General features: G+C 58.7%; 119 protein-coding genes, 1 tRNA gene and 1 pseudogene (2 of these 121 running past the window's edge). 60 read left to right on the forward strand and 61 right to left on the reverse strand.

Features of this window, described 5'->3' with window-relative positions:
* Positions 1-1,625: the 3' portion of a TRAP transporter large permease gene (locus AC2FLP_RS02545; RefSeq protein WP_496680942.1), read on the forward strand. 730 nt of this gene lie to the left of the window's left edge; only the last 1,625 of its 2,355 coding nucleotides appear in the window; its start codon lies off the left edge, out of view; the stop codon is at positions 1,623-1,625.
* Between the two features lie 130 nt (positions 1,626-1,755).
* Here AC2FLP_RS02545 and AC2FLP_RS02550 read toward each other — a convergent pair whose 3' ends face one another.
* From AC2FLP_RS02550 to AC2FLP_RS02565, 4 genes are all read right to left on the reverse strand, one after another.
* Positions 1,756-2,145: a VOC family protein gene (locus AC2FLP_RS02550; RefSeq protein WP_117868676.1), complete on the reverse strand. Its 390-nt coding sequence runs from the start codon at positions 2,143-2,145 to the stop codon at positions 1,756-1,758.
* A 7-nt stretch (positions 2,146-2,152) separates the two neighbouring features.
* Positions 2,153-2,977, reverse strand: a complete 825-nt coding sequence (locus AC2FLP_RS02555; protein WP_117868677.1) for an arginyltransferase — start codon at positions 2,975-2,977, stop codon at positions 2,153-2,155.
* Positions 2,978-3,052: 75 nt separating this feature from the next.
* On the reverse strand, positions 3,053-3,484 hold the full coding sequence (locus AC2FLP_RS02560; RefSeq protein ID WP_117868678.1) for an RDD family protein: 432 nt from the start codon (positions 3,482-3,484) through the stop codon (positions 3,053-3,055).
* Positions 3,485-3,549: 65 nt separating this feature from the next.
* Positions 3,550-3,972, reverse strand: coding sequence for a DUF2852 domain-containing protein (locus AC2FLP_RS02565; RefSeq protein WP_299893914.1), 423 nt, complete (start codon positions 3,970-3,972; stop codon positions 3,550-3,552).
* Between the two features lie 148 nt (positions 3,973-4,120).
* On the opposite strand from AC2FLP_RS02565, the gene AC2FLP_RS02570 reads away from it, so the two are divergent.
* From AC2FLP_RS02570 to AC2FLP_RS02590, 5 genes are read left to right on the forward strand one after another with little or no spacing between them, the layout of a single operon-like run.
* Positions 4,121-4,504 (forward strand): nuclear transport factor 2 family protein, encoded by a 384-nt coding sequence (locus AC2FLP_RS02570; RefSeq protein ID WP_299893912.1) that lies wholly within the window; start codon positions 4,121-4,123, stop codon positions 4,502-4,504.
* A 49-nt stretch (positions 4,505-4,553) separates the two neighbouring features.
* On the forward strand, positions 4,554-7,349 hold the full coding sequence (locus AC2FLP_RS02575) for a [protein-PII] uridylyltransferase family protein (RefSeq protein WP_496680936.1): 2,796 nt from the start codon (positions 4,554-4,556) through the stop codon (positions 7,347-7,349).
* A complete protein-coding gene (locus AC2FLP_RS02580) occupies positions 7,333-7,605 on the forward strand; it encodes a hypothetical protein (RefSeq protein ID WP_299893910.1) in 273 nt (90 codons plus the stop codon). Before AC2FLP_RS02575 ends, AC2FLP_RS02580 begins: the two co-directional genes overlap by 17 nt.
* 38 nt (positions 7,606-7,643) lie before the next feature.
* Positions 7,644-8,846: an RSP_2647 family RNA methyltransferase gene (locus AC2FLP_RS02585; protein ID WP_496680933.1), complete on the forward strand. Its 1,203-nt coding sequence runs from the start codon at positions 7,644-7,646 to the stop codon at positions 8,844-8,846.
* Positions 8,843-9,385 (forward strand): RSP_2648 family PIN domain-containing protein, encoded by a 543-nt coding sequence (locus tag AC2FLP_RS02590; protein ID WP_299893907.1) that lies wholly within the window; start codon positions 8,843-8,845, stop codon positions 9,383-9,385. Before AC2FLP_RS02585 ends, AC2FLP_RS02590 begins: the two co-directional genes overlap by 4 nt.
* A 70-nt stretch (positions 9,386-9,455) precedes the next feature.
* On the opposite strand, the gene AC2FLP_RS02595 is transcribed toward AC2FLP_RS02590, so the two are convergent.
* Positions 9,456-10,142 (reverse strand): M48 family metallopeptidase, encoded by a 687-nt coding sequence (locus AC2FLP_RS02595; protein ID WP_496680931.1) that lies wholly within the window; start codon positions 10,140-10,142, stop codon positions 9,456-9,458.
* Positions 10,143-10,323: 181 nt separating this feature from the next.
* Between AC2FLP_RS02595 and AC2FLP_RS02600 the strand changes: the two genes are divergently transcribed.
* A complete protein-coding gene (locus tag AC2FLP_RS02600; RefSeq protein ID WP_299893903.1) occupies positions 10,324-11,808 on the forward strand; it encodes an inorganic phosphate transporter in 1,485 nt (494 codons plus the stop codon).
* 44 nt (positions 11,809-11,852) lie between these two features.
* Here AC2FLP_RS02600 and AC2FLP_RS02605 read toward each other — a convergent pair.
* The 7 genes and pseudogenes from AC2FLP_RS02605 to AC2FLP_RS02635 all read right to left on the reverse strand — a co-directional run.
* A pseudogene (locus AC2FLP_RS02605) lies at positions 11,853-11,996 on the reverse strand (VWA domain-containing protein); the annotation flags it as partial.
* Between the two features lie 38 nt (positions 11,997-12,034).
* Complete coding sequence (locus AC2FLP_RS02610; RefSeq protein WP_496680928.1) at positions 12,035-13,765, reverse strand: hypothetical protein; 1,731 nt, start codon at positions 13,763-13,765, stop codon at positions 12,035-12,037.
* 164 nt (positions 13,766-13,929) lie between these two features.
* Positions 13,930-15,114, reverse strand: a complete 1,185-nt coding sequence (locus AC2FLP_RS02615) for a vWA domain-containing protein (RefSeq protein WP_299893900.1) — start codon at positions 15,112-15,114, stop codon at positions 13,930-13,932.
* A gap of 4 nt (positions 15,115-15,118) precedes the next feature.
* A complete protein-coding gene (locus AC2FLP_RS02620) occupies positions 15,119-15,289 on the reverse strand; it encodes a hypothetical protein (RefSeq protein ID WP_162896717.1) in 171 nt (56 codons plus the stop codon).
* Between the two features lie 7 nt (positions 15,290-15,296).
* Positions 15,297-16,664, reverse strand: a complete 1,368-nt coding sequence (locus AC2FLP_RS02625; RefSeq protein ID WP_496680925.1) for a DUF2927 domain-containing protein — start codon at positions 16,662-16,664, stop codon at positions 15,297-15,299.
* Complete coding sequence (locus tag AC2FLP_RS02630) at positions 16,661-17,050, reverse strand: GNAT family N-acetyltransferase (protein WP_371415303.1); 390 nt, start codon at positions 17,048-17,050, stop codon at positions 16,661-16,663. The genes AC2FLP_RS02625 and AC2FLP_RS02630 overlap by 4 nt, the downstream gene beginning before the upstream one ends.
* Before the next feature lie 169 nt (positions 17,051-17,219).
* A complete protein-coding gene (locus AC2FLP_RS02635) occupies positions 17,220-18,065 on the reverse strand; it encodes an AAA family ATPase (RefSeq protein WP_496680923.1) in 846 nt (281 codons plus the stop codon).
* A gap of 382 nt (positions 18,066-18,447) precedes the next feature.
* Between AC2FLP_RS02635 and dksA the strand changes: the two genes are divergently transcribed.
* Both dksA and AC2FLP_RS02645 read left to right on the forward strand, forming a co-directional pair.
* Complete coding sequence (gene dksA, locus AC2FLP_RS02640; protein ID WP_117872703.1) at positions 18,448-18,870, forward strand: RNA polymerase-binding protein DksA; 423 nt, start codon at positions 18,448-18,450, stop codon at positions 18,868-18,870.
* A gap of 73 nt (positions 18,871-18,943) precedes the next feature.
* Positions 18,944-20,089: an FAD-dependent monooxygenase gene (locus AC2FLP_RS02645; RefSeq protein WP_496680920.1), complete on the forward strand. Its 1,146-nt coding sequence runs from the start codon at positions 18,944-18,946 to the stop codon at positions 20,087-20,089.
* Positions 20,090-20,093: 4 nt separating this feature from the next.
* On the opposite strand, the gene xth is transcribed toward AC2FLP_RS02645, so the two are convergent.
* A complete protein-coding gene (gene xth / locus AC2FLP_RS02650) occupies positions 20,094-20,873 on the reverse strand; it encodes an exodeoxyribonuclease III (RefSeq protein WP_117868691.1) in 780 nt (259 codons plus the stop codon).
* A 278-nt stretch (positions 20,874-21,151) separates the two neighbouring features.
* Entirely contained in the window at positions 21,152-21,475 is a 324-nt protein-coding gene (locus AC2FLP_RS02655) for a HesB/IscA family protein (protein WP_496671189.1), read from the reverse strand.
* 76 nt (positions 21,476-21,551) lie between these two features.
* Here AC2FLP_RS02655 and AC2FLP_RS02660 point away from each other — a divergent pair, with 76 nt between their 5' ends.
* Entirely contained in the window at positions 21,552-22,691 is a 1,140-nt protein-coding gene (locus tag AC2FLP_RS02660) for a deoxyguanosinetriphosphate triphosphohydrolase (RefSeq protein ID WP_496680917.1), read from the forward strand.
* Here the strand turns inward: AC2FLP_RS02660 and AC2FLP_RS02665 are convergent, their stop codons facing one another.
* The gene (locus tag AC2FLP_RS02665) at positions 22,692-23,243 is read right to left on the reverse strand and encodes a putative pterin-binding protein (protein WP_496680915.1); all 552 of its coding nucleotides are present in this window, start codon (positions 23,241-23,243) and stop codon (positions 22,692-22,694) included. It abuts the gene before it with no gap.
* A gap of 133 nt (positions 23,244-23,376) precedes the next feature.
* Here AC2FLP_RS02665 and argS point away from each other — a divergent pair, with 133 nt between their 5' ends.
* The 6 genes from argS to AC2FLP_RS02695 all read left to right on the forward strand — a co-directional run bounded on the left by argS (position 23,377) and on the right by AC2FLP_RS02695 (position 28,986).
* Positions 23,377-25,122: an arginine--tRNA ligase gene (gene argS, locus AC2FLP_RS02670; protein ID WP_299893884.1), complete on the forward strand. Its 1,746-nt coding sequence runs from the start codon at positions 23,377-23,379 to the stop codon at positions 25,120-25,122.
* A 39-nt stretch (positions 25,123-25,161) separates the two neighbouring features.
* Complete coding sequence (locus tag AC2FLP_RS02675; RefSeq protein WP_299893882.1) at positions 25,162-26,274, forward strand: SPOR domain-containing protein; 1,113 nt, start codon at positions 25,162-25,164, stop codon at positions 26,272-26,274.
* Positions 26,271-27,278, forward strand: a complete 1,008-nt coding sequence (nagZ, locus tag AC2FLP_RS02680; RefSeq protein ID WP_496680911.1) for a beta-N-acetylhexosaminidase — start codon at positions 26,271-26,273, stop codon at positions 27,276-27,278. The genes AC2FLP_RS02675 and nagZ overlap by 4 nt, the downstream gene beginning before the upstream one ends.
* Positions 27,268-28,062 (forward strand): segregation and condensation protein A, encoded by a 795-nt coding sequence (locus AC2FLP_RS02685; protein ID WP_299893879.1) that lies wholly within the window; start codon positions 27,268-27,270, stop codon positions 28,060-28,062. The genes nagZ and AC2FLP_RS02685 overlap by 11 nt, the downstream gene beginning before the upstream one ends.
* Positions 28,055-28,705 (forward strand): SMC-Scp complex subunit ScpB, encoded by a 651-nt coding sequence (scpB, locus tag AC2FLP_RS02690; protein WP_496680909.1) that lies wholly within the window; start codon positions 28,055-28,057, stop codon positions 28,703-28,705. The genes AC2FLP_RS02685 and scpB overlap by 8 nt, the downstream gene beginning before the upstream one ends.
* Positions 28,706-28,770: 65 nt before the next feature.
* Positions 28,771-28,986, forward strand: coding sequence for a hypothetical protein (locus AC2FLP_RS02695; RefSeq protein ID WP_299893876.1), 216 nt, complete (start codon positions 28,771-28,773; stop codon positions 28,984-28,986).
* 3 nt (positions 28,987-28,989) lie between these two features.
* Here the strand turns inward: AC2FLP_RS02695 and AC2FLP_RS02700 are convergent, their stop codons facing one another.
* The 8 genes from AC2FLP_RS02700 to AC2FLP_RS02735 all read right to left on the reverse strand — a co-directional run bounded on the left by AC2FLP_RS02700 (position 28,990) and on the right by AC2FLP_RS02735 (position 34,346).
* A complete protein-coding gene (locus AC2FLP_RS02700; RefSeq protein WP_299893874.1) occupies positions 28,990-30,069 on the reverse strand; it encodes a 2'-deoxycytidine 5'-triphosphate deaminase in 1,080 nt (359 codons plus the stop codon).
* Positions 30,070-30,130: 61 nt separating this feature from the next.
* Positions 30,131-30,207: transfer RNA gene (locus AC2FLP_RS02705), tRNA-Pro, on the reverse strand.
* Positions 30,208-30,268: 61 nt separating this feature from the next.
* A complete protein-coding gene (locus tag AC2FLP_RS02710; protein WP_299893872.1) occupies positions 30,269-30,874 on the reverse strand; it encodes a MerR family transcriptional regulator in 606 nt (201 codons plus the stop codon).
* 18 nt (positions 30,875-30,892) lie between these two features.
* Entirely contained in the window at positions 30,893-31,195 is a 303-nt protein-coding gene (gene ihfA, locus AC2FLP_RS02715) for an integration host factor subunit alpha (RefSeq protein WP_117868701.1), read from the reverse strand.
* Between the two features lie 96 nt (positions 31,196-31,291).
* Complete coding sequence (locus AC2FLP_RS02720; RefSeq protein ID WP_299893870.1) at positions 31,292-32,263, reverse strand: beta-ketoacyl-ACP synthase III; 972 nt, start codon at positions 32,261-32,263, stop codon at positions 31,292-31,294.
* A 21-nt stretch (positions 32,264-32,284) separates the two neighbouring features.
* Positions 32,285-33,373 carry a phosphate acyltransferase PlsX gene (plsX, locus tag AC2FLP_RS02725; RefSeq protein WP_496680904.1) on the reverse strand — a complete coding sequence of 363 codons (1,089 nt, stop codon included), beginning with the start codon at positions 33,371-33,373 and terminating at the stop codon, positions 32,285-32,287.
* Between the two features lie 24 nt (positions 33,374-33,397).
* Positions 33,398-33,604: a 50S ribosomal protein L32 gene (gene rpmF, locus AC2FLP_RS02730; protein ID WP_008756996.1), complete on the reverse strand. Its 207-nt coding sequence runs from the start codon at positions 33,602-33,604 to the stop codon at positions 33,398-33,400.
* A 205-nt stretch (positions 33,605-33,809) separates the two neighbouring features.
* Positions 33,810-34,346: a YceD family protein gene (locus tag AC2FLP_RS02735; RefSeq protein ID WP_496680901.1), complete on the reverse strand. Its 537-nt coding sequence runs from the start codon at positions 34,344-34,346 to the stop codon at positions 33,810-33,812.
* Positions 34,347-34,431: 85 nt separating this feature from the next.
* Between AC2FLP_RS02735 and AC2FLP_RS02740 the strand changes: the two genes are divergently transcribed.
* The 3 genes from AC2FLP_RS02740 to AC2FLP_RS02750 all read left to right on the forward strand — a co-directional run bounded on the left by AC2FLP_RS02740 (position 34,432) and on the right by AC2FLP_RS02750 (position 37,623).
* Complete coding sequence (locus AC2FLP_RS02740) at positions 34,432-34,905, forward strand: outer membrane protein assembly factor BamE (RefSeq protein WP_117868705.1); 474 nt, start codon at positions 34,432-34,434, stop codon at positions 34,903-34,905.
* A 100-nt stretch (positions 34,906-35,005) separates the two neighbouring features.
* Positions 35,006-35,746, forward strand: a complete 741-nt coding sequence (locus AC2FLP_RS02745) for a GNAT family N-acetyltransferase (RefSeq protein ID WP_496680897.1) — start codon at positions 35,006-35,008, stop codon at positions 35,744-35,746.
* Between the two features lie 68 nt (positions 35,747-35,814).
* Positions 35,815-37,623, forward strand: a complete 1,809-nt coding sequence (locus AC2FLP_RS02750) for an ABC-F family ATP-binding cassette domain-containing protein (protein WP_496680894.1) — start codon at positions 35,815-35,817, stop codon at positions 37,621-37,623.
* Positions 37,624-37,812: 189 nt separating this feature from the next.
* On the opposite strand, the gene AC2FLP_RS02755 is transcribed toward AC2FLP_RS02750, so the two are convergent.
* Genes AC2FLP_RS02755 through AC2FLP_RS02765 form a run of 3 tightly spaced genes read right to left on the reverse strand, consistent with a single transcriptional unit; the run spans position 37,813 to position 39,393 of the window.
* Positions 37,813-38,043, reverse strand: a complete 231-nt coding sequence (locus AC2FLP_RS02755) for a putative quinol monooxygenase (protein WP_496680891.1) — start codon at positions 38,041-38,043, stop codon at positions 37,813-37,815.
* A gap of 29 nt (positions 38,044-38,072) precedes the next feature.
* Complete coding sequence (locus tag AC2FLP_RS02760; RefSeq protein ID WP_496671153.1) at positions 38,073-38,627, reverse strand: sugar O-acetyltransferase; 555 nt, start codon at positions 38,625-38,627, stop codon at positions 38,073-38,075.
* Between the two features lie 10 nt (positions 38,628-38,637).
* Entirely contained in the window at positions 38,638-39,393 is a 756-nt protein-coding gene (locus AC2FLP_RS02765; protein WP_496680888.1) for a 3-hydroxyacyl-CoA dehydrogenase, read from the reverse strand.
* Positions 39,394-39,615: 222 nt separating this feature from the next.
* Here AC2FLP_RS02765 and AC2FLP_RS02770 point away from each other — a divergent pair, with 222 nt between their 5' ends.
* The gene (locus tag AC2FLP_RS02770) at positions 39,616-40,338 is read left to right on the forward strand and encodes a hypothetical protein (RefSeq protein WP_496680885.1); all 723 of its coding nucleotides are present in this window, start codon (positions 39,616-39,618) and stop codon (positions 40,336-40,338) included.
* A 75-nt stretch (positions 40,339-40,413) separates the two neighbouring features.
* On the opposite strand, the gene tyrS is transcribed toward AC2FLP_RS02770, so the two are convergent.
* The gene (gene tyrS, locus AC2FLP_RS02775) at positions 40,414-41,661 is read right to left on the reverse strand and encodes a tyrosine--tRNA ligase (RefSeq protein WP_496680882.1); all 1,248 of its coding nucleotides are present in this window, start codon (positions 41,659-41,661) and stop codon (positions 40,414-40,416) included.
* A 305-nt stretch (positions 41,662-41,966) separates the two neighbouring features.
* Between tyrS and AC2FLP_RS02780 the strand changes: the two genes are divergently transcribed.
* From AC2FLP_RS02780 to AC2FLP_RS02790, 3 genes are all read left to right on the forward strand, one after another.
* Positions 41,967-43,040 carry an anhydro-N-acetylmuramic acid kinase gene (locus AC2FLP_RS02780; protein ID WP_496681616.1) on the forward strand — a complete coding sequence of 358 codons (1,074 nt, stop codon included), beginning with the start codon at positions 41,967-41,969 and terminating at the stop codon, positions 43,038-43,040.
* 79 nt (positions 43,041-43,119) lie between these two features.
* Positions 43,120-43,410 (forward strand): hypothetical protein, encoded by a 291-nt coding sequence (locus tag AC2FLP_RS02785; RefSeq protein WP_496680879.1) that lies wholly within the window; start codon positions 43,120-43,122, stop codon positions 43,408-43,410.
* A 10-nt stretch (positions 43,411-43,420) separates the two neighbouring features.
* The gene (locus AC2FLP_RS02790; RefSeq protein ID WP_496680876.1) at positions 43,421-43,882 is read left to right on the forward strand and encodes a hypothetical protein; all 462 of its coding nucleotides are present in this window, start codon (positions 43,421-43,423) and stop codon (positions 43,880-43,882) included.
* 161 nt (positions 43,883-44,043) lie between these two features.
* Here the strand turns inward: AC2FLP_RS02790 and AC2FLP_RS02795 are convergent, their stop codons facing one another.
* Together AC2FLP_RS02795 and AC2FLP_RS02800 are read right to left on the reverse strand one after the other, a co-directional pair.
* Complete coding sequence (locus tag AC2FLP_RS02795; RefSeq protein WP_496680874.1) at positions 44,044-44,811, reverse strand: extensin-like domain-containing protein; 768 nt, start codon at positions 44,809-44,811, stop codon at positions 44,044-44,046.
* Positions 44,812-44,908: 97 nt separating this feature from the next.
* On the reverse strand, positions 44,909-45,328 hold the full coding sequence (locus tag AC2FLP_RS02800; RefSeq protein ID WP_299893845.1) for a cupin domain-containing protein: 420 nt from the start codon (positions 45,326-45,328) through the stop codon (positions 44,909-44,911).
* A gap of 85 nt (positions 45,329-45,413) precedes the next feature.
* On the opposite strand from AC2FLP_RS02800, the gene AC2FLP_RS02805 reads away from it, so the two are divergent.
* Complete coding sequence (locus tag AC2FLP_RS02805; RefSeq protein ID WP_496681614.1) at positions 45,414-46,832, forward strand: protein adenylyltransferase SelO; 1,419 nt, start codon at positions 45,414-45,416, stop codon at positions 46,830-46,832.
* 14 nt (positions 46,833-46,846) lie between these two features.
* Here the strand turns inward: AC2FLP_RS02805 and AC2FLP_RS02810 are convergent, their stop codons facing one another.
* On the reverse strand, positions 46,847-47,800 hold the full coding sequence (locus AC2FLP_RS02810) for a DMT family transporter (protein WP_496680871.1): 954 nt from the start codon (positions 47,798-47,800) through the stop codon (positions 46,847-46,849).
* A gap of 166 nt (positions 47,801-47,966) precedes the next feature.
* On the opposite strand from AC2FLP_RS02810, the gene AC2FLP_RS02815 reads away from it, so the two are divergent.
* The 5 genes from AC2FLP_RS02815 (at position 47,967) to AC2FLP_RS02835 (ending at position 52,256) form a co-directional block, all read left to right on the forward strand.
* Positions 47,967-48,689 carry an endonuclease/exonuclease/phosphatase family protein gene (locus AC2FLP_RS02815; RefSeq protein ID WP_299893841.1) on the forward strand — a complete coding sequence of 241 codons (723 nt, stop codon included), beginning with the start codon at positions 47,967-47,969 and terminating at the stop codon, positions 48,687-48,689.
* A gap of 65 nt (positions 48,690-48,754) precedes the next feature.
* Positions 48,755-49,168, forward strand: coding sequence for a Fur family transcriptional regulator (locus tag AC2FLP_RS02820; RefSeq protein ID WP_117868718.1), 414 nt, complete (start codon positions 48,755-48,757; stop codon positions 49,166-49,168).
* A 133-nt stretch (positions 49,169-49,301) separates the two neighbouring features.
* Positions 49,302-50,180 (forward strand): DMT family transporter, encoded by an 879-nt coding sequence (locus tag AC2FLP_RS02825; protein WP_117872711.1) that lies wholly within the window; start codon positions 49,302-49,304, stop codon positions 50,178-50,180.
* 136 nt (positions 50,181-50,316) lie between these two features.
* A complete protein-coding gene (gene eno / locus AC2FLP_RS02830) occupies positions 50,317-51,591 on the forward strand; it encodes a phosphopyruvate hydratase (protein WP_496680867.1) in 1,275 nt (424 codons plus the stop codon).
* 500 nt (positions 51,592-52,091) lie between these two features.
* On the forward strand, positions 52,092-52,256 hold the full coding sequence (locus AC2FLP_RS02835) for a hypothetical protein (protein WP_162896760.1): 165 nt from the start codon (positions 52,092-52,094) through the stop codon (positions 52,254-52,256).
* Here the strand turns inward: AC2FLP_RS02835 and AC2FLP_RS02840 are convergent.
* The 3 genes from AC2FLP_RS02840 to mazG are packed head-to-tail and all read right to left on the reverse strand — an operon-like array spanning position 52,253 to position 54,561.
* Complete coding sequence (locus AC2FLP_RS02840) at positions 52,253-52,702, reverse strand: GNAT family N-acetyltransferase (RefSeq protein WP_496671128.1); 450 nt, start codon at positions 52,700-52,702, stop codon at positions 52,253-52,255. The genes AC2FLP_RS02835 and AC2FLP_RS02840 overlap by 4 nt on opposite strands.
* On the reverse strand, positions 52,699-53,640 hold the full coding sequence (locus AC2FLP_RS02845) for a nucleoside hydrolase (RefSeq protein ID WP_496680863.1): 942 nt from the start codon (positions 53,638-53,640) through the stop codon (positions 52,699-52,701). Before AC2FLP_RS02845 ends, AC2FLP_RS02840 begins: the two co-directional genes overlap by 4 nt.
* Positions 53,641-53,694: 54 nt before the next feature.
* Positions 53,695-54,561 carry a nucleoside triphosphate pyrophosphohydrolase gene (gene mazG / locus AC2FLP_RS02850; RefSeq protein ID WP_496681611.1) on the reverse strand — a complete coding sequence of 289 codons (867 nt, stop codon included), beginning with the start codon at positions 54,559-54,561 and terminating at the stop codon, positions 53,695-53,697.
* A gap of 66 nt (positions 54,562-54,627) precedes the next feature.
* Here mazG and AC2FLP_RS02855 point away from each other — a divergent pair, with 66 nt between their 5' ends.
* The 5 genes from AC2FLP_RS02855 to AC2FLP_RS02875 all read left to right on the forward strand — a co-directional run bounded on the left by AC2FLP_RS02855 (position 54,628) and on the right by AC2FLP_RS02875 (position 58,763).
* Positions 54,628-55,791, forward strand: a complete 1,164-nt coding sequence (locus tag AC2FLP_RS02855) for a M20 aminoacylase family protein (protein WP_496680860.1) — start codon at positions 54,628-54,630, stop codon at positions 55,789-55,791.
* A gap of 12 nt (positions 55,792-55,803) precedes the next feature.
* Positions 55,804-56,766 carry an agmatinase gene (gene speB, locus AC2FLP_RS02860; RefSeq protein ID WP_299893832.1) on the forward strand — a complete coding sequence of 321 codons (963 nt, stop codon included), beginning with the start codon at positions 55,804-55,806 and terminating at the stop codon, positions 56,764-56,766.
* The gene (locus tag AC2FLP_RS02865; protein ID WP_299893829.1) at positions 56,763-57,149 is read left to right on the forward strand and encodes a hypothetical protein; all 387 of its coding nucleotides are present in this window, start codon (positions 56,763-56,765) and stop codon (positions 57,147-57,149) included. Before speB (AC2FLP_RS02860) ends, AC2FLP_RS02865 begins: the two co-directional genes overlap by 4 nt.
* A 198-nt stretch (positions 57,150-57,347) precedes the next feature.
* Positions 57,348-58,295: an agmatinase gene (speB, locus tag AC2FLP_RS02870; RefSeq protein WP_117868725.1), complete on the forward strand. Its 948-nt coding sequence runs from the start codon at positions 57,348-57,350 to the stop codon at positions 58,293-58,295.
* A gap of 66 nt (positions 58,296-58,361) precedes the next feature.
* The gene (locus tag AC2FLP_RS02875; protein ID WP_496680856.1) at positions 58,362-58,763 is read left to right on the forward strand and encodes a DUF1499 domain-containing protein; all 402 of its coding nucleotides are present in this window, start codon (positions 58,362-58,364) and stop codon (positions 58,761-58,763) included.
* A 15-nt stretch (positions 58,764-58,778) separates the two neighbouring features.
* Here AC2FLP_RS02875 and AC2FLP_RS02880 read toward each other — a convergent pair whose 3' ends face one another.
* The gene (locus AC2FLP_RS02880; RefSeq protein ID WP_117868727.1) at positions 58,779-59,060 is read right to left on the reverse strand and encodes a hypothetical protein; all 282 of its coding nucleotides are present in this window, start codon (positions 59,058-59,060) and stop codon (positions 58,779-58,781) included.
* 62 nt (positions 59,061-59,122) lie between these two features.
* On the opposite strand from AC2FLP_RS02880, the gene prfA reads away from it, so the two are divergent.
* The 3 genes from prfA to AC2FLP_RS02895 all read left to right on the forward strand — a co-directional run bounded on the left by prfA (position 59,123) and on the right by AC2FLP_RS02895 (position 61,840).
* The gene (gene prfA, locus AC2FLP_RS02885) at positions 59,123-60,178 is read left to right on the forward strand and encodes a peptide chain release factor 1 (protein ID WP_299895698.1); all 1,056 of its coding nucleotides are present in this window, start codon (positions 59,123-59,125) and stop codon (positions 60,176-60,178) included.
* Positions 60,175-61,020, forward strand: coding sequence for a peptide chain release factor N(5)-glutamine methyltransferase (gene prmC, locus AC2FLP_RS02890; protein WP_496680853.1), 846 nt, complete (start codon positions 60,175-60,177; stop codon positions 61,018-61,020). The genes prfA and prmC overlap by 4 nt, the downstream gene beginning before the upstream one ends.
* Positions 61,021-61,261: 241 nt before the next feature.
* The gene (locus tag AC2FLP_RS02895; protein WP_117868728.1) at positions 61,262-61,840 is read left to right on the forward strand and encodes a DUF4167 domain-containing protein; all 579 of its coding nucleotides are present in this window, start codon (positions 61,262-61,264) and stop codon (positions 61,838-61,840) included.
* A 56-nt stretch (positions 61,841-61,896) separates the two neighbouring features.
* On the opposite strand, the gene rsmA is transcribed toward AC2FLP_RS02895, so the two are convergent.
* The 5 genes from rsmA to lptG all read right to left on the reverse strand — a co-directional run bounded on the left by rsmA (position 61,897) and on the right by lptG (position 68,292).
* A complete protein-coding gene (gene rsmA, locus AC2FLP_RS02900; RefSeq protein ID WP_496680851.1) occupies positions 61,897-62,739 on the reverse strand; it encodes a 16S rRNA (adenine(1518)-N(6)/adenine(1519)-N(6))-dimethyltransferase RsmA in 843 nt (280 codons plus the stop codon).
* 84 nt (positions 62,740-62,823) lie between these two features.
* Positions 62,824-63,789 (reverse strand): 4-hydroxythreonine-4-phosphate dehydrogenase PdxA, encoded by a 966-nt coding sequence (gene pdxA, locus AC2FLP_RS02905; protein ID WP_299893820.1) that lies wholly within the window; start codon positions 63,787-63,789, stop codon positions 62,824-62,826.
* A complete protein-coding gene (locus AC2FLP_RS02910) occupies positions 63,786-65,039 on the reverse strand; it encodes a peptidylprolyl isomerase (RefSeq protein WP_496671102.1) in 1,254 nt (417 codons plus the stop codon). Before AC2FLP_RS02910 ends, pdxA begins: the two co-directional genes overlap by 4 nt.
* A complete protein-coding gene (locus AC2FLP_RS02915; RefSeq protein ID WP_299893818.1) occupies positions 65,030-67,192 on the reverse strand; it encodes an LPS-assembly protein LptD in 2,163 nt (720 codons plus the stop codon). The genes AC2FLP_RS02910 and AC2FLP_RS02915 overlap by 10 nt, the downstream gene beginning before the upstream one ends.
* Positions 67,192-68,292 (reverse strand): LPS export ABC transporter permease LptG, encoded by a 1,101-nt coding sequence (gene lptG, locus AC2FLP_RS02920; RefSeq protein ID WP_117872719.1) that lies wholly within the window; start codon positions 68,290-68,292, stop codon positions 67,192-67,194. The genes AC2FLP_RS02915 and lptG overlap by 1 nt, the downstream gene beginning before the upstream one ends.
* A 229-nt stretch (positions 68,293-68,521) precedes the next feature.
* On the opposite strand from lptG, the gene AC2FLP_RS02925 reads away from it, so the two are divergent.
* Genes AC2FLP_RS02925 through AC2FLP_RS02935 form a run of 3 tightly spaced genes read left to right on the forward strand, consistent with a single transcriptional unit; the run spans position 68,522 to position 71,529 of the window.
* Complete coding sequence (locus AC2FLP_RS02925) at positions 68,522-69,988, forward strand: leucyl aminopeptidase (protein ID WP_496680846.1); 1,467 nt, start codon at positions 68,522-68,524, stop codon at positions 69,986-69,988.
* 4 nt (positions 69,989-69,992) lie between these two features.
* Positions 69,993-70,451 (forward strand): DNA polymerase III subunit chi, encoded by a 459-nt coding sequence (locus AC2FLP_RS02930; protein WP_496680844.1) that lies wholly within the window; start codon positions 69,993-69,995, stop codon positions 70,449-70,451.
* A 31-nt stretch (positions 70,452-70,482) separates the two neighbouring features.
* Positions 70,483-71,529 carry an aldo/keto reductase gene (locus AC2FLP_RS02935; protein ID WP_496680842.1) on the forward strand — a complete coding sequence of 349 codons (1,047 nt, stop codon included), beginning with the start codon at positions 70,483-70,485 and terminating at the stop codon, positions 71,527-71,529.
* Between the two features lie 75 nt (positions 71,530-71,604).
* On the opposite strand, the gene AC2FLP_RS02940 is transcribed toward AC2FLP_RS02935, so the two are convergent.
* Complete coding sequence (locus AC2FLP_RS02940; protein WP_496681608.1) at positions 71,605-72,591, reverse strand: GlxA family transcriptional regulator; 987 nt, start codon at positions 72,589-72,591, stop codon at positions 71,605-71,607.
* Positions 72,592-72,724: 133 nt separating this feature from the next.
* Here AC2FLP_RS02940 and bcoG point away from each other — a divergent pair, with 133 nt between their 5' ends.
* The 4 genes from bcoG (at position 72,725) to AC2FLP_RS02960 (ending at position 76,248) form a co-directional block, all read left to right on the forward strand.
* Positions 72,725-73,639 (forward strand): 3-dehydrocarnitine:acetyl-CoA trimethylamine transferase BcoG, encoded by a 915-nt coding sequence (bcoG, locus tag AC2FLP_RS02945; RefSeq protein WP_117868736.1) that lies wholly within the window; start codon positions 72,725-72,727, stop codon positions 73,637-73,639.
* A gap of 61 nt (positions 73,640-73,700) precedes the next feature.
* Positions 73,701-74,018, forward strand: coding sequence for a hypothetical protein (locus AC2FLP_RS02950; protein ID WP_117868737.1), 318 nt, complete (start codon positions 73,701-73,703; stop codon positions 74,016-74,018).
* Between the two features lie 8 nt (positions 74,019-74,026).
* Positions 74,027-75,493: a carnitine 3-dehydrogenase gene (locus AC2FLP_RS02955; protein WP_496680839.1), complete on the forward strand. Its 1,467-nt coding sequence runs from the start codon at positions 74,027-74,029 to the stop codon at positions 75,491-75,493.
* A complete protein-coding gene (locus AC2FLP_RS02960; protein ID WP_496680837.1) occupies positions 75,490-76,248 on the forward strand; it encodes an SDR family oxidoreductase in 759 nt (252 codons plus the stop codon). Before AC2FLP_RS02955 ends, AC2FLP_RS02960 begins: the two co-directional genes overlap by 4 nt.
* A 1-nt stretch (position 76,249) precedes the next feature.
* Here AC2FLP_RS02960 and AC2FLP_RS02965 read toward each other — a convergent pair whose 3' ends face one another.
* Together AC2FLP_RS02965 and AC2FLP_RS02970 are read right to left on the reverse strand one after the other, a co-directional pair.
* Complete coding sequence (locus AC2FLP_RS02965) at positions 76,250-76,432, reverse strand: hypothetical protein (protein WP_117868740.1); 183 nt, start codon at positions 76,430-76,432, stop codon at positions 76,250-76,252.
* 79 nt (positions 76,433-76,511) lie between these two features.
* Positions 76,512-77,381, reverse strand: a complete 870-nt coding sequence (locus AC2FLP_RS02970; RefSeq protein WP_496680835.1) for a helix-turn-helix domain-containing protein — start codon at positions 77,379-77,381, stop codon at positions 76,512-76,514.
* A gap of 108 nt (positions 77,382-77,489) precedes the next feature.
* Here AC2FLP_RS02970 and AC2FLP_RS02975 point away from each other — a divergent pair, with 108 nt between their 5' ends.
* Genes AC2FLP_RS02975 through AC2FLP_RS02985 form a run of 3 tightly spaced genes read left to right on the forward strand, consistent with a single transcriptional unit; the run spans position 77,490 to position 79,512 of the window.
* Positions 77,490-77,693, forward strand: coding sequence for a DUF2061 domain-containing protein (locus tag AC2FLP_RS02975; RefSeq protein ID WP_117872723.1), 204 nt, complete (start codon positions 77,490-77,492; stop codon positions 77,691-77,693).
* Positions 77,686-78,588: a fatty acid desaturase gene (locus tag AC2FLP_RS02980; RefSeq protein ID WP_496680832.1), complete on the forward strand. Its 903-nt coding sequence runs from the start codon at positions 77,686-77,688 to the stop codon at positions 78,586-78,588. Before AC2FLP_RS02975 ends, AC2FLP_RS02980 begins: the two co-directional genes overlap by 8 nt.
* 21 nt (positions 78,589-78,609) lie before the next feature.
* Complete coding sequence (locus AC2FLP_RS02985) at positions 78,610-79,512, forward strand: EamA family transporter (protein WP_299893801.1); 903 nt, start codon at positions 78,610-78,612, stop codon at positions 79,510-79,512.
* Here AC2FLP_RS02985 and AC2FLP_RS02990 read toward each other — a convergent pair.
* From AC2FLP_RS02990 to AC2FLP_RS03005, 4 genes are all read right to left on the reverse strand, one after another.
* Positions 79,509-80,855, reverse strand: a complete 1,347-nt coding sequence (locus AC2FLP_RS02990; RefSeq protein WP_117868744.1) for a DEAD/DEAH box helicase — start codon at positions 80,853-80,855, stop codon at positions 79,509-79,511. The genes AC2FLP_RS02985 and AC2FLP_RS02990 overlap by 4 nt on opposite strands.
* A gap of 185 nt (positions 80,856-81,040) precedes the next feature.
* Positions 81,041-81,970, reverse strand: coding sequence for a glycosyltransferase family 2 protein (locus AC2FLP_RS02995; RefSeq protein WP_496680830.1), 930 nt, complete (start codon positions 81,968-81,970; stop codon positions 81,041-81,043).
* The gene (locus AC2FLP_RS03000) at positions 81,967-82,710 is read right to left on the reverse strand and encodes a hypothetical protein (protein WP_496680828.1); all 744 of its coding nucleotides are present in this window, start codon (positions 82,708-82,710) and stop codon (positions 81,967-81,969) included. The genes AC2FLP_RS02995 and AC2FLP_RS03000 overlap by 4 nt, the downstream gene beginning before the upstream one ends.
* Before the next feature lie 49 nt (positions 82,711-82,759).
* On the reverse strand, positions 82,760-84,364 hold the full coding sequence (locus AC2FLP_RS03005; protein ID WP_299893795.1) for a peptide chain release factor 3: 1,605 nt from the start codon (positions 84,362-84,364) through the stop codon (positions 82,760-82,762).
* A 109-nt stretch (positions 84,365-84,473) separates the two neighbouring features.
* On the opposite strand from AC2FLP_RS03005, the gene AC2FLP_RS03010 reads away from it, so the two are divergent.
* From AC2FLP_RS03010 to AC2FLP_RS03045, 8 genes are all read left to right on the forward strand, one after another.
* Positions 84,474-84,836, forward strand: coding sequence for a nuclear transport factor 2 family protein (locus AC2FLP_RS03010; RefSeq protein WP_299893793.1), 363 nt, complete (start codon positions 84,474-84,476; stop codon positions 84,834-84,836).
* Positions 84,837-84,910: 74 nt separating this feature from the next.
* Entirely contained in the window at positions 84,911-85,690 is a 780-nt protein-coding gene (locus tag AC2FLP_RS03015) for an SDR family oxidoreductase (RefSeq protein WP_496681605.1), read from the forward strand.
* A gap of 2 nt (positions 85,691-85,692) precedes the next feature.
* A complete protein-coding gene (locus tag AC2FLP_RS03020) occupies positions 85,693-86,805 on the forward strand; it encodes a YhaZ family DNA alkylation repair protein (RefSeq protein WP_496680825.1) in 1,113 nt (370 codons plus the stop codon).
* Positions 86,806-86,912: 107 nt separating this feature from the next.
* Positions 86,913-87,962 carry a methyltransferase domain-containing protein gene (locus tag AC2FLP_RS03025; RefSeq protein ID WP_496680822.1) on the forward strand — a complete coding sequence of 350 codons (1,050 nt, stop codon included), beginning with the start codon at positions 86,913-86,915 and terminating at the stop codon, positions 87,960-87,962.
* An 80-nt stretch (positions 87,963-88,042) separates the two neighbouring features.
* A complete protein-coding gene (locus tag AC2FLP_RS03030; RefSeq protein ID WP_496680819.1) occupies positions 88,043-89,137 on the forward strand; it encodes an ABC transporter ATP-binding protein in 1,095 nt (364 codons plus the stop codon).
* Positions 89,138-89,251: 114 nt separating this feature from the next.
* Positions 89,252-90,034: a 5'/3'-nucleotidase SurE gene (gene surE / locus AC2FLP_RS03035; RefSeq protein WP_496680817.1), complete on the forward strand. Its 783-nt coding sequence runs from the start codon at positions 89,252-89,254 to the stop codon at positions 90,032-90,034.
* Positions 90,031-90,681: a protein-L-isoaspartate(D-aspartate) O-methyltransferase gene (locus tag AC2FLP_RS03040; protein WP_117868752.1), complete on the forward strand. Its 651-nt coding sequence runs from the start codon at positions 90,031-90,033 to the stop codon at positions 90,679-90,681. The genes surE and AC2FLP_RS03040 overlap by 4 nt, the downstream gene beginning before the upstream one ends.
* A gap of 62 nt (positions 90,682-90,743) precedes the next feature.
* The gene (locus tag AC2FLP_RS03045; protein ID WP_496680815.1) at positions 90,744-91,910 is read left to right on the forward strand and encodes a LysM peptidoglycan-binding domain-containing protein; all 1,167 of its coding nucleotides are present in this window, start codon (positions 90,744-90,746) and stop codon (positions 91,908-91,910) included.
* Positions 91,911-91,972: 62 nt separating this feature from the next.
* Here AC2FLP_RS03045 and AC2FLP_RS03050 read toward each other — a convergent pair whose 3' ends face one another.
* Both AC2FLP_RS03050 and AC2FLP_RS03055 read right to left on the reverse strand, forming a co-directional pair.
* Positions 91,973-92,644 carry a helix-turn-helix transcriptional regulator gene (locus AC2FLP_RS03050; RefSeq protein ID WP_496680812.1) on the reverse strand — a complete coding sequence of 224 codons (672 nt, stop codon included), beginning with the start codon at positions 92,642-92,644 and terminating at the stop codon, positions 91,973-91,975.
* Between the two features lie 21 nt (positions 92,645-92,665).
* Positions 92,666-92,971, reverse strand: a complete 306-nt coding sequence (locus AC2FLP_RS03055; protein ID WP_496680810.1) for a hypothetical protein — start codon at positions 92,969-92,971, stop codon at positions 92,666-92,668.
* 220 nt (positions 92,972-93,191) lie between these two features.
* On the opposite strand from AC2FLP_RS03055, the gene AC2FLP_RS03060 reads away from it, so the two are divergent.
* From AC2FLP_RS03060 to AC2FLP_RS03075, 4 genes are all read left to right on the forward strand, one after another.
* A complete protein-coding gene (locus AC2FLP_RS03060) occupies positions 93,192-93,407 on the forward strand; it encodes a twin-arginine translocase TatA/TatE family subunit (protein WP_117868756.1) in 216 nt (71 codons plus the stop codon).
* 6 nt (positions 93,408-93,413) lie between these two features.
* Positions 93,414-93,872 (forward strand): Sec-independent protein translocase protein TatB, encoded by a 459-nt coding sequence (gene tatB / locus AC2FLP_RS03065; protein ID WP_117868757.1) that lies wholly within the window; start codon positions 93,414-93,416, stop codon positions 93,870-93,872.
* Positions 93,869-94,750, forward strand: coding sequence for a twin-arginine translocase subunit TatC (gene tatC, locus AC2FLP_RS03070; protein WP_299893780.1), 882 nt, complete (start codon positions 93,869-93,871; stop codon positions 94,748-94,750). Before tatB ends, tatC begins: the two co-directional genes overlap by 4 nt.
* Before the next feature lie 115 nt (positions 94,751-94,865).
* Positions 94,866-95,708 carry an ATP-binding protein gene (locus AC2FLP_RS03075; RefSeq protein WP_299893778.1) on the forward strand — a complete coding sequence of 281 codons (843 nt, stop codon included), beginning with the start codon at positions 94,866-94,868 and terminating at the stop codon, positions 95,706-95,708.
* A 60-nt stretch (positions 95,709-95,768) separates the two neighbouring features.
* On the opposite strand, the gene AC2FLP_RS03080 is transcribed toward AC2FLP_RS03075, so the two are convergent.
* The 11 genes from AC2FLP_RS03080 to alr form a co-directional block, all read right to left on the reverse strand.
* On the reverse strand, positions 95,769-96,413 hold the full coding sequence (locus AC2FLP_RS03080; RefSeq protein WP_299893777.1) for an SDR family NAD(P)-dependent oxidoreductase: 645 nt from the start codon (positions 96,411-96,413) through the stop codon (positions 95,769-95,771).
* Between the two features lie 42 nt (positions 96,414-96,455).
* Positions 96,456-96,704 (reverse strand): hypothetical protein, encoded by a 249-nt coding sequence (locus AC2FLP_RS03085; protein ID WP_117868761.1) that lies wholly within the window; start codon positions 96,702-96,704, stop codon positions 96,456-96,458.
* 299 nt (positions 96,705-97,003) lie between these two features.
* The gene (gene purF, locus AC2FLP_RS03090; protein ID WP_117868762.1) at positions 97,004-98,527 is read right to left on the reverse strand and encodes an amidophosphoribosyltransferase; all 1,524 of its coding nucleotides are present in this window, start codon (positions 98,525-98,527) and stop codon (positions 97,004-97,006) included.
* Positions 98,528-99,171: 644 nt separating this feature from the next.
* Complete coding sequence (locus AC2FLP_RS03095; RefSeq protein WP_117868764.1) at positions 99,172-99,765, reverse strand: CvpA family protein; 594 nt, start codon at positions 99,763-99,765, stop codon at positions 99,172-99,174.
* A 40-nt stretch (positions 99,766-99,805) separates the two neighbouring features.
* A complete protein-coding gene (gene radA / locus AC2FLP_RS03100) occupies positions 99,806-101,170 on the reverse strand; it encodes a DNA repair protein RadA (RefSeq protein ID WP_299893770.1) in 1,365 nt (454 codons plus the stop codon).
* A gap of 121 nt (positions 101,171-101,291) precedes the next feature.
* Complete coding sequence (locus AC2FLP_RS03105) at positions 101,292-102,074, reverse strand: DNA repair protein (protein WP_496680804.1); 783 nt, start codon at positions 102,072-102,074, stop codon at positions 101,292-101,294.
* A gap of 150 nt (positions 102,075-102,224) precedes the next feature.
* Entirely contained in the window at positions 102,225-102,677 is a 453-nt protein-coding gene (locus AC2FLP_RS03110) for a paraquat-inducible protein A (RefSeq protein ID WP_496680802.1), read from the reverse strand.
* Between the two features lie 77 nt (positions 102,678-102,754).
* Positions 102,755-103,237, reverse strand: a complete 483-nt coding sequence (locus tag AC2FLP_RS03115) for a cytochrome b (RefSeq protein WP_496680800.1) — start codon at positions 103,235-103,237, stop codon at positions 102,755-102,757.
* A gap of 100 nt (positions 103,238-103,337) precedes the next feature.
* On the reverse strand, positions 103,338-104,084 hold the full coding sequence (locus tag AC2FLP_RS03120) for an ABC transporter ATP-binding protein (protein ID WP_117868769.1): 747 nt from the start codon (positions 104,082-104,084) through the stop codon (positions 103,338-103,340).
* Positions 104,081-104,863: an MlaE family ABC transporter permease gene (locus AC2FLP_RS03125; protein WP_117868770.1), complete on the reverse strand. Its 783-nt coding sequence runs from the start codon at positions 104,861-104,863 to the stop codon at positions 104,081-104,083. Before AC2FLP_RS03125 ends, AC2FLP_RS03120 begins: the two co-directional genes overlap by 4 nt.
* The gene (gene alr / locus AC2FLP_RS03130) at positions 104,860-105,894 is read right to left on the reverse strand and encodes an alanine racemase (RefSeq protein ID WP_496680797.1); all 1,035 of its coding nucleotides are present in this window, start codon (positions 105,892-105,894) and stop codon (positions 104,860-104,862) included. The genes AC2FLP_RS03125 and alr overlap by 4 nt, the downstream gene beginning before the upstream one ends.
* Before the next feature lie 241 nt (positions 105,895-106,135).
* Here alr and AC2FLP_RS03135 point away from each other — a divergent pair, with 241 nt between their 5' ends.
* On the forward strand, positions 106,136-106,675 hold the full coding sequence (locus tag AC2FLP_RS03135) for a GNAT family N-acetyltransferase (protein ID WP_496680794.1): 540 nt from the start codon (positions 106,136-106,138) through the stop codon (positions 106,673-106,675).
* Positions 106,676-106,721: 46 nt separating this feature from the next.
* On the opposite strand, the gene AC2FLP_RS03140 is transcribed toward AC2FLP_RS03135, so the two are convergent.
* Positions 106,722-107,768, reverse strand: coding sequence for a Hint domain-containing protein (locus AC2FLP_RS03140; protein WP_496680791.1), 1,047 nt, complete (start codon positions 107,766-107,768; stop codon positions 106,722-106,724).
* A 123-nt stretch (positions 107,769-107,891) separates the two neighbouring features.
* On the reverse strand, positions 107,892-108,771 hold the 3' portion of the coding sequence (locus AC2FLP_RS03145) for a replicative DNA helicase (RefSeq protein ID WP_117868773.1). Its footprint extends 611 nt past the window's final position; 880 of the gene's 1,491 nt are visible here — the last part of the coding sequence; its start codon lies off the right edge, out of view; its stop codon occupies positions 107,892-107,894.

A 108,771-nucleotide genomic window follows, 5' to 3' on the forward strand; every position in this document is an offset into this window, starting at 1 on the left:
GGGCTGTTGAGGCAGGGTGTACCGACGCGCTGACCTATCTGGGGGAGCCTGCGGTTGTGTCGGTCGGGACGTTGTTCCAGGCGGCGCTTTTGCCGGGGATCCTATTGGCGCTGCTCTATGCTCTTTATGCGTTTGGATATGCGCTCCTGAATCCGGACAAGGCGCCTGCCGTTGCAATGTCGGGTGGATCTGGAGAGCCAATCACCCGGTCTGAGGGTCTGACCTGGCTGCTGGGCGCACCGGTTGCGTTGATTGTCGGAGCCGTTCTGCTGGGAAATGTCGGTGTTATCGGCAGCCAGAACATCTCGGTCTCAGCCTTCTCGGATATCGGGCAGGGGGCGTCCTTGCGCACCAACGTGTCGGAAGAATGCAAGGTAGCAATGATCGATCTGCACGGTCAGTCCGCATGGGATCAGGCCGTGGCCGAGCAGGAAGCCATTGACGCGGCAGGTGGTGCAGCGGAATCGCAGCGCTTGACCGAGGAAGAACTGGCAGCAGCCCAGCAGGAAAGGATCGCAGAAGCAGCACCGATTGGAACAGGTGTGGCCGTTGTCGTCCTACTGTTGGGTCTGACCCTGGTTCTGGGCCGTGGGATCGCACCGTCGCGCGCGCCGCAGCCGTTGATCCTGGGTGCGATTGGTTTGCTGCTGATGTTGCTGGTCGATATCCTGATGATCTCGCCCACCACATCTTCTGGTGCGACATTCGTGTTGCTCGCCTTGCCGTTCGCGCTGGCCATTTATGGCTGTAAGGAAGCTGCGGCTCGATGTGCGACCAATGACCTGATCCGCGTGGTTTTCCCACCACTGGTTCTGATCATCGCAGTTCTGGGTTCGATCCTGGGTGGCGTGACCAACCCGACACCGGCGGCTGCGCTGGGTGCGGGCGGCGCGATCATGCTGGCGGCTTATCGCAAGCTGCAGGATCAGGGCCGGTCAGGCAAAGTGATCATCTGGTCGACTTTTGCCGTGATGATCGCGTTGCTGATGGGGGTAAACTTCGATCTGCGCATCAATCAGGGTAATGTGACGGTTGAAACCTGGATCGCGTTCATCATTGCCTATGCGTCATACCTGTATGCCCTCTTCGGGCTGCTGTTCGGGTGCTGGGTTTTGTATTCCAGCGGCGTCCTGACCCCGGTGGTGCGCGAGACGGCCAAGGTGACCTCGATGGTGTTTACCATCCTGATCGGATCGCAACTTCTGAACCTGGTGGTGATTTCATTCGGTGGTGAGCACTATATCCAGCAATTCCTGAAGAGCTTTGACAACGAGTTCACAGTCTTCCTGATCGTGATGCTGGTGCTGTTCATTTTGGGCTTCGTGCTGGACTTCCTCGAGATCATCTACATCGTGATCCCAATCGTGGGCCCGGTGATCTATGGCGGGTCATTCGATCCGAAATGGGTGACGATCATGGTGGCGGTGAACCTGCAAACGTCATTCCTGACGCCACCGTTCGGGTTCGCTTTGTTCTACTTGCGAGGCGTGGCGCCAAAAGAGGTGACGACGGGACATATCTATCGCGGCATCATACCGTTTGTCCTGATCCAGGTCGTCGGAATCGCGATTCTGTGGTTCTTCCCGACAATTGTCACAATCGTGCCTGATCTGATCCCGAACTGATCAGACTAAATCAAATGCAAAGGGGGCTTGAGAGCCCCCTTTTCTTTTTTGGCATCAGGGAAGGGGCCAGCCCCTTCTGGCCTGCGGCCAATTCATTCCCGATGTATGTGTTGCCAGATGAAGAGGCGGATCAGGCGAATTGGATCAGGTCCCAACGGTTGCCAAAGGGATCGCGCCAGACGACGACACTGCCGTAGGGCTCAATGCGGGGGGCTTCTTCGAATTGGACCCCGTTGGCACGCATTTGTGTGTAGTCGCGTTGGAAATCTTCGGTTTGCAGGAAGAAACCCACGCGGCCTCCTGTCTGGTTGCCGATGGCGGCGCGCTGTTCGGGCCCGTCGGCTTTGGCCAGAAGAAGGGCACTGCCGTCTGAGCCCGGTGGCGTGATCAAGACCCAGCGTTTTCCGTCTCCCAGATCGATGTCTTTCAAAAGCTGGAAACCAAGTCGCTCCGTATAAAACGCGATTGCGTCATCGTAATCCGGCACCACGAGTGTAACGGCATGCAGGTTCTGTTTCATGGGATGGTCAACCCTTGGTCGGGTGGCGGTCCGGAAGCTGAATATTGGCCACTTGCTCGGCAATCGGAGCGGTGGAAAGGGGATGCCGGGATGAACCGCAGAAGGCGTTCGGATCTTTGATCTTTTGCCATTCGCCCTGAATATAAGCCTCCAGCCCAGAGAATTTTGCCTTGTAGCCCATCTTGGGGCTGCCGGGGACCCAGTAGCCCAGGTAGATATAGGGCAGGCCAGCTTCGCACGCGATGTCAATGTGATCCAAGATCATATAGGTACCCAGAGAATTCTGAGGCTGGTTCGGATCGTAGAAGGAATAAACCATGCTCAGCCCATCATCGAGCACATCGGTCAGGCTGACAGCGATCAGGTCTCCGGTCTCCGGATCTGCATATTCCACCACGCGGCTTCGGATCGGAGTTTCTTCGATCATCGCCGCAAATTCGAACACGTCCATATCAGCCATGCCGCCATCGGCGTGCCGGGTGTCAAGATAGCGGCGGAACAGTTCGTATTGCTCGTCCGTTGCCCAGGGCGACGTCGCGCGACGTTCTAGGTATCCGTTGCGTTTTATCGCGCGTTTCTGGCTCTTTGTTGCGCGGAACGCCGAAACGTCGATCCGGGCTGACAGACAGGCCGCGCAATCGGTGCAAGAGGGGCGATAGAGTACATTCTGTGACCGGCGAAATCCCTGCTGCGACAGGGAATTGTTCAACTGTTCCGCGCCTTCGCCCTGTAGTGCGGTGAACAGCTTACGCTCCATCCTGCCGTCGAGATAAGGGCAGGGTTGCGGGGCCGTGACATAGAATTGTGGCGCAATTGGCAGCGTGTGTCGCATGAAGTTCCCAGGTAGCCTCGGGTGGGATGATAGCAACCGTTCCCGAGGCCGCCAAGTGTTTCACGCAACCGGGTCTCAGGCCCGTCGATTGATCATGACCGTGCCCAGAAAACTGTCGGTCAGTCCCTGGCCGCGAGCGCTGGTCAGCATCATGATCACCGAGATGATCTGAATCACTGCGACCGCCATGCTGACGAAATAACCGGCAGTGTGGGCGATGGCCTTGCCCATATCCATCCGCTCTCCGAATGCGTCGCGCAATTCGATTCCCATGAAACGCATTCCCAGTGTGGCCGAGCCGTTGGTTATGGTGACAACGCGATAGACAAAGCTGATCACGGCATAGATCGCCGCCAGAAAAAACAGACCGAGGCCTGCGCTCAATAGAATCGCCACCGTGCAGAGAAGCGAGATGAAGGCGACATCAAACAACCACGCGACAAAGCGTTTGCTCGTCACCGAGCGGTAGAAATCAGGTTGGGTATCGGGGTCAGGCAGGTGGTTCATTCGTCAGGTCCGAAAAAGTGGGTCAGGGTACCCTGTCCCGGAATGCCGGGACAGGGCAAGGTCAATCAGGTAGGCGTGGCTTTACCGTCGTCTTCATGGTTCTCGCGGGCGCGTTCGTCCATGAACTCGTCGAATTCGGCCTTGTCCTTGGCATCGCGCAGGCGGCGCAGGAACGCCTCGAAGTCCTGTTGTTCGCGTTCAAGGCGGGCCAGAGTATCTGACTTGTAGGCGTCAAATGCGCTGTTGCCGGACGGCTTCATCGCGCTCATGTGGCTGTGCCAGGATTTGCGGCGACTGCAGGATTTGCTGAACATGCGTTTGCTCCAGATCATGTAAGCCAGAAGGGCCAGGCCAACTGGCCAGAAGAAGATGAAACCAAGGACCATGGCGGCGATCCACGCCCCCTTGCCTTTGTCATCCAGCCAGGCCTCAATTCGATAAAGCCATCCCGGATTCGCGGGGACGGCGGGGTCGGACAGTGCGGTCATTTGAGCTCTCCAGGGTTGATGTAAATTCTTTTCACATTGTCTAGATGGGGTCGTTGATGGGGGTTGCAAGGGGGCAATGTGAAAAAGATTTACATTCTGCAATTCGGTTGACGATGGACATCTTCAGTCGCAGGTTGCGGGAATGGAAATGACAGAACACAGGACGGCACCTGCGCTTAATGAAATACTCGACCTGGAAAAGCAGGTCTGGATGGCGCTGGTGGACGGCAATGCAAGCGCGGATCGGGCTTTGCTGAGCGCAGATTTTCTTGGTGTGTATCCCACGGGATTTGCCAATCGTGACGACCACGTTGGACAATTCGCGGATGCGCCGACAATGGCCGCGTTTGATCTGAGCGGCGCGAGATTGCGCGTTCTGACACCGGACATCGTATTGCTGTCGTATCGTGCCGATTATTTGCGCCCGGGTGCGACAACGCGCGAAGCGATGCTGATTTCGTCGTTGTGGGAACGCAGAAACGACGTTTGGGTGAACAGTTTCAGTCAGGACACGCCGGTTCAGAAAACCTGATCGGAATGCCCCATTGACGATTACGCGCTGCGATGCGCAGTTTGCGCGTATGACTGACGCTCTTGACATTTTAAGACTTCCGCGTGCTTTCGATCCATCCCTCGGGGATGAAGCGCGGGCCTTGATGCCAGATTTGCCGGCTGAGATGGGGAAATTGGTGGCGGGCACCGCCGGTTCGAGCCCCTATCTGAAAAGCTTGATCGAACAAGAGAAGGGCTGGCTGCCCGAGGCTCTGATGCACCCGGATCAGGCGCTGGATGCCGTGATGACCGCCGCGCGCGATCTGCTGCCGGATCAGTTGAAGCCCGGATTGCGGCAGGCCAAGCGGCGTATGGCCCTGCTTACGGCGTTGGCCGATATTGCAGGTGCGTGGCCACTAGAGAAGGTTACTGCGGCCCTGACCGATTTCGGCGCTCTGGCCGCCGATGTTTCCGCCAAGGCCGAGATCGCAACGCTGATCCGGCGCAAGAAGCTGCCGGGTATGACCGAGGATGATGTCGAAAACGCAGCCGGTTTGGTCATCCTGGCGATGGGAAAGATGGGCGCGCATGAGCTGAACTACAGCTCGGACATTGATCTGATCGTTTTGTTTGACGAGACGCGCTTTGATCCCGATGACTTTTACGAGGCCCGGCAGGGCATGGTTCGGGCCACGCGCAACTTCTGTGCGACGTTGAGTGATAAGACGGCGGACGGCTATGTTTTCCGCACGGATCTGAGGCTGCGCCCCGATCCCGCCGTGACACCGGTTTGCATGGCGATGGAGGCCGCCGAACGGTATTATGAAAGCCTGGGCCGAACCTGGGAGCGCGCCGCTTATATCAAGGCACGGCCCTGTGCCGGTGATCTGGCCGCAGGGCAGCGTTTCCTTGACGGCCTGCGACCCTTTGTCTGGCGCCGCCATCTGGATTTTGCCGCCATTCAGGACGCCCATGACATGCGTTTGCGCATCCGCGAAAACAAAGGCACCGGAGGGTCCTTGTCGATCCCCGGACACGACATGAAACTGGGACAGGGTGGTATCCGCGAGATCGAGTTCTTTACACAAACCCGTCAGTTGATTGCGGGCGGCCGGGATGCTGACCTGCGGGTGCGTGGTACCGTTCCCGGTCTGGCGGCGCTGGCCTCCAAAGGGTGGGTGCCGCAGGATGTTGCCAATAAGCTGACCGATCATTACCGCGCGCACCGCGAAGTCGAACACCGCATCCAGATGATTCATGACGCGCAGACCCACAAGGTGCCGAGTTCGTCTGATGGGATCGAGCGGGTTGCCTGTCTGATGGGGATCAGCAGTGCCGAGTTGACGCAAGACCTGATAAATCGCCTGACCGAAGTGCATGAGTTGACCGAAGGATTCTTTGCCCCAGGACCGGGTGCGGCACCGGTCCAAGTGCAGGATGTGGAGTTCGACAAAAGCGTTTTGGCCCGCTGGACGACATACCCGGCGCTGAGGTCCCAGCGCGGCGCGCGGATTTTTGAACGTCTGCGGCCCGAGCTGCTGTCGCGTCTTGCCAAAACCGCAAAGCCCGATGAAGCACTGATGGCTTTGGACGGGTTTCTGGCAGGCCTGCCTGCCGGGGTGCAGCTGTTTTCGCTGTTTGAGGCGAATCCGCAACTGATCGAGCTGTTAACCGATATCGTTGGCACGTCGCATGCTCTGGCCTCGCATCTGTCGCGCAACGCGTCTGTGTTTGACGCGGTGATCGGGGGCAGTTTCTTTGCGGATTGGCCGGGACAAGAGGCGTTGCAAGCGGAATTGACGCAGGCTCTGTCGGAAGAAACAGACTATGAAACCCAGCTTGATCTTGCACGGCGCTGGTGCAAGGAATGGCATTTCCGGGTTGGTGTGCATCACCTGCGCGGCCTGATCGACGGGGCGCAGGCGGGTCAGCAATATGCCGAGCTGGCACAATCGGTCATCGCGGCCATCCTGCCGCATGTCACCGAGAATTTCGCCCGCAAACACGGCCCTGCACCGGGGCGCGGCGCTGCCGTGCTTGGGATGGGATCGCTGGGGGCGGGCCGGATCAACTCGCAATCCGATCTGGACATGATCGTGATCTACGATCCCTTGGATCAGGACATGTCTGAGGGTCCGCGCCCTCTGGCCACGCGCACCTACTACGCGCGGTTCACGCAGGCCCTGATCACAGCGCTGTCCGCGCCGATGTCGCAGGGACGCTTGTATGAGGTCGATATGCGGCTGCGCCCTTCGGGCAATCAGGGGCCGGTTGCGACCAGTTGGGCCAGCTTTGTCAATTATCAGCAGAACGAAGCCTGGGTGTGGGAGCATCTGGCCCTGACCCGCGCGCATGTTGTTGCCGGGGATGCCGGGCTGGCCGAGGAAATCGAAGCCTTCCGCACCGAGTTTCTGTCGCACCCGCGAGAGCGGGGAAAAGTGCTGCGCGACGTGGCCGAAATGCGGTCGCGCCTGGCCGCGGCCAAGGCGCCCACCGGCATATGGGACGCCAAGAACGGCCCCGGCCGATTGATGGATATCGAGTTGATGGCCGAAACCGGCGCCTTGCTGGCTGGGTCCGCACAGCGTGAGGTGTCCTCTGGTCTGGATGGCGCCGTCGCAGCCGAGTTGCTGGATGTCGCACAGGCGCAATCTCTGAAAGCTTGCTATGACTTATGCTGGTCCGTGCAATGCGCGGCGCGGCTGCTTTCGGGCAAGGCTATCGAAGCCGACAAGATCGGCGAAGGCGGAACTGCTTTTTTGTGCCGTGCCACCGGGTTCGAACAGGTCGAAGCGCTACAGGCGGCTTTGCTGGAGAGTTATACGACCGCAGCCGATCTGATCGGGGGTGTGATCAAGGGGGACGAAGATGGCGCGCAGCACTGATCCCAACGACCATAAGGGTCTGATCCGCGAAGCCTATCGAATCGAGGGCATAACCTTGCCGGAATGCCGCAGCATCTTTCTGGATTGGGCACTCAGTGTTCCTGCGGATCGCGACCAGAACACAGCGCTGGCAGAACTGCACGCGGGCTATGCCGAGCAGAACCCCGATCACCCGATGACGCAGGTTCTGACCGAAGGCCTTCAGACGGCTCAGGCACCGAAACGCCGCGGCGGGTGGCGATCCCGTAACCGCTAGGGCTTTCCCACCGGCGCGTTCAGGACTATGAGGGCGCCATGACCCAATCTGCCGACCGCCCCCGTATCCGCCTGAAACCCAAAGCCAATGCGCGCGGCCTGCGCCATGGCTTCCCGTGGGTCTACGCCAATGACATTGTCACCGACCGCCGCACCCGCAAGATTTCAGCGGGCGCCTTGGCCGTACTCGAAGACGACAAACGCGCGCCCATCGCGCTGGTGGCAGTCAACCCCGAGTCCAAGATCATGTGCCGGGTGCTGGATCGCGACATCGACGCTCAACTTGACGCAGCGTGGTTCGAAACCCGTTTGCAGCGTGCCCTTGAGATGCGCGAAGGTCTGTTTGACGCCCCGTATTACCGCCTGATCCATGCCGAAGCGGATGGCTTTCCCGGCGTGATCATCGATCGCTTTGGTGATGCCTGCGTCATCCAGCCCAACGCGGCCTGGGCCGAGGCGCATCTGGACCAGCTGATCGATGCTCTGGTCAAGGTTACAGGCGTGACCACGGTGCTGAAAAACGCCTCTGGCCGCACGCGCGGGCTGGAAGGGCTGGACGACGTCAATCAAACTTTGCGCGGAACCGCGCCTGATGCGCCCCTGCCGGTGCCGATGAATGGCGCCACCTACATGGCGGATCTGACAGGCGGTCAGAAAACCGGGCTGTTTTATGACCAGCGCCCCAACCACGCCTTTGCCGCACGCCTGGTTCATGCCGATGCGCAGGTATTGGACGTTTTCAGCCATGTGGGCGGCTTCGGTCTGGCGATGCTTGCAGGCGGTGCGGGGCAGGCATTGTCCGTTGATGGCTCAGCCGCCGCGCTCGACCTGGCGAAAAAAGGGGCCAAAGCGTCGAACCTTGCTGATAAGTTACAGACCCGACAAGGCGACGCGTTCGACGTGCTGGCCCAGTTGGGCGAAGAAGGTGCGCAATTTGACGTGGTGGTCTGCGATCCACCCGCCTTTGCGCCTTCCAAGCAGGCGCTGGATGCGGGTCTGCGCGCGTATGAACGTATCGCAAGACTGGCGGCACCTCTGGTCAAACCCGGTGGTTACCTGGGCCTGTGTTCGTGTTCGCACGCCGCTGATCTAGGCCGTTTTCGTGATGCGTCCTCTCGTGGGATTGGCCGCGCCGGGCGCCAAGCCCAACTGATCCACACCGGCTTTGCAGGCCCCGATCACCCGCAATTGCCGCAACTGGCGGAAAGCGGCTATCTCAAAGCGGTGTTCTATCGCCTATGAAAGCCGTGCTCGACACCTGCGTCATCTATCCCACCGTGATGCGCGAGATGCTCTTGGGCGCTGCCCGCCTGGGCCATTTCACTCCGATCTGGTCCGCGCGCATCCTCGAAGAATGGGCCCGCGCCGCGCGCAAGCTTGGACCAACGGGCGAGGTGCAAGCCCGGGCCGAAATCGCGCTGACACAAGCCGGCTGGCCCAAGGCCGAGCGGACTGCGAATGAAGGCCTGCACGACCGTCTTTGGCTGCCGGATGCCGCCGATATCCACGTGCTGGCGACGGCGATCGTCGCGTCCGCCGATATGATCGTCACGGTGAACGCCAAGGATTTTCCCAAAGACATATTGGCGGAAGAAGGCCTGGTCCGCAGAGATCCCGACAGCCTGCTGCATGGTTTCTGGCAAGCTGATCCAAAGGGTATGAACACGCTCGCGGCTCAGGTCCTTGCCGAGGCCAGCCGCCTCTCAGGTGATCAATGGACCCTGCGGGCACTGATGAAAAAAGCCCGGCTGCCACGTCTGGGCAAAGCCCTGAGTGCCTGAGCGGGACTCAGCTTCATCTGGCTGAAAATATCCCGGAGAGCGCGAGAGGCTGGCCTCTCGCTGCGCGGCCTCAGCCACGCGCCCAACGCTGCTCAAGTTTCTCAAGCGCTGCAATTCGTTCGTCTGTTTTCGGATGGCTCATTAACCAGGCCGGCACAACACCCGCCCGTTGCTGCGTCAGGTCTTCCAGCTTGTGAAAAAGTGACTTCTGAGGTCCGATCCCGATGCCGGCCTTGGTCAGCAAAGCCGCGGCATATTCATCCGCCTCATACTCATCCCCTCGCGACAGGCGCGAGGCCAAAAGGGCAGTCAGCGCATTGGCGATCATCGCACCGATGAATGGGATGAAACGGTTCAACACCAGTATCAAAGCGGTCCGCATTGCGTTCTGGCCCGAGAAATCAATCATTCGCCGCCGCGCATGACCCAGGGCGACGTGACCCAGCTCATGTGCGATCACGCTGGCCATCTCCTCGGCAGAAACTTCTCCGTTGCGGAATTTTCGGTAAAACCCGCGCGTGATGAAAATTCGACCATCCGGAGCAGCCAGCCCATTCACCGGATCGATCTCATAGATGTAAACCGGCACCCGATCGATGCCCAAAGCTGCCGCCAGCCGGTCCGTCATTCGTTTCAGCGCCGGATCGGCCAGTTCGGTCGACTTTGCGTCCAACTCACGATGCGTGCGCCAGACGGAAATCCGGTACATCACGATGGCGTAGCCAATTGCAAGAAGGATCGGGGTCAATCGGAGCATGTTAAAGATATGGTCCGAACATTGGCATTGCGCAAGTCACACCTGCGGGATGTTTGTCGCGACCCGCATGTTCGGGCGACGAAATCGGCGCAACTTTCGCTAAGTTGTGATTTCCTGATATGAACTATTGATTAATGCATCGATCCCACTTAACCCACGGGGCGCTATCGATGGGGGACCCATGACCGACAAGAACCATGAAGCGCGTCACCTGGAAACGCTCGACCGGGACCTGCGTCGCTTTTCACGCCTAGAATTGGCGACCGCTCAGGCTGGGCGACCCTTTGTGGGATCAGGTATCGCCATTGCATTCATTGTCATCGCGGGTCTCGTGGCTGCTTTCCTGTTCGGTCAGGGCAGCAACACGCTTGTCGTCGTGATCGCGGCGATGTTCGGGGCCTATATGGCGCTGAATATCGGCGCCAACGACGTCGCCAACAATATGGGACCTGCCGTGGGGGCGAATGCGCTTACCATGGGCGGAGCCATCGTGATTGCCGTTATTTTTGAAAGTGCCGGAGCGCTCATCGCCGGGGGCGATGTCGTATCGACCATTGCCAAAGGGATCATCGCGCCGGAAAGCATGGGAACGGCGGATGTATTCATATGGGCGATGATGGCGGCGCTGCTTTCCTCTGCGCTTTGGGTCAATCTGGCGACTTGGATTGGCGCGCCGGTTTCCACCACGCATTCGGTCGTGGGCGGTGTCATGGGGGCAGGGATTGCCGCTGCCGGGTTCGGGGCCGTAAGCTGGGGCACCATGAGCAAAATCGCAGCCAGTTGGGTAATCTCGCCAGTTCTGGGGGGCCTGGTCGCAGCTGGCTTCTTGTGGTTCATCAAGGCCAGGATCATCTATCAGGAAGACAAGATCGCCGCGGCCCGCAAGTGGGTGCCGATGCTGGTTGGGATCATGGCGGGCGCGTTTGCATCTTACCTGGCACTCAAGGGCCTCAAGAAAATCATCAAAATTGATCTCGCGTCGGCGTTGCTGATCGGTGCGGTCTGTGGCGGGCTGATCTGGGCCGTGATGATCCCGATTATCCGCCGCCAGTCTGAGGGACTTGAGAACCGCAACAAATCGCTGAAAATTCTGTTTGGAATTCCACTGATCGTTTCAGCCGCGTTGCTGAGCTTTGCGCATGGCGCAAATGACGTTGCCAACGCGGTGGGGCCGTTGGCCGCGATTGTGCAGGCTTCTGCCTCTGGCGATTTTACTCAGGCGGTCAGCATCCCGTTTTGGGTTATGATCATTGGTGCATTCGGCATTTCGTTCGGCCTGTTCCTGTTCGGCCCGAAACTGATCCGGATGGTTGGCAGCCAGATCACCAAGCTCAACCCGATGCGGGCCTATTGCGTCGCGCTTTCGGCTGCAATCACGGTGATCGTCGCAAGCTGGCTGGGTCTGCCTGTCAGCTCGACACATATCGCGGTTGGTGCAGTGTTCGGGGTCGGATTCTTTCGTGAATGGGATGCAGAGCGAAGGCTGAAACGGGCCAGCCTGACTGTTCCCGAGCGCCCCCGTCTCGCACCGGAGGAGCGCCGTCGCCGTAAACTGGTTCGCCGGTCCCATTTCCTGACCATCATTGCTGCGTGGGTTATCACGGTTCCCGCCGCAGCGATGCTGGCGGCGGTACTGTTTCTTGGGATTCAGGCAATTTCCGGATAAATTCAGGGGCAGACCTCAACAGGTCAGCTCCTTCATACCCTGTTCCAGACCAGCCCGGCCTCTGCATTCCAATGCTCATTTGCGCCGCCGGGGTAGGCGGTCTTATAGCAGCTTATCGAGATGTCGCCGACGAAGATGCACATGTAGTCCGGGCCGCAGGTTCGCAGGGCTTCATGTGTCGGGTTTTGTTGGCCACTTCAAAAAGCACCAGAAACCGCTGATGCTGCTACTGTTTTCCGGGCGCAGGAAGCTCCAGATTTTCATGTAGGTCAGCCAAAGTTTCAGCCGTAAGTGTGGACCCTTTGGACGCATCAAAAAACGCGTGCTCAGCTTCTTTTTGCGCCACCAGGCTGTCCGTTCTCAAATCTCTGACATCGGCACGGAGTTCGCCTTGTGCCTCCTCAAAGGTCTGTGCGTCTTGCAGTTCGCTTTCCAATGCATCGAGTTTGTCATTGTAGCTTGGGTCTCCGGGATCAAGCGCAGCAATATCATCGGCGATCTGGTCACTGCTCCGGCCGTCATAGCTTTCGTTCAGATCCCGTAAGCCCCTCCGTGCATCGTGTAACTGATCACGCAGGTCGTAATACTCCGCTGCGGCAGCCTGATAAGTGGCGATCTTTCCGACATTGCTATTTGCGGCAGCGTTCAGGAAGGCCGGGGTGGCCGCTTTCGACGCGTTCAGATTGCGCAGCTTGCTCGAACCATTGGGATCGGTGATCGCGGCTGCCAGCGGGTCCTTGTATCGGTGCTTCTTGCCGTCATGGTGCAACGCGTCGTAGCGAAGGCGGAAATTGGTATCCTTGGAGCGGTATTGAAGAGTCTCTGAATACTGGTGATAGGTCGGATCGTAAGGCACTGGTTGTACAGTCACTTCGTCTTTCGGGTGGCTCTTTGGTTGCGGAAGCCCAAGATTGTCATGATAATCGCCCAACGCGTCCTTTGTCAGAGAGCGCCCCTTAGAGGCGTCAAAGAAAGCGTCTTCTGCTTCTTCCAGGGCATCCTTTGTCTGGTGCCCAAGATCTTTCAGATCGGCGCGCAAACCGTCGCGGGTTTCTTCATATGTTTCAGCGTCCCGTAGTTCGGATTCCAATGCTTCACGTTTGCTGTCGTATTCCGGATCCGACGGATCAAGCGCTGCAATGTCATCGGCAATCTGTTCACTGCTTCGCCCGTCGTACCTTTCGTTCAGATCCCGCAAGTCGCGTCGTGTATCATAGAGCTGTCCGCGCAGGTCGTAATACTCCGCTGCAGCGGCCTGATAAGCGGCGATCTTTCCTACATTGCTGTTGGCCGCAGCGTTCCGAAATGCCGGGGAGGCCGCTTTCGACGCGTTCAGATTGCGCAGTTTATCCGAGCCATTAGGATCGGTGATCGCGGCTGCCAGCGGGTCACGGTGGCGGTGTTTCTTGCGGCCATCCAAACCAGGAGTGCCGTCATGCCGGGCTACCGGGCGTAACGAGCGTTCGATCGGTTTGACCGAAACAGTCTTGTATGTACGAGTTTTCTTTGCAGGTTTATTGCCGGACTTCTTCGCTGGCTGTTTCCCGAAAAGCTGTTGGACATCCTTCTTGAACTCTCGTCCAAATTCACCAACCGAGACACGCCGGACTTTTTGGTTTCCGCCGGTGCCTGTATTAGACTTTTTTGCTTTTGCAGCGTGTTGCTTTTTGGATCCGGCGCTTTTCTGCGAAGCTGACGCTTTGCCCTTGGAGTTGTTTTTTCCACCACCGTTGGCCTGGGAGCCCTTTGAGGAATTCCCTTTTCCATTGGATCCATTGGATCCATTGCTCTTGCCATTGTCGGCTTTTCCGGAATTCCCTTTGCCATTTCCATTGTCGTTCTTTGCGAAAGCTGCATCCGGCGCGAGCGCAAAAGTCGCTGCTGCTGCGACTGCAACACTCAGTGATGTGGCGGTTGCCACAGACGCAAGAAGATTTCGCAAATTGTGGCTGGCCATCTCTCCCCCCCAGCTTTAACGCGCTTGCACCTTATCACGAGATGGGAATTCGACGAGTCTTATGAAGCCTTTTGTGTGCTATTTGTAAACATTGTGTGGGGGGTATTTGAGGTGTTTGTTTTTGTTTTGGACACAACCGGGCGAAGCTTGAAGCCTTAACTTGGCTACCGAGTCAGTTCCCTCATGCCCTGTTCCAGACCGGCCAGAGTCATTGGCACCATGCGATCTTCAAAGATTTCACGGATCATGCCGATGGAATGGGTGTATTCCCAGTACTTCTCGGGCACAGGGTTGATCCACAGGTTCGATGCCCATTGATCCCGCGCGCGTTGCAGCCAGACCTGACCTGCCTCTGCGTTCCAATGCTCGTTTGCGCCGCCGGGATAGGCGATCTCATAGGGGCTCATCGAGGCGTCGCCGACGAAGATGCACTTATAGTCACTGCCATAGGTGCGAAGAACCTCGTGGGTCGGGGTCTGCTGATCCCACCGGCGGCGGTTGTCGCGCCAGACACCTTCATAGAGGCAATTGTGGAAGTAGTAGTATTCGAGATGCTTGAACTCGGTTCGCGCGGCTGAGAACAATTCCTCGACCACCTTGATATGCGGGTCCATTGATCCGCCGACATCCAGAAACAGCAGTACCTTGACTGCGTTGTGGCGTTCGGGGCGGGTTTTGACATCCAGATAGCCATGTTCGGCGGTGGCGCGTATGGTGCCATCCAGATCCAGTTCCTCGGCAGCGCCTTCGCGCGCCCAGCGGCGCAGGCGTTTCAAAGCAACTTTGATGTTGCGCGTGCCCAGTTCAACCGTGTCGTCCAGATTCCTGAATTCCCGTTTGTCCCAGACTTTGACCGCGCGCTGGTGGCGGCTTTCCTTCTGACCGATGCGGACCCCTTCGGGGTTGTATCCATAGGCCCCGAACGGAGAAGTTCCGGCTGTGCCGATCCACTTGTTTCCGCCCTGATGACGGCCTTGTTGTTCCTTGAGGCGCTCGCGCAGTGTTTCCATCAGCTTGTCGAACCCGCCAAGCGCTTCGATCTCGGCTTTTTCTTCATCCGACAGGTGTTTTTCGGCCAGTTTGGCCAACCAATCACCGGGGATATCGACGGCTTCCAGAACCTGATCGAAACTGATTTCGTTCAGCCCTTCGAAACTGGCGGCAAAGGCGCGGTCGAACTTGTCGATGTTGCGTTCGTCCTTCACCATCGAAACGCGGGCGAGATAGTAGAACGCCTCGACATCATAGGTGGCAAGACCCTTTTTCATGCCTTCCAGAAAAGTCAGATACTCCCGAAGCGATACCGGGATGCCAGCTTTGCGAAGGTTTTCGAAAAAGGGCAGGAACATCGCGTCAGGCCACCAAACGCACCAGAACCAGCGAGATCACCAGACCCACCAGCGCAAAGGCAATGCCGTACCCGGCGGCATATTGCGCCATATCGGCCCGGTTGCCGCTGCGCTTTTTCGCGGTCAGGGCGCCCAAGGTTGCACCCAATGCCGCCATTCCCAGAACTACCAACATATGTGTGTCATCCGTCTTTCGTGCTATCGGCGTTTCTTCGGCCACCATCCTGCGACAACGACTGGGCCACCAGATCCGAACCAAACCCGTACCGCGCCCATCCCAGGCTGTCCAGCCTGACGGCGCGTGCCTTCTGGATCTGTCCCGCCTGTCTCAGTGCCTCTGATTTCAGCAACAACAATGTGGCCAGCAAAGAGGCATTTTCAGCTCGGGTCATGACATCGATGGCCCTGTCCAGTTCAGGCAGAACACTGGGCCCCTTATCCTGTGCCAGCGCAAACGCTGCGGTTTGAGTCGTTACATAGGCCTGATGCACGTCTGTTCCGGGCGTGGCCTTCAGGAACTGTTGCGCAATCTGAAACTGGCGCTGGGCTTCGTTGGGGTCTCGGAATTGTTCCATCCTGCCCATCAGATAATGGGGATAGGCGCGGCGGTGATCTGTCCAACCCTGTTGCTGACCGATCCGTGCCGCTTTTCGCGCTGCGCGCATCTGTCTGGGCGAACCCGACCCGGGCCCCAGTGATTTCTGAATCGCGTCAATCCACTCGCGTGGCGTATCCGTGAAGGGTTGAACGGCCACTCTGTCCCCTCGCGGGTTCAGCTTGCCAAGAACTCCTGGAATGACAGCGGCGACCTGATCTCGGGTCATGCCGGTGCGCAGTTCCGGTGCATAAGCAGCCCGCAGGATCAGCATGTCGAATCCGGTCAGAACAGTATGAATGTTGTCGTCGTTGAACACCGAATCCGGCAGATGGTAGAGGTCGTTCAGCGGACCAAGGGCCTGTGCCAGTTCTTCATGCAGACAATCACGTATTTCCTGCGGACTGACGTCGTATGGGATGAAAATCCCAAGCCGCTCGCGTTTTCGAAGCTCGGTCCAACTGCTTTTGATCTTTCGACGGTCACGTCGATACTCTTCAAGGCTGGACGAGTTGGGGACCACAAAACACGCCGCGTTGGGCAGAATGCGCAGAATGTCTTTCTGGCTGACGGCTTCGATGGTGATATTGGCCTGACCCTCGTTGACCTGCCGGATATTGATCCCGGCCTCGCGCCGTAGGCGATTGAGCAACCGGGTCAGGTCCTGCTGCATGCTTGCGGTCGGTGATCCGGTCAGACGGACTGTGACCGGGGTCTCAAATCGCGTGAAAACGGGCAGGGCGGCCCCGCTTTCCAGCTCGAAATGCAAGGACAAGAAGTCAGAGGCGATGTTTTTGTTGGACCGAGCGGGCGGCGAGGGATGCGCAGTCGAAAAAGATTTGGCAGGCGGCAAAGTCGCTTCGATGGACTGGACCTGACCGGGAAGCTCGATTGTTTCAACCGTCGCGCAGCCAGAAACAACCAGTGCCAGAAAAAGGGCACTCAATCGCTTCATGAGCGGGCGTACTTGATGAACGGTGTCAGTGTTCCGATGCGATCATACAATTGCCGCGCAGTATGGTTGAACTCCTGGGTCAGCCAATAAACCGATGGCGCGCCCTGACGATCGGCCTCATCATAGACTGCTTGGATCAAGGCCCGCCCAACGCCGGAACCCCTTGCCTCGGGTCGTGCGAACAGGTCCTGCAGGTAGCAGACTTTTTCCACCTTCCAGGCATGACGATGAAACAGGTAATGTGTCAGTCCGACCAGAGCGCCATTCTGCTCGGCAACGAAACAGGAAAAATCCTGCGGGTCGTCGCCCAGCAGTCTGCAAAAGGTTGTTTCGTATATGTCATCGGGCAGGGCCGTTTCGTAAAATGCCAGATAATCCCGCCACATGTCGGCCCATTGGCTTTTGTCCTCGGCACGCAGGGTGCGGATTGTCAGTGCGTTAGCCAAGCGATACATCCAGTTCTGTGGGGGCGAAGCTCTGTCTCGCCAGATAGGCCGATGCTGACATTCGGGTCGTCCCAAGGCAAGCCATGATCACCGTCCCTTTACCTGCCGGCTATCGCTTGCCGCGTGCCAAGAAGGCCAGACGTTCGAACAAATGCACATCCTGTTCATTCTTCAGCAACGCACCGTGCAGTTTCGGCAGCGCGTCGGTACCGCCACGCTTGAGGTCTTCGGCACTCAGGTCTTCGGCCAGCAGCAGTTTCAGCCAGTCCAGCACCTCGGATGTCGATGGCTTTTTCTTCAGCCCCTGCGTGTCGCGGATTTCATAGAACTGGGTCAGGGCCGTGGTCAGCAGCGCCTCCTTGATGCCAGGATGATGTACTTCGACGATTCGACGCATCGTAGCCTCATCCGGAAAGCGGATGTAGTGAAAGAAACAGCGGCGCAGGAACGCGTCCGGCAATTCTTTTTCATTGTTCGAGGTGATGATAACGATAGGGCGGTTCTTGGCCCGGATCGTTGCCCCTGTCTCGTAAACATGGAACTCCATCTTGTCGAGTTCCTGCAGAAGGTCGTTGGGAAACTCGATATCCGCCTTGTCGATCTCATCGATCAGCAGAACAACCTTTTCATCGGCCTTGAAGGCCTGCCACAGCTTGCCTTTGCGGATGTAGTTCGACACGTCATGAACACGTTCCTCACCCAGCTGGCTGTCCCGCAAACGGCTGACCGCATCATATTCATACAGGCCCTGCTGCGCGCGGGTGGTGGATTTCACGTTCCACTCAATCATCCTCAGCCCCAGCGCGCCGGCCACCTGTTTGGCAAGCTCTGTCTTGCCAGTGCCGGGTTCGCCCTTGACCAGCAATGGACGCTCGAGTGTGACGGCGGCGTTCACGGCAATTGTCAGATCGTCAGTGGCGACATATTCGGCTGTACCTTGAAAGCGTGCTGTCATGGGCCTCTCGTATGGTTTTTCGTGATCCGTGGGCTGGTTGTGTTTTCCGGGTTACAGACGGCCAACGATTTTGACAACCCGCGTCCATGCGTCGGTTGAGGCGATTTTAGTAAGAACTCCAAGCCCTTTTGGTTGATTCGCGTGCGGGAATGTGTCCTGCTGATTAACGCCTGCCTCAAAAAGGCCCGCTAAATTTCATAGAAAAATAGGGTTTTGTTGTTGTTTGTCTCATATTTAGACAAAACAGCGCTTGGGCGTGCTGAAGCAAAGTTTGTGTAGTGACAATCCCACGCTCGTCGGCTAAATGCTGCGCAGAAGGGGGTGCCAAATGTCAGGTGAAACAACCGCGACCGACGTTTCTGGCCATACCGAGGGAGCAAATATGAAACAGGAAGTTTTTCTGCCGGAGGATTACCGCCCGGCCGAAGATGAACCTTTCATGAATGACCGTCAGCTTGAGTATTTCCGCCGCAAGCTGTTGGATTGGAAGAATGAACTTTTGGCGGGCAGCCGCGACACGATCGAAGGGCTGCAGGACAACACCCGAAACATCCCGGATGTCGCAGACCGAGCGAGCGAGGAAACAGATCGCGCTTTGGAACTGCGGACACGCGATCGTCAACGCAAGCTGGTCGCCAAAATCGACGCAGCCCTGCGTCGGATCGAAGAAAGTGAATACGGGTATTGCGAAAAGACCGGCGATCCAATTTCGCTGAAACGTCTTGATGCACGTCCGATTGCAACCATGACGCTTGAGGCGCAAGAGCGCCACGAGCGCCGCGAAAAAGTCCACCGCGACGATTGATCGCCGGGTGCAACTTGAGAATTTCGAACGCTGGGGCCTGTGGCTCTGGCGTTTTTGCGTTAAGCGGTAGGGCATGAAGATCAATCGGTTGAATTTCTGCGTTATTGGCGGTGGCATCGGTGGCTTGGCGTCTTCGTTGGCGCTGCGGCAACACGGGGCGCAGGTCACCCTGCTGGAGCAAGCCCTGGCACTGACCGAGGTCGGCGCAGGTCTGCAGATCAGTGAAAACGGGATGTGTGTGTTGCGCGCGCTTGGGGTGGCGGATCTGTCTGTCGGTCAGAAATCCCATGGTACGATCGTCCGTGATTACCGCAAAGGGCGCGTTGTCAGCCGACTGCCTGGACCGTCGGCTGGTCCGACCAATTATTTTCACCGTGCCGACTTGTTGAATCTGCTGCATTCTGCGGCCCGCAAGGCCGGTGTGGATGTCCGCCTGGGCGCCAAAGTTTCCAACGTGCAAAAACACTCCAACGAAGCTGAAATCCTGTTGGCGAGCGGCGAGCGGCTGCGCGCCGAATGTGTCATTGCCGCCGACGGTGGTCGAAGCGCGATTCGCCCGGCCCTGAACGGGCCCGAAACTCCCGCGTTTACGCACCAGGTCGCCTGGCGCGCAACCATTCCCTGGCGACCAGATTCAGACGTGGTGGCGGCATCCCTGACCATGGGGCCGGGTCGGCATGTCGTGACCTATCCTTTGCGCGATCAATGCATGATGAACATCGTTGCGGTCGAGGAGCGCTCGGATTGGCGGGAAGAGGGATGGAAGCTAAGGGGTGATCCGGACGAATTGCGCGCACGTTTTTCAGGATTCGGCGATCCGGTACGTGAGATTCTGTCAAAGGTCTCCGATGTGAATCTGTGGGCTTTGTTCCTGCGCCCGGTCGCAAAAAAATGGCAGAACGGTCGTCTGGCATTGCTGGGGGACGCGGCGCATCCGACCTTGCCGTTCATGGCGCAAGGCGCTTGCCTGGCGCTGGAAGATGCCTGGACGCTTGCGCGATCATTCGACGAGCACCCGGGTGTCACCAGCGCGCTTGCAGCCTACGAGAAAACGCGCCGACCAAGGGCAGAAAGCGTGGTTGCCGCTGCCGGGTCGAACGCACGCAATTTCCACCTTTCAGGCCCCGCCCGTTTGGCGGCCCAATGTGCGCTTATGGCAATCGGGGGGAAATTGTCGCGCCGTTACGAATGGATATACAGCTACGACGTCACGGCCTGAAACACTATATGTCCAGATCGACCCAGACTGGCACATGATCCGAGGGTTTTTCATGTCCGCGCACGGCTGCATCAATCTGGCAATCCCGCATAAGATCCGCCGCTTGTGGGGTCAGCAGAAAGTGATCGATCCGAATTCCGTCGTTTCGGTTCCAGGCCCCGGCCTGATAATCCCAAAATGAATAGTGTCCCGCGCTTTGGGTGGCGGCCCGGAACGCTTCGGTGAAGCCCAGATTCAGGATTTTGCGAAATGCGGCGCGGCTTTCAGGGCGAAACAATGCGTCTTCGAGCCATGCTTCGGGGCGTTTGGCGTCCTCCGCCTGCGGGATGATGTTGTAATCCCCCGCCATCAACGCAGGCTCTTCGGTTGCCAGCAAAGTGCGGGCACGGTCGTAAAGTCGTTCCATCCAAGCCAGTTTGTAGTCGTATTTCGGGCCGGGTGCCGGATTGCCATTGGGCAGATACAATCCACAGAGCCGAAGAGCCTTTTTGCCAACGACAGTGGCTTCGATCCAGCGGGCCTGTTCATCCGCGTCATCGCCTGGAAGGCCGCGCGACACGTCCTCGAGTGGAAGTTTCGACAATATTGCTACGCCGTTGAAGCTTTTTTGCCCGTGAGTTTCCACATTGAATCCACGCTCTTCGAATATCTCGCGCGGGAAGTTTTCGTTGACCGACTTGATCTCTTGCAACAGCACAACGTCCGGCTGCGCTTCGTCCAGCCAACGGGGCAGGGCCTCGACCCGCGCCTTGATGCCATTGATGTTGAACGTGGCGATTTTCATGCGCGATCCTCCGAAGACTTGGTGCAACCTATCGCTCAGAACGGGTCCAACGGCAAGCCAGAGATCGGATTTGCGAGGCTCTGCCTCGCGCTCCGGGATATTTTTGGCCAGATGAAGAAACGGATTTTTAACTGAATATCTTCAAATTGAAGTGGCGGTACAGGCGGGGACGCCGATGACCGCGCCAGGTGAAGCCCTCTGGTCTTTCGGTCAGAGGGCGGACCGCTGCTTCATCTGGCTGAAAATATCCTGGGGGTGTGGGGGCAAAGCCCCCACGGTTACATCGAAAAAGATGTGCCGCAACCGCAGGAAGAGGTGGCGTTGGGGTTGTCGATCACAAATCGCGCGCCGATCAGTTCTTGGGTGAAGTCGATGACGGCGTTTTCCAGGAAGGGCAGCGAAATGGCGTCAACAATGACTTTTTGCCCTTTACCTTCAAGGACCAGATCATCTTCTTTTGGCGTATCCAAAGCGATTTCGTATTGAAAACCCGAGCAACCGCCGCCTTCCACTGCGACGCGCAATGCCTGACCCTGATCCGCCGCGCCGATTTCGGCGAGGCGTTCGAAGGCGCGTTCCGTGACTGATGGGGGCAGATTCATGCCGGTCTCCAATGGTTTCCTTCCATTACGCCATACAATATAGAAAGCGCAAGGACAGGCGACAAGGACAGGCCATTTGGACAGAGCTAGTTTTGCCTCGGATCCGGACCGCACCAGGGGGCGGTTTGTGCCCGAGGAGGAAAGCAGTTTCCGATCATGCTTTCAGCGCGACCGGGACCGGATCATTCATGCCAGTGCCTTTCGGCGCCTCAAGCACAAGACGCAGGTGTTTGTTGAACACGAAGGTGACAGCTACCGCACCCGCCTGACCCACTCCATTGAGGTGGCGCAGGTGGCGCGGACCATTGCCGGTGCTCTGGGGTTGAACCCAGAGCTGACCGAAGCCGTGGCCTTGGCGCATGATCTGGGACATACGCCTTTTGGACATACCGGCGAGGACGCGTTGCACGCGTTGATGAAACCCTACGGAGGTTTTGATCACAACGCTCAGGCCATTCGGATCGTCACAAAGCTGGAGCGCCACTATGCAGAATTCGACGGGTGTAACCTGACTTGGGAATGCCTGGAAGGTATAGCCAAGCACAATGGGCCGGTTACGGGCGATCTGCCATGGGCATTGGCCGAATGCAATCAGGGTTTCGATCTTGAACTGCACACCCATGCCAGCGCGGAAGCCCAGGTTGCGGCCCTTTCCGATGACATTGCCTACAACAACCACGATCTACTGGACGGGTTGCGCGCGGGGTTGTTCTCGGACGACGATCTGCAAGACCTGCCGATCGTCGGTGTCTGTTACGCCGAGGTGGATGCCAGATACCCCAGGCTGGATTCCTATCGCCGGCGTCACGAAGCGCTAAGGCGGGTTTTCGGGGTCATGGTGGCCGATGTCATCAACACCTCTCACGATCTCATTGCCGTGTCTGGCGCGCAGTCCGTCGAAGAAGTTCGTCATCTTGGGTATCCTGTCATCCAGTTCTCGGATGAGGTTCGGGCGCAACTGCGCGAAATCCGGGCGTTTCTGTTCACCCGGATGTATCGCGCTCCCAGTGTGATGTCAGTGCGGGAGGAGGTGGCAAAGATCGTGGAAGATCTGTTTCCGATTTATTTGAATGATCCCAAGCAAATGCCTGCGCGCTGGCATGATGATATTGAAGCTGCCGGGGACGAGACAGGTTTGGCCCGTATCGTTTCCGATTACATTGCGGGCATGACCGACCGATTTGCCTTGCAGGACCATGCCCGGCTGACCGGCTGATCACTCCACAGCGATATAGGCGATGGCCCAGACTTGCTGAGCTGCTTGTTTGGCGGACTGATCGACGTTCTCTGTCGGAGGGAAGACGATCATCGTCGGGCCATAACCACCGATCCCCATCGGTGCGCCATCAGAATGCGTTGCTATGATCGGTTTATGCGTGGTGATGCTGTTCCAGTCGATTGCAGCCTGATACCCATCCAGCGCCATGGGAAGAGCGGTTTTCCCCTCGGCCCCTGCCATCGTCATGACGTCTGACAAAAGCGGGCCTGAGAACCTGTAATCACGCTCATTGCCCGGAGGACCATACGAGATTGTGATCTCGAGCTGCTCCAGCCCGTCCAGCATGGCAGCATCAAACCCTGCCGCGCCGTCATGCGTGACCTCCAGATAGCCCAGCAGACCGCCGTCATTCTCCCCCCGCGCGGGCAGGTTTGTTTCGCTGACCGCGCCGCCCAGCGTCAGCAGCACATGGCCTTGCGGTTGGGGTAGGTCGGCGAGTGCAGGCAGGGCGGCGGACAAAAGCAAGGCAATAGACAAGGGGCGGTGCATCAACGGTCTCCGGTAGCTTCGAACATGCCCGAGATTAGCGAGTTGTTCCGCCAAACCAAGCTGAAACATTAGGCGTCCATTGACCTTGCCGCATTGCGTGGTAAACCCCGCGACAAGCAAAAGGACATCCGAAATGAACCTGTTTTCCGAGATCCGCGGCCTTGTACTGGACGCGCTGGCGCAGATGCAGTCCGAAGGCGTACTGCCCGAAGGGCTGAGCTTTGACAACGTGGCGGTCGAACCTCCGCGTGATGCCGCGCATGGGGACATGGCGACCAATGCCGCGATGGTGCTGGCGAAACCAGCCAAGATGAAGCCGCGCGACATTGCGGATGTTCTGGCCGGGAAACTGGCGGCGGATGATCGGATCACAAGCGCTGAAGTGGCGGGCCCCGGTTTCCTGAACCTGCGTCTTGCGCCGTCCGTCTGGCAAGGCGTGTTGGCGGCGGTGCTTGAAAAAGGCACCGATTACGGGCGTTCGACCATGGGACAGGGGCAGAAGGTCAATGTCGAATATGTCTCGGCCAACCCGACCGGCCCGCTGCATGTCGGACACACTCGCGGCGCGGTGTTCGGGGATGCGTTGGCGAGCCTGCTGGCCTATTCGGGCCATGACGTGACCCGCGAATACTACATCAACGATGGCGGCGCGCAGGTGGACGTGCTGGCGCGGTCGGCCTATGAGCGCTATCGCGAGGCCAACGGCCTCAGCCCCGAGATTGCCGAAGGGCTGTATCCCGGCGATTATCTGATCCCGATCGGAGAAGCGCTGAAAGAGAAGTACGGCGACAGCCTGATCGACAAGCCGGAAAGCGACTGGCTGAAAGACCTGCGCGAGTTTTCGACCGACGCTATGATGGATCTGATCCGCGCCGACCTGAAGGCGCTGGGTGTCGAGATGGACGTGTTCTATTCCGAAAAATCGCTTTATGGCACCGGAAAGATCGAGGCTGCGCTTAAGTCCCTGACCGATAGGGGCTTGATCTACGAAGGCGTGCTGGAACCACCCAAAGGCAAGAAGCCCGAGGATTGGGAGCCGCGCGAGCAGACCTTGTTCAAATCCACCGAGCACGGCGATGACGTCGACCGCCCAGTCAAGAAATCTGATGGCAGCTGGACGTATTTCGCCCCGGATATCGCCTATCACTATGACAAGGTGACACGTGGTTTTGACGCGCTGATCGACGTGTTCGGCGCGGACCACGGCGGCTACGTCAAACGGATGAAGGCTGCCGTTTCGGCTCTGTCCGATGGCAAGGTGCCGCTGGATATCAAGCTGACGCAGCTGGTGAAGCTGTGGAAAAACGGCGAGCCGTTCAAGATGTCCAAACGGGCCGGGAACTTTGTCACCCTGCGCGATGTGGTCGATCAGGTTGGTCCGGATGTGACCCGTTTCGTGATGCTGACCCGCAAGAACGACGCACCGCTGGATTTCGACTTTGACAAGGTGCTGGAGCAGAGCCGCGAGAACCCGGTGTTCTACGTGCAATACGCCCATGCCCGGGTGATGAGCGTGCTGCGCCGTGCCGCCGAGGCAGGGATCCCAACAGATGATGTGACGCTTGCCGGCGCGGATCTGAGCAAGAACGATCACGTCTCGGAACTGACTGTCGCCAAGAAGCTGGCCGAATGGCCACGCCTGGTCGAAATCGCTGCGCGGACCAACGAACCGCACCGCGTCGCCTTCTATCTGTATGAACTTGCAGGGGATTTTCACGCGCTCTGGAATAAGGGCAATGACGAAACCCAATTGCGTTTCATTCAGGATGGCGATGTTGCCACAAGCCAGTCGAAAATTGCATTGGCCCTTGCCGTTTCTGTTGTGATTTCAGCGGGCTTGGGTATTCTTGGCGTTACTCCGGCGCAGGAGATGCGGTAACCAATACCGCCCGAACCGCCGGTACGAGGTAGGCAAGAAATGACCCGCGCGCCTTTTTTCTGGCGCGAAACGGGCAGTGAGGCGGACATGGCGAGTTACGATTACTCGGGGCACCAAAGCCCCGAGCAGATTCATTACCCGAATCAAACGCATTCCGAGGATGCGTATGACTATCCCGAAGACATGGAGGATTATGATGCGCCACTTGGCGCGTTCGGACTGGGGCGGGCCGTCAATTTCTTAGGTGCCGTCGCATCGCTGGCACTGGTCGCCGGTGTCGGTATCTGGGGATACCAGCTTGTCATGCGGGATGTCAGCGGCGTGCCGGTCGTGCGCGCGGCCGAAGGGCCGATGCGTGTGCAGCCCGAAAACCCGGGCGGAACACCCGCCGATCATCAGGGCTTGGCCGTCAATGCGGTGGCCGCCAAAGGCAGCGCTGCCGCTCCGGCGGATCGCCTGATCCTTGCGCCGCGGCCGGTCTCGTTGACGGATGAAGATGTACCCGCAGCTGATCTGAAGCCGACGCCAGCGCTGCATGTGGTGGAAAAGCCGATCTCGACCCAGGAAGCCGCTCGATTGCGCCAGAACGCAGTGGATGCGCTGGTTGCGGAACTGGCGGGTGAGGCGGCCAAAACGCAGCAAGAATTTGAAGATGGCGTGCAGGTGGCATCGTTGACCACTCCCGAGGAAGAACCCGCAATTGATCCGGCCGATTTCGCAGCGGCCTTGCCGGATCCGGCCATTGCCGAATTGCCGGGCGTGCGCCGATCCGTGCGCCCGTTGACCCGTCCGGCGCGTGCCTCTCGCAGCCAGGTGTCGCCGAGCGAGAATTCCGAAGAGGCGATCAATGCGGCGGTAAAAGCTGCGGTTGGGTTGGATGTCGATCCTGATACGCTGGAGAAGGGCACGCGTCTGGCACAGCTTGGGGCCTATGACAGCACCCAGGTGGCGCAATCGGAATGGGATCGCCTGAATGGAAGGTTCGGCGAATATATGGCTGGAAAACAGCGTGTTATTCAAAAAACTTCAAGCGGCGGACGCACCTTTTACCGCCTGCGCGTGCTGGGCTTTGAAGACCTGAGCGACTCGCGTCAGTTCTGTGCTGCGCTTGTCGCGCAGGGGGCTGATTGTATCCCGGTGGCCGTTCGGTGAAATTCGGTGCCACGATCACCGATGCTCAGGGCTTGCGCCTGACGCAAAAGGAAAGAGATCTGTTTCGCCAGAAGAACCCGTTCGGGTTCATTCTGTTTGCCCGCAACATCGAAAACGCCAAACAAGTACGCGCCTTGTGTGATGATTTCCGCGAGGCGGTCGGGCGCAATTGCCCGATCACCATCGATCAGGAAGGTGGGCGCGTGCAGCGCCTGCGGGCGCCGTTGGCCCGCGAATGGCTGCCGCCGCTGGACCATGTGACCAATGCCGGAGAACAGGCCGAGCGCGCCATGTATCTGAGGTACCGCCTGATTGCTGATGAACTGTTTGGCCTGGGAATTGACAGCAACTGTGCGCCCATGGTGGATGTCGCGCGACAGGAGACGCACAAGTTCCTTAAAAACAGATGCTATGACACTGATCCTGAACAAGTTTCCAGAATTGCGAAAGCCGTGGCGCAGGCCCATTTGGACGGCGGTGTGCTGCCGGTGCTCAAACACATCCCGGGCCATGGACGTGCCACGTTGGACAGCCATCATGACTTGCCGCATGTGGATCTGCCCTTGGAGGAGCTTGAGCGCAGCGATTTTGTGCCGTTCCTGGCCTTGAACGACCTGCCGATGGGGATGACCGCGCATTTGGTCTATGATCGGATTGACCCGCAGCCTGCCACCATCTCGGTAACCATGATGGATGTGATCCGCAACAGGATTGGCTTTGAGGGGCTGATCATGACCGATGACATCGGGATGAAAGCGCTTAGCGGAACGCCCGCTGACGTGTCGCGGCAAGCCATAAGCGCGGGCTGTGACGTCGTTCTGCACTGCAACGGAAGCTTTGACGAGCGCGCCCAGGTGATGGAAGCTGCCGGAGAAATGTCTGATGTAGCACAGGCCCGCGCAGAACGGGCGCTGGCGATGCGCAAACGCCCGCTGGAACTTGACATCCCTGCCGTCGAAGCGGAACTATCTGCCCTAATGGGCGGGCAGGTATATGAACGATAACCTTTTTAGCGAAGACCCTGTCTCGGTCGCGGATCGTCTTGCGGCCGAAGCGCTGATCGTTGACGTCGATGGGTTCGAAGGCCCGCTGGATGTTCTGCTGACCCTGTCGCGCACGCAAAAAGTTGACCTGAGGAAAATCTCTGTCCTTGCGCTGGCGCAGCAATACCTGGCCTTTGTCGAAAAGGCGCGGGCGCTGCGTATTGAACTGGCCGCCGATTATCTGGTGATGGCGGCCTGGCTGGCGTTTCTCAAGTCCCGCTTGCTGCTGCCGCCAGACCCGGATGACGAGGGACCCTCGGGCGAGGAACTGGCCGCACATCTTGCGTTTCAGTTGGAACGCTTGCAGGCGATGCGCGATGCTGCCGCACGGCTGATGGCGCGTGATCAGCTGGGGCGCGATTTCTTCAAACGCGGGCAGGGCGAAGATATCACCCGCATCCGAACCGTGACCTATTCCGCCACGCTGCTGGATCTGATGCAGGGCTATGCCCGGATCCGCACGCGTGATGAATTCCGCCCGTTTGTGATGGATCGCGATTCGGTATTCACCATGGAACAGGCGCTGGAAAGAATGCGCCCGCTGATCGGGTTTGCCGGGACATGGACCGATATGGAAGCTTACCTGCCCGATGGCTGGGATTCCGACCCGGTACGGCGCAGGTCGGCAACGGCGGCGACCTTTGCGGCCTCGCTGGAGTTGGTGAAAGAAGGACATATGGAAATCAAGCAGAGCGAGACATTCGCTCCGATCCATTTGCGCAAGAGGACCGAGACACGTGACTGATGCCCCCGAAGAGACCGGTACGCTGTTCGAGGCCCCTCCACTGGCTGAACAGGAACGCATGGTCGAAGCCGTTCTTTTCGCCAGCGCCGATCCGGTGACAATTGCGGATCTTGAAGCGCGGATGCCCCATGGCAGCGACGCGGCACAAGCGGTTGAATCGCTTCAGAAACGGTATGAGCGCCGTGGTGTGCGTGTGGTGCGCGTAGGAGACGCCTGGGCCATCCGCACGGCCCCTGATCTGGGCTTTCTGATGCAGAAGGAAACGGTCGAGACCCGCAAGCTCAGCCGCGCTGCGATCGAAACTCTGGCCATCGTGGCTTATCATCAGCCCTGCACGCGGGCCGAGATCGAGGAAATCCGGGGTGTCTCGGTTTCGCGCGGAACAATCGATCAGTTGCTGGAGATGGAGTGGATCAAACTGGGCCGCCGCCGCATGACTCCCGGTCGTCCGGTGACGTTTGTGGTAACACCTGAGTTTCTGGATCATTTTGGGCTTGAGAACGCCCGTGACTTGCCCGGGCTAAAAGAGTTGCGGGCAGCGGGATTGCTGGAGAATCGTCCTCCTCCGGGGGCCATCCCACTGGGCGAGGGCCGCGAGGACGAGAGCGACGAAGACCAGACCGAACTGTTCGAGGAAGAGTGATCGCGCAGCCCTTTTGTTGCCGCATAAAGCGCGTATCTATATGCGCAAGGACACGGAGTTGAGCCATGAATGCAAACCGGATCATTGACATGATTGTGCGTCAGGTCATGCGCCGTCTTGTCAACAAGGGTGTGAACAAAGGCATCGATTTGGCCAGCCGAAAGGGCAACGGATCGGGCGCATCGAATGAGACCAGTAAAGCCAGCGCACCACGCCATGCGCAGAACCTGCGGCAGGCACAGCGCGTGACCCGGCAAATGCGCCGGTTCATGAAATTCTAGGGATTAGCCAACAGCTTTGAAGTGCTTTGACAGTTTCAGGCCCTGACCCTGATAGTTCGAGGCAATGCCCGCACCATATAGTTGCGTCGGCATCTCCGCCATTTTCTCATAGACCAGACGTCCGACGATCTGCCCGTGCTCCAGCACGAATGGCGCTTCGTGGCAGCGCACCTCAAGCACGCCACGGGACCCGGCACCCCCGGCAGCGGCATGGCCAAAACCAGGATCAAAGAAGCCTGCATAGTGCACTCTGAACTCACCAACCATCGCCAGATAGGGTGCCATTTCAGCCGCGTACAATGGTGGAATATGCACCGCCTCGCGACTGACAAGGATATAGAACGCGCCGGGGTCCAGGATGATGCAACCATCCTTGGTCCGGACCTCTTCCCAATAGTCCTGCGGGTCGTATTCACCGATTCGATCCAGATCGATCACCCCGGTGTGCGGTTTGGCGCGATAGCCGACGAGATCGGTATCAGGCAGTTGCAGGTCGACCGAAAAGCCCAGACCGTCCTGAATGACCGCAGGTCCGTCCACCAGCGGAGATTCGGCATGTAAGGATCTCAGTTCGGCATCTGACAACACGGCCTGGCCCTGTCGGAAACGAATTTGGTTCAGGCGCATCCCGGGACGAACCAGAACCGAGAAGGAGCGCGGGCAGATTTCGGCATAAAGCGGGCCTGTGTACCCTGCGGGCACCCGGTCAAACTCGGTGCCGCCATCGGTGATGGTCCGTGTCAGAAGATCGAGCCGCCCGGTCGAGCTTTTGGCGTTGGCCACAGCGCTCATGTTGTCGGGCAGGGCAAGCGATTCCATCAGGGGCACCAGATAGACGCAGCCTTTTTCCAGAACCGCACCGGCCGAGATGTCGATGCGGTGCATCTCAAACTCTCCCAACCGGTCCGTGACAGTCCGGCCTTCGCCCGCAAGGAACGAGGCACGTACTCGGTAAGCCACTGTTCCCAGACGCAAATCAAGGCTGGCGGGTTGAATCTGCGCAGACAGAACCTCTGGGTCGGCTGTGATCTCACCGCGCGAGATCATCGCCTCTAGCTGTTGGTTCGGGCAAACACCTGTCATCTCGATCCCCCCTGGTGCCAGAGCGGGATCTGGCCTGTATGCCATAAACGTCGGTGTAATTTGGTCGGGCTAGCAGGACTCGAACCTGCGACCTTCCGTCCCCCAGACGGACGCGCTACCAGGCTGCGCCATAGCCCGACGTTGGGGTGTTCATAAAGATTTTCCCGGCAGGGGCAAGAGGAAAACAATGCCTTTTGTCCTAACCCGTCGCCTGTGTTTCGACACGGTCCAGCCAGCGGCGCAGGTCTTTCGCAATCGGAGCAATGCGCCGCAACAGGTCATCATCAAAATCTGTCTGTTTCCACGCAAGCGACGCGATTCCACCCATCAAAGGCGCGGCATCCAGTTCGGGCTCTGGTTCCAGCTGTGCCGCAGAAGATGTACGCGCGTTGGCCTGCGGGCCTTCTTTCTCCGAATGCTCGGACGGTTCGCCCAGATCCATACGAATCTGCTTTTTGGCGGTTGCAGGCTTAGGTTCAAACGGTACCACGGTGTCCTGGACGGGCTCAATCGGGGCGGGGACGGGGTCGTCCAGAGACGGGGACAGCGCCGCGACATGTGCGACGCCCTGTTCGCGCAGGATACGCTGGACGCCTTTTATCGTAATACCGTCTTCGTGGAGAAGTTTCTTGATTCCTCCCAACAGACGCATGTCGTTGGGGCGATAATACCTGCGTCCACCTGCGCGTTTGACTGGTTTTACCTGAGTGAATCGGCTTTCCCAGAATCGCAGAACATGAGCCTGAACACCGAGCCAGTCCGCAACTTCACTTATGGTGCGAAAGGCATCGGGGGACTTACTCATAACTTGGACGTCCTGAACTTACTTACGGTTCCCGGCGGCGACGCGATCTTTCATCAGATGCGACGGACGGAAGGTCAGTACACGGCGCGGCTGAATTGGCACTTCCTCGCCGGTTTTAGGATTGCGACCGACACGTGCCGTCTTGTCCCGAACACTGAAGGTGCCGAAAGACGAAATCTTCACCTGCTCGCCGCTTACCAATGCATCGGACATATGGTTCAGAACGCTTTCAACCAGTTGCGCACTTTCGTTTCGTGACAGACCTACCTCACGAAAGACAGCTTCGCTCAGATCCATTCGAGTCAGTGTTTTGTCGCCCATGCCATTTCCCCTGTTGCTGTAGAAGCATATGGGTATGGCAAATTCGCTGTCAATATCAATGAATTGCGGGCGGCTGTGTAAGCTGGTTTGCGCCGGTTACCAGCGCAGAACTACCGCGCCCCAGGCCAGACCGCCGCCAATGGCTTCGGTCACGATCAGATCGCCGGTTTTGATCTGTCCGCGTTGCTTGCCCACGGACAGGGCCAATGGGATGGATGCGGCCGACGTGTTTCCGTGATCCTGAACGGTCACAACCACGTTTTTCATTGGCAGGTTCATTTTCTTGGCCGTGCCCTGAATGATGCGGATGTTGGCCTGATGCGGCACGATCCAATCCACGTCCGAGCTGCTCAGCCCCGCTCGTTCCAACGCTGTTTCCGCTGTTTTCGTAAGCTTTTCAACGGCATGACGGAAAACCTGATTGCCCTGCATGCGCAGGTGCCCGGTGGATTGGGTCGAAACGCCCCCGTCGACATAAAGGAGGTCTTTGAAACGCCCGTCTGAATTCAGGTCGGTTGCCAGAATACCGCGATCATCCGCAGTGCCTGTGCCGTCCTGCGCTTCCAGCACCAGAGCACCGGCGCCATCACCGAACAGCACACAGGTGGACCGGTCGGTCCAGTCCATGATCCGCGAGAATGTTTCCGCTCCGATTACCAGCACGCGATTGGCCTGACCGGAAACAATCAGCGCATTTGCGTTGGAAAGGGCAAAAACGAATCCTGCACAAACAGCCTGAACATCAAAAGCAAAGCCCTTGGTCATGCCCAACCGTGCCTGAACCATGGTGGCAGCCGAAGGAAAGGTCAGATCCGCCGTTGAAGTCGCCAGAACGATTGCATCAATATCATCCGCCGTCAGACCTGCGTCAGCCAGCGCGGCTTCGGCGGCCTTGGTGGCCAGATCGGATGTCGTCTCGTCTTCGGCAGCAAAGTGGCGGCGTTCGATCCCCGAGCGGGTCTTGATCCATTCGTCGGTCGTGTCCAGGGTTTTCTCAAACTCGGAATTGGGAACAACGCGTTCGGGCAAATAATGCCCGACACCTGCTACAACTGAACGGCCTGCCATTTTAGGGTACTGCCTTTTTTGTTATTTATCTGTTTGCGGCGCTGATTGCGCGGCATCTTGTGCAAGCTGGGCAGTGGATGCAACCCGCGCAGCCAATTTTTCGGAAAAGCCGGACTGCGCCAGAGTGAAGGCCAGTTTGATTGCAGCTGACACGCCTGTCGCGTCAGCGCCGCCGTGGGATTTCACCACGGTTCCGTTCAGCCCCAGAAAGACGCCACCATTCACGCGCCGCGGGTCGATCCGTTTCTTCAAACGGTTCAGCGACGTGATAGCCAGAACCGAGGCCAATCGGGATAGGGGAGAGTACTTGAAGGCCTGACGCAACAGGTCCCCGATCAGGCTTGCCGTTCCTTCGCCGGTTTTGATCGCAACGTTGCCGGTAAACCCATCGGTTACAATGACATCCGCTTTGTCACCCGGGATGTCGCTGCCTTCGACGAACCCTACAAAGTCGAAATTCGCCTGCTCCGCGAATTCCGCAATCATCGAATGCGCTTCTTTCAGTTCGGCACGCCCTTTGTGCTCTTCGGTGCCGACATTCAGCAGTCCGATCCGGGGGCGGCCCAAGGCCATACCGTTACGTGCATAGGACGCGCCCATCAGCGCGAATTGCAGCAAATCCTTGGCGTCGGCGCGCACATCAGCGCCGACGTCCAGCATCACGTTGAACCCTTGAGGGTTGCGCGAGGGCCACAGTATCGCGATGGCCGGTCGATTCACGCCCGGCAGTTTGCGCAGGCGCATCATCGACAGGGCCATCAACGCACCGGTATTGCCGCAGGAAACCGCGCCATGGGCTTCGCCTTGGCGTACCGCTTCCAGCGTGGACCACATCGAGGTCTCTTTGCCGTTGCGCACAACCTGACTGGGTTTGTCTTCCATCGTGACCACGCCGGGGCAATCACGAAAAACGACGCGCCCCTCAAGGACACGCCGTTTGGCGACAAGCTTGCGCAATACCTGTTCGGGCCCGTGTAACAAGAACCTGATATCCGGGTTCTTGTCGGCTGATTTCGCAAGACCGGCAACAACGACCGATGGACCCGCGTCCCCACCCATAGCGTCGACCGAGATGGTGATCCGTCCGGCGTGCGTGGGCTGTTCAGTCATGCCTTGGTCTGCACTCGATCAGGCTTAGGCTGCGTCTTCGTCCAGATCGATTTCGTCGGCCTGTGCGACGACTTCGCGATCATCATAGTGGCCGCAGGATGCGCAAACGTGGTGCGGGCGCTTCAGCTCGCCGCAGTTCGGGCATTCGTTCGGGTTTGCAGCAACCAGAGCGTCGTGTGCGCGGCGGTTGTTGCGACGCGACTTGGAAACTTTGTTCTGTTGGACGGCCATGGTCTCAACCTTTGTCTGACTAGGGGTCGCAGAATCGCTGCCGACCCGGGTTTCGTAGTTCGTTTATCGTGGTTTGACGCGCGTTTAGGCGACGAGCCCCGCAATGTCCAACCCAAAATCCGATGAGCGCGCGAAAATACTGCGATTCTCGGTATGTTCAAGCGATTTTTCTGACCGCCTGCTATGACAGGAAATCTGTCATCTGTCACTCGTCTTTTTTGAGTGCGTCGCGCAATTCCGCCAATCCGGCAAAGGGTTTGACGTCTTCGTCGGTCATCGCCTGTTTTCCGGGTTCGGTAAAGTCTGCCTGTCCCAGTTCAGCCCCGTTCTTGCGCGGGTATTGTGGCAGGGCCAGTGACAGCGCCTCGACCATTACCCTGGCCGGGTCGATCTCGGCACCCAGAGGCTCGGATTCGTCATCTTCGGGAATTTCGAACTCCGGTTCGTCCGGATCGTTCCAATCGGCCAGAAATGTGCGATGCACAGGAATGTCGATCCGGGTTGTTACCGGCTCGAGGGTCACGATACAGGGTTGGATCACGGTTGCACCGAGTTTACCGTTCAGAACCCAGTCGCGCTTGCCCCGGGCCTGCACGTCGCCAGAGAAACTGAGCTTGCGCAGTCCCAGCAGTCCCAGGTCCTGTCTGATCTCATCCAAAGCAGCGGCCGCAGGGCGCAGATCAAAGGATGTCGGGGCGTTCTGGGGCAGGTCAGCCACCCGAAGTGATGTAACGTTGCTCATTCGAGAGCCTTTCTATGTGTTGAACCGTGGCAGCGGTTTCTGTAATCGGATAGAAGCCGCAAGAGGCCAAGGCAAGAGGGTGCGTATGTTGAAGGTAGTGAACCGGTTGAAACCAGCGACGAAATCGCTTGTGTTTGTTGCCTGTCTGGCTGCGGCCGGGGCTTGTACGCCCATCTTCAAGAATCACGGATACGTGCCGCCAGCCGAAGAGTTGGCCGAAATCAAAGTGGGCGTGGATACGCGTGACAGTGTGGAAGAAGCCATCGGGGCACCGGGTGCGTCAGGTGTGGTGCGGGATTCGGGTTATTACTATGTCCGCTCGCGGGTGCGTCATTACGGCCCGAAACGGCCCGAAGTGGTGGCACGCGAACTGGTCGCCATCAGCTTTGATCAGCGCGGTGTCGTCAGCAATATCGAACGCTTTGGTCTGGAAGACGGCATCGTGATTCCGCTGGAACGCCGTGTGACCGATTCCAACGTTCAGGACAAAGGCTTCCTGCGTCAGCTGTTGGGCAATATCGGCAACTTCAACCCGGCCAATATTCCCGGCGCCAACTAATCTGCGCCAGAGCCTTGCGATAGTCACAAGGCAGTCACATGTCTTGTGCTAACGGTGTCGTGCTGGCACCTGTGGGTCGGCACCCGTGGAGGACGCGACCGTGGCGACGGCAGTTTTGTTGAGCAAAGGGCGCTATCGCGCCCGTCTGGCGCAATCATCTGAGGATATCAGGGCCGCACAAAACCTGCGAACACTGGCGTTCGACACCCGGCAACTGGACAGTGACGCATTCGACACACGATGCAGTCATATCCTGGTTGAGGATATGCGGTCTGCCGGGCGGTTGGTCTGTTGCTTTCGGATGCTGACAATGGATCATGGCCGCGAAATCGGACGCAGCTATTCAGCACAGTTTTACGACCTGAGTTCGCTGGAAGGGTTCAGTGGCCGTATGGTCGAGATGGGCAGGTTCTGCGTTCACCCGAACCTAATCGATCCCGACATTCTGCGTGTCGCGTGGGGGGCAATGACATCCTACGTCGACCACAACAACGTCGAGATGCTGTTTGGATGTTCCTCATTTGCCGGTACCGAGACAGAACAGTATCTGGATGCCTTTGCGATGCTCAAACACCGCCATCTTGCCCCGAAACGGTGGCTGCCGCGGGTAAAGGCTCCGGATGTGTTTCGCTTTGCTACGCGTCTGCGGCGCAGGCCGGATACGAAAAAGGCCATGCTGCGGATGCCACCGCTGTTGCGGACCTATCTGATGATGGGCGGCTGGGTCAGCGACCATGCAGTGGTGGACCGCCAAATGAACACGCTGCACGTTTTCACTGGGGTGGAAGTCGGGGCAATTCCGCCGGCGCGTAAACGCCTGTTGCGAACGGTGGCCGACTAGCCCGAGTATTTCTGAAAAGGTGAAGACGGGGCGTTGACGCAGTGCGACTGCCGGTTTAGCTGGCAGGCATGGCGAGAATTCCTTTGTTGCAGATGTCCGGCATTTCCCTGACCTTCGGGGGCGATCCGGTGTTCTCCGAGCTTGATCTGGTGGTTCAGCCAGGTGACCGCGTGGCGCTGGTTGGGCGCAACGGGTCGGGCAAGTCTACGTTGATGAAAGTGATGGCCGGTCTGGTCGAGGCTGATCGCGGCGAAATCGTTGTGCCGCCCGGAAAATCCGTGGGTTACATGGAACAAGACCCGACGATGGAGGGCTTTGCCACATTGGGCGATTATGCGTCCAGCGGGTTGGAACCCGGCGAACTCTACAAGGTTGAACGGGCAGGCGAGGGGCTGAAATTCGACCCTTCATGCGCAATTGAGACGGCCTCGTGTGGAGAGCGGCGGCGCGCGGCATTGGCCAAACTGATGGCCGAGGCGCCAGACCTGATGCTGCTGGACGAACCCACCAACCATCTGGATATCGAAGCCATCGCGTGGCTGGAGCGCGAGCTTGGGTCAACACGTGCGGCTTTTGTGCTGATCTCGCACGACCGGGCCTTTTTGCGCGCACTGACACGGGCGACTCTCTGGATTGATAGGGGCGCTGTCCGACGGCAGGAGCAAGGTTTTGATGCGTTTGAAACCTGGCGGGACAAGATCTGGGAAGAAGAAGACCAGCAGCGTCACAAGCTGAACCGTCTTATCAAGTCCGAGGCCAAATGGGCGGTTGAGGGTATCAGCGCACGGCGCAAACGCAATCAGGGCAGGGTGCGGGCCCTTCAGGCGCTGCGTGCCGAAAAGGCGGCACAGATCAAGCGTCAGGGTTCCGCTGCGATGGCGCTGGAGGCCGGTCCAAAATCGGGCCGCAAGGTGATCGAGGCCAAAGGATTGGCCAAAGGGTTCGGCGACCAGCAGATCGTTCGGAATTTTGATCTGCTGGTGCAACGCGGTGATCGTGTGGCTTTTGTCGGACCGAACGGGGTTGGCAAGACGACGCTGCTGAAGATGCTTCTTGGGCAGGTGCAGCCGGACGAAGGCTCGGTGTCGCTGGGCACCAATCTTGAGATCGCGGTGTTCGATCAGACCCGCGCGCAACTGGACCCCGAGATGAGCTTGTGGGACAGCCTGACCGGCGACCCCGATATGCGGGTCTCAGGCAAGGCCGATCAGGTGATGGTTGGCGGGCAGCCCAAACATGTCGTGGGATACCTTAAGGAATTCCTGTTTGATGAGCAGCAGGCAAGAGCGGCTGTCAAGTCCTTGTCAGGTGGAGAAAAGGCGCGATTGCTGCTGGCCAAGTTGATGGCGAAGTCGTCCAACCTTCTGGTGCTGGACGAACCGACCAACGATTTGGATGTCGAAACGCTGGACCTGTTGCAGGAGCTGCTGGACGACTACGACGGCACGGTTCTGCTGGTCAGCCACGACCGCGATTTCCTCGACCGAGTGGCCACAACGACAATTGCGATGGAGGGGAATGGTCGCGCCACGGTCTATGCCGGAGGGTGGTCGGATTATATCACGCAACGTGGTGATGTGGCCGAAAAAAAGGAAGAAAAAGAAAAAGCTTCGAAGCCAAAAATCAAGCAGGAAACGAAGCAGAAGCCCGGCCTGTCGTTCTCGGAAAAGCACCGGTTGGAAAAGCTGCCTGCCGAGATTGAACGGCTGGAGGCCGAGATTGCAAAGCTCGAAGAACTGATGTCCGACCCCGAATTGTTCACCCGCGAACCGGTCAAGTTCCAGAAAGCGACCGAGGCGCTGGTTGAGCGGCAGGAAAAGCTTTCGGCGTCTGAAGAGGAATGGCTGACGCTGGAAGAGAAATCTGAGGCGAAGTGAACGCAATCTGTGTTTGCCCTAAGGGGCAACGTTTAAAAAGTTGTACAAAACCGGAACCACGCAATTGCTCCGGTTTTGCAGCGGAATCGATTAACCTATCCGCGTCATTTCGTTCAGCGTAAAACCGGCTACAGCCCCTTCGATTGCTTCCATGCAAGAGGCGAAATGAAGCGCGGTCATATGCGTCTGTCATGGTTCGCGAATCTGCCAGTTTTCATAGAGCACAAAAATACCTGGATTGGTTGTATCCACATGCAGGTCGTGTTGGATGCATCCTTCTTCCGGACAGGCGATGGGGCTGACTCTTTCGATTTCAGCGCGTTCAAGAACATCCTTGTCTGGTTGGGCGACTCCCCGTGGGGCGCAGTGACCCGGCGCTGCCTGACCGAAAAAGAGGCAGGCGCCGCGCCCCGGGATCAAGGCTCCGGCGGATAGGGGAAAGAACAGGGTTATCGGAGGGGCCGTATAGGCCGGGCAGGGTTTCCGACGACGGTCTCGCCGACCGGAACGTCTTTTGTCACCACACTACCGGCTCCGATGATGGCGTTGTCGCCGATCGTAACGCCCGGCATGATGATCGCACCGCCACCAATCCAGACGTTTTCGCCGATCATGACAGGGTGGGCGACTTCAAGGCCCCGAGCGCGTGAGGCAGGGTCTTTCGCGTGTTCGGCGCAATAGATCTGCACTGCAGGCCCAAGCATCGTGTCGTTCCCAATCGTCACCGGCGCGGTATCGAGCACGACGCAGCCTGCGTTGAAAAACACTCGATCCCCCAAAGACAGGTTTATTCCGTAGGCACAGTGAAATGGGGCCTCAAGAAAGCAATCCTCACCAACACCAGCAAAAAGTGCTGCCAGTTCCAGCGCGATGGCCCCACGGTCATCCGGCGGACACGTGTTATGGGCATGAACGGCACGACGCGCTTCGGCACGAAGCGCATCCAGTTCCGGGTCAAGGCAGCAATACCACTCGCCCGCTTCCATTTTTTGTCGCTCGGTCATGAGCCCCGGTTTAGCGCATACGCAGGGCGCCGTCGATGCGGATGACCTCACCATTCAGATACCCCATCTCAACGATGAACCCAGCCAGTCGTCCGTATTCATGCGGGTCGCCCAGGCGGGCAGGGTTCGGGACGTCGGCGGCAAGCTGTTGTTGCACCTCTTCGGGCAGACCCGCCAGCATCGGGGTCATGAAAATGCCCGGCGCGATGGTCATGACCCGAATGCCGGTCGAGGCCAGATCGCGGGCCATCGGCAGCGTCATGCCCACGACGCCGCCTTTGGAGGCCGCGTAGGCCGCCTGACCCTTTTGCCCGTCAAACGCGGCGATCGAGGCGGTGTTGATGATCACCCCGCGTGCTCCATCTGGTTCGGGGTCATTCTTTGCCATCTCGGCAGCGGCCAGCCGGGATACGTTGAATGTGCCAACCAGATTGATGTCGATCGTACGCTGGAACGCATCCAAAGGGTGGGGGCCATCCTTGCCAACAGTCTTGATGCCATAGGCGATACCTGCACAATTCACTGTCGCAGTGATCTTGCCCATCTTTTCCGTGCCATGGCGTATGGCGGCGGCCACCGACTGCTCGTCAGTCACATCCGTCTGCACGAAATGCCCGCCGATCTCGGTGGCAACCTTTGCGCCGCGGTCCGCATCACGATCCAAAATGGTGACCTGCGCGCCTTTCGAGGTGAAGTGGCGGGCCGTGGCTTCGCCCAGACCGGACGCGCCGCCGGTGATGAGGGCGGCAGTGGTGGACAGGTGCATGGTGAACTCCTCCCATGGATATGAACACTTGTTCAATAACTGCATTTTGGGACCAGTGTCCACATATTTGAGAAAGAGGGATATTGGTTGGCGGGCCAGATCATTCGCCCCGATGCCCTGGCAGATCCTCAAGACAACTTAATCCCAACTTCACGAAAACGCGCCTGTTCGTGAACGAAGAACTCAGCGCCGTTGTGTGTTTTTTCACCAGGAGGATCTATTATGGTTAAGAGTACGAAGCAAATATTGGGTGCAGCTATCGCTTTTCCTGTTTTTGGAATGGTGATGATCGGCAGTGCTGTTGCCGCATCGGAAACTTGCAACTGGAAAACGGCCCGAAATCTCGCCAATGCCGGCGACTATGCCAGTTTGTGCGATTGTGTGCAGGTGACCCCGAGTTTTTTGGACAGGCTTCAAAAGCGGTCCGACTTTGAGACAACTTTGAGTGTAACCGGGGCGCAATGCCCGGGGCTGGCCGCGTTGCTGACGGATTTGCCGACGGCAAGCTTGTCTGGTTCGGCGGAAAACCGGGGTGAAAACCGCGGCTCTGAACCAGGTGGGTCTGAATTTGCCGACGCTGGTAGTGCACCCGGCGGTGAATCCGGTGGTGGCGGAGGTGAGTTTGGAGGTGGCGCTGACACTGGTGGCGGTGGAGGTAACTCCGGCGGTGGCGGCGGCGGAAGTGAATCCGGCGGTGGCGGTGGTGAGTCCGGTGGCGGCGGAGGTGAATCTGGCGGTGGCGGTGGTGAGTCCGGTGGCGGCGGAAGTGAATCCGGCGGCGGTGAAGACAAAGGTGGGAAAGGCAACGGCGGCAAAGGCGGTGGCAAGGGCAATAACGGCCACGGCAATGGCGGCGAGGGCAGCAGCCCGGGTCGCGGCAATAACGCCAACGATGATGAAGGCGGCGACCGGCCCGGTCGCGGCGGAGGAAAAGACCGCAGATAAGCACAGATTACCGAATGAAAAACGGCCACCCGTTTGGGTGGCCGTTTAAATTTTGTGCTTTTCAGACTTGCCGAGTTAGCCCAGTTGAGCCAGCGCGTGGCGCTTTTTCCCCGCGCTCAGCTTGATGGGCGAGGACAATGCACCTGCGTCGATCATCAGCCCGGCATCGGTCAGCGGCGCGTCATCCAGCTTGGCGCCGTTCTCGGCGATCAGGCGCTTGGCCTCCTTGCCGGACTTGGCCAGACCCGTTTTCACGATCAACTGGACGATAGAGATCGGTAAGTCTGCTTCCGATAGCGTCAGGGTCGGCAGATCATCTCCGACTCCGCCTTTTTCGAACACTTCGCGGGCAGTGGCTTCGGCGTTCGCCGCAGCCTGCGCACCGTGGGCCAGAGTCGTCACCTCGTTGGCAAGACGAATTTTGGCCTCGTTGATCTCGGACCCTTTCAGCGCGCCCAGGCGATCGCACTCGTCCACCGGCATTTCGGTGTAGAGCTTCAGGAACCGCCCGACATCAGCGTCGGTGGTATTGCGCCAGAATTGCCAGAACTCATAAGGCGAACGCATGTCTGCGTTCAGCCAAACCGCGCCGTCCTGAGATTTACCCATTTTGTTGCCGTCGCTGGTGGTCAGCAGGGGCGAAGTCAGGCCGTAGATCTCGTGATCCAGCACGCGACGGGTCAGGTCGATACCGTTGACGATGTTACCCCACTGGTCGCTGCCGCCCATCTGCAGAACGCAGCCATAGCGGCGGTTCAGCTCAAGGAAGTCATAGGCCTGCAGGATCATGTAGTTGAACTCGAGGAAACTCAGTGACTGTTCACGATCAAGTCGGGATTTCACCGATTCAAAGCTGAGCATCCGGTTGACTGAAAAATGACGCCCGATGTCGCGCAGGAAATCGAGGTAATTCAGGTTGTCCAGCCATTCCTCATTGTTCAGCATCAGAGCCTTATTCTCGGCCTCAGAGTCATAGTCGATATAGGCCGAGAACACCTTTTTGATGCCCGCGATATTCTCATTGATCTGTTCGGGGCCCAGCAGCGGGCGTTCATCCGCGCGGAACGAAGGGTCGCCCACCTTGGTGGTGCCGCCGCCCATCAGGGTGATCGGCTGGTGGCCGGTTTTCTGGAACCAGCGCAGCATCATGATCTGGATCAGGCTGCCCACATGCAACGATTTGGCCGTTGCATCAAAGCCGATATAGGCCGGTTTGCACCCACTGATCAGCGCGTCGTCAAGGCCCTGATAATCGGTGCAGTCGGCGAGAAAGCCGCGCTCGATCATCGTGGCGATGAAATCCGATTTGGGGTGGTAGGTCATATCGTGCCCTTTGGGTTAATGTTGCGGGGCACTGTATAGGCGGCAGCGCAGGAGAGGAAAAGCCACCTTTTCACCTCAGGTGCGGGGTGTGGTCGAGGGTGTCGATCCAGACACGCGCCCTGAGAAAAAAACTGCCGGGCCGGTGCAGAACGCTTGCCTTTGCGACCCAACAGAAGGCACGTTGGCCGGGCTGCAACCCAAAGGTGAAATTCCGGACCTGGACGCGGCGAATGACACAGCCAATTCAGGAGGCAGGCTTGGGCCAGACCATCAGGAAACACGGAACGGTCCGAGCTTTGGGCGCGATGTCCGGCACGTCGATGGACGGGGTTGACGCGGCGGTGGTGGAAACCGATGGACATTCGATTTACGGGTTTGGGGAAAGCGGATATCGCGCATATTCGGATGCGGAACGCGATGTGTTGCGGGCGGCCCTGGGGCAGTGGCACGGACCTCAGGTCGATGCGGCGGCCGAGATGGTGACAATCGCCCATGCCGAAGCACTGTCCGAGTTCGAGGACGTGGATCTGATCGGCTTTCACGGACAGACGCTGGCGCATGAGCCGCGCGGGCGCGGAACATTTCAGGTCGGTGACGGGCTGGGGTTGGCGCAGGCGCTTGGGCGTCCGGTGGTCTGGGATTTCCGCAGCGATGATGTGGCGATGGGGGGCGAGGGGGCTCCGCTTGCGCCTTTCTTTCACTTTGCCTGTGCCAAATGGTTCGGCGCGGACCGGCCATTGTGCTTCCTGAACTTGGGCGGGGTCGGCAACCTGACCTATGTGGACCCGACGTTCGAAGGCCCCGAAGCGCCCGGTGCGCTGCTGGCATTTGATACAGGACCGGCCAATGCACCGGTCGATGATCTGATGCAGGCCCGTCTGGGGCTTCCCATGGACCGGGACGGGGCATTAGCCCGCGATGGTACAGTCGAGATGGGCGCGCTTGAGCTGTTTCTGGCCGAGCCGTATTTTTCCCGTATGCCGCCGAAATCCTTGGATCGGAACGATTTTTCGGAAATGATCGGTTTGGTCAAGGAACTCAATGACGCCGACGCGGTGGCCACTCTGACCGGTATGTGCGCCGCAGCTGTGGTGCAGGGGATGGAGCACTGTCCGAAACCCCCGTCCTGTGTGTTGGTCACCGGGGGTGGCAGGCGCAACCCGGTGTTGATGGAGATGTTGCGCGTGTCGCTGGATTGCCCGGTCGAAACGGTTGAGGCGGTGGGGCTGGACGGCGACATGCTTGAGGCGCAGGCGTTTGCCTATCTGGCGGTGCGCGTTGCTCGGAGGTTGCCGACCTCTTGCCCCGGAACCACTGGCGTTAAGGCGCTTGTTGGTGGCGGGGTCGTAAGTTCGGTGTCTATGGACCCGGTTGGATAACGTGATCCGGAAAACAGTTCAAAAAAACAAATCTTTGTGCAACCGTTACCTCGAACCCATGCAGTGAGGGTAAGGCACTATGGCGACCAAAGCAGAGCTTGAATCCGAGTTGGAGAAGCTACGGGAACGAAACGCGTCGTTGGAGGCGCAGGTCGAAAAGGATCCGGAACCCAAAGAGTCGCCAGAGCGGGTCAAATCATCGGATGAAATCCGGAAACTTCTGGAAGACCACGGAATCGATCTGAGCCAGGTTCAATCCTTGGGCAATGACGTTGTCGAGGAGTTTGGTCGGTTGCAGAAAGACTATCCGATCACGGCGTTGCTGATTGCATTTTCACTGGGTTACGTCGTCGGGCGTACGCAGGGTTAGGAGACCGGTTATGAGCAGACTGAGCAAAAATCTGGTTACGATCTATCGGACCGAACGTTTGATTGCACGCCGCCGCCTTGGAGTGGTTCAGCAACAGACGATATTGATGGGCATTGCGGGCATCGCGGCATTGTCGGCGGTGGTGCTTTTGAATGTTTCCTTGTTCTTGGCGCTCCAGAGTTCGATGCCACCAGCCTCGGCGGCGGCGTTGTTGGCCTTTGGAAACCTTATTTTCGCTGGGCTTCTGGTGCTGATTGCAAAACGCAGCAATGTCGAGGACGAAGTGGCCCCGGCCGTCGAGGTGCGGGATATGGCCATAGCGGACATTGAAGACGAATTGGAAGAGATGACCGCAGAGGCACGAGAGGTTGTTCAGGCGGTCAAAAGCATTGGATCAAATCCTTTGGGGTCCGCAGCGACGCTGTTGGTGCCTCTGATCAATGTGTTGATCAAAAGCCGAAGCGACAAATAGGGGCGTCCGTCCTGACGCGCTGATGCTGATCCCAGAGATATGGCCAGTTGAAACGAGGAGTTTGTGGGCTTGGCGGGTTTGTACTGAATGATGCCGGCCTTGGTGAGCGCGCCAAGGGTCGGGGTATCCGCGATGCGGAAAAACTCAACCAAGTCAAAGGTTCATCGACAAACCGGGCCGCTGCTGCGGCGCGCGGTGTCCAGATGGAAATGCCCTTTATGATAGCGATCGGCATCCGGGCCGAGCACGGTTCCGAACACGCCGCAGGCGCCACTGTGCAACTCTCGCAAAACAGCGCCCCGGTCGTTGTTCCATCCGTCCCGAACCGTGATCTGGGTTCCGTCCCGTAGAACGAAGGTCGATATGTCGATCGCCTTTCCTCGCGCATGTTCCGAGATGCGTGCACGCGGCTGGTTGTTCTGGGTCTTGCAGGCATAATGGCCGACGATCCGCATCCCCTTCAGCCCGCCGCCCAAATTGGCAAAAGCTGGCTTGGCCGTGTTTTCGATCCATGTTTTCAGCGTGACCGCCGTCTGGCAATCCATCAAAGAGAATTGGCTGAGTGCGATGTCAGAGATTCTGTAAACCCGAACCGGGTTCGTGATCCCGCATCCGCGGGCCTTTCCGGCGACGGGCTTGCGTGTTTCGCCCAGAATGGTCCAGTCACCACACACGGCGCCCCGTTCCAACATTCGTTCACGACCCACTTCGAATTGCCGGAACTTGCAGGGCCGCAGGGCAGGACGCTTTGAAACCAGCACTGCAGGTTCCACTGTCACGGCCGGGCCAGCATCCTCAGCCGTTTCTTCCCAGGTCGGCTCTGGCACAGTCAGATCGGATGAAAGACGGGCCTTGGCGCAAGCGGGCTCTGCGCCTGCGAAGGCTGCGCTTTGACAAAAGAACAAGACAGACAGCAGGACCTGCTTCATTCTCACTCGTTACTCCGTCGCTTGTGGCTACGTGTACAGAATGATCAATGGGCAACTGTCTGTAAACTCACCTTTTCAGAGATCCTATTGTGAACAGTTACGCCTTGGGGATATCGAAGCCCGGCGCGGCCAGTTCGAACCCCTCGAACTGGAAACCGGGCGAGACCGTGCAACTGACCAGCGTGTAATCACCCGTGCTGCGGGCGGCTTGCCAATGACCTTCCGGGACGATCAGTTGTGGCGCGCCAGCGGAAAGATCGGGTGTCAGCACATGTTCGGTGGTGGGGCCTTGGTCGGTTGCGCTGAGCGACAGGACAAGCGGCGCGCCGGCATGGTACAGCCAGATCTCGGTCGCATCGACACGGTGCCAGTGGCTGCTTTCGCCAGCCTGCAACAGGAAGTAGATGCAGGTGCCGGTGGGGCGGCCTTCGTTTTCAGCGCGCCATGTCTCGGCGTACCAGCCACCTTCAGGATGGCGTTGCAGGTTCAGGCGGTCGATAACCTCTTGTGCAGTCATGTGGTCCCTCGTGTTTGGGTGCGATTATGCACGGGCAGGCGTGATCCGCTATGGTATTCATGCGCTCGAGGGATATGTTTACGACATGACCCTGAAAATCCCCTTCGATAACTCCTATGCCCGGCTGCCGGATGCGTTCTTTGCGCGGCAGTCACCGATTCCCGTGCGCGCGCCAAGGATGATTGCGTTCAACGATGATCTGGCCAAGTTGCTGCGGATTTCGCCCGGAGACGTTGAGGACATGACCGAAGCCTTTGCGGGAAACAGTATTCCCGAAGGTGCCGAGCCCATCGCTCAGCTTTATTCCGGGCATCAGTTCGGGCAGTACAACCCGCAACTGGGCGACGGGCGTGCGGTGCTGCTGGGCGAGACTGTCGGAACGGACGGGGTGCGCCGGGATATTCAACTGAAAGGTTCGGGTCCTACACCGTTTTCCCGCCGGGGCGATGGCCGGGCCTGGCTGGGGCCTGTTCTGCGGGAATATGTGGTATCCGAGGCAATGCATGCGCTGGGCGTTTCGACCACACGCGCTCTGGCAGCTGTGGAAACCGGTGAGACCGTCTTTCGCGAAGGTCCGATGCCCGGAGCGGTCCTGACCCGGGTTGCATCCAGCCATCTGCGGGTGGGGACCTTCCAGGTTTTTGCAGCGCGTGGGCAAATGGACAGCTTGAAGCGCCTGACGGACTACGCCATTGCCCGGCATTATCCCAAGGCAGAAGGTCCCATGGGCCTGTTGCGTTCGGTGCGGGATGCTCAGGCCAGTTTGATTCCGAAATGGATGAGCGTGGGGTTCATCCATGGGGTGATGAATACCGACAACTGCTCGATCGCGGGCGAGACAATTGATTATGGCCCATGTGCGTTCATGGATACGTATCACCCCAACACCGTCTACAGCTCGATTGACCGGATGGGGCGTTATGCCTATACGAACCAGCCCGATATCGCGGTGTGGAACCTCGCGCAGCTGGCAACGTCATTGATCCAGCAGATGGACGACAAAGAGGCCGCCGTGGAAGAGGCGACCGAGATCGTCCACGCGATGCCGGATCTTCTGCAACAGAATTGGTTGTCCCGATTCCGGGCGAAGATCGGACTGGCATCAGCGGACGAGGGCGATCAGGAACTGATCACCGACCTTCTGAAGCTTATGGCCGAGGGGCAGGCGGATTTCACCAATACCTTCCGGGCGCTGGGCGGTGGCAAGGCGCGGGATCAGTTCCTTGCCCCAGAAGCGTTTGACAATTGGGAAGCGGGTTGGCGCATGCGGTTAGAGCGCGAAGCAGCGCCGCTGGATGTGATGACCGCTGCAAACCCTGCATTCATTCCGCGCAATCACCGGGTCGAACAGATGATCCAGGCAGCCGTACAGGGAAATTACGCGCCGTTCGACCGGTTGAACGCCGTCCTGGCGCGGCCTTACGAGGATCAGGGTGATGCGGAAGACCTGAGGCGTCCTCCGGCCGGAAATGAGGTGGTCCATGCGACGTTTTGCGGGACGTGACGCGCAGACCGCGTCTATTTCCGCAGGATTTCCAACACCGCGGCGCTGACGATCAGGGTGGCGCCCAGAAACTCCCGCAGGCCAAATGGTTCGCCGGACAGGGCCGCGGCAGAGGCGATACCGACGACGACCTCGCTCATCAGCAGCAAGCCGACCTTTGCGGGAGACAGTTTTGTAGCTGGCCAGATGGTCATGTATATCATGGGCAGAATGTAGACAGCCGACAGCATCGCATATCCCGCTATGCGGACCGCTCCTTCCTGTGTGACGTTTGGCAGCGCCTGGCCCCGAAGCGCCAACAGGCTGACAAGCGACAGCAACAGCGCGCCAAGTACAAAGGCAAAAACCTGACCCGTAATGGTAATGCTTCCGGTTTTGTACAAACCCAGAGTGCCCAATGCCCAGCATATGCCCGACGCCAGGGCCAGCCAATCGCCCAGGTTTTGCGGCCATGGCACGAACCCGGCACCCCCAAGCACGACAAACAGCCCGCCAAGCCCGCAGATCAGGCCCGCAAGGCGCATCAGGCTCAGGCGTTCTTTCAGAAATACGACGCCCAGAAGCGTGCCCCATATCGGAGTGAGATAGAACAGCAGGATCGAGCGGACGACGTCGGTGTAGACAAGGCTGATCGAATACAGGCTGAATGCAGCCCCTGTGAACATACCGCTGAGCATCAGATCACGCCATTGCCGGGTCAGCATGTGCCTGTCGGCCCAGATAAAGGGGAACAAAGCAATCAGGGCCGCGCAGTACATGACGATCCCGGACCAGGGGCCTGTCAGACCGTGATCATAGAAAAACCGCACCGGAATCCAGTAAAGGCCCCACAGCGCGCCGCCCATCACCAGTATGATACTGGCCCGGGTGCTGTTGTCGGGTTGGCTCAGGCTCATCTTGGCCTTGCTTTCGCTGCGCTTCGATGTCGTCACCGGATCGGGATAGAGGGTTGTGGGGCCGGGGATCAAGCGGAACCTTTGCTTTGATATGAAGCAGGGTTCATTCGACGAAATAACGGGCAGATTATCGGAGTCTGGTGGCGTCTCTGATTTGCCGCAGCAGGAAACTGAGCTGAGGGGTTGCGCCCCACGTCAGGCATGGCACTTTAGGGGCATTCCACTTGGTCATGGCCTCATGCAAACTTCGTCCACGCTGCGTATCGCAAGCTACAACATTCAGAAATGCGTCGGGCTGGATTTCCGGCGTCAGCCGCAACGCGTTTTGCAAGTCATCGAAAACACGAAAGCGGATATCGTGGTGTTGCAGGAGGCCGACAAACGCCTGCCGCCCCGCCCGGCGGCACTGCCGCATTTCATGTTGGACGAGGCGGGGTGGAAGATCGTCGATCTGGGCGGTGCAGGCAGTCTGGGCTGGCATGGCAACGCGGTGATCTGGCGCGGAGAGAGCATCTCGGTACGCCGCAAAGGGCATCACGAGCTGCCGGGGCTGGAACCGCGCGGGGCGGTTCGGGTCGAGTTCGACACGCATATCGGGCCACTGCGCGTGATGGGGATGCATCTGGGGCTTTTGCCAGCGTCACGGCGGCAGCAGATATTGCATATTCGGCGGAATGATTGGGATATGGACCAGATGCCGACAGTTTGGGCCGGTGACTTCAACGAATGGTCACGCCAGCCTGTTCTGGATCATCTGGCCCCAGAAATGCGGTTCCTGCCCCCCAGGCCCAGTTTCCCTGCCGCACAGCCTTTGGGTGCGCTGGATCGGATCGCGCTGGGCACCGGAGTCCAGGCTGTGGCGCACGGTGTTCACGACACGCGTCCCGCGCATATCGCATCCGATCACCTGCCGGTCTGGGCCGATCTGACGCGCGCTACATCAGAAGGTCGCAAAAGGTGAAATCCCTGTAGCGAAACGCGCGTAGACATATTAAGACAGACACCCGAGCAAGTCTGAGGGGCATCATGTCGGAAACGATTATTGGGCGTTGTGAAGCCAAGGGGCTGCGCATGACCGGTCAAAGAAGGATCATCGCGCAGGTATTGGAACAGAGCGACGACCATCCGGATGTCGAGGAACTCTATGCACGGGCGTCTGCTGTAGACAAAGGTATTTCCATTGCAACGGTCTATCGCACGGTCAAACTGTTCGAAGAGGCTGGTATTCTGGAACGCCTCGAGTTCGGCGACGGACGGGCCCGGTACGAGGATGCCGAGCGCGATCATCATGACCACCTGATAGACATGCAGTCAGGAGAGGTTATCGAATTCGTCGACCCCGAGATCGAAGCCCTACAGGAAAGAATCGCGGCAAAGCTTGGGTACAAGCTGAAAGGGCACCGGTTGGAGCTGTACGGCGTCCCGCTGGAAAAGGACTGACCTATCACAAAACGCGATTGGACCCCTCACGTTAATTCATCAGGCGTGACGGGAATTGTCTTGCCAGATGCTGTTGGGTGAGGTTGTTGTGCGTGTATCGGCACCCGACATGCACTTTCCAACGGACGCGCAAATGAACAACGTAAACGGCATCCTGCTGCTCATCGGGTCGATGGCGGCCTTTGCTCTTGAGGACATGTTCATCAAGCTCCTGTCCGGCTCTGTGCCGACAGGGCAGATCATGGTGTTTCTGGGCGTGTTCTGCGGGCTCGTGTTTGCCACGATGTCAGTGGTCACGCGCAAACGGATCTTTGATCCCGTGGCCTGGAAAACCCTGCCGTTGGTTCGGGCCGCGACAGAAGGTTTTGGCGCCGTTGCTTTTGTGACAGCACTGTCGCTGATTGACCTGTCCACCGTTGCAGCTGTGTTTCAGGCCATGCCGCTGGTCGTCACCATGGGCGCGGCCCTGTTTCTTGGCGAACAGGTCGGGTGGCGCCGCTGGAGCGCCATTGGTGTCGGCTTTGTCGGTGTCCTGATGATCATCCGCCCCGGGATGGAGGGCTTTCGGCCGGAATCCCTGTTTGTAGTTTTGTCCGTTGTCGCAATTGCCGCGCGTGATCTGATCACCCGCAAGCTGGACCCGCGAGTGGCTTCGTCCGTTGTTGCGATGCAGGCTTACATTGCGGTTGCCGTCGCCGGCCTGGTTCTGATGGTCATGTCCGGGGCATCCTTCGTGCCTGTTCAAGCTGGTCAAACGGGTCCCTATGCGGGGGCGATCGGATTTGGCGTGCTGGGGTACTACGGCATTGTCACTGCGATGAGGGTGGGCGAAGCCTCGGCCCTGATGCCATTCCGGTACACGCGTCTGGTGTTTTCGATCCTCGCGGGAATGCTGATGTTCGGTGAACGCCCTGATGCGCTGACAATGGCAGGGGCAACCCTGATCATTGGCTCGGGTCTTTATACCTTTATCCGCGAACGGCGTCTGGCGCGCGAACTGGTGCCTGCCTGAGCCTGTTGGCGCAAACAGAGGGCTGTTAGCCCTAAATGTCCGGGAATATGCGTGTTAGCGGTAACGGAACCGGTTTACTTTTGGCCGGTTGCTGCTATGACGCGTGCAACCGACTGCAGTTATAGGGACAGGCCTCATGAGCACCATCATCGACATCCACGCACGCGAAATTCTGGACAGCCGGGGCAACCCGACAGTCGAAGTTGACGTGATTCTGGAAGACGGCACCATGGGCCGCGCTGCCGTGCCCTCGGGTGCGTCCACCGGCGCCTATGAGGCGGTAGAAAAACGTGATGGCGACAAGGCGCGCTATATGGGTAAGGGCGTTCTGGAAGCCGTTGCTTCTGTGAACGGTGAGATCGCGGAAGAACTGGTAGGTTTTGACGCGACCGAACAGGTGGCCATTGACCAGGCCATGATCGAGTTGGACGGAACCGAAAACAAGGGCCGTCTGGGCGCAAACGCGATCCTGGGTGTTTCGCTGGCCACGGCGAAGGCAGCGGCAGATTTCACCACGCAGCCTCTCTATCGGTATGTGGGCGGTACTTCGGCCCGGGTTCTGCCGGTTCCGATGATGAACATCATCAACGGTGGCGAACATGCCGATAACCCGATCGACATTCAGGAATTCATGATCATGCCGACCGCCGCCGCGAACATTCGCGAAGCGGTGCGCATGGGGTCCGAGGTGTTCCACACGCTGAAAAAGGAACTGTCAGGCGCGGGTCTGGCGACCGGTGTGGGCGACGAGGGCGGTTTTGCCCCCAACATCGCCTCGACCCGTGAAGCATTGGATTTCATCCTGAAGTCCATCGAAAAAGCAGGTTACAAGCCGGGTGAGGAAATTCACCTGGCGCTGGATTGCGCCGCGACCGAGTATTTCAAAGACGGCAAATACGTTCTGGCTGGCGAAGGCACGACCCTGACCTCGGAAGAGAATGCGGCCTATCTGGCAGCTCTGGTCAATGACTACCCGATCATCTCGATCGAAGACGGTATGTCCGAAGATGACTGGGATGGCTGGAAGGCCCTGACCGATGCCATCGGTGACAAGGTGCAGTTGGTGGGTGACGACCTGTTCGTGACCAATCCGGTGCGTCTGGCCGAAGGGATCGAGCGCGGCTGTGCGAACTCGATGCTGGTCAAGGTGAACCAGATCGGCTCGCTGACTGAAACCCTGCGCGCTGTCGATATGGCCCACCGCGCGCGCTATACCAACGTGATGTCGCACCGTTCGGGTGAGACCGAGGACGCCACCATTGCCGATCTGGCCGTGGCGACCAATTGTGGTCAGATCAAAACCGGCTCGTTGGCGCGATCTGACAGGTTGGCCAAGTACAACCAACTGATCCGCATCGAAGAGTCGTTGGGAGAAGTGGCCGAATACGCCGGCGCGTCGATCCTGAAATAAGCGAAGAATGGGGGCCAACAGCCCCCATTTTCAAGGTGCCGGCCTCTGATCCATCAAGCGTTCGTTCCGCTGCCCGTGTCGCAATCCACTTGATCGTTCACTTGGTCTTTTTGAACCTTGGGAACTCTTGGATCCAAGCGTTTCATGGGCCCTGAACCGGGGTCTTCCGGACGATCACGGTGAATGGTACGGCAGGAAACACTGCTTCAGGTGATATCCACCTTTGGTTGAACCTTTCTGGTTCGGTCTTTCTCTGGGTTTACAATTGCGATGCCTGCTCGCATTTGAAGTTGAAAGCTTTTGAAAAATCTTCGCTCTTTTCGCAAGAGAGGCGAGATCCGGATTACGCAATCATTTCAGTTGTCTCTGTTTCGCAGGCGTATTGGATTAGCCTTTCTGTTTCTAAAAATAATGCAAAAATCACATTATGTGTGAACTTGTTACTAAGTAAATCACAGCCACGTGATCTAACCTGACTGCATCACAGCAAGGAGACTACGATGTCTGTATCCAAATTCCTTCTGGTAACCGCAGCAGCTTCCATCACAGTTCTTTCCGCCTGCGCGGGTCCGGGAACCTACCCAATAACCGGAGACCCGGTCTCGGCGAGTGACCCGGTACAGGACATGAACCCGGCAAATATCTTCCGTGGCGAGTCTCGTTAAAGCAACTTGCTCATCAGCATATATCTGTCGCGTGGTTTGAACCCGGTACGCAGATAGATATTCTGAGCGGCTTCGTTGTTTCGATCGACTTCCAGGTGAAGGGCTGTCAGCCCCGCTTCGGATAATGCTTTTGGCAAGGCCAACAAAACTTCGGTCGCAATACCGCGACCGCGAACAGCGGGTCGGATATAGATTTCGTCGACGAAACCGTCCATGCCGCCGAATTCGACGGACCAGCCGAACGTCAGGATGATGTAGCCCAACGGCGCGCGTCCTGGGCCGATCAGATAGACACAACCATGGGGAATACCCTCGAGCAGGGGTGCAAGAGCGTTTCGGATCTGGTCCGGGTCTTGCGCCAGACCGGCCTCGGTATGAAAGGCGGTGACCAGCGCCATCAGGCGGTCCAGGTCTTCGGGGCGCGCAAGGCGCAGGGCGGCGCTCATAATCTGGCCAGCCTTTCTGTCAGCAGGTCAAAGAAGCCGTCAGCGTCGATCTCCCCCATGAACAGTGCATTAGGGGCGCGGTCGGTCACGCCCCACCAATCTGCGACGGTCATGCCCATGGTCAGTTCGGACTGGGTTTCAATCTCGACATTCACATGACGACCCGAAAACAGCTCGGGTCGGATCAGATAGGCGGTCACGCAGGGGTCATGCAGGGGTGCGCCCTGACTGCCGTATTTTTCCTTGTCGAACCTCTCAAAGAAATCAGTCATCTCTGCCACGGCGAGTCCGACTTTGTTTCCCAGGGCACGGAATGCATCGTTGCGGGGTCTGCTGACCAGCGCCTTATGCGTGACATCCAGTGACATAACCACAATCGGCCTTCCGGATTTAAAAACGATATCAGCGGCTTCCGGGTCGACATGGATGTTGAACTCCGCTGTTGGAGTGATGTTCCCAACCTCGAAATACGCCCCGCCCATCAGAACGATTTCCTGCACCCGATCAACAATATCAGGGGCTTTGCTGAATGCGGTCGCGATATTCGTCAGTGGCCCCAGCGGGCAAAGGGTCACGGTGCCCGGCTCATGTGCACGCAGAGTGTCGATGATGAAGTCCACCGCGTGACCCTCGGCCAAAGGCATCTGCGGATCAGGCAGGTCCGGGCCATCCAGTCCTGTCTTGCCATGCACATGCTCGGCCGTGACCAGGGGGCGGTTCAACGGTCTGTCGCAGCCCGCATAGACCGGCACATCGGTCCGGCCCGCCAGTTCGCACACGATTCGAGCGTTCTTGGCTGTCAGTTCCAAGGGCACGTTGCCCGCAACTGCTGTAATGCCCAGAATCTCGATCTCTTCCGGGCTGGCCAGCGCCAGCAGGATGGCGACGGCATCATCCTGTCCGGGATCGGTGTCGATGATGATCTTGCGAGGGGGCATGGGCGTCTCCGGGGGTCGTGAAGGTGGGACACTCGCAAGTGTCGGTTGGCTTGTCTACCCGTTTCTGGGGGCTGCCATGGCGTCCACCGGCGGGAGTTTGCCGTTGGTACGATGCTCTTCGATTTTGACCTCGTCCCAGAGCGCGTCCATCTCGGCCAGATCGCTTTGCGATGGGGTCTTGCCCCGTTTGGCCAGCCGGGCCTCGACTTTTTCAAAGCGACGGGTGAACTTGGCATTGGTGCGACGCAGGGCGGCTTCGGGTTCGATGCCCAGATGGCGACCCAGATTGACAATGACAAAGAGCAGATCACCGAATTCATCCTCAAGCGCGTCGGCATCCATCTTGTCACGCGCTTCTTCCAGTTCGGCGGCTTCTTCGGTGATCTTGGCCAACACATGGCTTGCATCGGGCCAGTCGAACCCCACGCGCGCGGCACGTTTTTGCAGCTTATCGGCACGCAGCAGGGCAGGCAGGTTGGCGGCTACACCGTCCAGCGCGCCTTTCTGTTCTTTGCCAGAACGTTCAGCCGCCTTGATCGTTTCCCAATCCAAGGTTTGCTGATCGGCGGTCTTGTCGCGGGATTCGTCGCCAAAGACATGCGGGTGGCGGTTGACCATCTTGTCCGACATGGTGCGCACCACGTCCTGAAAGGTGAAATGCCCAGCCTCTTCAGCCATTTGTGCGTGAAAGACCGACTGGAACAGCAGGTCGCCCAGCTCTCCCTTCAACTCGTCCCAAGCCTCGCGTTCGATGGCGTCGGCGACCTCATAGGCCTCTTCGATCGTATAGGGCGCGATGGTGGCGAAATCCTGTTCGATATCCCAGGGGCAGCCGGTTTGGGGATCACGCAATCGGCGCATGATTTCCAGCAGACGCTCGATACCAGCGTCACTGTCATGGATCAGAGGATTTTCGGCCATTGCGAACCCTTTCATTCCGGTGTCAGATGCATCCATTCCGCAGTCCCGATCAGGAGTCCACCCCAGATGCCCGTCGTCAACCGAATTGCCGATTTCACTGCCGATATGACCAGATGGCGCCAATATCTGCATACGATACCCGAATTGGAATTCGAGTGCTTTGAGACTGCCGAGTTTGTGGCCGAGCGTCTACGTGAGTTCGGGGTCGATGAATTGCATGAAGGGATCGCAAAGACCGGGATGGTCGCGATCATCAACGGGCAGGGTGATGGGCCGACGATCGGTCTGCGCGCCGACATGGATGCGTTGCCGATTACCGAAGAAACAGGCGTCGAATATGCATCAAAGAACCCCGGCAAGATGCACGCCTGCGGACATGACGGGCACACCACAATGCTGTTGGGCGCGGCGCGGTATCTGACCGAGACACGTAATTTCAGTGGCCGTGTCGCGTTGATCTTTCAGCCTGCCGAGGAAGAAGGCGGTGGCGCGGGCGTGATGGTCGAAGAAGGCATCATGGAACGGTTTGACATTTCTCAGGTCTATGGAATCCACAATGACCCGGGGAACCCGGAAGGTGCCTTCTATACCACGCCGGGGCCGATCATGGCGGCGGTGGATACGTTCGAGATTCATATCCAAGGCGTCGGCGGCCATGGTGCCATGCCGCATCAGACCTGCGACCCGGTCATGGCGGCCTGCGGTATTGCACAAGCGATCCAGACCATTGTCAGCCGCAATCACCATGCGGTGGAAGATCTGGTTGTTTCGGTCACTCAGATCCATGCAGGAACGGTTAACAACGTGATCCCTGATACTGCCTATTTGAACGGAACCGTGCGGACCTTTGATCCATCTGTACAGAAGATGGTGATGGAGCGGATGAAGCAGATCGTGCAGGGGCAGGCGGCTTCATACGGTGTCGAGGCACGGCTGGAGTATCAGGAGGGATACCCGGCCACGATCAACGATGCTGAAAAGGCAGCCTTTGCCGCAGACGTCGCGCGCGAAGTGTCGGGGCCTGAGCGGGTGGTCGACACAATGGGGCGCGAAATGGGGGCCGAGGATTTTTCGTACATGCTGCAGTCGCGACCAGGGGCCTATCTGTTCCTGGGTCAGGGTGATGGTGCCGGGCTGCATCACCCGAAATACAACTTCAACGATGATATCGCGCCGGTAGGTGCTTCGTTCTTCGCGCGGATCGTGGAAAAAGCGCAGCCCTTGGGCTGATGAGGTAATGAAATGGCACTGGAAGACGCAAAAAATCAGGTGGATGAGGCATTCACCAACCCGGACCTCAAAGGGCTGTCTTACGAAAACACCTTTGGCGGGGCGACCTCGTTTCTGCGGCGGCTGTATACCAAGGATCTGACCGGCGCGGACATCGCCGTGACCGGCGTGCCGTTCGATCAGGCGGTGACCAACCGCCCGGGCACCCGCCTTGGCCCACGCGCGATCCGCGAGGCCAGCGCGCTGCAGTCGCCCGATGCGCCCTATGGCTGGCCGTTCGATGCGCTCAGCGAGCTGGCGATCATCGATTACGGCGACATGGCCTATGACTATGCCAACATCCCCGCCTTTCCCGACACGCTGACCGACCATATCCGCACCATTCTGGCGGCGGATGTGGCCTCGGTTACGTTGGGGGGCGATCACTATATCAGCTTTCCGATCCTCAAGGCCTATGCCGAGAAATACGGGCCGATGTCGCTGTTGCAGTTCGATGCGCATACCGACACCTGGGCCGATGACGACATGAGCCGGGTGGACCATGGCACCATGTTCTACAAGGCGGTGAAGTCGGGGATCGTGGACCCGAAACGCTCAGTCCAGGTGGGCATCCGCACCACAAACGAGGACACGCTGGGCGTCAACATTATCGATGCGCGCGAGGTTTATGAATCCGGCCCTGCCGCCGTAGCGCAGAAGATCAAGGGTATTCTTGGCGACAGCCCCGTTTACCTCAGCTTTGATATCGACGGGCTGGACCCGGCCTTTGCACCGGGTACGGGGACGCCGGTCTGGGGTGGGCTCAGCTCGATTCAAGCACAGATCATCCTGCGCGACATCGCCGGGATCAACATCAAGGGTGGCGATGTGGTCGAGGTTTCTCCGCCCTATGACACCTCGGGCGCGACCGCGATTGCGGGTGCCCATGTGGCAACGCAGATCGTCTGCCTGTTAGGGTGGAACAAGCTGGCATGAAGCGTTCCAAAGGAGCAATCTGGAGCGGTATTGTTTTAGTTGGATTGCCACTGGGGTATTTTGTTGGAGGTCATTTGCAGGAAGCAGACAGGCCTGAATCAGCGTTGCATCTGTTTGAGAAATACTGCGTACGCCTTGCTGATGGAGGTGTCGTGGACCCTGATGGCGAACTTTCAAAAATTGAGCGATCTGACGGGTTAGTCTGGGTCCACCTAGAATCTTTAATGTTGCTGCGTTTGGAAATCCAGCAATGCGAAGTTTCTGACGCGCTTCAGATAATGACTGACCGCGAACGAAAAACTTGGGAGAGAGAAACCAAGGTATGGGTGGAAAATAATCTTATTGGATTTGAAAGTGACGATGAATTTATTCTGAATCAGTAGACGCCCATCATCTTTGGGTCCGAAACTTTGAGGATGGAGAACAACGCCGTAGCGTCTCGTATTTTCGCTTCGCAGCGGATTCGGAGTCAGAGACATCGTTAATCTTTTCTTATCCAAAAAATGATGATGTTTCGGAAAATTTGCACGAACTTCGAAAGGGTTCGTATAGCAATACACTGAGGGGCGTTGAGGTAGAAAATGACTGAATTCAATCAACCGGTCAGCGGCAATGATCTGGCGCGGTTCTCGGGGCCGAATACGTTTATGCGCCTGCCCCAGGCAGCCTCGCTGGCGGGGCTGGATGTGGCGGTTCTGGGAATTCCGATGGATATCGGCACCTCGTGGCGATCGGGTACGCGGTTCGGACCCAAACAGATCCGCAGCGAAAGCGCGATGATAAGGCCCTACAACATGGCTACCTCGGCGGCTCCGTTCGACAGCTTGCAAATCGCTGACATCGGGGATCTGGCGATCAACACCTTCTCGCTGGCAGACAGCCTGAGGATCATCAGGGAAAGCTATGATGCAATTCTGGCTAAGAATGTGATCCCCGTGGCGATGGGGGGCGATCATTCGATCACCCTCCCGATCCTGCGGGCCATTGCGGCAAAGCATGGGCCCGTGGCCTTGGTGCATGTGGATGCCCATGCGGATGTGAATGACGAGATGTTCGGCGAGAAAGAGACCCACGGAACCGTCTTCCGCCGCGCCTTTGAAGAGGGGCTGATTGTCCCCGACAAGACCTTTCAGATCGGCATTCGCGGATCGGGCTACGCGGCTTCGGATTTCACCGAGGCCAGGGATTGGGGCTTCCGCCAGTTCCCGGCCTGGGAGTTGTGGCAGCAGAACCTGACTCAGATCGGCTCTCAGATCCGCAAGATCATCGGGGATCATCCGGTCTATGTCACCTATGACATCGACAGCCTGGATCCGGCCTTTGCACCGGGCACGGGGACGCCAGAGATTGCAGGGCTGACCACGCCGCAGGCGTTGCAACTGATCCACGCTTTGCAGGGCGTGAATGTAGTGGGGTGTGACCTGGTCGAGGTCTCACCTCCGTATGACCCTTCCGGCAATACGGCCCTGACGGCAGCTAACCTGATCTATGAGATGCTGTGCATCCTGCCGGGTGTGACGTCACGGTAAACCGGCCCGGAACGGCTTGCACCGGCGCTTGATCCGCATAGGTTTTCTGCAAGAGGGTAAAGCGGGATGAAAAGAATGGTTCTGTGGGCGGTGATCGCGCTGGTGCTTGGGCTGGGGGCTTACATTCGGCTGGCCCCGTCAAATCCCGCCCGATGGCATGTGGCACCTGTTGCAGAGGTTGATCAGGATTTGCCAAGTGGCGTTCTGCGCGTTGTTGAAACCGGACCGGACGGGTTGCAGCGCCTTGACCTGATCGCCCGCGCCACGCCGCGCACCTCGGTATTGGCAGGTTCGGTCGATGAGGGGATGATCACCTATGTCACCCGCACGAAATGGATCGGTTTTCCCGACTATACCACTGTTCAGCAGGACGGCGACACGCAGCGCATCCATGGCCGTTTGCGGTTCGGTCGCAGGGATTTCGGGGTGAACAAGGCACGGGTTGATGGGTGGTTGGGGAAGATGTAACCGTTTTTCCGGCGTTCAGGACGCCTCATCCGGTTCTGTGTGATCACTCGGTGCGCTCTGCAACCCGGACGACAAACATCCCTCCTGCACCTCGCGCCACATCGGTACATTCAAAGACATCTGACATTGCGCGGTGAACATACGGCCGTCGACTTGCAGGCAGATCATCTCACCCAGTTCGATGCGGGACCCGGACGTATCGGTACAATAGCAATCGCGGGTCTTGCCGTCGGGGCCTACGTAGTCGGCGAGAACCGGCGTGGATATGAGCAGTAAAGCAAGCAAAAACCGTTTCATGGCAGCAAGCTTAGCACGACGTGGCCCTTGACCAAAGCCCCCGGATGATAGACACCGCCGGGATGATCCCCGAAGAACGACTTGAACAGATCACCCAGCGTTTCCAATACCTCGAAGCTGCCATGGCGGATGGCGCATCGGGCGGCGATATTGCGGCGCTGGCCAAGGAATATTCCGACCTCAAACCCGTGGTCGATCAGATCATGGCCTGGCGACTGCTGGTGGCAGATCTGGTTGAGGCCAAGGCGATGCTGGCCGACCCCGACATGAAGGAACTGGCCGAAGAGGAAATACCGGACCTTCAATCGCGCATCCCCGAGGCGGAACACGCGCTGCAACTGGCGCTGTTGCCGAAGGATGCGGCGGATGCGCGGCCGGCGATGCTGGAAATTCGCCCCGGTACCGGCGGGGACGAGGCCGCTTTGTTCGCGGGCGATCTGTTGCGTATGTATCAACGCTATGCCGAGGCCCACGGGTGGCAGTTCGAGATCATCGAAGAACAGGCTTCTGATCTGGGCGGGATCAAAGAGGTGGTGGCTCATATCAAGGGCGACAACGTCTTTGCCCGGCTGAAATACGAATCCGGCGTGCACCGCGTGCAGCGCGTGCCCGAAACCGAAAGCGGCGGGCGGATTCATACCTCTGCGGCGACCGTGGCGGTTTTGCCCGAGGCCGAGGATGTCGACATCCAGATAGACGCCAATGACATCCGTATCGACACGATGCGCAGTTCCGGCGCAGGCGGGCAGCACGTGAACACCACCGACTCGGCGGTGCGGATCACGCATATTCCGACGGGCTTGGTGGTAACAAGTTCCGAGAAGTCCCAGCATCGCAACCGCGAGATCGCCATGCAGGTGCTGAAGACGCGGCTTTATGACCTCGAACGTCAGCGGATCGACAGCGAACGCTCAGCGGATCGCGCCAGCCAGGTGGGGTCGGGGGATCGTTCGGAACGCATTCGCACCTATAACTTTCCGCAGGGTCGGATGACGGATCACCGGATCAACCTGACGCTCTACAAACTGGATCAGGTGATGCAGGGTGACCTGGACGAAGTGATTGACGCCCTGACGGCGGACGATCAGGCCCGGTTGCTGGCCGAGATGGCGCAATGACGGGGTTGCAGACAGCTGCGCAGGCCATGGTGGCCGCCACAGCGCGCTTAAGGGCCGCTGGCGTGGATGACCCGGCGCGGGATGCGCGCCTGTTGTTGGCCCATGCCGCACGGATTGAAGCCAGCCGGGTGACGCTGATCGCCCCGGAAGAATTGCAGCCCGAAATCGCGGAACGCTATGACCAGTTGGTTTCCCTGCGCGCCGTTCGGGTGCCGGTGTCTCATCTGCTGGGCGAGCGTGAGTTCTATGGGCGCGGGTTTCGCGTCAGTTCGGATGTTCTGGATCCGCGCCCCGAGACTGAAACCCTGATCGAGGTCGCACTGAGCGAACCCTTTGACCATGTTTTGGACCTGGGGGTCGGGTCGGGCTGTATTCTGGTTACACTGCTTGCGGAACGCACCAGCGCTTCGGGCCTTGGGACCGACCTGAGCGAAGCCGCCTGCCTTCAGGCCAGCGCCAATGCAGTACACCACAAGGTACAGGGGCGGATCGAGATCGTGCAGTCAAATTGGTTTGAAAACATTGAGGGCAAGTTTGACCTGATTGTCTCCAACCCGCCGTATATTTCCATGTCGGAGATGGAGGAGCTGTCGCCCGAAGTACGGGAACATGAGCCGCGCATGGCGCTGACCGATGAAGGAGACGGGCTGGGCGCGTATCGACACATAGCAGCTTCGGCCCCGGATTTTCTGTTGCCAGGCGGGCGAATACTTGTGGAAATTGGCCCGACACAGGCAAATCTGGTGTCTGCTTTGTTTGATGCGGCGGGTTTGGCGGATATCTGCGTGATCCCCGATCTGGACGGCCGTGATCGGGTTGTCGGCGCAAAGATACCGGGTTGAAACGGCTATTTGAGGCCAAAAAAATGCTACCCTGAATAAAAAAGCTTAAGAAAATTCGAAATTCCTCTTGTCTGGACGGTCAGGACATGTTTACTCAGGAATAGTCGGCGAGGTTGACGCTGTTGCAGCGCACCCCTGACGCCAAGCCCAAAAAGTCGACGTCCCGTCACAGCAAACGCCTTAGAGCAGTGCAAAAAGCGGGTTGAGCGACAGCGCATTGATAAGGCTGACGTAAAGTAAGATGAGATCTTCCAAATCCCGCTCGCGGGCCAAGAATAACCGCAATCGTCCTTCCGGCGGTAACGTCGTAAACCGGGTTTTTGACAGCTCGGGTCCTGAAGGCAAAGTGCGTGGCACGCCACAGCAGATCATTGATAAATATAATCAGCTGGCGCGTGACGCTCAGTTGTCAAACGACCGCGTCGCTGCGGAAAACTTTCAGCAGCATGCGGAACACTATCTGCGCATGCTGAGTGAGGCGCAGCGCGAGATTGACGCGCGCCGCGAAGAGCAGGAGCGCCAGAATCGCGAACGCCAGGCCGAGCGTGATCGTGAGCGCGCCGAACGACAGGAACGCGAAGCGGCCCGTCAGGCCGATCCTGCTGAGGCTCCGCAGCCCGACGTGATGGATTTCGCCGCGCCTGAGACTGCTCCGGAAAGCGGTTTGGTCGAGACACCGGAAAGCAAAGGGGCCGAAGCGCCGGCACCGGAGAAGAAGGAAAAGCCTGCTCGCAAACCGCGGGCGCGCAAGCCCAAGCCGGCGCCAGCGACCGAAGATGCGCCCAAAACGGATGGCGACGCACCGGAAGCGGCTGAATAAAACCGGCATCAGAAATTGAAAAGCCCCGAGGTCAAGCCTCGGGGCTTTTCTTGTGGTCAGGGTTTCTTGATTTCGCGCGCCAGGGCACAGAATGCTTCAAGCGGAACCTGCTCGGCGCGTTCAGTGGGTTGGATACCTGCCGCCAGCAGGCGGTCTTCGATATCAGGGGCGGCGCCTTTCAGGGACGCACGCAGCATCTTGCGGCGTTGGTTGAAGGCAGAAGCCACTACACGCGACAAGGTCGCAGCATCGGCGGGATAGCGGGGCTCGGGCAGGGCGGTCAAATGAACCACCGCGCTTGAGACCTTGGGCGGCGGGGTGAAGGCTCCGGGGGGCAGGGACATGGCGATGCGCGCCTCGGCCCGCCATTGGGCAAGGATGGCGAGGCGGCCATACGCCTTGCTGCCGGGTTGGGCCACGATGCGTTCGGCCACTTCGCGTTGGAACATCAGCGTCAGGCTCTGCCAGAACGGCGGCCATTCCGGGGGCGTCAGCCAGCGCACCAGCAGTTCGGTACCGACGTTGTATGGAAGGTTGGCCGCGATGCGGATTGGCGGGGTCAGGTGTTCGAGCGGGTTGATCTCGAGCGCGTCGCCGTTGATGACATCCAGTCTTCCGGGATAGGCGGCGGCGATATCGTTCAGGGCGGCGATGCAGCGGGTATCTTTTTCAACCGCGACGACCTTGCGCGCGCCTTCGGACAGAAGCCCTCGGGTGAGGCCACCAGGACCGGGGCCGATTTCCAGTATATCGCAGTCCGCAAGATCGCCAGCCTGACGGGCGATTTTGGCGGTCAGGTTGAGGTCCAGAAGGAAGTTCTGACCCAACGATTTGCGCGCCGAGAGTTGATGTGTGGCGATGACCTCGCGCAGAGGGGGGAGATTGTCGATTGAACTCATGATCCGATTACCGTGACGCAGGCCGCAGGGGCAGCGCCAGAAATTTATTGCCTCCGGCGGGAATATTTTCAGCCAGGTGAAGGATCAAGAGCCTTGTGCCATGCGTTGGGCGAGTTTCAGGGCTTCGATCATGCTGGTCGGGGTGGCGATGCCTTTCCCGGCGATATCCAATGCGGTGCCGTGATCTGGCGACGTGCGGATGAACGGCAGCCCCAAGGTGACGTTCACGCCCCGGTCGAAATCCAGCGTCTTGATCGGGATCAGGGCCTGATCATGATACATTGCGATTGCCGCGTCATAGCGGGCACGTGCAGCAGCATGGAACAACGTATCCGCAGGGTGCGGGCCAGTCAGGGTTGCACCTTTCGGATTCAGATCCGCCAACATTGGAGCGATCCAGTCAAGCTCCTCGCTGCCCATTTTACCGCCTTCGCCGGCATGGGGGTTCAGCCCTGCTATGGCGATGCGGGGGTGCGGTATACCAAACTGGTCGCGCAGGCCGCGCGCGGTGATTTCGATCGTCTCGCGAAGAAGGTCCGGCGTCAGCGCAGCAGGAACCTGTGACAGGGGAATGTGGATTGTTGTCGGGACAACCCGCAACTGGTCGCTGGCCAGCATCATGACAACCCGGCGGGTGCCCGACAGCGCAGCCAGAAACTCGGTGTGGCCGGGATAGGTAAACCCGGCGCCGTCGATCAGTGCCTTTTTGTGAATAGGTGCGGTGCACAGTGCCGCTGCTGCTCCGGCTTTCACCAGGTCGACGCCGGTTTCGATGGCATCGATCACCGATGGTGCATTGGCGGGGTCCGGCTGACCAGGCACGTTTGCGGCAGGAAAGTTCAGGTGCAGGACTGGTAAGGCCTGATCGCAGACTTCAAGAGCTTCTGAAGGGGTTTCGATATTCGCAACCGGTGTGCCAGCGGGCAGGTGGCTGGCGTCGCCAATAAAGAAAAGCGGGCAGGTTTGGCGTAGCTCGTCCCACGCCTTGGCTGCGATTTCAGGGCCGATCCCGGCCGGTTCACCGCAGCTGAGCGCAATCGGGCGAGTCATTCCTGAACAATGGTGGCGTCAGCCCGCAGCTGCTCTACCAGGCTGGCCGCAAAGGCCTGTAGCCGCTGTTGCGCCAGGGCATTCGCTACATCTGCCCGCGAGGTGTTTTCGCCCAGATCGCGGGTGCGGTTGCACAGCATCAAGAACACCAGCGTCTGTCCGTTGTTGCGGGTCAGGTTTGTTGACACCTCGTTGCGATCCAGCTTTGCCAGCTCCACGGCGATGTCGCGCGGTACTTCAGACGGGCTGGCTTCGATACGGTCCAGAACTTCGACGGGTTGATCCTTGGCGATCCCATACAAGTCATCGCAGGTGTCGATTTCTTCCCGCAGGGCAGCAGCCCGCGACAGGGTCTCGGAACCGCGACCGCCTGGCAGGTAATAGGCCGCATAATCAAGTTTGGAGATAGCGGGGGCAGCCGTCGCAACCTCGCGCAATCCCCGCAACTGAAACAAGGCAACGGCGTTTGGCAAACTGATGGGATCGGTGATCTCACCGTTCTGGAGCCCAAGAATAACCGGCTGCAGAGCAGGAGGCAGGTTGGAGATATTCAACCAGTCCAGACGCCCCCCGTCGTTGCGGGTTGCCGCTCCGGAATATTGCGCCGCAGCGGCTGAAAACGCTTCGATACTCTCAAGTCGCGAGATTTCTTCCGCCAGCAATTCGGTCTGTGCCACGGTTTGCGGGTTCACCGGGATGATGATCTCGGACAGCAAGACCTGAAGGCCGCCGCCACCGGTCTGTCCCAGCGCGCGATCAATCTCGTCTTCGGTCGGGCGGGCCTGTGACAGGTAGCGCGAGCTGATATAGTCGCGCCAGGCCAGCTGATCCGCAACATAATCACGGACAGTTTCCGGGTCGACGCCCGCCTCACCCAAAAGTTGCAGGAACTGTTCGGTGGACAATTGCCCGCGCGAGGCGAACTCGTCGATACCCAGTTGAACAGCTTCTGGTGCTGCTTCGACGCCTGCTTCGCGCATAGCCTGTTTACGCAGTTTTTCTTCGATCAGGGCTTCCCTGACGTCAGCTTCACTGCCGCCGGGCAGACCCAGAACATTCAGGAATTGCAGGCGTTGTTCCAGCTCGTACCAGGTGACGATGTCCTGATTCACTCGGATCGCTGGCGAGAACAAACTCTGGGCGCTGACCTGCGGTGCTGAAAAAGCGAGGAAAACGGCGGCCAGCGCCGGCGCGACCGGTTTGTGCCAACCGGAACGAAGAAACCTGGAGAAACCTGATATCAACTGCATTTTCTCTTGTATGTGTTACCACCGCCTTCAAGGGCGTATCCTGTCAGCGATAGGGTAAAGCCGAATTCTGTCGAAGGCTCAATAGTGGATGTTGAAGTAAAGCGTCTGCTTACAGACATGTTAACCTGAACACATTCATTCTGGTAGGTTACGCCAAGACCCAGCCGGATTGGTTCTGATTGGTTCAGATCATAACGTGCCTCGGCATTCGTAAGCCAGTTCTGGTCGACCTGGTAGCGGCCCAGAAGCCAGATTTCCGAGATTTCATCCGCTATGTTTTCCGCCGGATCCGGTTCTTGCCAGATATAGCTTCCGGACAGGCCGGCAAATTCGGAGGCCCAGGCACCTCGTAATTCAGCTTTGACGAAACTGAAATCATTGTCGATCAGACCGCGCCCACCAAGCGACCAGCCATTGGCCGTGGTGATTTGTCCCGCCACCAGCAGGTCGGAAGTGGTGCCCTGCAACCCGGATGTCAGGGTGAAATTCGGGTCGGCATCCGCCCGAAACACCTGACCCACTGTTGCCAGGGCTTGCTGTCCGCCCGCACCATAGCGTGCCCAGTTCAGGCCGATGACCCCGGTGGCACCGTCTTCGCGCTGATCTTCGGCAGGGAAGCGAGACAGGGCCAGCAGGTTACCCTGATCGAATTCCTGAAACGTGCTTTCATCATCTGGCACATCGGTGTCCGAGACATGGGTCCATCCGATCTGCGCGATCGGTTCCAGAAGCTGAACAGCGCCGGTCTTTTCGCGACGGGTCATCGGATAGCGAAGCGTCAACGCCGCGCGCGGGGTCGAGCGGGTTACATTGCTGGGAAAGTTGCTGTCATGGCGGATGTTGAACGTATCCACCGATGCGCCCAGCGTCGCGTCGGCACGCAGGCCCGATGCAAACGTCCAGCTTCGAAGCCATTCGGCGTCAAAAGTTGCCCGTGCTATGTCGCGGCCGACGATATCAGCGTCGCTGGTGCGCTCATGGGCGTGGCCGATAAAGGCCAGCCGCACCTCGCCGCCAAGTGCGCCGGGGAAGAATCGCTTTTCATAGTTCAGGTCGAAGACGCGTGATGGGATTTCGTCCTGATTTTCGCTGTCGCGCAGTGTTTTGTAATGAATAAGGCTTGTTTTGAACGCGGTATCGCGTTTGATCCGTTCCAGCGCGACTTCACTGCGCAAGCGGTCCAGGTCCGGCAGTCCATAGTCAGCCAGATAGGCGTCGTCCGAGGTGGTTTGCAAATCGAAGGTCAGCCGGAAATCGTTCTTCAGGTTGAACCAACCTCCGGCGAACAGATAGCCGCGATCCTGGTCGGGCTGGATGTCATCACGGGTGTAGGCACCTTCAATCTGAATGCGCCCATTCACGAACGCCTGACGATACCGATATCCCAGCGTCGTGGTCTTGGCCGACAAGTACGGCGTCAAGGTCAGATCCTTGTGGTCCCCCAGCTTGAAGAAATAGGGAACCTGGACCCCCGTTCCCAGTTGCGAGGTGCTGCGGATCGACGGCACCAGAAAGCCGGTCGCGCGATCCAAAGTCGGGTCCGGCAAGCGCAGATAGGGGAAATAGAATACCGGATAATCAAGTACCCGAAGCTGCGCGCCTTCGAAGTACAATTGCCGTTCCAACTGGTCATGGGTGACCTTGCGGGCCCGGATCTGCCAAAGCGGAGGTTTACCGTTGGTGCACACATGGCAGGAGGTGGCCGTGACCTTGCTGAACTGGGTATAGCGGCCTGCGGCCCGTTTCGCCTGTACCGAGGCGATCTGGGTTTGTTGATCGAAAACCATCCGAGCACCGATCAGGAGGCCGTTCTGGATACCGCTGTCCAGCTGGCCGGAATCGGCCAGAAGGGTCGATTGGCCACCCTGATCAATACGAATGGGGCCTTCCAGTGTCAGCTCGCCAGTTTCCCGGTCATAGGTGATGCGTTGGGCCGACAGTTTGGTATCGCCCTGAAAAGCTTCGACATTGCCTTCGGCCACCAGTTTCCGCTCAGGTGTTATGAAAACCTTGTCGGCAACCAGAAGGGCGGGCTCGGCCTGTGATTGTGCAGCTTGCGGGTCAGGCTCAGTCGGGTTGGTTTGTGCCGCCAGTCCGGCAGGAACCGTTAACGCGATTGCGCTGGTCAGCAGCAGGGAAATCATACTCCGCATCAGCCATCCTCCGCGTGAAGAAGCAGGCCAAGAGACAACAAGATGGCTGCAAAGGGCGGCGCCCAGGCAGCGATATAGGTGGGCAATTGTCCGTTTTCCCCAAGGATTTGTGCAAAGTTGCGGACGAAGTAGATGGCAAAGCCAAGCAGAACGGCAGTCAGCACGGCAATTCCGGTGCCGCCAAACCGAACGTGGCGCATGGTGAAAGCGGCCCCGATCAGGACCATCGAGACCAGAAAGAAGGGCCGGGCCAGTTGCACCTGCAACCAGACTTCATACTGCTTGGTCGAAAACCCGGCTTCGCGCAGGTCCTTGATCAATTGCGGCAAGTCATAAACAGATACCGAATCCTGTTGCCCCAGCGTGTCCAGAATTCGCTGCCGGGTTAGTGAGGTTGGCAACTCCAGCCGTTCATGCTCCACCGAATTGGTTTCGGGGTTCTGCCCATCCCGCAAATTCCAGATTTTGGCCTGGGACAGGACCCAGTTTCCGTCTTCCAGCACGGCCCTGTCGGCGACGATCTGCTGGGTGGGTTTGCCGTCTCGCGCGAAGGTGATGATGGTCACGTCGTCGAGACCAAGTGTTTCCCCATTCGAGGTACCCCGGGCGTGGATAACGGCCTGACCGTTTTCCGCCGATTGACGCAGCCAAAGGCCTTCGCTGCTGATCGAAAGGGCTGAACTGCCGTTGTTGCGATAAGAATCAGACAGGCGTTGGAATTTTTCGGATGTGGCCGCAGCGATGGGGTTCAACAATGCGACCGCCAGCGCGCCAATGATCAGCGCCAGCGTCGCTGGCGCAACCAACGCGCGGATACCCGAGCGACCAGTGGCGCGGGTCACAACAAGCTCAGACGTACGTGCCAGCCCGACGAACAAGGCAATGGTGGACAGAATGACCAGCAGAGGCAGCATTTCACTGATGGCAGCAGGAGTGTTCAGCAGCGTCAGGTGCAGCAATTGGCCGAACGACAGGTCGACTTCGTCAAATCGGCGGATCTGTTCGATCAGATCGATGAGAATCATCAAGGTCAGAAAAATGCCGCCGATGACCAGAAAGCTCTGTAGAAATCGGCGCGCGAAATATCGGTCGAGGATCACAAGCGCGCCCCCGCCAGGCCTGTTACGCCGGGATTTGGGCCGAAATCGCGCATGCATGTCCTCCTGCGCGACGGCGTATGCCTGCCCTCTCGTGTCACGTCTTTCTCCCCCGAGCCTGCCGGTTATTTTTTCGGGACCTTACTGCAATTGAAACCCGGGGAAAACTGCTATCTGGTCAAGTCGAGCAGCGCGGGCTAGGTCTTGGGGAACAGAATTTGAGGAGTTTGCAATGAGCAGTCTGATACCGATCCGCTTTCAGGAGTTTGATCTGGATGCGATGGCGGAGGCCGAGGGGCGGGTGGCCATCATCATTCCGTCCGACGGAAAAATGAACCCCGCGGCCCGTCGGGCCAATCGCCTGACGAAAGGCGCCGTAGGGCGACTTGTTGAAAGTGAAAAATTCGGGAAATCCAAGACTGGCGATGTGATCTCGTTGGCCTGGCCCGCAGGGATGGTGGCCGAGGCGTTGGACATTGTTGTATTGCCGCGGCGCCCTGAAGCCGACGAGGCGCGCAAGGCCGGAGCGGCTTTGGCCAAGTCCGCGGGTCGCACGGGTATGCTGGTGATGGTCGGCAATCAGGCGCAGAGCGAAAACCTGGCCCTTGGCATGGCGCTGCGCAGCTATGATTTCGACGCGCATAAAACCAAAGACAGCGAAGGCAGCGGTTCGATCACGATCAGCCATGCGAAACCCACGGAAGCCGAAGCAGAGTTTGCACCGCTATATGCGATTGCCGACGGTGTGCGGATGACGCGCGATCTGACCAACGAACCTGCAAACGTTCTGACAACCACGGAATTTGCTGATCGTCTTGTCGAGATGCAGGAGCTGGGCCTTGAGGTCGAAGTTCTGGAAGAGGACGAGCTGGCAGAGCTGGGCATGCGTACATTGCTGAGCGTCGGGCAAGGCTCTGTCAGCCCTTCCAAAGTCGTTGTGATGCACTGGAAGGGCGGCGAAAAGGACGATGCGCCCTTGGCCCTGGTCGGTAAGGGCGTGGTTTTCGATACAGGTGGCATTTCGCTCAAGCCTTCGGGTGGCATGGAAGAGATGACCATGGATATGGGCGGCGCGGGCGTTGTCGCGGGCACCATGCGCGCGCTGGCCAAGCGTAAAGCCAAAGCCAATGTGGTGGGCCTTGTCGGTCTGGTCGAAAACATGCCTTCGGGCAATGCCACCCGGCCGGGCGATGTGGTCAAGTCGATGAAGGGCGATACGGTCGAGATCATAAACACCGATGCCGAAGGCCGTTTGGTTCTGTGTGACGTGATGTGGTACGCGCAGGAGCGGTTCAAACCTGTGGGTATGATCGATCTGGCAACGCTGACCGGTGCGGTGATCATCGGGCTGGGGCATGAGAATGCTGGTGTGTTCTCGAACAACGACACCTTCTGCGATGCATTTTTGAAATCGGCGAAGGCCGAGGACGAAGGCGCGTGGCGGCTGCCGTTGGGCGATGGCTATGACAGGCTGCTCAAATCGCGCATCGCCGACATGAAGAACATCGGTGGACGTCCGGCGGGCTCGATCACGGCGGCACAGTTTCTGCAACGTTTCGTGAAAGAGGAAACACCCTGGATTCACCTGGATATTGCGGGTGTGGCCTCGGTGGCGTCCGAGACGACTTATGCACCCAAAGGTGCCACGGGCTGGGGCGTTCGCGCGCTGAGCCGCTTCGTTCAGGACAATTTCGAGTAATCAAATGGGTGCTGTCTATTTCTACCATCTGACCCGCCAGCCGCTGGAGCACACCTTGCCTGTGCTGCTGGACAAGGCAAGGCAGGCCGGGTGGAAGATTGCCGTGCGGGGCACCGATCCCGCGCGGATGGACTGGCTGGATGAAAAGCTGTGGTTGGGCCCCGAGGACGGGTTCCTGCCGCATGGTCGCGAAGGTGGCCCACATGACGCCGAGCAGCCGATTCTGCTGACCACCAGCGCCGAGGCCAAAAACGACGCGGATTGCGTTATGGCCGTGGACGGCGCGCTGGTTGAACCCGAAGAGGTGTCGGCTCTGGAGCGGGTCTGCATTCTGTTCGACGGCAATGACGACATGGCTGTGCAGCACGCACGCGGGCAGTGGAAGACGCTGACCGGCGCCGGATGCGCCGCGCAATACTGGTCGGAAGAATCCGGGCGGTGGGAAAAGAAGGCCGAAGCCTGACCGGCTGTGCCATTTATCAGGAGATTTGAGGATGCAGATGAAGCCTTTGGGCCGTACCGGAATTTTCGTGAGCGATCTTTGCCTCGGGACGATGACGTTCGGGTCGCAGACCTCGGAACCGGATGCGCACCGGCAGATGGACATGGCGCTGGACGCGGGGATCAACTTTGTGGATGCCGCAGAGATGTATCCGGTGAATCCTGTTGCCAAAGAGACAATTGGTCGTACCGAAGAAATTCTTGGAAACTGGAACGCTGCAAATTCGTCGCGCCGGGCGGATTTCGTACTGGCGACCAAGCATTCGGGTGAGGGGTTGTCATATGTTCGTGACGGTGCGCCGATCACAGCCAAGACCATTCCCGAGGCCATCGAAGGATCTTTGCGGCGGTTGCAGACGGATTACATCGATCTCTACCAGTTCCATTGGCCCAATCGCGGCAGCTATATGTTCCGCCAAAACTGGGATTATGCGCCTTCGGGACACGATACTGCAGACGTTTTGGACAATATGCGTGACTGTCTGGAGGCATTGCAGGTTCAGGTGGACAAAGGCAATATCTGCGCCTTTGGTCTGTCGAATGAAAGCGCGTGGGGTACGGCGCAGTGGTTGAGATTGGCCGAACAGACGGGCACACCGCGTGTGGCGTCCGTGCAAAACGAATATTCGTTACTGTGCCGCCTGTTCGATACCGACATGGCCGAGCTGAGCGTACGTGAGGATGTCGGCCTGATGGCGTTCTCACCCCTGGGTACCGGACTGCTGACCGGAAAATACCAAGGCGGGGCGGTACCGGGCGGTTCGCGTATGTCGCTTTCGCCTGAATTGGGCGGGCGCAAGTCTGACCGGGTGTTTGATGCGGTAGCGGCTTATCTGGATGTGGCCGCGCGACATGGCCTGGATCCGACCCATATGGCGCTGGCCTGGTGCCGCTCGCGGCCGTTCATGATGTCGGCCATCTTTGGCGCAACCACGGTGGAACAGTTGGCGCATGTTCTGGCGGGTGCGGATTTGTCTTTGTCAAACGAGGTTCTGGCCGAACTGGACCAAGTCCATAGGGCGCATCCAATGCCGTACTGAGGGACAGGAGCTCTGCCCCAGGCTCGTTGCGCGCGCCTCCCCCAGGATATTCTGGCCAGATGAAGTTGGACCCGGTCAGTGATGCGTGGGGTGCGCGCGCTCTTGTCTGAGGTCGCGGGCTGACAGGCCGTGTGCTGTGCGGAAGGCGCGGGCGAAACTGGATTGTGACGCGAACCCGGTAGAGAGCGCCACATCCATCAACGGCATGTCTGTATCGGTGACAAGTCGGCGGGCCTCGGCCAGGCGCAGTTGCAGATAGTGGTCCTGCGGCGTGGTGTTCAGGCGCAGGCGGAACTGCTGTTGCAGGGTGCGTGGGCTGGTGCCCAGGTGGTCTGCGATATCGGCCAGCGGCAGGGGGTCATCCAGCGACGCCTGCATCAGCGAGTTGGCCTTGGCCGTCAGCGCCGTGTGGCGGTGTGGTACGCCGGTGCGGCTTTGCGGTTTGCCGGGGTCCGGGGCGCCATCGTAGAGGAACAGGCCCGAAACGCGGGATGCGAAACCAGCGCCGTGGCGGGCAGCGATGATGTGCAGCATCATCTCGACAGCGGGAATCGCGCCGCCCGAGGTCAGGCGACCGTCCGAGACAGTAAAGCGGTCGGGGCGCACATCGACGTCGGGGAAACGAGTGGCGAAGTTTTCTAGGTCTTCCCAGTGGGTCGTCGCAGAGTGACCGTCCAGCAGCCCGGCCTCAGCCAGCAGCCAGGGGCCGCCGTCAATCCCGGCCATGGTCGCGCCGGTACCGGCAATGCGGCGCAGGCCAGCCAGCAGGCTTGGGGTGGCGTGACGGGCCAGTTGGAAACCTGCGACCACGATCATAAGGTCGCAGCCTTGCAGACGGGCGAGCGGGATGCCGGGTACTTGCAGGGCGCTGGTCAGCATCGCGGGTTCCGATGTCGAAGTCACATAGTCCCAGTCAAAGGCGGGCCTGTCTGCCAGACGGTTGGCAGCGCGCATTGGATCGACCGCCGAGGCGAAGCTGAGCGTGTTGCATTCATCCAGCACCAGCACAGCCGTTTTCAGGGCCCGATGTTCGGGTTGTAATATGTTTTTTGCGGATTGCATCAAGTTCGATTCGCATTCTGCCAAGTGGTTTTCCCAAAGCTGCGCCAGAGTCGGGTCAGAACGCAAATCGGAATCCGGGGAGAAGTCTGGGGAAAACTCAAGGCAAAACCGGGTATAACTTGGGGAAAACGCCATGCCTCTGGAAATGAACCGCGAAGTCTTCATCACCTGCGCCGTGACCGGCTCGGGCGGGACGCAGGATCGCAGCCCTCATGTGCCACGTTCGCCGAAGCAAATTGCCGACAGTGCGATTGCCGCCGCAAAGGCGGGCGCGGCTGTTGTGCACTGCCATGTGCGCGACCCCGAAACAGGTGCGCCGTCGCGCGATCTGGCGCTGTATCGTGAAGTGACCGATCGCATTCGGGATGCCGAGGTGGATGCAGTGCTGAACCTGACAGCTGGCATGGGTGGAGATATGGTGTTCGGCGGTATCGAAAACCCGCTGCCATTGGCAGAGGCTGGAACCGATCTGGTTGGTGCGACCGAACGTGTGGCCCATATCGCCGAGTGCCTGCCCGAGATCTGCACTCTGGACTGCGGCACTATGAACTTTGCCGAGGCCGATTATGTCATGACCAACACGCCCGGCGCGTTGCGCGCGATGGGACAGATGATGACAGACCTCGGCGTTAAGCCCGAGATCGAGGCGTTTGACACCGGCCATCTGTGGTTTGCCAAGCAACTGGTTAAGGAAGGGATTCTGGACCCCAACGCCCTGGTGCAGCTGTGCATGGGGGTCCCGTGGGGCGCTCCGGATGATCTGAACACCTTTATGGCGATGGTGAACAATGTGCCGGATGACTGGACCTTCAGTGCGTTTTCGCTGGGGCGGAATGAGATGCCGTTTGTTGCGGCTTCGGTTCTGGCGGGCGGCAACGTGCGCGTTGGTCTGGAAGATAACCTGTGGTTGGAGAAGGGCGTTCTGGCCGAGAACTGGCAACTGGTTGAACGTGCCGGAACCATTATCGAAAACATGGGCGCGCGGGTGATCGGGCCGCAAGAAGTCCGCGAGAAGCTAGGGCTGGTGAAGCGGGCCCCAAAGGGTTGACTGCCTGCGTCCGTTGCCCATGACCGGAAAGCGCAGGCGTGCCAGCAAAAGGAAGAGAGCAATGCGATCGGCGGTTGTAATCTGCGCGACGGTTCTGGCCGTATGTCTGCCCCGGGTTGGGGTGGGACAGACTGCGGAAGACCCCTTGGCCCGCAAGGAATGCGAAGCCAAGGGGGGAAGCTATGAGATGGGCGGTCGGATACGGCAGTTTATCTGCTTTGAACCGTTGTCCGACGCTGGAAGCTCTTGCGAAAAAGCCTCTGACTGCGCAGGATTCTGCCTGTCAGAAACCAAACAATGCAGCGCAGTGACACCGCAATTCGGATGCATTCCGCATCTGGATGAGGCTGGGCGCGCGCGGGTAATCTGTATCGATTAGAGGACAGCATGACAAAGACGGCAGCAATTATCGGGGGCGGTGTCATTGGCGGCGGATGGGCCGCGCGGTTCCTGCTCAATGGCTGGAACGTTCGGGTGTTCGACCCGGACCCCGAAGCGGAACGCAAAATAGGCGAAGTGCTGGACAATGCGCGCCGATCCTTACCGGGGTTGAGCGATGTTCCGTTGCCACCCGAAGGCGCGCTGAGCTTTCATGACGACATGGCCGACGCCGTACAGGGCGCGACGTGGATCCAAGAAAGCGTGCCAGAGCGGTTGGACTTGAAGCTGAAGGTTTACAAGGGCTTGCAGGAGGCTTGTGACCCGGCTGCGATTATCGGATCCTCGACCAGCGGGTTCAAACCATCCGAGCTTCAGCACGGTGCCTTGCGCCCGGAACAGATCGTCGTGACACACCCATTCAACCCAGTCTATCTGCTGCCGCTGATCGAGCTGGTGCCGAGCGACAGAAACCCACCGGAGATGGTTGAACAGGCCAGGAAACTGCTGACCTCGGTTGGTTTCTTCCCGCTGCATGTCAAGAAAGAGATCGACGCGCATATCGCCGACCGCTTTCTGGAAGCCGTCTGGCGCGAGGCGTTGTGGCTGGTCAAGGACGGCATCGCCACCACCGAAGAGATCGACGAAGCGATCCGAATGGGCTTTGGCATCCGCTGGGCGCAGATGGGATTGTTCGAAACGTACCGTGTGGCCGGAGGTGAAGCGGGGATGCGGCATTTCATGGCTCAGTTCGGGCCAGCCTTGAAATGGCCCTGGACCAAGCTGATGGACGTGCCGGAATTCACCGATGAACTGGTCGACCTGATCGCCGATCAGTCAGACGCGCAATCGGGGATGCATTCGATCCGAGAACTGGAACGCATTCGCGACAACAACCTTGTGGGCATGATGCGGGCCCTCAAGGCGCAGAACTATGGTGCGGGGGCGGTGCTGAACCAGCATGATGCGCTGTTGAAGCCGGGTGCCTTGCCTACACTGGATCAGGCGGATCTGAGCCAGCCGATCCTGACCCTGTCCCGTGCCGTTCCGCTGGACTGGACGGATTACAACGGCCACATGAACGAGGCCAAGTATCTGGAAGCTTTTGCCGCCGCCACGGACCGTTTCATGGAGATCATCGGCTGCGATATGGAGTACATCGCGTCGGGTGGCAGTTATTTCACCGCTGAAAACCACATCCGTTACATCGACGAGGTCCATGCAGGGGCAAAGATCGACGTGCGCACGCAGATGCTGCTGGGGCAGGGCAAGAAGCTGCATGTCTTTCACAGCATGTATGAAGGCGACAAGCTGTTGGCCACGGGCGAGAGTTTCCTGCTGCATGTCAGTCTTGAAACCCGCCGCCCCAGTCCGCCGTCGCCCAAGATCGAAGCAGCGATGGCGCGGATTGCCAAGGCACAGGCCGGTTTGCCTTACCCTGAAGGGGCGGGGGCCGCCATTCGGAAGCCCTCATGACCCGGCGCGTATTGGTAACAGCCGGGGCATCGGGTGTCGGTCGGGCCATGGCCGCGGCGTTTGACGCCGCCGGTTATGATGTCTGGGTGACGGATATTGACCCGTCAGCTCTGGATGCCTTGCCCGACCATTGGGTGGCGCACAGGGCTGATGTAACAAATGAGACCGACATGAGCGCTGTGTTTCAGGCTGTCGGGGCGGCCGGTGGGTTGGACGTTCTGTGCGCAAATGCCGGGATCGCCGGGCCGACAAACGCGATCGAGGATATCGATCTGGATGGATGGCGCGCCTGTGTCGCGGTCAATCTGGACGGGGCCTTTCTGGCCGCCAAGTACGCCGCGCCGATGATGAAGTCGGCGCGGGCGGGCAGCATCATTCTGACCTCCTCCACCGCCGGTCAGTACGGCTATCCGTATCGTGCGCCTTATGCGTCGGCCAAATGGGCGATCATTGGGTTGATGAAAACGCTGGCGATGGAACTGGGGCCGCTGGGTATTCGCGCAAACGCCATTTGTCCGGGTGCGGTGGAAGGCCCGCGCATGGAAGGCGTATTGGCCCGGGAGGCAGCCGCAAAGGGCATGACCCGCGATGAGGTTTACCAGGGCTATGCCTCTGGCACTTCAATGGGGCGCTTTGTGGAAGCGCAGGATATCGCCAATATGGCCGTTTTTCTTGCTTCAGACGCGGCGCGGCTGGTGTCGGGGCAGGTGATCGCGGTGGATGGACACACCGTCAATCCCGACCCGAAACTGTAACTCAGCCCTGATTTGGGCCACGGATCTGGCGGATGGTCTGGCGGACCGCCTGCCAATCCTGTGCCTCTTTCTGGTTTCCGGCAGCTTCGCATTCGCGCATCTTTTGCGCGGCCTCTGCCTCGGCCCGGTCTCCGTGCGCAGCGTACAGGGCACGTGCGTATTGAGCGGTTTGAATTGCGTCCATTCCTGTGGTCCTCCGTTTGTGGTCGGAATGCCCGATGGTTCGCGCCAAGGGACGATAGCACAGGTTGCGCCTGGCTGCATCAACTGTTGCGGGAAACCGCCGTTCTGAGCCGTCGCAAATGGTTCGGGAAATCGCGGGCGGCGACATCGGCCTCGCGCACCAGCGTGTCGAAATGGCGTGAAAATGTCTCGATCCGATCCCGGTCGCGAAACGCCAAATAGTGACTTCCGGCATAAAAAACGCAAAGAAGCGGTCCGAAAATCGTAACCGGGGCGGAATACAACCTTTTGGCATCAAACAGATAGATCCGCATCCGGGGATATAGTTGTTCACACAGGGCCAGCAGGTGATCGATCTGTTCCAGCCGAATATCCGGGCAGAGACCATGGTAATACCCTGTGGCGCTGGCAAAGCTCTCGATCTCGTACAACGGCATGGCAATTTCGTAATCCGACTGAGCGCTGCGCATCCAGGTCAGCCTATCCTCGGACGCTCCGATGGCCTGATCTGCCGTGCGACCCAGATGTGGCGCATATTCCCATTCCAGTACCGCGCGCGTCTTGAGCATGTCTGGCAGGGTGGCCGGGACATAGCGGATCTTGTATCCGGCGGCTTCCTTGTGCCACTCGAAAATCCGCTCATCGACAAGGGCGCGGGGGGCTTCCGTAAAGGAGAGGGAACTGGCCAAAATCTCTGCCGCGCTTTCCGGTCTGTCGGACAGGCTCAGCAACCAGTCAGCCGAGACACCCAGTGCCGCGGCACAGCCACCCACAACATGCGCGTTGGGAAGACGCGCGCCATGACCGGTCAACAACTGAGAAACGGTCGAACGGTCCACGCCGATGTGGCGCGCAAGCGCGCTTTGGCTGACGTGACGGTCCTCCATCGCGCGGGCAAGGCGTAGGCGGAATTGAGCGGCGCGGTCGCGTTTGTCGATGTTTTCCTGCATGCGATGAAAAATATCACAGATGATTAGTTTTGTTAATCATATTCAGAATTTTCAGCGTGAGAAATGAAATGTAACCCCTTTGTAAAAGCAAGAAGAATGGGGATCGGAATGGAAACGCGGCGAAGATCTGTCGTGAAAGCAATCGTGTGGAATGCCATGGGGTTGGCCACCATGACGCTGGTGGGCCTGGTCGCCACCGGCTCCGTGGCGGTTGGTGGGGCCTTGGCGTTGATCAACACCGCTATCGGCCTGACACTGTACGTGATCTACGAAAGACTATGGGCGGGAATCTCGTGGGGGCGCAATGGCTGAGCCTTCCGCACCGAAATCACCCGAATGGGGCACGTTTATCCTGATCGTAGGGTGCTATGCCGCCTGGCTTGCCGGGCTGTTCTGGGTGGCAAACACGTCACTGTGGTTGGCGGCTCCGGCTCTGGGCTTTGTTGCAGCCCTGCATTCGTCTTTGACGCACGAAGTCCTGCATGGCCACCCATTTCGCGCCAAGTGGCTGAATGAGGCGCTGATGGCACTGCCGCTGACCCTGGCCATTCCGTATAACCGCTTTCGCGATCTGCATTTGGCGCATCATCAGGATGCCACTTTGACTGACCCATATGACGATCCGGAATCCAACTACCTGGATCCCGAAATCTGGTCGACGCTGCCGCGTGGCGTGCAGACGGTGCTGGCGCTGAACAACACGCTTCTGGGGCGGATGGTGCTGGGTCCGGCCATAGGGCAGGTTCTGTTTATGCGGGACGAGTGGCGGGGGCTGTGGCGCGGCGAGAAGGCTGTCCTGTTGGCCTGGGCTTTGCACATACCCGGCGCGGCGGCGGTTCTGTGGATCGTTGGACAGTCAGCCATGCCGATCTGGGTATATCTGATTTCGGCCTATATCGGGCTGGCGTTGCTGAAAATCCGCACGTTTCTGGAACACCGCGCGCACGAGAAATCCCGCGCACGGACTGTGATTATCGAAGACAGCGGGCCGTTGGCATTTCTGTTTTTGAACAACAACTTGCATGCTGTGCATCACATGAACCCAGCCGCGCCTTGGTATCGGCTGCCGTCGTTGTATCGTGATGGCAAAGACAGGTACCTGGCCTGCAATGAGGCTTATATATACCGCTCCTATGCACAGATTTTCCGCCAGTATCTACTACGTGCCAAAGACCCGGTTCCGCATCCGCTCTGGCCAAAGCGCTGATTTGCCGACACAACGGGTGACATGAGTCTCTGGATCCCTGTCACCATCGCCGCCGCCAGTTTTCAGACCGTGCGATTCATGCTGCAAAAATCTCTGAGCAGCGTGAAACTGTCTGCCGCAGGCGCGACCTTTGCGCGGTTTGCTTACTCCATGCCGCTGGCCGTTGCCGGGCTATGGGTGGCGTTGCAGATAACGGGGGCCAGCCTGCCAGCGCTGGACGGTGTTTTCTGGCTTTATGCGGTGATCGGCGGCACGGCGCAAATCCTTGCAACGATCTGCGTAGTCGCGTTGTTCAAACAACGGAATTTCGCAGTTGGGATCACTTTCAAGAAAACCGAAGTAATACAGACCGCGATTGTCGGCTTTCTGGTTTTGGGTGATAGCGTTTCCGGCGGCGCGCTGATTGCGATCCTGTTGGGGTTGATGGCGGTGCTTTTGCTGTCAAAAACACCCGGTGGGGGCGGTGTCTGGTGGCGACATCTTACGAACCGCGCGTCCCAATTGGGGCTTGGATCAGGGGTTTTATTTGCTTTTTCTGCCGTCAGCTATCGCGGGGCGTCGCTGCAACTGGGTGATATCGACGCTTGGTTCCGGGCGCTGATCACCCTGGCCGCTGTCGTGACGTTCCAGTTTGTCAGCATGGGGCTGTGGCTGTTATGGCGCGACCGGGCCGAGCTGCGTGCGGTTTGGCAGACGCGATCTACCGGCGTGTTTGTCGGCCTGACCAGTCTGGGTGGGTCGTTTTGCTGGTTCTGGGCCTTCACCTTGCAAAACGCAGCTTATGTCAAAGCGCTGGGTCAGGTGGAACTAATCTTCAGCCTGATGGCCTCGATCCTGTTTTTCCGCGAGACGATCACCCGGCGAGAAATCGCCGGGATGCTGCTGTTGGGTGTTTCGATACTGGCGTTGATGCTGGCGATTTAGCCCGCTCGACGCTCGTCAAAACTGAGGGCTATGAAGCTGGGCAGGTGATCACCCATGCCCACAACGGCCCGACCGGTGTCTTCCTTGCGTCCCCGGCCACGGCCCTTTGGCTCTCGCTCTTTCCTGACGTCTTTTTTGCCATCTGGCTCCCGGGTTTTCTTCTCGGGCGTCGGCTTTTCGGGCTTGGGGTCTTCCTTGATCGGATTGTCGAGGCGTGGAATGTCTTTCTGGATCAGCTTTTCGATCGCGGCGAGGGCCTTTTCATCTCGGCCTGAACAAATCGTAATTGCCTTGCCTTCGCGACCGGCGCGACCGGTGCGGCCGATACGGTGCACGTAATCCTCGGGGTGGCCGGGGACGTCGAAATTGAACACGTGGCTGACGGCCGGAACGTCCAGACCGCGCGCAGCGACGTCCGATGCCACCAGCAGGCGCAATGATCCGTCGCGGAACCCGTCCAGTGTCTTCATCCGCTGTGACTGATCCAGATCGCCATGGATGGCGGCCGCATCATAGCCATATTTCTTCAGCGATTTCGCACAGATATCGACATCTGTCTTGCGATTGCAGAAGATGATTGCGTTGGTGCACTTTTCACCCTCAGCGTCGATCAAAGCACGCAGCACGTTGCGCTTCTGGCTTGCTTCACGATCCCGGCGGCCGCCTTTGAACATGACAACGCCCTGTTCGATCGTCTCGGATGCGGTTGCTTGCCGGGCAACTTCAACCCGTGCAGGGGCCGACAGGAATGTATCTGTGATTCGTTCGATCTCGGATGCCATGGTCGCCGAGAAGAACAGCGTTTGCCGTGTGAAAGGCGTCAGCGAGAAGATGCGCTCGATGTCAGGAATAAAGCCCATATCCAGCATCCGGTCGGCTTCGTCCACCACCATGATCTGCACGCCGTTCAGCAGCAGCTTGCCACGTTCGAAATGATCCAGAAGACGACCCGGAGTGGCGATCAGAACATCGACGCCGCGGTCGATCAGCGCCTCTTGCTCTTTGAAACTGACGCCGCCGATCAACAGCGCTTTGGTCAGTTTCAGGTGCTTGCTGTAGGTGTCGAAATTCTCGGCCACCTGAGCCGCCAGTTCCCGCGTCGGGCACAGAACCAGCGAGCGTGGCATCCGCGCGCGGGCACGTCCACGCGCCAGCAGAGTGATCATCGGCAGTGTGAAACTGGCGGTTTTTCCGGTGCCGGTCTGGGCGATTCCCAAGACATCGCGGCCTTCCAGAGCGGGAGGAATCGCGCCTTCCTGAATAGGGGTTGGGGTTTCGTATCCGGCTTCCTCAATGGCTTTGAGGACCTTCGGGTTCAGGTTTAGTTCGTTAAATTTTGTCATGTAAGTCCGGTTTTTGCGGACACTTGACCTGGCCCGCGCGTCAAAGATGTGCCGGGCCCGGATGGCCATACGCGTGATGCGACATTTCGGCTTGTACGCGGACATAACAAAAACGTTGGTCGGGGTCAAATGAAGAGAATTTCACCTGTTCCTGCCCGTGGCTTTCCGTGAATTTCAGCAACAATTCAGCAACTTCCGGGGAAGTGTTTCTCTAGCTTTTCGTCCAGGTTCAATGGTCGGTGGCGCAGCAGGCCGTGGCGTTCCAGGTTGGCGCACACCCCTGAGTCTGTGCCGCTCATTTCTTTGTAGAACGCGCGCAGGCCGTCCATGCCTTGTTCGACCTCGATCCAGTTGAGTAATTCATTCTTGCTCAGACCACCCTGGTCACGCGGGACATTCGGTGCCATGCCAGCCTGATACGAGCCGCGATCCATGCGAAACTGATAATGCGCAATCCAGTGGTCCCAACCCGGGGCATGGCGATGGCACAGATCGATCTGAGGGAGTTCGTGTTTGCAGGGCAGAAGCACTTTGTTCTGAAACAGGTTGTGGATGCGGAAGCTTAAGTTTTTCAATCCGGTGCGCACGAACAACTTTCCCTGCACGTGGCTTAGGAAACCACCCATGACAAACGCGCCGTAATTCGGATAGATGGTCTCGACCAACGCCTCGCGGTTCGGGCCATGCGGGATATGTGCTTTGTACAGGTCTTTGCCCCCGGCCAGCGCCTCTAACGGGCGGACACGGGCGGCGTGAACCGCGTTCGGAACATCGCGCAACACATCTGCGATGGGGATTGTAGACCATAGAAATTCATCCACGTCGATATGGGTCAACCAATCCAGTTGAGTGTTTCGGTAGGCAAAAGTGGCGTGAACCGACTGGCGCACCTGATGTTTTTCCGGTCGTGCGCGTCCGCGTTTTTCCCAAAAGGCATCATCACAGACGCGAACCCGGACCTTGGGGTGCATTCTGAGTGCTCTGAACGTGCGGCGGTTGGGCTCGTCCATGTAGATATACATGAAATCCGCCCCCAGTTCGAGGTGATGGGCCACGAACCGAAGGACGTCTTCGGTTGGCCCTCGGACCATCGAGACAATGCCCCAGGTGGTCATTTGCGCGGCGCGCGGGTGTCGCGCATGAGTTTCAGACGCCGAAAGACACCGCCGGGGTCCTTGTTCAGTTCGGTCATCAGGTGATCCACGAGTGGCGCAATGGTGGGATCGTTCATCGCCTTGGTCCAGATCGGGGCGATGAGATTGACATCCAGGCCGCCCTTTTCGAAGGAAAAGCCTTTCATCTGATAGGGCAGCGGCACGTGTTTCCTGTCCTTGAACTGAAACGGCGTTTCCGGGGCCAGCCCCGAGAAGAGCCTCTCGAACTCATACAGTTTCATCATGCCGAAGAATACGCGCAAGGCATGTCCGACCTCGCGCTGTGTCGGGGTCTGACCATGATCGGCAAAGGTCTGAACAGAAGACACCAGCCATCGCAGGTCGAGGACGGAAAGAAGGTGATCTGATTGCTCTTGCCACACCCGGCAGAACAGCGCAGGGGCCTGACGCGGGAATGACCGCTTTCTTAGGTTCGAGATCAGTTGGGCGTTGAGGAAGGCAAGCTCCGAATTCCCGACAAATTCCCGCGCGATCTGGACGCGCTTACGGTCCCACGTGCTACTGTGTCCGGGCGGCAATTCGGTGGCTGTGTCGGGCACGGTTCGTTTGGCCAGATCTTCCAGATCGACGTCAAGCACGGGCAGGGTCAGGGTGCCGAACTGAAACGGGCTGCGCCGGTTCTCATAGCTGTCCAGCATGTCGGGCAGGCCACCGGGATAGGTCAGTTCGTCGTCACTCATGCGCGCAGGATTGCACAGCCGGGTTCGGCTGCGCAATCAGCCAGTCGCCTCAGGTCATCATCTCTTTTGTCGCGGTCAGATTCAGCGCGGGATAATCGCGGACGACCCGGTCGATATCCCATTGCAGGCGGGTCAGATAGACAATGTCGCCGTCATGGTCATGGGCGATGTGCTGTTTGTTGGCATTCACGAACTTTTCGACCTCGGTCTTTTCACCACTGACCCATCGGGCCGAGGTGAACTGCGATGCTTCAAAGCGCACGGGCAGGCCGTATTCCATCTCGATCCGGCTGGCGAGCACTTCGAACTGCAATGCACCAACGACCCCCACGATAAAACCCGAGCCGATCGAGGGTTTGAACACTTTGGCGGCGCCTTCTTCGGCGAACTGCATCAGGGCTTTTTCCAGATGCTTGGCCTTCATCGGGTCTCCGGGCCGCACTGTTTGCAGCAGTTCCGGCGCGAAGGAGGGGATGCCGGTCACGCGCAGCGCTTCGCCTTCGGTTAGGGTGTCGCCGATACGCAGTTGCCCGTGGTTGGGAATGCCGATGATATCTCCGGCCCAGGCCTCTTCCGCCAATTCCCGGTCTGAGGCGAGGAACATCACAGGGTTCGAGATCGCCATCGGTTTTTTCGACCGCACATGGGTCAGTTTCATACCTCGCTTGAAGTGGCCGCTGGCCATGCGGACAAACGCCACCCGGTCGCGGTGCTTGGGGTCCATGTTGGCCTGCACTTTGAAGACAAACCCTGCGACCTTCTTTTCGTCGGGGGATATCTGGCGCGGTTCGGCAGACTGAACCTGTGGCTGCGGGCCATAGGCACCGATGCCTTCCATCAGTTCCTTGACGCCAAACGAGTTGATGGCCGAACCGAACCAGATCGGTGTCATATGGCCTTCCAGCACAGCCTGCGGGTCAAGCGCGGGCAGCAATTCGCGGGCCATCTCGACCTCTTCCAGCAGCTTGTCCAGCAGATGCTCGGGCACGTGTTCCGCCAGTTTCGGGTCGTCCAGCCCATTGATCTCGATGCTTTCGGCCACCTTGTTGCGGTCCGCGCGATCCATCAGTTCAAGCCGGTCACGCAGCATGTCGTAGCAGCCGATAAAATCGCGGCCCACGCCGATGGGCCATGCCGCAGGGGTGACGTCGATGGCCAGCATTTCCTGAATTTCGTCGATGATCTCGAACGTATCGCGGCTTTCGCGGTCCATCTTGTTGCAGAAGGTCAGGATCGGCAGATCGCGCAGGCGGCAGACCTCGAACAGTTTCTGCGTCTGGCTTTCCACACCTTTCGCTCCGTCGATCACCATCACGGCGGCATCTACAGCGGTCAGCGTGCGATAGGTATCCTCGGAAAAGTCCGAGTGACCCGGCGTATCCACCAGATTGAACCTGAAGGTGTCATAGTCAAATGACATTGCGGATGCGGAAACCGAGATGCCGCGATCCTTCTCCATTTGCATAAAGTCCGACCGCGTTCGCCGGGCTTCGCCTTTGGCACGGACCTGACCGGCCATTTGAATCGCACCCCCGTACAGCAGGAACTTTTCCGTCAGCGTCGTCTTGCCCGCATCCGGGTGCGAGATGATGGCGAATGTCCGGCGCCGGGCGATCTCGGGCGGCAATGTGGGTTGGTTCGAGGTATCAAGCATGAGCGCGCGTATATGCGGGGAATCCTGCCGAAGCAAGACAAAGGGGCTGGTTCGAATCATACGTCTGTGGCAATAAGAACATATAGTGAACAAACAATGGAGTGGATCAATGAATTTGAAAGAGATTGCCGACGAACTGGTGGCCGGTTGCCGGGAAGACCGGGCCAAGGAAAACCTGTCCAAGCTGTATGCACCCGACGCCGTATCTGTCGAAGGGCAGGACTTTCAGGGAATGGGTCGGGAGACCAAAGGGCTCGACGCCATCCGTGGCAAACACGAGTGGTGGGAGAATGCCCATGAGGTTTCTGGTGCGTCTGTCAGTGACCCGTTTCCCCATGGCGAAGACCGTTTTGCCGTGATTTTCGAAGTGCAGGGCAAGGTGAAGGAAACCGGCGAAGCGTTCGATATGCGCGAAGTGGGTGTCTATCACGTCGCTGACGGCAAGATCGTCCGGGAAGAGTTCTTTTACTGAGGTGGCGCTGCCGTTCTGGTCTTCCCTGTCTGGCCGGTGCTAGACATGCGGCAATGACTGACAGGGAGGATCCGATGGATCTGGGAATTCAAGCAAAACGCGCGCTGGTCTGTGCCAGCAGCAAGGGATTGGGTCTTGGGTGCGCCGAGGCGCTTGCTGCGGCTGGCGTAAACCTCGTGGTGAACGCACGTGGTTCCAAGGCGTTGGAGGCTGAGGCCGCGCGCCTGCGGTCAGAGCACGGCGTTGAGGTGCAGACCGTGGCCTGCGACGTGACCACGCCCGACGGGCAAGCGCAGGTGATCAAAGCTGCACAGGGCGTTGATATTCTTGTGACAAATGCCGGTGGACCGCCGCCCGGATCGTGGTCGGACTGGGAGCGGGATGATTTCATCAAGGCGCTGGATAGCAACATGCTGACACCGATTGCGTTCATGAAAGCGTTGTTTCCCGAAATGATGGACAAGGGATGGGGCCGGGTGGTCAACATAACCTCGCAATCCGTGCGTGCGCCGATTGCGGTTCTGGGCCTGTCAAATGCGGCGCGTACCGGTCTGACTGGCTATGTTGCCGGAACTTCGCGTCAGGTGGCGCCACACGGGGTGACCATCAACAACCTGCTGCCGGGTATTCATGCCACGGACCGGGCGGATTCTCTGGACAGCGGTGTGGCGGAACAACAGGGTATTTCGATCGACGAAGCACGCGCCAACCGTGCGGCGACAATCCCGGTCAGACGCTATGGTTCGCGGCAGGAATTTGGTGCCACCTGTGCGTTTCTCTGTTCGCAACATGCGGGCTTTATTGTCGGCCAGAACATCCTGCTGGACGGCGGTGCGACCAACCTGACGATGTGACCATGGCGCAGGGGTTTTCGTTAAAGGATCAGTTGTTCAACGCTGATAAGGTAAGCTTTCTCAGTAAGTTATTTGTGGAAGCTGAACCGGCGTTCAATGCTCCTGCGTTTCGGACACAGGTCATGTCGCGCCTGCCCGAACTGGAACTTAAAGAGCGTATGGCCTGGATCGCTGAGTGTCTGCAACAGGCCCTGCCGGATGACTTGCCAACAGTCGCCCCGGTGATTTTGCGGGCATTGCCGCCTGCGCTGGACCCTTCCAGATCGGATGATGATTTCGGCGATTTCATTTTCGCGCCTCTGGGTGAATGGGTCGCTGGTATCGGGCTGGGTCACGTTGGTGTATCCTTGGACGTGTTGGGAGAGCTGACGCAGCGGTTTTCGATGGAATGGGCCATTCGGCCTTTCCTGAATCATGCCCCGGACAGGGTGCTCGAGCGGATGCAGGACTGGTGTACCCATGACAGCTATCACGTGCGCCGATTGGTCAGTGAAGGCACGCGGCCCCGTCTGCCATGGGGGCAGGGCATCGGTCTGGGTCTGACGGACCCGTTGCCGCTGTTGGACCGATTGCACGGTGATCCGACCCGGTATGTCACGCGGTCCGTTGCCAACCATCTGAATGACATCACCAAAAAGGACCCTGGCCTGGTGCTGGGCCGTCTGGACAAGTGGCGCGCCGAGGGGCGACAGACCACGGCAGAGCTGGAGTGGATGACTTCTCATGCGCTGCGCGGACTGGTCAAGGCGGGACACCCAGAGGCGATGAAAATGCTGGGATTTAACCCGGATACCGATGTTGCAGTAACGATTGACCTGAAATCCAAAGCCCGCATCGGCGGCGCATTGGAGTTTTCAGTCGGTTTGAGCGGAGAAGGTGAACAGCTCGTCCTGGTGGATTATATCATTCACTTTCAACGCCCTGGAGGGAAAACCTCAGCGAAGGTGCATAAGCTGAAACAGGCGACCCTGAAAGGCGGCAGGCTTAATCTTGACAAGCGTCACAAACTGAAGGGCGATGCCACGACTTTCAAGCTGGTCCCCGGAGCGCATCGGCTTGAAGTTCAGGTGAATGGCAATATCCGCGCCGGTGTGGATTTCGAGCTGCTGGCGTAAAGCCCCACCAGAAGGCTCACACTTTTGTCAGAAGCGCCTTACCCGGATTGCGAACCGCGGACCTGTGCATTAGCTGCGATGCAGCCACTTGCAAGGGGAAGACCGCGATGAAGCATGAATCGGTGCAGAATTATTATGGTGAAGTCCTGCAAAGCAGTGCGGATTTGCAGACCAACGCCTGCTGTACACCTGACGACATGCCAGAACACCTCAAGCGTATCCTCTCAAGGATTCACTACGATGTGCTGACGCGCTACTATGGCTGCGGTCTTATCGCGCCGCTGGATCTTGAAAGCATGTCGATCCTCGATCTCGGCTGCGGGGCCGGACGCGACGTCTATGCCTTGTCCGCCATGGTCGGTGAAAAGGGCCGGGTTGTCGGGATTGACATGACGCCTGAGCAATTGGATGTCGCCCGTGCGCATCAGGAATATCATGCCAGCGCGTTTGGTCACGCCCAGAGCAATGTGGAATTCCATCACGGTTACATCGAAAAGCTGGATGAGCTGAATCTGGAGCCCGGATCGTTTGACATCATCGTCTCGAACTGCGTCATCAACCTGGCGACCGACAAGGATGCTGTTCTGAGGGGCGCGCACCGGTTGCTGAAAGAGGGCGGCGAAATGTACTTCTCGGACGTCTATGCCGACCGCCGTATCCCACAGGCGATGACCGAGGATGAGGTTTTGTATGGCGAGTGCCTGTCGGGTGCATTGTACTGGAACGACTTCCTGTCGATGGCGCGCAAGGCGGGTTTCGGCGATCCGCGCCGGGTGACGCACCGCCCGCTGACCATCGAGAACCCGGTGTTGGAAGAACGTGTTGCACCGCTCAAATTCCTTTCGGCGACCTATCGTTTGTTCAAGCTGCCTGCGCTTGAACCGGCCTGTGAGGATTACGGTCAGGCGGTGGTCTATAAAGGCACTGTTCCCAACGCACCGCATGCGTTTGTTCTGGACGATCACCACGTTATTGAAACCGGTAAGGTCTTTCCGGTCTGCGGCAATACCTGGATGATGCTTCGGGACACGCGGTTTGCCCGCCATTTCGACTTTATCGGCGATTTTTCTACCCACTTCGGTATTTTCGAGGGCTGCGGCGGCGAAAGCCCGTTTGAGGCCACAGGCGAAGCAGCTTCACCCGGTGGTTGCTGCTGATCGCTTGCACCTGAGGGGCGGGGTTGCTATCCCCGCCCAAGCCCGATGGATTTGATCGGGACAGGCAATGGGGTCCATCGGTGACAGGTAACGCAACTCCTCCGCGTCTGGAAATTCGCAACATTATTCGCCGGTTCGAAGGGCGTGTCGTTGTGGATGACGTGTCATTGACCGTGCAGGCCGGCAAGGTGACGTGTTTGTTGGGGCCGTCTGGCTGCGGGAAATCCACCACCTTGCGCATGATTGCCGGGGTTGAGATGCAGGACTCGGGCGAGATCTACGTCGATGGCAAGCTGATCTGTGACACCGTGTTTCGGGTGCCGCCAGAGCGGCGCGAGATCGGGTTGATGTTTCAGGACTTTGCGCTGTTTCCTCATCTGAGCGTGGCCAACAACGTGGCCTTTGGCCTGAGGGGCGGCAAGGACGAGAAACGTGCCCGGGTCGAGGAACTGCTGCGCAAAGTGGACCTGATGCGGTTCATCGACGGTTTCCCACATCAGTTATCGGGCGGAGAGCAACAGCGCGTGGCCCTGGCCCGCGCTTTGGCGCCACGCCCCAGGATCATGCTGATGGACGAGCCGTTCTCGGGTCTCGACAACCGTCTGCGCGACGGTATTCGCGACGAGACGCTGTCTATTCTCAAGGAAGAGGATGCGGCTGTCCTGCTTGTCACACACGAGCCGGAAGAGGCAATGCGGATGGCGGATGAGATCGCACTGATGCGGCGCGGAAAGATCGTCCAGCAGGGCGCGCCATACAACGTCTACACCCGACCTGCAGACAAGGCAGCCGTGGCGTTTTTCAGTGATATTAACATGCTGCAAGCGCAAGTGAACGGAGCGCTGGCCGACACGCCTTTTGGTCAATTCCTGGCGCCGGGTATCCCGGATGGAACGGATGTCGAGATCGTCTTCCGCCCCCAGCACGTCAAACTGGATTTTGATCGCAACGGCAAAGGCCCATTGCCGACCGCGACTGATGGAGTAGCAGCGCGGGGCGTGGTCGAACGTGCGCGTTTTCTGGGAAACGAAAGCCTGGTCGAGTTTCGCATGGACTACGACGGCTCGGTCCTCAGGGCGACGGTTCCGAATGTCTTTGTGCCCAATCCGGGCCGTGTCATGTGGCTGACCATTCGTCGTGACAAGTGTTTCATTTTTCCCAAGATGCAGAGTTGACCTCTCGATTTCCGTACGAGTGGTGCGCGAAAGCCTCAGGTTGCAGGTCCACGTCGCTTGCCGCAGCGCAGTGCCGGGTCTATCAAGGGCCAAACGTGGGGGTAGATCGGGCACATGCGTATTCTTCTGACCAATGATGACGGGATCAACGCTCCGGGCTTGATCACGCTGGAAGCGATCGCTGCCGAACTGGCAGGGCCGGATGGCGAGGTTTGGGTTGTCGCACCTGCCTTTGAGCAATCCGGGGTCGGGCATTGCATCAGTTACACCCACCCCACAATGATCGCCAAGCTGAGCGAACGGCGTTATGCGGCGGAAGGGTCGCCTGCGGATTGTGTATTGGCGGGGCTGCATGATGTGATGACGGACTGCCCACCGGATCTGGTCCTGTCCGGCGTGAACCGGGGCAACAACTCAGCCGAAAACACGCTTTATTCGGGCACTATTGGCGGCGCGATGGAATCGGCCCTGCAAGGTATTCCTGCTATTGCCTTGTCACAGTATTTCGGCCCACGAAACCTGGGGCTGGACGACCCGTTCGAAGCTGCCGCTCGGTACGGGGCCGATCTGGTCCGGCGCATTCTGGATGCAAATCCGGAGGAGCAGGGCGATTACCGTTTGTTTTACAACGTGAATTTTCCACCTGTTCCGGCAGATGAGGTGCTGGGTACGCGCGTTGCAGCGCAGGGATTCCGGCGCGACACGCATTTTTCGGTCGAGCCGCACAGCTCGCCCTCGGGGCGGCGCTTCCTGTGGATCAAGGGTGGCTATCAGCATAACCCGACTGCGCCGGGAACGGATGCTGCGGTCAATCTGGAAGGCTATATCTCGGTCACGCCGATGCGCGCCGACTTGACCGCATATGACATGCTGGAGGCATTGAAGGCGGTCGAATGAGCGGATTGGACCCGGAAACCGTGATGCAGTTCCTGTTTGCCCTGCGCAAACGGGGGGTTACGGATGCGCGCGTTCTGGCGGCGATGGAACAGGTTGACCGGGGACGCTTTGTCACCGGCCTGTTCGCGGATCGCGCCTACGAGGACATGCCATTGCCGATTTCCTGCGGTCAGACGATCAGTCAGCCATCGGTCGTCGGCCTCATGACGCAGGCGCTGGACGTTCGGCCGCGCGATACCGTGCTCGAGATCGGAACGGGGTCGGGTTACCAGGCCGCAATCTTGTCGAAACTGGCGCGCCGGGTCTATACGGTCGAACGCCACCGGCGGCTGGTCAGCGAGACAGGAAAGCTTTTTGCCGATCTGGGGCTTACGAATATCACGTCCATGTTGTCGGATGGATCCTTTGGTTTACCGGAACAGGCTCCGTTTGATCGGATCATTGTGACGGCGGCGGCCGAAGACCCTCCGGGACCACTCTTGGCGCAGCTGAAAATCGGAGGTATTATGGTTTTACCCGTGGGTCAGTCGGACACGGTGCAGCAGTTGATCAAAGTGACGCGCACCGAGGACGGTCTGGACTATGACGAATTGACGTCGGTCCGTTTCGTGCCCCTGCTTGAAGGGCTTGGCAAGGACGAGGCGTAGCAGGCTTTATAAATTGGTCGCCGGAACCCCGGACAACAGGGGCAGGCGTTGAGGACAAAATTATGAGTGCAGTATCCAAATCAGCTATGCGTCGCTGCGCGACCGGAGTGGCCGCTCTGGCCTTTCTGGCCGGGTGTGAGGGGCCACTGGATTATGACCTGCGCGGGCAGATCGGCGGGTTTTCGACCACTGATGCAGTGCAGTCGGCAACAACGTCCCGCCCGTCCCCCGATAGCCGGGGGGTGATAACGTATCCGAACTACCAGGTTGTCGTGGCCCGACGGGGCGACACGGTGCGCGATGTGGCCGCGCGCGTTGGCCTGCCCGAGGGTGAGCTGTCGCGTTTCAATGGCCTTCAGACAACCGACACCCTGCGAGAGGGCGAAGTTCTGGCCCTGCCACGTTCAGTGGGCGCGGGCAGTGGCGTGGACATCGCGTCGGTTGCCGGGGCGGCAATTGATCAGGCCCCTGAAACGGGGGGCGTCCGGACAACAACGCTGGAACCTGCCAAACCAGCCCCGGCGCCGGTCGCAAGCGGGCCGGAACCTGTCCGCCATAAGGTCAAGCGCGGCGAAACGGCGTACACGATCTCGCGCCTCTATCAGGTGCCGGTCGAATCGCTGGCGGAATGGAACGGTCTTGGGTCCGACTTTACCGTACGTGAAGGTCAGTTTCTGTTGATCCCGGTCAAAAACCAGCCCGCCCCACGTCAAAGCGCCGCTGCGGAGGCGCCTGTTGCGGCCACCGAGGTAACGGACCCGGGGCAGGGATCGCCGACGCCAACGCCTCCAAGTGCCACGCAACCCTTGCCCGATGAAAAGGTTGAACCGCTCGCCGAAGCCCCTGATGTGACTGCCGAAGCCCCTACAAACACGCGGTCTACCGCCTTGTCTCTGCCGGTCAGCGGCACCATCATCCGTGGATATAAAAAGGGCAAGAACGAAGGTATCGACATCGCCGCGGCCCCTGGCACAGCAGTCACCGCGGCTGAGGCCGGAACCGTTGCGGCGATTACGGCGGACGCGGATCAGGTGCCGATAATCGTGGTTAAACACAATAACGATCTGCTGACGGTCTATGCCAACGTTGATGATATCACCGTCAAGAAAGGTGATCGGATACGCCGTGGGCAAAAGCTGGCGCAGTTGCGGGGCGGAGACGATGCCTATGTGCATTTCGAAGTGCGCAAAGGTTTTGAATCCGTTGATCCGGATCCCTACCTGAAGTGAGGATACATGGCCCGTTTTGGGCTGTGCACTCTGTCCGGGACAATCCTGAACACGGCTGCCTGTCAGGCGCGGGGGTCGTAGTCGCTCAGGCGTTTTCCGGGTTCGTCTGCGAAGATCTCTGGCAGCGGCGAGACGGATTCGATCAGGTCGATACGGAAGACGCGGAAACCGTTTCGCAATTCGCACCAAGAAGTCAGGGTCCAGACGCGGCCCCAGTATTCCATGTGTAAAGGACGGATGGTACGCTCGGTCAAAACACCGTCAATGCGGCGGTAGGACAGTTGAAGCTTCTGGCGCGATTTGATGGCCGCGCGGATCGGTGCCATATGCGCAAGCCCACGGGCTGCATCGGCGAAAGGATAGACCGCGAATTTCCAGGTATCGGCCTCGGCCACAACCTGTGTGGGCAGAACGGCATCGATCTTGTCGGCCAGAGAGTTCGCAGCGGCTTTCAGCTCTGGATCCGCGGCCTCGGCAACGATGGCCATACCGAGGTTCAGTGCCTCAAGCTCGGCCGGGGTCAGATTCAGCGGCGGCAGGGTGATCTGCTCGCGCACCATGTAACCCACGCCGCGCTCACCTTCGACCGGGACGCCCGAAGCGACCAGAGTATCCATGTCGCGATAGATGGTGCGGACCGACACTTCCAGCCGGTCCGCGATGTCCTGCGCGCGGTGCAGTTTGCCATCGCGCAGGATCTGGATGATATCGAACAGGCGGTCAGTTCGGCGCATGACACGCCGTCCGGACCACCTTTAAACGGTCATGTTCCATAGCACATTTTCATGGCGCATCTTTTCGCTGCCGGGTTTGATGGCGGCCATCAGGGCGGGCGCAAAATCCTGCTGGGGAAACTTGGCCGCGGCATCCTGCGCGGCATTCATGTTCTGCCAGACCACACAATCCGTCCACCCCCCGTCATCGCCCATGCTAAGGTTGCGATGAACAAAGCCGGGAGCGGCGCGAACAAACGCTTCGGTGGCCTGGCTGAGCTTTATGAACTCTTCGGTCGTTGTGCCTTCGGCCAGGGTGAAAGTGACAAATTCTGCAACTTGGGTCATGTGAGTCTCCGTTGACCAGGTTTCGATACCATCGTTCTAGTCACTTCCAACTGACATAAACCTGTCAGTTGGAAAATGCGAGCCCATAGTTTTTTGCAGATCGCTTCAATTTTCGTGCTCAATTTTCGCCTAATCCCTTTTGAGGCAGGGCATACGGGCGTAAACACGGTCCCAGTTCATATTCCCGGCGCACATGCGTCGATGAAAAAGGAGAAGAGACATGCTCAACAATATTGGCCTTCCCGGTCTTCTGCTGATCGCCGTTGTGGTTCTGGTTCTGTTTGGCCGTGGCAAGATCAGCTCGCTGATGGGCGAAGTCGGCAAAGGCATCACTGCGTTCAAGAAGGGCGTCAAAGACGGTTCGGAAGAACTGGAACAGGACGCGTCGGAACTGGCCAAGGATGTCACACCCGAGACCGAGAAAGACAAGGTGTAACCACAGATGTTTGATCTGGGCTGGACCGAGCTTCTGGTCATCGGCATTGTCGCCCTGATCGTTGTCGGGCCGAAGGACCTGCCGGTGTTGTTTCGCAATGTGGGGCGTTTTGTCGGCAAGGCCCGTGGCATGGCGCGCGAATTCAGCAGCGCCATGAACGAAGCTGCCGATCAGGCCGGAGTGAACGAAATCAAGAAAGGTCTCAACGCTGCCGCGAACCCTGTGGGCTCGGCCATGGATGGCGTAAAGCAAGCCGCGCAGGATATGGCGAAAAGCATCGATCCCACTAAGTTCGATCCTGACAGCGAAACCGGTAAACTGGCAGCAGAGCGGGCCGAGCAGGCCAAGAAAATTCAGGCCTCAACTGCCCGCGCCGCCGCCGAGCGCAAAGCCAAGGAAGCTGCCGAGGCACTGGCCAAGGCCGAAGAAGCCGAAGCGGCGCTGAAGACTGAAGGCGAAACATGACCAAGACCGACGAGATCGAAGATACCTCGGCCCCATTGATCGAGCATCTGGCCGAGCTGCGTACGCGGTTGATCCACTGCGTCGTGGCCTTTCTGGTCGGGATGATCATCTGCTTTACAGTGGCCACGCCGCTCTTCAACTTTCTGACCAATCCCCTATGTGAGGTTCTGAACGAGCGTGGACAGGATTGCGGCCTGATCTTCATATCGCCGCAGGAAGGGTTCTTTGTCGCGATCAAGGTCTCGCTGCTCGGCGGGTTCATTCTGGCCTTTCCCTATATCGGGATGCAGATGTGGCGCTTTGTGGCTCCGGGCCTCTACAAGTCGGAAAAGAACGCGTTTCTGCCTTTCATGCTGGCCTCGCCCTTCATGTTCCTTCTGGGCGCAAGCTTTGCTTTCTACGTTGTGACGCCGTTGGCCTATGACTTCTTCCTTGGGTTCCAGCAGTTCGGGGCTGAAGGTGAAGCCGTGGCCGATGGAGTAACTACAGCGCCGCTAAGCGTGGTGTTTCAGGGCTCGGCGCAGGAATACCTGAACCTGACGATCAAGTTCATCGTGGCCTTTGGGCTGTGCTTCCAATTGCCGGTTCTTCTAACCCTCATGGGCAAGGCAGGACTGGTGAGCGCCGAGGGTCTGGGTGCAATGCGGAAATACGCGGTTGTTGGCATTTTGGTGCTGGCGGCGATCGTGACACCCCCTGACGTGATCACCCAGATCATTCTCTTTGTTGTGGTCTACGGCCTCTACGAGATCTCGATCTTCCTGGTGGCTCGGGTCGAAAGGAAACGGGAAGAGCAATTGCGGGCTGAAGGTTACTACGATGATGAAGAAGCCGAAGCAGACGAAGACCTGATGCGGGAATTCGAAGACGACAATTAATCTGCTGACACAGCAACTGAGGCGCGCCCCGACGGGCGCGCCTTTTTCGTTCGCTGGCCTTGTTGCGCCAATCAGAACATGCTTTGAACCGATCCAGAACTGACCGGAGGAGCCGATGGACGACCAAGCCCTGAACCGTATTGCTGCCGCGTTGGAGCGCATGGCGCCGGCGCCTTTGGCCACACCGGATTTCAACGCAGCCCCGGCCTTTGTCTGGCATGTGGAACCGGAACGGCTGGAACCGGTTGAACAGGTCAATCGCGTCGATCTGGATCTGTTGGTCGGCATCAATAGGTCGCGTGACACGTTGCTTGATAATACGCGCCGGTTCGCGGCTGGTTACAAGGCAAACAATGCGTTGCTATGGGGGGCGCGAGGGATGGGCAAATCCAGCCTCGTGAAAGCCGTTCACGGCGCGCTAAGCGCGGACCACCCCGAACTGAAACTAGTGGAACTTCAGCGCGAAGACATGGGTTCGGTCGCCCGCCTGCTGAACCACCTGCGCACGGCACCTTATCGGTTCATCCTGTTTTGCGACGACCTCTCGTTCAGTCACGATGACCAGCATTACAAATCGCTCAAGGCCGTTCTGGATGGCGGCATAGAAGGTCGCCCGGAAAACGTGGTATTCTACGCGACCTCGAACCGCCGCCACCTGATGCCGCGGGACATGATTGAAAACGAACGTTCCAGCGCCATCAACCCGTCAGAGGCGGTCGAGGAAAAGGTATCATTGTCCGACCGCTTCGGATTGTGGCTGGGATTTCATCCCTGCGATCAGGACGAATATCTTGCCATGATCGACCGCTATTGCGCGGCCTATGGCGTTTCGGTCGATGCCGAAACCCTGCGCGCCGAGGCAATTGAATGGCAGGCCACTCGCGGATCGCGTTCGGGTCGTGTCGCGTGGCAGTTCTTCGTCGATCTCGCCGGGAGCAACGGCGTTCATATCGCCTGATCCCATCTTCATCTGGCTAAAAATATCCCCGCCGGAGGCATGGCCCGTCAAGGCCATTTCCTAAAGCAGCGCCAGAATCCGGGCGGCCTCATCAGCCGTGCTCGTCAACGCATCGCGGTCTTCACCCGGATGGAATCGTGCACGCACGGCGGTCGGCATCGGCGCTGGTTCCACAATCGAAACCGTCGGACCAGTGCGTTTGGTTTCGGCCTCCCAACTGCGGGCCAGAGCCATTTGCGCGGCTTTGGTGGCACCGTAGATGCCATAGAACTTCTCACCGGCTTTCGGGTCATCGAAAAACACCGCGTGGCCGTTTTCACCCAGCAGGGGCGTGACGTACGGAATCAGAACCGAAGTTGCGTTTGCGTTCGTGTTGACTGCCTTGGTCCATTCCTTGGGGTCGACGAAATGTACCGGTGTCAGCGCCGAGGTGTGAATGGCCGTGTGCAGCCACAGATCCACCTTGCCCCAACGGTCATGGATTCCGCGGCACAGGGTTGCCATCGCGTTCGGATCGGTGATGTCCATCGGTGCCAGCGTGGCCGAGCCACCCTTGGCTTTGATGCGATCGTCAAGTTCTTCCAGCCCGCCGGTGGTCCGGGCGACGGCGACGATGTGGTATTCGGGTGCCAGTGCTTCGGCCAGGGCAGCGCCCAGCCCGCGAGAGGCCCCGGTTATCAGGGCAATTTTGGTCTTGTCGGTCATGCCTGCGGTTTGAACCCCCGGGCGCGGGGCGTCAAGATGCGATCAGCCTCCGGGAATGGCGATACGCTTGGTCTGGCCGCTTTGTCGCAGCATGATGCCATGCTCATCAATCGCGATCACTGTACCGGAGGCAACGCGGCTTCCGGGTTTGACCTCTTTTACACGGCCCGATGACAGGCGCATCAGGGCGCGCATGTCTGCTTTCGGCCCGAATACTCCCAGAACCGAGACGGAATTCTTCTTCAGCGCACCTCGCTGCGTGGCCGCGCTTTTGACTGTGGCGTTTGACATGATCCGTGGTCCGGGACATGGCCCGGAACCCCTTGTTGAGTGAGTGGTCGCCGCCGGATAACAAAACGCTCAGGTGAACAAAAGCGCTGCGCGGACAGGTGTCATCACGATTTGGTGCCCTTGAAAAAAGCCCTTGTGATTGCGCGGAATTCGCCGATTGGTTGTGGCAAATTTCCACTCATCCACGACACAAAACCGCAATCAGGCTGTCCGGCAGCCTTCGTCGGGCCAGAATGACCCACCGTTTTGATTCGCCGTTCAGAATGGGAAACCGATTGCGTCAGTTCCGTATCGTCCGCTCAGCCCGAGGCCAGTTTTGCCGCATTCCAGGACCCGCCCGGGACCTGCATGTCAGCGCGTTTCTGGCTGACACGGCTGCTGTTTTCCAGATTGTCCAGATAACCTTCGCTGACGCTGCCTGTGATGTAGTTGCCATCAAAGCAGGAACAGTCGAAGGCTTCGATCTCGGGATTGCCTTCCTTGGCGGCCCAGATCAGGTCATCCAGATGCTGATAGAACAGGGCGTCCGCGCCCAGTTCTTCGCGGATCTCTTCGATCTCTTTGCCGTTTGCAATCAGTTCGGTCTTGGTTGGCATGTCTATGCCGTAGACATTGGGGTACTTCACCGGCGGCGAGGCGCTGGCGACATAGACTTTCTTGGCCCCGGCGTCGCGGCACATTTGCACAATCTTCTTGATGGTGTTGCCACGCACGATGGAATCGTCGATCAGCAAGACACTGTGGCCGTCGAATTCCAACGGGACGGCATTCAGTTTGCGGCGGACGGATTTCTGCCGCTCTGCCTGACCGGGCATGATGAAAGTGCGCCCGACATAGCGGTTTTTGACCAGGCCTTCGCGGTAAGGGATACCGGTGATCTTCGCGGCTTCCAGAGCCACAGGGCGGGCACTGTCGGGCACCGGGATGATCCGGTCGATTTCCAGGCCCGAGTCCTGAATCTGCTTGGCCAGCGTCTGACCCATGCGCATCTGAGTTTTGTAAACCGAAACACCGTCCAGCAAAGAGTCCGGGCGGGCCAGGTAGACATACTCGAATATGCAGGGCGTCAGCTTGCCTTCGACCGCCTGAAACTCGTGCATGTTGCCGTCCAGATCGATCAGAATTGCCTCACCCGGGCGAAGATCACGCAGCTTTTCAAAGCCGTTGATGCCAAAGGCCACGTCTTCCGAGGCAAAGGCATAATCATCGCCGTCTCCGTCCACTTCGCGTTTGGCGACTGACAGCGGGCGAATGCCAAACGGATCGCGGAAAGCCAGCATGCCGACACCGGCGACCAGACAGATCACGGAATAGGCGCCCTGAACGCGTTCCATCGTCATCTTCACACCGGCAAAGAGGTTGCGGATGGGCTCGCGATTGCCATTCACCTTGATCGCGTCGGCCACTTTGTCGGCCAGCACGTTCAGCAGGATTTCAGAGTCTGACGTGGTGCGCAGGTGGCGGCTATATTTGCCAGTGACCTTCTCGCGCTGTTCAGCAGTGTTGGTGATGTTGCCGTTGTGAACCAGATAGATTCCGTAGGGGGCGTTTACAAAAAAGGGCTGCGCCTCGGCCGCGCTGAGAGATCCCGCCGTCGGATAGCGCACATGCCCCATGCCTACATGGCCCAAAAGGGTTTCCGCATCCTGGGCATTGAACACGTCCTTGACTAGGCCGTTCGCCTTCTTTTCGCGGAAGAACTCGCCGTTGTAGGTCACGATCCCTGAGGCATCCTGACCCCGGTGCTGCAGCATCAGCAACCCGTCATAGATTTCGGCAAACACATCATGTGTCCGACTTGCGATTCCCAAAATCCCACACATTTACGGGCTCCAACTTCTATGACGATATGATCTGAGGATTGACCGCTGGTCGGCGCTGGATCCTCTGTAAGGTGCGTGCGGACAATTTGGTAGCAGGCGAAAACGACGCCAATTGGGCGACCATTGTTACGACCAGCGCGCATTCGTACAGAAAGAACAAGATCGGTGGCTCCGATTCCGTGGCGGGTTGGCCTCCACATAATGCCTAATGGCGTGGCTGTCATCAAAGGATCACACTCACCTATTGCCGCAGGTCGGGATTTCAGGGATCGCGGCAGGGTCAGGAAGAAGATGACATGTGCAATCATATGTGCTGTCATGCCATTTAATATGTGCAAGTCAGGATGGGTGCAGCACGCAAAGGGCCGGAATGTGGCAACATAAACCTCAACAGAAAAAGCAGGAGCGGATCAAGCAACGGTGCCACAGGTGCCGGGGAATGGGTCGGGCGCCCTGTCAGATCTGCAACGGCGCGGGCGAAGTTGTCAAAAGCCGGGATATTCTTGGCAAACCGATCTCCAGCCGGTGTGACGGGTGTTTCGGGCTGAAAACGATCCGCTGCACGGTCTGTGGCGGGGAAGGGTATATTTGAATCGAAAAAGCCCGGACAGTGCCGGGCTTTCATTATTCAATGCAACCTGAGATTACCCGTCAGCGGGTGCGGTGGTTGCGGGTTGTTCGTTTCCTGCGGTGCAGCTGGCGACCAACTCTTCATATTGTGCAGTCACCCACCCCAGAGCCGCTTCGGGGTTTTGTTCTTCAATCTGGCTGCTGAACTGCTCGAACACTTTGGCCGAGCGGCTTTCGTCCACGATTGTATAGGACTGGCCGGTCATGACCGTGTCATAGACAAAGAAGGCGATTGCAACCAGCAGAATGCCGCGCGCGATGCCGAAGAACAGCCCCAGCGCCTGATCCAGCCCGCCCAAAGCCGAGCGCTGGACCAGCGATGAAAACAGCGGTGTAAAGATGCTGACCACAATCAGCGCCACGGCGAAGACTGCTGCAAAACCGGTGATCACCGACAGTTCACAGCTGTCGCGCAGGAAATCTCCGACCACCGGTATTTCCTTGACCAGCGGCACGGCCTGTGGGGCAAAGATGAATGCCAGAACAGCCGCTGCGACCCAGCCTGCAATGGCCAGAACCTCGCGCATGAAACCGCGTGAGTAGGCCAGCAAGCCCGACAGCACGATGATCAGCGCGACCACCCCGTCAATTATTGTAAAACCTTCCATGGCCCTCGCCTGTTCTTTTTCTGCCCCTCGGGGCGCGACTTTAACCTGCTCCGAAGGTTTCGCCAACAAACCCCACCAAATCAGAGGGTCGGGTGAGTGTCAGACCTGCCACAGTGCCAGTTTTGCCACCTGCCGGAGCAATTGCCGCTGTGAAACCAAGTTTTTGCGCTTCTTTCAACCTGTTTTCGGTCTGTGGGGCAGGTCTAAGTGCCCCAGACAGCGAGATTTCTCCGAAAACGACCGTATCCGTGGGAAGGGCCGTGTCTTCGCGTGCGCTCAGTAACGCAGCGGCAACGGCCAGATCGGCAGCGGGTTCGCTGATTTTTAATCCACCGGCGACGTTCAGATAGACATCAAGGCCCGCGAAGGGGATGCCGCAGCGCGCTTCGAGCACTGCGAGGATCATTGCCAGCCTTCCGCTGTCCCATCCTACGACGGTTCGGCGCGCTTGCGAATGAGGTGAGGGTGCGACGAGCGCCTGCAATTCGACCAACACGGGGCGGGTACCTTCAATTCCGGCGAAAACAGCAGAGCCGGGGCTTGGTTTGCCACGTTCGGACAGGAACAGGGCCGATGGGTTGGTGACTTGTGCCAACCCCTTGCCGGTCATTTCGAATACACCGATTTCGTCCGCCGGGCCAAAGCGGTTCTTGACTGCGCGCAGTATGCGGAACTGGTGGCCGCGCTCGCCTTCGAAATAAAGCACCGTGTCGACCATATGCTCGACCACGCGAGGGCCGGCGATCTGGCCATCCTTGGTGACGTGGCCAACCATGATGATCGAAACACCGTGCCGTTTCGCAAACGTGGTCAATTCATGTGCCGCAGCCCGGACTTGTGACACCGAGCCGGGTGCGCTGTCGACATTGTCTGCCCACATGGTCTGAATCGAGTCGATGATGGCCAGACCGGGCTTTTCCGCTTCAAGCGTTGTGAGGATGTCGCGCAGATTGGTTTCGGCGGCGAGTTGAACGGGGGCGTCCTCAAGCCCCAGACGGCGGGCCCGCATGCGAACTTGCGCGCTGGCTTCTTCGCCCGAGACATAGATGGTTTTCACGCCTGCACGCGCGAAACGCGCCGCGGCTTGCAGCAGCAGGGTGGACTTCCCAATGCCGGGGTCTCCGCCCACCAAAAGGGCCGAAGCCGGGACCAGCCCGCCGCCCAGAACGCGGTCCAGCTCCTCAACCCCGCAGAGTGTACGGGGCGGCGGCGTTTCCTCGGTCGACAGGTCCGTTAGTGCAATGGACTGGCCGCGTTTTCCACCGAGTGATTTTTTGGCCGGGCCAGCCGATAGGGGCGCGTCCTGAACTATGGTGTTCCATTCGCCACACCCATCGCAGCGCCCGGACCATCGTGTATGCGTCGCGCCGCAGGCCGAGCAGGAGAAGGATGTCGTCTTTACCATGACGCTCTTCGTGCCCGAGGTTGGACGGTTCTTCAAGCCCTTGTAGGCTTTCCTCACCGCCGATGGCGCTCTGCGGCCTCAGGCCATGATGGGCCATCGTCCGCAGCGGGCGCAGTCGCGCCTATTCCGCCGGTCGAAGGGACGACATTGCAATCACGCTTGCCGCCTTGGAAGAACTCTCAATGCGTGGAGCCTGTAGTTGGGTGGACAGTTCGGGGAGAAGCTCGAACAGCTCATCCCGCAGGCGCGTAAGTTGCGACTTGGCGATTGTCTCTTCCATTTCCACATCCCGCGTCCACTGGCGCAATTCGTTCTGGATGATCTGCGCTTCTTCCAGACGCCGCTGAAACAGCTCGATCTCTTCCTGCCGCTGTTGCAGGAACATCCGCGCGCGTTCGACCCGGACATCGCCATAGGTCTGGGCCAGTTCCTGACTGATCTGGCTCATCTGAGCGGCCAGCTCCAGAATCTCTGGCTCAAGCGATTGCAGGTCAGGGTGCTGGCGCAGAAAACCCATGCGTTCTTTGACGGCGTCAAACTCGGACGACATCATGAACAGGCCGCCACGATCGGCGGCATGAGCCATTTGATACGCTTCGGCGATGTCGTGCATGTTAAGGGCAAATTTGCGGTGGTTGTTCTCCAGCGCCATCATTCGGGCGTTGGCCGGCAGGTAGAACGCCAGCATAAGAACCAGAGCGGTCAGACCAATCTGGATGAACATGCCGGCATCCTTTGCCGGTGCCTCGCCAAATCCGGCCTGCATCGAGAGCCACGGCAATACACCCAAAGCGGACAAAAGCGTGGCTGAAACGGCAAGTAAAGCAGCCATACAGATAAGGAAAAAGGTCAATCTTAAAAAGGCATTCTGAAACTGTAATGTAATACTGTGGAGGGCGGCCATGATCGTCGAACTCCTTCTTGAAACCGGAACACACCGGGCCAAAGCGGAAGGTGATCTGACGACTTAGTGCGATCCGCTGCGGACCCGAAAACTACAAAACACTGCTGCTCGAAATATGAACATGATACTTAGATTTGTGTTTTCAATCAATTAGGTCTGAGCTTTTCGTGAAGTGGATGTCATCTCTGTAATATGACCAAGCACGATGGAGGCCAGAATGCAGGCGGTGAACAGGTAAAGGCCCCATGCGGTCTCAACGGTCGCGTAAGAGATGCTCTTGGCCAAAGTGATGTAGAGCGCGATGAGGAAGATGTCGGCCATGGCCAGCTTGCCGAGGATGTTGAGCGCGGGCTGAACGCGTGGGTCCAGCAGGTTCCATTGGATCAGGGCGGTGCCGATGGTTTTGATGTAGGGCGCAAAGAGGGCGAAGATCGTAACGATCAGCGCGAGGAAGACGTCGGACTTCCACAGGGACTGGAGGCCTGTGATGACGCTGATCTCTGAGAGGCCGAAGATCGGCAGGAACCCTGCGCGCATCAGTGGAGCGAACCACGCGATGGGGTAGAGGATCAGCAGCGAGAGGGTGGCGAGGCGGAGGGTCATGGCGGCCAGTTCTGTTTCGTTTGACCGCCTAACAGTACGTCGTTGGATCGTCTGTGCAAGGATGCTTGTTTAGAAGGTTATTCTGACCGCCTCATACGGGCCATCAAATTGGTTTTCAGGACGAACTGATGGAACAGGGCGGCCAAAATATGCAGAAGAACCAGAACAAGCATCAGCGTTTTCATGACTTCATGCACTTCAGCGGATGCTTCTATCCCTCCGAACCATGCAAGGGCGCCAGAGACCGGTAAAAGCAACATCAAGGCATACAGCGAGAAATGGGTTGCATGAGCAGCGAGTTTCATCGCGGCGGTTTCCTGTTCCGGAAGTGATGGTGCGCCGCGGGTCAGGCGCAATGCGATCCGCCAAATCGCAAGTGCAAGGATAAGCAGGCCTCCGAATACATGGAGAGCAACTGGTGCTTGAAAAGAGACGGGTAATCCGCGTTCGATTTGATCCCATGCCTCAGAAATCGGCTCGTGAAAGAGGAACTGAACCGCGATCAGTAAAAAAATGGCCCAATGGAGGGCGATTTGGGTGCGCGAATAAGAAGTGGGCATGGGGAAGCTCCAAAAAAATACAAGAGTTACAATGGTGTAACGTATGACTTCGGGAGTTCCGTCGATGAGTTTTGAGTTTTTTCGTCGAGCGCAGGAGGTTTCACCTCACCGCCTCAATCGGCCCCTCGGCACTGCCGCTGATGAATTGCTCCACATACGGATCACCCGAGGCGTCCATCTGGCTGACCGGCCCGGTCCACTGGATCACGCCTCCGTGCAGCATGGCCACGTTGTCGGCAATCGCACGGACGGAACTCATGTCGTGGGTGATGGTCATCGCGGTGGCGCCCATCTCGGTCACGATTTCGCGGATCAGGTCGTTGATGACGCCGGACATGATCGGGTCCAACCCCGTGGTGGGCTCATCAAAAAAGATGATCTCGGGCTCGGCGGCGATGGCGCGGGCGAGGCCCACGCGTTTTTGCATGCCGCCTGACAGTTCCGCCGGAAAGCGGTCGGCCACGTCGGATTTCAGCCCGACGCGGCGCAGTTTCTCTATGGCGATCTCGCGGGCTTCCTCGGTTGGACGCTTCAATGAACCGCGCAGCAGGCGGAAGGCAACGTTTTGCCATACGGTCAGAGAGTCAAACAGGGCCGCGCCCTGAAATAGCATCCCGAACCGGGCCAGAAACGCATCGCGATCACCCTTGCTGGCGTCTTTGCCGTCGACATAGATCATGCCGCTGTCGGGCTTGATCAGGCCCAGAATGCACTTCAGGGCGACCGATTTGCCGGTGCCTGACCCGCCGATGATGACCATCGAGGTGCCCTTGGGGATTTCAAGGGTCATGCCTTGCAGCACGTGGTTGTCGCCAAAGGCTTTATGTACGTTCTCCATCCGGATCATAGCGAGAAGAAAACCCCCGTAAGAACGAAGTTTGCAGCCAGAATCAGCACGGCGGCGGCTTCGACCGAGCCCTTGGTGGCGCGGCCCACGCCCTGTGCGCCACGGCCGGAATTCATGCCGTAGTAACAGCCCATGATGGCTGCGATCAGGCCAAAGGCCGCGCCTTTGACCAGCGACGAGACGATGTCGCGGGTTTCCAGGAAATCCACGGTGTTTTTCAGATAGGTCGCCGGGTTGAAGCCCAGGTTTTGCGTGGCCACGGTGTAGCCGCCGGCAATTCCGATGATGTCACCCACTGCTACCAAAGCAGGCACTGTAATCAGCGCGGCCAGAACCCGTGGGACGGTGAGGTATTTCATCGGATGCGTGGACAGTGTGACCAGCGCGTCGATCTGTTCGGTCACTTTCATCGTGGCGATCTCGGCCGCGATCGAGGATGTCACGCGGGCTGCGATCATCAGCCCGACCAGAACCGGGCCAAGTTCGCGCACCATGCCGATGGCGACGATCTGGGGCACCACGGCTTCGGCGTTGAAACGCGCGCCGCCGGCGTAGATCTGCAACGCCAGCGCACCGCCGGTGAAAATCGCCGTCAGGCCGACGACGGGCAGGGACAGCCAGCCGATGTTCAGCAGGGCCATACCAAATTCGCGCGGATAGAAAGGGGGGCGCAGGATATGCGAGATCGCATCAAGCGCGAACAGAGCCACCCGGCCAAAGGCCGCAAGCAGGCTTAGAACTGTGCGGCCCAGACCTCCGAGCGCGGTGATCGGGTTCATTCCACATAGCCCCGCGAATAGCGATTGCCCATTGATGTGAGGGTTTCATAGCCAATTGTACCGGCAGCTTCAGCCAGATCATCGACGGTTTGATGGCCATTCAGGATACGCAGGCGTTCCGGGTCTTTGGGCAGGTCGGTGACATCCACCGTGATCAGGTCCATCGAGATGCGGCCGACAACCGGGCAGGGCTGGTTGCCGGCGAAGGTGTCGATCCCGCCGCCGATGGCGCGATGCAGGCCGTCTGCATACCCCGCCGCGACTGTGGCGATACGAGACGGTCGACGCGCAACCCAGCTGTTGCCGTAACCAACAGTTTCGCCCACGGCCACCTTGCGCACCTGAATGACAGGCAGATCGACCGTGACAACGGGTTTGGCATCCGCAAAGGGCAGGCCGCCGTACAGACCAATGCCCGGGCGGCAGAAATCGAAATGGAACTCTGGCCCCAAAAGCATGCCGCCGGTTGCAGCCAGAGAACGCGGCGCAGTGACACCTTCGGTCATCTCTCGGAAGGTTCTAAGCTGCTGCTGGTTCATCGGATGGTCCGGCTCGTCCGCGCAGGCCAGATGGGACATGATGACAACAGGTGACAGCGCCTCAGCCTTTGGGCGCAATTCGGCCCAGTCGGCGGGCTCCAGACCCAGCCGGTTCATGCCACTGTCCAGTTGAATGCCGAACGGATGGTTGGGCAGGGCTTGTTGGTGGAGTTGGAACTGCTCTGGCGAATTGATCAACGGCGTCAGATCGTTGGCGAGCAGCAATTGGGTGTCGCCTTCCATATGCCCTGAAAAGGCACAGATCATCGGGCCGGGGCCAACCGCCTGGCGGACAACAGCGCCTTCTTCTGCGGCAGCCACAAAAAACTTGCGAACGCCTTCTTCGGCCAGCGTGTCGCTGACAGGCCCGGCACCCAGCCCGTAGGCATCGGCCTTGACCACGGCACCGGTTTCGACCCCGGTTTTCGCGTCGAGCGCCCGCCAATTGCTGGCGAGCGCCTGAAGATTGATCGTCAAACGTGCAGTACTCATGGCACTGTTCATGACATTGCGCCGTCCAAGGTCAAGAGGGAATGGCGCATTTACCTGGCGGTTTTTGACGGTGTTTCGTCTGTTGTGGCGGAAAACACCAAAAAATCAGAAGATTCGCCAACCTTCCGTTGTAATTGCCCGGTTCGGGGATTGTTTTCACATCAAAGTTAAAGCGATCTTGGGAACAGGATCGTTCCGCCCCGGCGAAGGCGAGGGCGCACAGTCAACCAATGAGGAAGCCATGGATTTTTCTAACGGATTGGCCGTAGACCCATCACATATCATAAGTCTTTTTGCGGATGTCTTTGCTGCGTCGGAAGGGTCGGAAGAGGGGGCGGTAATTGGTGCATTCGTGCGTGAATTGATCAACAGCACGCCTCCCGAAGATATCCTGGTGTGCACGGCGCATCAGGATCACGAGCTGCTTGGCTGTGCCATCTTTTCAAGGATGACGTTTTCGCAGGATACGCGCAATGTGTTCATCCTCTCGCCGATGGCCGTTCAAACGGGCTTGCAAAAAACAGGTATTGGACAGGCGCTGATTTCTTATGGTCTGGATCGCTTGCGGGCGTCAGGTGTGGATGTGGCACTGACCTATGGCGATCCGGCCTACTATTGCAAAACAGGTTTTGCGCAGATCATGGAAGACACCGCCCAACCGCCGCTGAAACTCAGCCAACCGCATGGTTGGTTGGGTCAGGCGTTGAATGGTCACGAAATGAAGCCTTTGAAAGGCCCGTCGCGATGCGTTTCCGCACTAAATAATCCGTCGCTCTGGTAAACGAGGTAGGCTGTCTGGTTTGGGCCCACGACGATCTTGGCATCGCTTAGAACTGGGCCTGATCCAGGATTGCCTTACTGTTCCGGATGTGCCGGGCCACCAGCTTTTTCTGACGTCTGCCACTTGGGATATAGAAGGCAGGGTCCATATCCCGATTGCGGTTCAGCCCCGGAAAAAGCTGCAAGAGCTCGTGCAACGCTTCGGGTGGAAGGGATTTGAGGGTCTCGGGGCCGGTGAACAGGCTTTCGCTTGGCGCACCTTCGGCAAAGAGTACCACGTGGCGGTCAAAGACAAGGTGGTGGTAAGTCACCTGCGTCGCGTCACAATTTACATGAACGCCCGGTAAATCAGTCAGCCGGATGGCCGACACCAAAACGTCCCGCGTGTCGAACATGCGCTGCGCTATGTCTGATCGGACCAGTATTCTGTGTTGTCGCGATACCATCAGGTCTCGACGGGGCAATCCGTGTCCCAAAGCCCCGGCCATGATGCAGACCGGGCGCAGTTCGGGCGTTTTCAAAAGGTCCGACTGGCGAAGGGACCGGGATAGAACCAGACGAACGACTTCCGAATTGCCACCGGTTGTCATGACCCGATCGCCTGACCTTATGTCCTGAACGGATATTTGCCCACGATCCGTCAGGATAAGAGTGCCAGAGGTGAAACAGGGGGCTCCGGGGCTGGGATTGGGGTCTTCTACAAAGTTAACCCCATCCTTCGATGACAAGGACGCGGTATCGTCAGTCCCGTTGCTGCCTATCTGGGTCGAGGTCTGGCCATTGGCTGGCCCCTGGGTCGCAGTCACCTGAGCGTCAAAGGACACAAAGCTGAGAACCGAACCATTGTCTGACAATGAAATTGCCCCCAATCGATTGATCCGGGCGGAGATCACGTAATAGTCGAACCCGCCCACGCTGGTCATCGTTCCGGTGTCGACATCTGTCGAACTGCGTACCGAGCCGTTGGCGTTGTAAACATCAACCTGCAATCCGGTGACATCGGTTCCGGTGGGGACACGGATTTCAATGAAATCTCCGTCCGGAGCAAAGTTCGGGCCGTTGCGATATCTTATTTCCGAAATAATCGCGGGCAATTCTGCTGGTCTCCGGGCGGGAACGGTGCATTCTGGCTGAACGTCACCGCCACTTTAACACCGGGGGGGGGAAACACAAAAGTGCTTGGCGTGTAGCATCTTGGGCGGGCGTTCAGTCCGCGATCAATAGCCCTCGATCTCACCGCCCTGTTGCCAGGGTTTGACCAGATTGCCAAAGCGGGTGAATTGTGCCTCGAACGACAATTCGACCGTACCGATAGGGCCGTGGCGCTGCTTGCCGACGATGACTTCGGCCTTACCGTGCAGACGTTCCATCGCCTGCTTCCAATCTTCCATCTTTTCCAGTTCGTGATCGCCGGGCTTTTCCCGTTCCTTGTAATATTCCTCGCGGAACACGAACATAACCACATCAGCGTCCTGTTCGATCGATCCTGATTCCCGCAAGTCGCTGAGTTGCGGGCGCTTGTCGTCGCGATTTTCGACCTGACGGGAGAGCTGGGACAGGGCGACCACCGGGATGTTCAGTTCCTTGGCGATGGCTTTCATGCCCATCGAAATCTCGGCGATTTCGTTGACGCGGTTGTCGGCCATGCCCCGGCAAAGCTGGAGGTAGTCGATGACAAGCAGATCAAGCCCATGCGTCCGCTTCAACCGTCGCGCACGGGCGGCGAGTTGCGAGATCGGCAGGGCCGGGGTGTCGTCAATAAACAAAGGGCAGGCTTCCAGTTCCTTGGCCGCATCCACGAAACGGCGGAATTCGGCCTCGGTCATGTCACCCTGACGGATTTTGTGGCTCGAGATCTCCGAGGCTTCGGCCAGAACCCGGCCTGCAAGCTGTTCCGCGCTCATCTCCAATGAGAAGAAGCCAACCACGCCGCCATCTATCGCACCCTCGGTGCCGTCGGGTTTAGTCCCGCGCTTGAAGGCCTTGGCAACGTTGAAGGCGATGTTGGTCGCCAGCGAGGTTTTACCCATGGATGGGCGCCCGGCCAGAATGATCAGGTCGGACGGGTGCAACCCGCCCAATTGCTTGTCCAGATCG

Source organism: Ruegeria sp. CDSA141, from assembly GCF_059612005.1.

Excerpts from the sequence above, each read along its gene's own strand:
- AC2FLP_RS03055 (WP_496680810.1), bottom strand. The coding sequence starts at position 92,971 with ATGACCCAAGTTGCAGAATTTGTCACTTTCACCCTGGCCGAAGGCACA.
- AC2FLP_RS02805 (WP_496681614.1), top strand. The coding sequence starts at position 45,414 with ATGACCCTGAAAATCCCCTTCGATAACTCCTATGCCCGGCTGCCGGAT.
- AC2FLP_RS02915 (WP_299893818.1), bottom strand. The coding sequence starts at position 67,192 with ATGCGGAGTATGATTTCCCTGCTGCTGACCAGCGCAATCGCGTTAACG.
- AC2FLP_RS02585 (WP_496680933.1), top strand. The coding sequence starts at position 7,644 with ATGACCCAATCTGCCGACCGCCCCCGTATCCGCCTGAAACCCAAAGCC.
- AC2FLP_RS02800 (WP_299893845.1), bottom strand. The coding sequence starts at position 45,328 with ATGACTGCACAAGAGGTTATCGACCGCCTGAACCTGCAACGCCATCCT.
- AC2FLP_RS03060 (WP_117868756.1), top strand. The coding sequence starts at position 93,192 with ATGCTCAACAATATTGGCCTTCCCGGTCTTCTGCTGATCGCCGTTGTG.
- AC2FLP_RS02955 (WP_496680839.1), top strand. The coding sequence starts at position 74,027 with ATGACAAAGACGGCAGCAATTATCGGGGGCGGTGTCATTGGCGGCGGA.
- speB (WP_299893832.1), top strand. The coding sequence starts at position 55,804 with ATGGCACTGGAAGACGCAAAAAATCAGGTGGATGAGGCATTCACCAAC.
- AC2FLP_RS03105 (WP_496680804.1), bottom strand. The coding sequence starts at position 102,074 with ATGGCCGCCCTCCACAGTATTACATTACAGTTTCAGAATGCCTTTTTA.
- AC2FLP_RS02645 (WP_496680920.1), top strand. The coding sequence starts at position 18,944 with ATGAAGATCAATCGGTTGAATTTCTGCGTTATTGGCGGTGGCATCGGT.
- AC2FLP_RS03045 (WP_496680815.1), top strand. The coding sequence starts at position 90,744 with ATGAGTGCAGTATCCAAATCAGCTATGCGTCGCTGCGCGACCGGAGTG.
- AC2FLP_RS02570 (WP_299893912.1), top strand. The coding sequence starts at position 4,121 with ATGACAGAACACAGGACGGCACCTGCGCTTAATGAAATACTCGACCTG.
- AC2FLP_RS03005 (WP_299893795.1), bottom strand. The coding sequence starts at position 84,364 with ATGCTTGATACCTCGAACCAACCCACATTGCCGCCCGAGATCGCCCGG.
- rpmF (WP_008756996.1), bottom strand. The coding sequence starts at position 33,604 with ATGGCCGTCCAACAGAACAAAGTTTCCAAGTCGCGTCGCAACAACCGC.
- AC2FLP_RS03010 (WP_299893793.1), top strand. The coding sequence starts at position 84,474 with ATGAATTTGAAAGAGATTGCCGACGAACTGGTGGCCGGTTGCCGGGAA.
- AC2FLP_RS02580 (WP_299893910.1), top strand. The coding sequence starts at position 7,333 with ATGGCGCGCAGCACTGATCCCAACGACCATAAGGGTCTGATCCGCGAA.
- AC2FLP_RS02970 (WP_496680835.1), bottom strand. The coding sequence starts at position 77,381 with ATGCAGGAAAACATCGACAAACGCGACCGCGCCGCTCAATTCCGCCTA.
- AC2FLP_RS03050 (WP_496680812.1), bottom strand. The coding sequence starts at position 92,644 with ATGCGCCGAACTGACCGCCTGTTCGATATCATCCAGATCCTGCGCGAT.
- bcoG (WP_117868736.1), top strand. The coding sequence starts at position 72,725 with ATGCCTCTGGAAATGAACCGCGAAGTCTTCATCACCTGCGCCGTGACC.
- AC2FLP_RS02780 (WP_496681616.1), top strand. The coding sequence starts at position 41,967 with ATGTCCGGCACGTCGATGGACGGGGTTGACGCGGCGGTGGTGGAAACC.
- AC2FLP_RS02655 (WP_496671189.1), bottom strand. The coding sequence starts at position 21,475 with ATGAATCTGCCCCCATCAGTCACGGAACGCGCCTTCGAACGCCTCGCC.
- AC2FLP_RS02625 (WP_496680925.1), bottom strand. The coding sequence starts at position 16,664 with ATGAAGCGATTGAGTGCCCTTTTTCTGGCACTGGTTGTTTCTGGCTGC.
- AC2FLP_RS02865 (WP_299893829.1), top strand. The coding sequence starts at position 56,763 with ATGAAGCGTTCCAAAGGAGCAATCTGGAGCGGTATTGTTTTAGTTGGA.
- AC2FLP_RS02960 (WP_496680837.1), top strand. The coding sequence starts at position 75,490 with ATGACCCGGCGCGTATTGGTAACAGCCGGGGCATCGGGTGTCGGTCGG.
- AC2FLP_RS02835 (WP_162896760.1), top strand. The coding sequence starts at position 52,092 with ATGTCTGTATCCAAATTCCTTCTGGTAACCGCAGCAGCTTCCATCACA.
- AC2FLP_RS02695 (WP_299893876.1), top strand. The coding sequence starts at position 28,771 with ATGAATGCAAACCGGATCATTGACATGATTGTGCGTCAGGTCATGCGC.
- radA (WP_299893770.1), bottom strand. The coding sequence starts at position 101,170 with ATGGTAAAGACGACATCCTTCTCCTGCTCGGCCTGCGGCGCGACGCAT.
- AC2FLP_RS02770 (WP_496680885.1), top strand. The coding sequence starts at position 39,616 with ATGGTTAAGAGTACGAAGCAAATATTGGGTGCAGCTATCGCTTTTCCT.
- AC2FLP_RS02935 (WP_496680842.1), top strand. The coding sequence starts at position 70,483 with ATGCAGATGAAGCCTTTGGGCCGTACCGGAATTTTCGTGAGCGATCTT.
- AC2FLP_RS02560 (WP_117868678.1), bottom strand. The coding sequence starts at position 3,484 with ATGAACCACCTGCCTGACCCCGATACCCAACCTGATTTCTACCGCTCG.
- AC2FLP_RS03040 (WP_117868752.1), top strand. The coding sequence starts at position 90,031 with ATGAGCGGATTGGACCCGGAAACCGTGATGCAGTTCCTGTTTGCCCTG.
- AC2FLP_RS02820 (WP_117868718.1), top strand. The coding sequence starts at position 48,755 with ATGTCGGAAACGATTATTGGGCGTTGTGAAGCCAAGGGGCTGCGCATG.
- AC2FLP_RS03000 (WP_496680828.1), bottom strand. The coding sequence starts at position 82,710 with ATGAGTGACGACGAACTGACCTATCCCGGTGGCCTGCCCGACATGCTG.
- AC2FLP_RS02685 (WP_299893879.1), top strand. The coding sequence starts at position 27,268 with ATGAACGATAACCTTTTTAGCGAAGACCCTGTCTCGGTCGCGGATCGT.
- pdxA (WP_299893820.1), bottom strand. The coding sequence starts at position 63,789 with ATGACTCGCCCGATTGCGCTCAGCTGCGGTGAACCGGCCGGGATCGGC.
- AC2FLP_RS03115 (WP_496680800.1), bottom strand. The coding sequence starts at position 103,237 with ATGCCCACTTCTTATTCGCGCACCCAAATCGCCCTCCATTGGGCCATT.
- AC2FLP_RS03020 (WP_496680825.1), top strand. The coding sequence starts at position 85,693 with ATGGCGCAGGGGTTTTCGTTAAAGGATCAGTTGTTCAACGCTGATAAG.
- AC2FLP_RS03095 (WP_117868764.1), bottom strand. The coding sequence starts at position 99,765 with ATGGAAGGTTTTACAATAATTGACGGGGTGGTCGCGCTGATCATCGTG.
- tatB (WP_117868757.1), top strand. The coding sequence starts at position 93,414 with ATGTTTGATCTGGGCTGGACCGAGCTTCTGGTCATCGGCATTGTCGCC.
- AC2FLP_RS02750 (WP_496680894.1), top strand. The coding sequence starts at position 35,815 with ATGGCGAGAATTCCTTTGTTGCAGATGTCCGGCATTTCCCTGACCTTC.
- AC2FLP_RS02790 (WP_496680876.1), top strand. The coding sequence starts at position 43,421 with ATGAGCAGACTGAGCAAAAATCTGGTTACGATCTATCGGACCGAACGT.
- AC2FLP_RS03015 (WP_496681605.1), top strand. The coding sequence starts at position 84,911 with ATGGATCTGGGAATTCAAGCAAAACGCGCGCTGGTCTGTGCCAGCAGC.
- tyrS (WP_496680882.1), bottom strand. The coding sequence starts at position 41,661 with ATGACCTACCACCCCAAATCGGATTTCATCGCCACGATGATCGAGCGC.
- alr (WP_496680797.1), bottom strand. The coding sequence starts at position 105,894 with ATGAGTACTGCACGTTTGACGATCAATCTTCAGGCGCTCGCCAGCAAT.
- AC2FLP_RS02635 (WP_496680923.1), bottom strand. The coding sequence starts at position 18,065 with ATGACAGCACGCTTTCAAGGTACAGCCGAATATGTCGCCACTGACGAT.
- AC2FLP_RS02595 (WP_496680931.1), bottom strand. The coding sequence starts at position 10,142 with ATGCTCCGATTGACCCCGATCCTTCTTGCAATTGGCTACGCCATCGTG.
- AC2FLP_RS03075 (WP_299893778.1), top strand. The coding sequence starts at position 94,866 with ATGGACGACCAAGCCCTGAACCGTATTGCTGCCGCGTTGGAGCGCATG.
- dksA (WP_117872703.1), top strand. The coding sequence starts at position 18,448 with ATGAAACAGGAAGTTTTTCTGCCGGAGGATTACCGCCCGGCCGAAGAT.
- AC2FLP_RS02665 (WP_496680915.1), bottom strand. The coding sequence starts at position 23,243 with ATGCACCGCCCCTTGTCTATTGCCTTGCTTTTGTCCGCCGCCCTGCCT.
- xth (WP_117868691.1), bottom strand. The coding sequence starts at position 20,873 with ATGAAAATCGCCACGTTCAACATCAATGGCATCAAGGCGCGGGTCGAG.
- AC2FLP_RS02895 (WP_117868728.1), top strand. The coding sequence starts at position 61,262 with ATGAGATCTTCCAAATCCCGCTCGCGGGCCAAGAATAACCGCAATCGT.
- AC2FLP_RS02825 (WP_117872711.1), top strand. The coding sequence starts at position 49,302 with ATGAACAACGTAAACGGCATCCTGCTGCTCATCGGGTCGATGGCGGCC.
- AC2FLP_RS02610 (WP_496680928.1), bottom strand. The coding sequence starts at position 13,765 with ATGGCCAGCCACAATTTGCGAAATCTTCTTGCGTCTGTGGCAACCGCC.
- AC2FLP_RS02795 (WP_496680874.1), bottom strand. The coding sequence starts at position 44,811 with ATGAAGCAGGTCCTGCTGTCTGTCTTGTTCTTTTGTCAAAGCGCAGCC.
- argS (WP_299893884.1), top strand. The coding sequence starts at position 23,377 with ATGAACCTGTTTTCCGAGATCCGCGGCCTTGTACTGGACGCGCTGGCG.
- AC2FLP_RS02855 (WP_496680860.1), top strand. The coding sequence starts at position 54,628 with ATGCCCGTCGTCAACCGAATTGCCGATTTCACTGCCGATATGACCAGA.
- AC2FLP_RS02620 (WP_162896717.1), bottom strand. The coding sequence starts at position 15,289 with ATGTTGGTAGTTCTGGGAATGGCGGCATTGGGTGCAACCTTGGGCGCC.
- AC2FLP_RS02930 (WP_496680844.1), top strand. The coding sequence starts at position 69,993 with ATGGGTGCTGTCTATTTCTACCATCTGACCCGCCAGCCGCTGGAGCAC.
- AC2FLP_RS02760 (WP_496671153.1), bottom strand. The coding sequence starts at position 38,627 with ATGACCGAGCGACAAAAAATGGAAGCGGGCGAGTGGTATTGCTGCCTT.
- AC2FLP_RS02630 (WP_371415303.1), bottom strand. The coding sequence starts at position 17,050 with ATGTGGCGGGATTATCTGGCATTTTACGAAACGGCCCTGCCCGATGAC.
- AC2FLP_RS02785 (WP_496680879.1), top strand. The coding sequence starts at position 43,120 with ATGGCGACCAAAGCAGAGCTTGAATCCGAGTTGGAGAAGCTACGGGAA.
- AC2FLP_RS03080 (WP_299893777.1), bottom strand. The coding sequence starts at position 96,413 with ATGACCGACAAGACCAAAATTGCCCTGATAACCGGGGCCTCTCGCGGG.
- AC2FLP_RS03125 (WP_117868770.1), bottom strand. The coding sequence starts at position 104,863 with ATGAACCCGATCACCGCGCTCGGAGGTCTGGGCCGCACAGTTCTAAGC.
- AC2FLP_RS03135 (WP_496680794.1), top strand. The coding sequence starts at position 106,136 with ATGGATTTTTCTAACGGATTGGCCGTAGACCCATCACATATCATAAGT.
- AC2FLP_RS03120 (WP_117868769.1), bottom strand. The coding sequence starts at position 104,084 with ATGATCCGGATGGAGAACGTACATAAAGCCTTTGGCGACAACCACGTG.
- AC2FLP_RS02875 (WP_496680856.1), top strand. The coding sequence starts at position 58,362 with ATGAAAAGAATGGTTCTGTGGGCGGTGATCGCGCTGGTGCTTGGGCTG.
- AC2FLP_RS02880 (WP_117868727.1), bottom strand. The coding sequence starts at position 59,060 with ATGAAACGGTTTTTGCTTGCTTTACTGCTCATATCCACGCCGGTTCTC.
- AC2FLP_RS02590 (WP_299893907.1), top strand. The coding sequence starts at position 8,843 with ATGAAAGCCGTGCTCGACACCTGCGTCATCTATCCCACCGTGATGCGC.
- AC2FLP_RS02740 (WP_117868705.1), top strand. The coding sequence starts at position 34,432 with ATGTTGAAGGTAGTGAACCGGTTGAAACCAGCGACGAAATCGCTTGTG.
- AC2FLP_RS02985 (WP_299893801.1), top strand. The coding sequence starts at position 78,610 with ATGAGTCTCTGGATCCCTGTCACCATCGCCGCCGCCAGTTTTCAGACC.
- AC2FLP_RS02845 (WP_496680863.1), bottom strand. The coding sequence starts at position 53,640 with ATGCCCCCTCGCAAGATCATCATCGACACCGATCCCGGACAGGATGAT.
- prfA (WP_299895698.1), top strand. The coding sequence starts at position 59,123 with ATGATCCCCGAAGAACGACTTGAACAGATCACCCAGCGTTTCCAATAC.
- eno (WP_496680867.1), top strand. The coding sequence starts at position 50,317 with ATGAGCACCATCATCGACATCCACGCACGCGAAATTCTGGACAGCCGG.
- AC2FLP_RS02815 (WP_299893841.1), top strand. The coding sequence starts at position 47,967 with ATGCAAACTTCGTCCACGCTGCGTATCGCAAGCTACAACATTCAGAAA.
- AC2FLP_RS02980 (WP_496680832.1), top strand. The coding sequence starts at position 77,686 with ATGGCTGAGCCTTCCGCACCGAAATCACCCGAATGGGGCACGTTTATC.
- surE (WP_496680817.1), top strand. The coding sequence starts at position 89,252 with ATGCGTATTCTTCTGACCAATGATGACGGGATCAACGCTCCGGGCTTG.
- AC2FLP_RS02975 (WP_117872723.1), top strand. The coding sequence starts at position 77,490 with ATGGAAACGCGGCGAAGATCTGTCGTGAAAGCAATCGTGTGGAATGCC.
- speB (WP_117868725.1), top strand. The coding sequence starts at position 57,348 with ATGACTGAATTCAATCAACCGGTCAGCGGCAATGATCTGGCGCGGTTC.
- AC2FLP_RS02600 (WP_299893903.1), top strand. The coding sequence starts at position 10,324 with ATGACCGACAAGAACCATGAAGCGCGTCACCTGGAAACGCTCGACCGG.
- AC2FLP_RS03110 (WP_496680802.1), bottom strand. The coding sequence starts at position 102,677 with ATGACCCTCCGCCTCGCCACCCTCTCGCTGCTGATCCTCTACCCCATC.
- AC2FLP_RS02965 (WP_117868740.1), bottom strand. The coding sequence starts at position 76,432 with ATGGACGCAATTCAAACCGCTCAATACGCACGTGCCCTGTACGCTGCG.
- AC2FLP_RS02940 (WP_496681608.1), bottom strand. The coding sequence starts at position 72,591 with ATGCAATCCGCAAAAAACATATTACAACCCGAACATCGGGCCCTGAAA.
- AC2FLP_RS02990 (WP_117868744.1), bottom strand. The coding sequence starts at position 80,855 with ATGACAAAATTTAACGAACTAAACCTGAACCCGAAGGTCCTCAAAGCC.
- purF (WP_117868762.1), bottom strand. The coding sequence starts at position 98,527 with ATGTGTGGGATTTTGGGAATCGCAAGTCGGACACATGATGTGTTTGCC.
- AC2FLP_RS03025 (WP_496680822.1), top strand. The coding sequence starts at position 86,913 with ATGAAGCATGAATCGGTGCAGAATTATTATGGTGAAGTCCTGCAAAGC.
- AC2FLP_RS02720 (WP_299893870.1), bottom strand. The coding sequence starts at position 32,263 with ATGGCAGGCCGTTCAGTTGTAGCAGGTGTCGGGCATTATTTGCCCGAA.
- tatC (WP_299893780.1), top strand. The coding sequence starts at position 93,869 with ATGACCAAGACCGACGAGATCGAAGATACCTCGGCCCCATTGATCGAG.
- AC2FLP_RS02575 (WP_496680936.1), top strand. The coding sequence starts at position 4,554 with ATGACTGACGCTCTTGACATTTTAAGACTTCCGCGTGCTTTCGATCCA.
- AC2FLP_RS02995 (WP_496680830.1), bottom strand. The coding sequence starts at position 81,970 with ATGACCACCTGGGGCATTGTCTCGATGGTCCGAGGGCCAACCGAAGAC.
- AC2FLP_RS02840 (WP_496671128.1), bottom strand. The coding sequence starts at position 52,702 with ATGAGCGCCGCCCTGCGCCTTGCGCGCCCCGAAGACCTGGACCGCCTG.
- mazG (WP_496681611.1), bottom strand. The coding sequence starts at position 54,561 with ATGGCCGAAAATCCTCTGATCCATGACAGTGACGCTGGTATCGAGCGT.
- AC2FLP_RS02565 (WP_299893914.1), bottom strand. The coding sequence starts at position 3,972 with ATGACCGCACTGTCCGACCCCGCCGTCCCCGCGAATCCGGGATGGCTT.
- AC2FLP_RS02735 (WP_496680901.1), bottom strand. The coding sequence starts at position 34,346 with ATGAGCAACGTTACATCACTTCGGGTGGCTGACCTGCCCCAGAACGCC.
- AC2FLP_RS02550 (WP_117868676.1), bottom strand. The coding sequence starts at position 2,145 with ATGAAACAGAACCTGCATGCCGTTACACTCGTGGTGCCGGATTACGAT.
- AC2FLP_RS02675 (WP_299893882.1), top strand. The coding sequence starts at position 25,162 with ATGACCCGCGCGCCTTTTTTCTGGCGCGAAACGGGCAGTGAGGCGGAC.
- AC2FLP_RS02950 (WP_117868737.1), top strand. The coding sequence starts at position 73,701 with ATGCGATCGGCGGTTGTAATCTGCGCGACGGTTCTGGCCGTATGTCTG.
- AC2FLP_RS02615 (WP_299893900.1), bottom strand. The coding sequence starts at position 15,114 with ATGTTCCTGCCCTTTTTCGAAAACCTTCGCAAAGCTGGCATCCCGGTA.
- ihfA (WP_117868701.1), bottom strand. The coding sequence starts at position 31,195 with ATGGGCGACAAAACACTGACTCGAATGGATCTGAGCGAAGCTGTCTTT.
- AC2FLP_RS02765 (WP_496680888.1), bottom strand. The coding sequence starts at position 39,393 with ATGCACCTGTCCACCACTGCCGCCCTCATCACCGGCGGCGCGTCCGGT.
- prmC (WP_496680853.1), top strand. The coding sequence starts at position 60,175 with ATGACGGGGTTGCAGACAGCTGCGCAGGCCATGGTGGCCGCCACAGCG.
- rsmA (WP_496680851.1), bottom strand. The coding sequence starts at position 62,739 with ATGAGTTCAATCGACAATCTCCCCCCTCTGCGCGAGGTCATCGCCACA.
- AC2FLP_RS03085 (WP_117868761.1), bottom strand. The coding sequence starts at position 96,704 with ATGTCAAACGCCACAGTCAAAAGCGCGGCCACGCAGCGAGGTGCGCTG.
- AC2FLP_RS02700 (WP_299893874.1), bottom strand. The coding sequence starts at position 30,069 with ATGACAGGTGTTTGCCCGAACCAACAGCTAGAGGCGATGATCTCGCGC.
- AC2FLP_RS02925 (WP_496680846.1), top strand. The coding sequence starts at position 68,522 with ATGAGCAGTCTGATACCGATCCGCTTTCAGGAGTTTGATCTGGATGCG.
- AC2FLP_RS02555 (WP_117868677.1), bottom strand. The coding sequence starts at position 2,977 with ATGCGACACACGCTGCCAATTGCGCCACAATTCTATGTCACGGCCCCG.
- AC2FLP_RS02710 (WP_299893872.1), bottom strand. The coding sequence starts at position 30,874 with ATGAGTAAGTCCCCCGATGCCTTTCGCACCATAAGTGAAGTTGCGGAC.
- AC2FLP_RS02910 (WP_496671102.1), bottom strand. The coding sequence starts at position 65,039 with ATGCAGTTGATATCAGGTTTCTCCAGGTTTCTTCGTTCCGGTTGGCAC.
- plsX (WP_496680904.1), bottom strand. The coding sequence starts at position 33,373 with ATGACTGAACAGCCCACGCACGCCGGACGGATCACCATCTCGGTCGAC.